This window comes from Halogeometricum pallidum JCM 14848 (genome assembly GCF_000337095.1).
GTDB classification, from domain to species: Archaea; Halobacteriota; Halobacteria; order Halobacteriales; family Haloferacaceae; genus Halogeometricum; species Halogeometricum pallidum.
The window spans coordinates 225204-338422 of sequence record NZ_AOIV01000041.1; the positions used below are offsets into that span (position 1 = coordinate 225204).

At 67.4% G+C, this 113219-nt stretch carries 112 protein-coding genes and 1 tRNA gene (2 of these 113 cut by a window edge); 58 read left to right on the forward strand and 55 right to left on the reverse strand.

What is annotated here, in order from left to right:
- Both C474_RS17415 and C474_RS17420 read right to left on the reverse strand, forming a co-directional pair.
- A protein-coding gene (locus C474_RS17415; RefSeq protein ID WP_008389178.1) for an MBL fold metallo-hydrolase crosses the window boundary here: on the reverse strand, positions 1-34 show its start. Its footprint begins 752 nt before the window's first position; the window shows 34 of its 786 coding nt (coding positions 1-34); it begins with the start codon at positions 32-34; its stop codon lies off the left edge, out of view.
- 109 nt (positions 35-143) lie between these two features.
- Positions 144-416: a MarR family transcriptional regulator gene (locus tag C474_RS17420; protein WP_008389180.1), complete on the reverse strand. Its 273-nt coding sequence runs from the start codon at positions 414-416 to the stop codon at positions 144-146.
- Between the two features lie 137 nt (positions 417-553).
- Here C474_RS17420 and C474_RS17425 point away from each other — a divergent pair, with 137 nt between their 5' ends.
- The 3 genes from C474_RS17425 (at position 554) to C474_RS17435 (ending at position 2770) form a co-directional block, all read left to right on the forward strand.
- Positions 554-946, forward strand: coding sequence for a PPOX class F420-dependent oxidoreductase (locus C474_RS17425; protein ID WP_008389182.1), 393 nt, complete (start codon positions 554-556; stop codon positions 944-946).
- A gap of 122 nt (positions 947-1068) precedes the next feature.
- The gene (locus C474_RS17430) at positions 1069-1791 is read left to right on the forward strand and encodes a class I SAM-dependent methyltransferase (protein WP_008389184.1); all 723 of its coding nucleotides are present in this window, start codon (positions 1069-1071) and stop codon (positions 1789-1791) included.
- Positions 1792-1867: 76 nt separating this feature from the next.
- Complete coding sequence (locus C474_RS17435; protein WP_049917145.1) at positions 1868-2770, forward strand: glycosyltransferase family 2 protein; 903 nt, start codon at positions 1868-1870, stop codon at positions 2768-2770.
- Positions 2771-2776: 6 nt separating this feature from the next.
- On the opposite strand, the gene C474_RS17440 is transcribed toward C474_RS17435, so the two are convergent.
- The gene (locus C474_RS17440) at positions 2777-3607 is read right to left on the reverse strand and encodes an amidohydrolase family protein (protein ID WP_008389190.1); all 831 of its coding nucleotides are present in this window, start codon (positions 3605-3607) and stop codon (positions 2777-2779) included.
- Positions 3608-3860: 253 nt separating this feature from the next.
- Between C474_RS17440 and thsA the strand changes: the two genes are divergently transcribed.
- On the forward strand, positions 3861-5423 hold the full coding sequence (gene thsA, locus C474_RS17445; protein WP_049917146.1) for a thermosome subunit alpha: 1563 nt from the start codon (positions 3861-3863) through the stop codon (positions 5421-5423).
- Positions 5424-5568: 145 nt separating this feature from the next.
- Here the strand turns inward: thsA and C474_RS17450 are convergent, their stop codons facing one another.
- The gene (locus C474_RS17450; RefSeq protein WP_008389193.1) at positions 5569-6228 is read right to left on the reverse strand and encodes a trimeric intracellular cation channel family protein; all 660 of its coding nucleotides are present in this window, start codon (positions 6226-6228) and stop codon (positions 5569-5571) included.
- Positions 6229-6234: 6 nt separating this feature from the next.
- A complete protein-coding gene (locus C474_RS17455) occupies positions 6235-6774 on the reverse strand; it encodes a nicotinamide-nucleotide adenylyltransferase (RefSeq protein WP_008389195.1) in 540 nt (179 codons plus the stop codon).
- A 168-nt stretch (positions 6775-6942) separates the two neighbouring features.
- Here C474_RS17455 and lonB point away from each other — a divergent pair, with 168 nt between their 5' ends.
- Both lonB and C474_RS17465 read left to right on the forward strand, forming a co-directional pair.
- The gene (gene lonB, locus C474_RS17460; RefSeq protein ID WP_049917147.1) at positions 6943-9036 is read left to right on the forward strand and encodes an ATP-dependent protease LonB; all 2094 of its coding nucleotides are present in this window, start codon (positions 6943-6945) and stop codon (positions 9034-9036) included.
- 6 nt (positions 9037-9042) lie between these two features.
- Positions 9043-10008, forward strand: a complete 966-nt coding sequence (locus C474_RS17465) for a CPBP family intramembrane glutamic endopeptidase (RefSeq protein ID WP_008389199.1) — start codon at positions 9043-9045, stop codon at positions 10006-10008.
- A gap of 15 nt (positions 10009-10023) precedes the next feature.
- Here the strand turns inward: C474_RS17465 and C474_RS17470 are convergent, their stop codons facing one another.
- Complete coding sequence (locus C474_RS17470; RefSeq protein ID WP_008389201.1) at positions 10024-10476, reverse strand: MGMT family protein; 453 nt, start codon at positions 10474-10476, stop codon at positions 10024-10026.
- 84 nt (positions 10477-10560) lie between these two features.
- Here C474_RS17470 and trpC point away from each other — a divergent pair, with 84 nt between their 5' ends.
- The 4 genes from trpC to C474_RS17490 are packed head-to-tail and all read left to right on the forward strand — an operon-like array spanning position 10561 to position 14458.
- A complete protein-coding gene (gene trpC, locus C474_RS17475; protein ID WP_008389203.1) occupies positions 10561-11382 on the forward strand; it encodes an indole-3-glycerol phosphate synthase in 822 nt (273 codons plus the stop codon).
- Entirely contained in the window at positions 11379-12689 is a 1311-nt protein-coding gene (gene trpB, locus C474_RS17480; RefSeq protein WP_008389206.1) for a tryptophan synthase subunit beta, read from the forward strand. The genes trpC and trpB overlap by 4 nt, the downstream gene beginning before the upstream one ends.
- Before the next feature lies 1 nt (position 12690).
- Positions 12691-13626, forward strand: a complete 936-nt coding sequence (gene trpA, locus C474_RS17485) for a tryptophan synthase subunit alpha (RefSeq protein WP_008389207.1) — start codon at positions 12691-12693, stop codon at positions 13624-13626.
- 37 nt (positions 13627-13663) lie between these two features.
- The gene (locus C474_RS17490) at positions 13664-14458 is read left to right on the forward strand and encodes a 2-amino-3,7-dideoxy-D-threo-hept-6-ulosonate synthase (protein WP_008389209.1); all 795 of its coding nucleotides are present in this window, start codon (positions 13664-13666) and stop codon (positions 14456-14458) included.
- Between the two features lie 160 nt (positions 14459-14618).
- On the opposite strand, the gene C474_RS17495 is transcribed toward C474_RS17490, so the two are convergent.
- Positions 14619-15410, reverse strand: coding sequence for a helix-turn-helix transcriptional regulator (locus C474_RS17495; protein ID WP_008389211.1), 792 nt, complete (start codon positions 15408-15410; stop codon positions 14619-14621).
- 249 nt (positions 15411-15659) lie between these two features.
- Here C474_RS17495 and C474_RS17500 point away from each other — a divergent pair, with 249 nt between their 5' ends.
- Both C474_RS17500 and C474_RS17505 read left to right on the forward strand, forming a co-directional pair.
- Complete coding sequence (locus tag C474_RS17500) at positions 15660-16679, forward strand: DMT family transporter (RefSeq protein WP_008389213.1); 1020 nt, start codon at positions 15660-15662, stop codon at positions 16677-16679.
- A 113-nt stretch (positions 16680-16792) separates the two neighbouring features.
- Positions 16793-17977, forward strand: a complete 1185-nt coding sequence (locus C474_RS17505; protein ID WP_008389214.1) for a 3-dehydroquinate synthase II — start codon at positions 16793-16795, stop codon at positions 17975-17977.
- 52 nt (positions 17978-18029) lie between these two features.
- On the opposite strand, the gene C474_RS17510 is transcribed toward C474_RS17505, so the two are convergent.
- Together C474_RS17510 and C474_RS17515 are read right to left on the reverse strand one after the other, a co-directional pair.
- A complete protein-coding gene (locus C474_RS17510; protein ID WP_239640452.1) occupies positions 18030-18482 on the reverse strand; it encodes a DUF7575 domain-containing protein in 453 nt (150 codons plus the stop codon).
- A gap of 173 nt (positions 18483-18655) precedes the next feature.
- Positions 18656-19627, reverse strand: a complete 972-nt coding sequence (locus tag C474_RS17515) for a transcription initiation factor IIB (protein ID WP_049917166.1) — start codon at positions 19625-19627, stop codon at positions 18656-18658.
- Between the two features lie 328 nt (positions 19628-19955).
- Here C474_RS17515 and C474_RS17520 point away from each other — a divergent pair, with 328 nt between their 5' ends.
- Both C474_RS17520 and yjjX read left to right on the forward strand, forming a co-directional pair.
- Positions 19956-20714, forward strand: coding sequence for a cobalamin-binding protein (locus C474_RS17520; protein WP_008389217.1), 759 nt, complete (start codon positions 19956-19958; stop codon positions 20712-20714).
- 36 nt (positions 20715-20750) lie between these two features.
- A complete protein-coding gene (gene yjjX, locus C474_RS17525) occupies positions 20751-21257 on the forward strand; it encodes an inosine/xanthosine triphosphatase (protein WP_008389218.1) in 507 nt (168 codons plus the stop codon).
- A 5-nt stretch (positions 21258-21262) separates the two neighbouring features.
- On the opposite strand, the gene C474_RS17530 is transcribed toward yjjX, so the two are convergent.
- Positions 21263-23095 carry a flippase-like domain-containing protein gene (locus C474_RS17530; protein WP_008389219.1) on the reverse strand — a complete coding sequence of 611 codons (1833 nt, stop codon included), beginning with the start codon at positions 23093-23095 and terminating at the stop codon, positions 21263-21265.
- A gap of 246 nt (positions 23096-23341) precedes the next feature.
- On the opposite strand from C474_RS17530, the gene C474_RS17535 reads away from it, so the two are divergent.
- Positions 23342-23590 carry a DUF7123 family protein gene (locus C474_RS17535; protein WP_008389220.1) on the forward strand — a complete coding sequence of 83 codons (249 nt, stop codon included), beginning with the start codon at positions 23342-23344 and terminating at the stop codon, positions 23588-23590.
- A 231-nt stretch (positions 23591-23821) separates the two neighbouring features.
- Here the strand turns inward: C474_RS17535 and C474_RS17540 are convergent, their stop codons facing one another.
- From C474_RS17540 to C474_RS17575, 8 genes are all read right to left on the reverse strand, one after another.
- Complete coding sequence (locus tag C474_RS17540; RefSeq protein ID WP_008389221.1) at positions 23822-24448, reverse strand: winged helix-turn-helix transcriptional regulator; 627 nt, start codon at positions 24446-24448, stop codon at positions 23822-23824.
- 157 nt (positions 24449-24605) lie between these two features.
- Complete coding sequence (locus tag C474_RS17545) at positions 24606-25853, reverse strand: SPFH domain-containing protein (protein WP_008389223.1); 1248 nt, start codon at positions 25851-25853, stop codon at positions 24606-24608.
- Between the two features lie 83 nt (positions 25854-25936).
- Complete coding sequence (locus tag C474_RS17550) at positions 25937-26563, reverse strand: NfeD family protein (RefSeq protein ID WP_008389225.1); 627 nt, start codon at positions 26561-26563, stop codon at positions 25937-25939.
- Between the two features lie 105 nt (positions 26564-26668).
- The gene (locus C474_RS17555; RefSeq protein ID WP_008389226.1) at positions 26669-27877 is read right to left on the reverse strand and encodes a restriction endonuclease; all 1209 of its coding nucleotides are present in this window, start codon (positions 27875-27877) and stop codon (positions 26669-26671) included.
- A 37-nt stretch (positions 27878-27914) separates the two neighbouring features.
- Positions 27915-29708, reverse strand: a complete 1794-nt coding sequence (locus C474_RS17560) for a DUF7282 domain-containing protein (RefSeq protein WP_008389228.1) — start codon at positions 29706-29708, stop codon at positions 27915-27917.
- Between the two features lie 123 nt (positions 29709-29831).
- Entirely contained in the window at positions 29832-30110 is a 279-nt protein-coding gene (locus C474_RS17565; RefSeq protein WP_008389230.1) for a DUF7312 domain-containing protein, read from the reverse strand.
- Positions 30111-30177: 67 nt separating this feature from the next.
- Positions 30178-31962: a pyruvate kinase gene (gene pyk / locus C474_RS17570; protein WP_008389232.1), complete on the reverse strand. Its 1785-nt coding sequence runs from the start codon at positions 31960-31962 to the stop codon at positions 30178-30180.
- A gap of 113 nt (positions 31963-32075) precedes the next feature.
- The gene (locus tag C474_RS17575; protein WP_008389235.1) at positions 32076-32408 is read right to left on the reverse strand and encodes a hypothetical protein; all 333 of its coding nucleotides are present in this window, start codon (positions 32406-32408) and stop codon (positions 32076-32078) included.
- Positions 32409-32497: 89 nt separating this feature from the next.
- On the opposite strand from C474_RS17575, the gene C474_RS17580 reads away from it, so the two are divergent.
- Positions 32498-32728: a hypothetical protein gene (locus tag C474_RS17580; protein WP_008389237.1), complete on the forward strand. Its 231-nt coding sequence runs from the start codon at positions 32498-32500 to the stop codon at positions 32726-32728.
- Positions 32729-32745: 17 nt separating this feature from the next.
- Here C474_RS17580 and metG read toward each other — a convergent pair whose 3' ends face one another.
- The 3 genes from metG to mfnA form a co-directional block, all read right to left on the reverse strand.
- A complete protein-coding gene (gene metG / locus C474_RS17585; RefSeq protein WP_008389239.1) occupies positions 32746-34824 on the reverse strand; it encodes a methionine--tRNA ligase in 2079 nt (692 codons plus the stop codon).
- Between the two features lie 197 nt (positions 34825-35021).
- Complete coding sequence (locus C474_RS17590; RefSeq protein ID WP_049917167.1) at positions 35022-35597, reverse strand: YqaA family protein; 576 nt, start codon at positions 35595-35597, stop codon at positions 35022-35024.
- A gap of 120 nt (positions 35598-35717) precedes the next feature.
- Entirely contained in the window at positions 35718-36779 is a 1062-nt protein-coding gene (gene mfnA, locus C474_RS17595) for a tyrosine decarboxylase MfnA (protein WP_008389243.1), read from the reverse strand.
- A gap of 109 nt (positions 36780-36888) precedes the next feature.
- Here mfnA and C474_RS17600 point away from each other — a divergent pair, with 109 nt between their 5' ends.
- Positions 36889-37608, forward strand: a complete 720-nt coding sequence (locus C474_RS17600; RefSeq protein WP_008389245.1) for a DUF2270 domain-containing protein — start codon at positions 36889-36891, stop codon at positions 37606-37608.
- A gap of 16 nt (positions 37609-37624) precedes the next feature.
- Here the strand turns inward: C474_RS17600 and ppsA are convergent, their stop codons facing one another.
- Together ppsA and C474_RS17610 are read right to left on the reverse strand one after the other, a co-directional pair.
- Complete coding sequence (gene ppsA / locus C474_RS17605; RefSeq protein ID WP_008389247.1) at positions 37625-39937, reverse strand: phosphoenolpyruvate synthase; 2313 nt, start codon at positions 39935-39937, stop codon at positions 37625-37627.
- Between the two features lie 105 nt (positions 39938-40042).
- Positions 40043-40291, reverse strand: a complete 249-nt coding sequence (locus C474_RS17610) for a hypothetical protein (RefSeq protein WP_008389249.1) — start codon at positions 40289-40291, stop codon at positions 40043-40045.
- A gap of 95 nt (positions 40292-40386) precedes the next feature.
- Here C474_RS17610 and C474_RS17615 point away from each other — a divergent pair, with 95 nt between their 5' ends.
- Positions 40387-41001: a J domain-containing protein gene (locus C474_RS17615; RefSeq protein ID WP_008389251.1), complete on the forward strand. Its 615-nt coding sequence runs from the start codon at positions 40387-40389 to the stop codon at positions 40999-41001.
- A gap of 16 nt (positions 41002-41017) precedes the next feature.
- Here C474_RS17615 and C474_RS17620 read toward each other — a convergent pair whose 3' ends face one another.
- Positions 41018-41815, reverse strand: a complete 798-nt coding sequence (locus tag C474_RS17620) for a DUF7839 domain-containing protein (RefSeq protein WP_049917148.1) — start codon at positions 41813-41815, stop codon at positions 41018-41020.
- 114 nt (positions 41816-41929) lie between these two features.
- Here C474_RS17620 and C474_RS17625 point away from each other — a divergent pair, with 114 nt between their 5' ends.
- Positions 41930-42628, forward strand: coding sequence for a metallophosphoesterase (locus C474_RS17625; RefSeq protein WP_049917149.1), 699 nt, complete (start codon positions 41930-41932; stop codon positions 42626-42628).
- 52 nt (positions 42629-42680) lie between these two features.
- Here the strand turns inward: C474_RS17625 and C474_RS17630 are convergent, their stop codons facing one another.
- A complete protein-coding gene (locus C474_RS17630; protein ID WP_008389257.1) occupies positions 42681-43997 on the reverse strand; it encodes an NAD(P)/FAD-dependent oxidoreductase in 1317 nt (438 codons plus the stop codon).
- A gap of 352 nt (positions 43998-44349) precedes the next feature.
- Here C474_RS17630 and C474_RS17635 point away from each other — a divergent pair, with 352 nt between their 5' ends.
- The 8 genes from C474_RS17635 (at position 44350) to C474_RS17670 (ending at position 52395) form a co-directional block, all read left to right on the forward strand.
- The gene (locus tag C474_RS17635; RefSeq protein ID WP_008389258.1) at positions 44350-45144 is read left to right on the forward strand and encodes a hypothetical protein; all 795 of its coding nucleotides are present in this window, start codon (positions 44350-44352) and stop codon (positions 45142-45144) included.
- A gap of 431 nt (positions 45145-45575) precedes the next feature.
- Positions 45576-46751, forward strand: coding sequence for a threonine synthase (locus C474_RS17640; RefSeq protein WP_008389260.1), 1176 nt, complete (start codon positions 45576-45578; stop codon positions 46749-46751).
- An 80-nt stretch (positions 46752-46831) separates the two neighbouring features.
- Complete coding sequence (locus C474_RS17645) at positions 46832-47569, forward strand: metal-dependent transcriptional regulator (protein ID WP_008389262.1); 738 nt, start codon at positions 46832-46834, stop codon at positions 47567-47569.
- A complete protein-coding gene (locus tag C474_RS17650; protein WP_008389264.1) occupies positions 47566-48273 on the forward strand; it encodes a TMEM165/GDT1 family protein in 708 nt (235 codons plus the stop codon). Before C474_RS17645 ends, C474_RS17650 begins: the two co-directional genes overlap by 4 nt.
- 140 nt (positions 48274-48413) lie before the next feature.
- Positions 48414-49067 (forward strand): LysE family translocator, encoded by a 654-nt coding sequence (locus C474_RS17655; protein ID WP_239640457.1) that lies wholly within the window; start codon positions 48414-48416, stop codon positions 49065-49067.
- A gap of 53 nt (positions 49068-49120) precedes the next feature.
- Positions 49121-50167 carry an NAD(P)-dependent glycerol-1-phosphate dehydrogenase gene (locus C474_RS17660; RefSeq protein ID WP_008389268.1) on the forward strand — a complete coding sequence of 349 codons (1047 nt, stop codon included), beginning with the start codon at positions 49121-49123 and terminating at the stop codon, positions 50165-50167.
- Positions 50168-50392: 225 nt separating this feature from the next.
- A complete protein-coding gene (locus C474_RS17665) occupies positions 50393-51019 on the forward strand; it encodes a DUF420 domain-containing protein (RefSeq protein WP_008389270.1) in 627 nt (208 codons plus the stop codon).
- 317 nt (positions 51020-51336) lie between these two features.
- Positions 51337-52395 carry a glycosyltransferase family 4 protein gene (locus C474_RS17670; protein ID WP_049917150.1) on the forward strand — a complete coding sequence of 353 codons (1059 nt, stop codon included), beginning with the start codon at positions 51337-51339 and terminating at the stop codon, positions 52393-52395.
- 407 nt (positions 52396-52802) lie between these two features.
- On the opposite strand, the gene C474_RS17675 is transcribed toward C474_RS17670, so the two are convergent.
- Together C474_RS17675 and C474_RS17680 are read right to left on the reverse strand one after the other, a co-directional pair.
- A complete protein-coding gene (locus C474_RS17675) occupies positions 52803-53453 on the reverse strand; it encodes a plastocyanin/azurin family copper-binding protein (protein WP_008389274.1) in 651 nt (216 codons plus the stop codon).
- Between the two features lie 84 nt (positions 53454-53537).
- Complete coding sequence (locus C474_RS17680) at positions 53538-54593, reverse strand: M42 family metallopeptidase (protein WP_008389276.1); 1056 nt, start codon at positions 54591-54593, stop codon at positions 53538-53540.
- A gap of 134 nt (positions 54594-54727) precedes the next feature.
- Here C474_RS17680 and C474_RS17685 point away from each other — a divergent pair, with 134 nt between their 5' ends.
- From C474_RS17685 to C474_RS17710, 6 genes are all read left to right on the forward strand, one after another.
- Complete coding sequence (locus C474_RS17685) at positions 54728-54991, forward strand: MTH865 family protein (RefSeq protein ID WP_008389277.1); 264 nt, start codon at positions 54728-54730, stop codon at positions 54989-54991.
- 242 nt (positions 54992-55233) lie between these two features.
- On the forward strand, positions 55234-57039 hold the full coding sequence (locus tag C474_RS17690) for a S9 family peptidase (protein WP_008389279.1): 1806 nt from the start codon (positions 55234-55236) through the stop codon (positions 57037-57039).
- A 118-nt stretch (positions 57040-57157) separates the two neighbouring features.
- Positions 57158-58336, forward strand: a complete 1179-nt coding sequence (locus C474_RS17695; protein ID WP_239640453.1) for a GAF domain-containing protein — start codon at positions 57158-57160, stop codon at positions 58334-58336.
- A 42-nt stretch (positions 58337-58378) separates the two neighbouring features.
- Entirely contained in the window at positions 58379-58810 is a 432-nt protein-coding gene (locus C474_RS17700) for a cobalamin B12-binding domain-containing protein (protein WP_008389282.1), read from the forward strand.
- Complete coding sequence (meaB, locus tag C474_RS17705; RefSeq protein WP_008389283.1) at positions 58810-59949, forward strand: methylmalonyl Co-A mutase-associated GTPase MeaB; 1140 nt, start codon at positions 58810-58812, stop codon at positions 59947-59949. Before C474_RS17700 ends, meaB begins: the two co-directional genes overlap by 1 nt.
- Positions 59950-59994: 45 nt before the next feature.
- Complete coding sequence (locus C474_RS17710; RefSeq protein WP_008389284.1) at positions 59995-60918, forward strand: alpha/beta fold hydrolase; 924 nt, start codon at positions 59995-59997, stop codon at positions 60916-60918.
- A gap of 8 nt (positions 60919-60926) precedes the next feature.
- Here C474_RS17710 and C474_RS17715 read toward each other — a convergent pair whose 3' ends face one another.
- From C474_RS17715 to C474_RS17725, 3 genes are all read right to left on the reverse strand, one after another.
- A complete protein-coding gene (locus tag C474_RS17715; RefSeq protein WP_008389285.1) occupies positions 60927-61325 on the reverse strand; it encodes a hypothetical protein in 399 nt (132 codons plus the stop codon).
- A 134-nt stretch (positions 61326-61459) separates the two neighbouring features.
- The gene (locus C474_RS17720; protein WP_008389286.1) at positions 61460-61834 is read right to left on the reverse strand and encodes a Zn-ribbon domain-containing OB-fold protein; all 375 of its coding nucleotides are present in this window, start codon (positions 61832-61834) and stop codon (positions 61460-61462) included.
- Positions 61831-62997: a thiolase domain-containing protein gene (locus C474_RS17725; RefSeq protein WP_008389287.1), complete on the reverse strand. Its 1167-nt coding sequence runs from the start codon at positions 62995-62997 to the stop codon at positions 61831-61833. Before C474_RS17725 ends, C474_RS17720 begins: the two co-directional genes overlap by 4 nt.
- A gap of 166 nt (positions 62998-63163) precedes the next feature.
- Between C474_RS17725 and C474_RS17730 the strand changes: the two genes are divergently transcribed.
- Positions 63164-64471, forward strand: a complete 1308-nt coding sequence (locus C474_RS17730; RefSeq protein WP_008389288.1) for a M28 family peptidase — start codon at positions 63164-63166, stop codon at positions 64469-64471.
- Positions 64472-64576: 105 nt separating this feature from the next.
- Positions 64577-65359, forward strand: a complete 783-nt coding sequence (locus tag C474_RS17735; RefSeq protein WP_008389289.1) for an NAD(+)/NADH kinase — start codon at positions 64577-64579, stop codon at positions 65357-65359.
- 89 nt (positions 65360-65448) lie between these two features.
- On the opposite strand, the gene C474_RS17740 is transcribed toward C474_RS17735, so the two are convergent.
- From C474_RS17740 to C474_RS17775, 8 genes are all read right to left on the reverse strand, one after another.
- Positions 65449-65895, reverse strand: coding sequence for a DUF7313 family protein (locus tag C474_RS17740; RefSeq protein ID WP_008389290.1), 447 nt, complete (start codon positions 65893-65895; stop codon positions 65449-65451).
- 115 nt (positions 65896-66010) lie between these two features.
- The gene (locus C474_RS17745; RefSeq protein WP_008389291.1) at positions 66011-66283 is read right to left on the reverse strand and encodes a DUF7314 family protein; all 273 of its coding nucleotides are present in this window, start codon (positions 66281-66283) and stop codon (positions 66011-66013) included.
- Positions 66276-66689 carry a DUF7315 family membrane protein gene (locus C474_RS17750; protein WP_008389292.1) on the reverse strand — a complete coding sequence of 138 codons (414 nt, stop codon included), beginning with the start codon at positions 66687-66689 and terminating at the stop codon, positions 66276-66278. The genes C474_RS17745 and C474_RS17750 overlap by 8 nt, the downstream gene beginning before the upstream one ends.
- 61 nt (positions 66690-66750) lie before the next feature.
- The gene (locus C474_RS17755; protein ID WP_008389293.1) at positions 66751-67518 is read right to left on the reverse strand and encodes a cytochrome b family protein; all 768 of its coding nucleotides are present in this window, start codon (positions 67516-67518) and stop codon (positions 66751-66753) included.
- Positions 67519-67531: 13 nt separating this feature from the next.
- The gene (locus C474_RS17760) at positions 67532-68338 is read right to left on the reverse strand and encodes a cytochrome b (protein ID WP_008389294.1); all 807 of its coding nucleotides are present in this window, start codon (positions 68336-68338) and stop codon (positions 67532-67534) included.
- A 2-nt stretch (positions 68339-68340) separates the two neighbouring features.
- Positions 68341-68727 (reverse strand): DUF7318 family protein, encoded by a 387-nt coding sequence (locus C474_RS17765; protein ID WP_008389295.1) that lies wholly within the window; start codon positions 68725-68727, stop codon positions 68341-68343.
- The gene (locus C474_RS17770) at positions 68728-69393 is read right to left on the reverse strand and encodes a plastocyanin/azurin family copper-binding protein (RefSeq protein ID WP_049917152.1); all 666 of its coding nucleotides are present in this window, start codon (positions 69391-69393) and stop codon (positions 68728-68730) included.
- Between the two features lie 96 nt (positions 69394-69489).
- On the reverse strand, positions 69490-70329 hold the full coding sequence (locus tag C474_RS17775) for a DUF7319 domain-containing protein (protein WP_008389298.1): 840 nt from the start codon (positions 70327-70329) through the stop codon (positions 69490-69492).
- 136 nt (positions 70330-70465) lie between these two features.
- Here C474_RS17775 and C474_RS17780 point away from each other — a divergent pair, with 136 nt between their 5' ends.
- Complete coding sequence (locus tag C474_RS17780) at positions 70466-70945, forward strand: DUF7321 family protein (RefSeq protein WP_008389300.1); 480 nt, start codon at positions 70466-70468, stop codon at positions 70943-70945.
- Positions 70946-70963: 18 nt separating this feature from the next.
- Here C474_RS17780 and nth read toward each other — a convergent pair whose 3' ends face one another.
- Both nth and C474_RS17790 read right to left on the reverse strand, forming a co-directional pair.
- The gene (gene nth, locus C474_RS17785; protein WP_008389302.1) at positions 70964-71647 is read right to left on the reverse strand and encodes an endonuclease III; all 684 of its coding nucleotides are present in this window, start codon (positions 71645-71647) and stop codon (positions 70964-70966) included.
- Between the two features lie 59 nt (positions 71648-71706).
- Complete coding sequence (locus tag C474_RS17790) at positions 71707-72072, reverse strand: response regulator (protein WP_008389304.1); 366 nt, start codon at positions 72070-72072, stop codon at positions 71707-71709.
- A gap of 85 nt (positions 72073-72157) precedes the next feature.
- Here C474_RS17790 and C474_RS17795 point away from each other — a divergent pair, with 85 nt between their 5' ends.
- Both C474_RS17795 and C474_RS23380 read left to right on the forward strand, forming a co-directional pair.
- Positions 72158-75073: a PAS domain-containing protein gene (locus C474_RS17795; protein WP_008389305.1), complete on the forward strand. Its 2916-nt coding sequence runs from the start codon at positions 72158-72160 to the stop codon at positions 75071-75073.
- A 26-nt stretch (positions 75074-75099) separates the two neighbouring features.
- The gene (locus C474_RS23380) at positions 75100-75225 is read left to right on the forward strand and encodes a hypothetical protein (protein WP_008389306.1); all 126 of its coding nucleotides are present in this window, start codon (positions 75100-75102) and stop codon (positions 75223-75225) included.
- 98 nt (positions 75226-75323) lie between these two features.
- Here the strand turns inward: C474_RS23380 and pan1 are convergent, their stop codons facing one another.
- Positions 75324-76541: a proteasome-activating nucleotidase Pan1 gene (pan1, locus tag C474_RS17800; protein ID WP_008389307.1), complete on the reverse strand. Its 1218-nt coding sequence runs from the start codon at positions 76539-76541 to the stop codon at positions 75324-75326.
- A gap of 194 nt (positions 76542-76735) precedes the next feature.
- Here pan1 and C474_RS17805 point away from each other — a divergent pair, with 194 nt between their 5' ends.
- Genes C474_RS17805 through rad50 form a run of 4 tightly spaced genes read left to right on the forward strand, consistent with a single transcriptional unit; the run spans position 76736 to position 81658 of the window.
- The gene (locus tag C474_RS17805; protein ID WP_008389308.1) at positions 76736-76999 is read left to right on the forward strand and encodes a winged helix-turn-helix domain-containing protein; all 264 of its coding nucleotides are present in this window, start codon (positions 76736-76738) and stop codon (positions 76997-76999) included.
- 25 nt (positions 77000-77024) lie between these two features.
- A complete protein-coding gene (locus C474_RS22830; protein WP_008389309.1) occupies positions 77025-77543 on the forward strand; it encodes a hypothetical protein in 519 nt (172 codons plus the stop codon).
- The gene (gene mre11 / locus C474_RS17815; RefSeq protein ID WP_008389311.1) at positions 77540-78973 is read left to right on the forward strand and encodes a DNA double-strand break repair protein Mre11; all 1434 of its coding nucleotides are present in this window, start codon (positions 77540-77542) and stop codon (positions 78971-78973) included. The genes C474_RS22830 and mre11 overlap by 4 nt, the downstream gene beginning before the upstream one ends.
- Positions 78974-81658: a DNA double-strand break repair ATPase Rad50 gene (gene rad50, locus C474_RS17820; protein ID WP_008389312.1), complete on the forward strand. Its 2685-nt coding sequence runs from the start codon at positions 78974-78976 to the stop codon at positions 81656-81658.
- 34 nt (positions 81659-81692) lie between these two features.
- Here rad50 and C474_RS17825 read toward each other — a convergent pair whose 3' ends face one another.
- The 3 genes from C474_RS17825 to C474_RS17835 all read right to left on the reverse strand — a co-directional run bounded on the left by C474_RS17825 (position 81693) and on the right by C474_RS17835 (position 82842).
- Positions 81693-82127 carry a DUF7346 family protein gene (locus tag C474_RS17825; protein WP_008389314.1) on the reverse strand — a complete coding sequence of 145 codons (435 nt, stop codon included), beginning with the start codon at positions 82125-82127 and terminating at the stop codon, positions 81693-81695.
- Between the two features lie 57 nt (positions 82128-82184).
- Positions 82185-82577, reverse strand: coding sequence for a DUF7322 domain-containing protein (locus tag C474_RS17830; protein ID WP_008389316.1), 393 nt, complete (start codon positions 82575-82577; stop codon positions 82185-82187).
- A gap of 76 nt (positions 82578-82653) precedes the next feature.
- A complete protein-coding gene (locus C474_RS17835) occupies positions 82654-82842 on the reverse strand; it encodes a DUF7331 family protein (RefSeq protein WP_008389317.1) in 189 nt (62 codons plus the stop codon).
- Between the two features lie 155 nt (positions 82843-82997).
- Here C474_RS17835 and C474_RS17840 point away from each other — a divergent pair, with 155 nt between their 5' ends.
- The 4 genes from C474_RS17840 (at position 82998) to sufD (ending at position 89509) form a co-directional block, all read left to right on the forward strand.
- Positions 82998-85724, forward strand: a complete 2727-nt coding sequence (locus tag C474_RS17840; RefSeq protein WP_008389318.1) for a DNA-directed DNA polymerase — start codon at positions 82998-83000, stop codon at positions 85722-85724.
- A 196-nt stretch (positions 85725-85920) separates the two neighbouring features.
- The gene (locus C474_RS17845; RefSeq protein ID WP_008389319.1) at positions 85921-86832 is read left to right on the forward strand and encodes an ABC transporter ATP-binding protein; all 912 of its coding nucleotides are present in this window, start codon (positions 85921-85923) and stop codon (positions 86830-86832) included.
- Between the two features lie 36 nt (positions 86833-86868).
- Positions 86869-88299 carry a Fe-S cluster assembly protein SufB gene (gene sufB, locus C474_RS17850; RefSeq protein WP_008389320.1) on the forward strand — a complete coding sequence of 477 codons (1431 nt, stop codon included), beginning with the start codon at positions 86869-86871 and terminating at the stop codon, positions 88297-88299.
- 1 nt (position 88300) lies between these two features.
- Entirely contained in the window at positions 88301-89509 is a 1209-nt protein-coding gene (sufD, locus tag C474_RS17855) for a Fe-S cluster assembly protein SufD (RefSeq protein WP_008389321.1), read from the forward strand.
- A 120-nt stretch (positions 89510-89629) separates the two neighbouring features.
- Here sufD and C474_RS17860 read toward each other — a convergent pair whose 3' ends face one another.
- Complete coding sequence (locus tag C474_RS17860) at positions 89630-91288, reverse strand: alpha-amylase family protein (RefSeq protein ID WP_008389322.1); 1659 nt, start codon at positions 91286-91288, stop codon at positions 89630-89632.
- Positions 91289-91486: 198 nt separating this feature from the next.
- On the opposite strand from C474_RS17860, the gene C474_RS17865 reads away from it, so the two are divergent.
- The 5 genes from C474_RS17865 (at position 91487) to C474_RS17885 (ending at position 94185) form a co-directional block, all read left to right on the forward strand.
- Positions 91487-91984, forward strand: a complete 498-nt coding sequence (locus tag C474_RS17865) for a rubrerythrin (protein ID WP_008389324.1) — start codon at positions 91487-91489, stop codon at positions 91982-91984.
- A 28-nt stretch (positions 91985-92012) separates the two neighbouring features.
- Positions 92013-92453 carry a metal-dependent transcriptional regulator gene (locus C474_RS17870; RefSeq protein WP_008389326.1) on the forward strand — a complete coding sequence of 147 codons (441 nt, stop codon included), beginning with the start codon at positions 92013-92015 and terminating at the stop codon, positions 92451-92453.
- 88 nt (positions 92454-92541) lie between these two features.
- Positions 92542-92739, forward strand: coding sequence for a hypothetical protein (locus C474_RS17875; protein WP_008389328.1), 198 nt, complete (start codon positions 92542-92544; stop codon positions 92737-92739).
- Between the two features lie 143 nt (positions 92740-92882).
- Positions 92883-92955, forward strand: a tRNA-Gln gene (locus tag C474_RS17880).
- A 264-nt stretch (positions 92956-93219) separates the two neighbouring features.
- Positions 93220-94185, forward strand: a complete 966-nt coding sequence (locus tag C474_RS17885) for a diacylglycerol/lipid kinase family protein (protein WP_008389330.1) — start codon at positions 93220-93222, stop codon at positions 94183-94185.
- Between the two features lie 102 nt (positions 94186-94287).
- Here the strand turns inward: C474_RS17885 and C474_RS17890 are convergent, their stop codons facing one another.
- The gene (locus C474_RS17890) at positions 94288-95055 is read right to left on the reverse strand and encodes an alanyl-tRNA editing protein (protein WP_008389332.1); all 768 of its coding nucleotides are present in this window, start codon (positions 95053-95055) and stop codon (positions 94288-94290) included.
- 195 nt (positions 95056-95250) lie between these two features.
- Between C474_RS17890 and C474_RS17895 the strand changes: the two genes are divergently transcribed.
- Positions 95251-95943, forward strand: a complete 693-nt coding sequence (locus C474_RS17895; protein ID WP_049917168.1) for an HD domain-containing protein — start codon at positions 95251-95253, stop codon at positions 95941-95943.
- Positions 95944-95998: 55 nt separating this feature from the next.
- On the opposite strand, the gene C474_RS17900 is transcribed toward C474_RS17895, so the two are convergent.
- The 4 genes from C474_RS17900 to proS all read right to left on the reverse strand — a co-directional run bounded on the left by C474_RS17900 (position 95999) and on the right by proS (position 103736).
- The gene (locus C474_RS17900) at positions 95999-96991 is read right to left on the reverse strand and encodes an NAD-dependent epimerase/dehydratase family protein (RefSeq protein ID WP_008389337.1); all 993 of its coding nucleotides are present in this window, start codon (positions 96989-96991) and stop codon (positions 95999-96001) included.
- Between the two features lie 97 nt (positions 96992-97088).
- Complete coding sequence (gltB, locus tag C474_RS17905; protein WP_008389338.1) at positions 97089-101621, reverse strand: glutamate synthase large subunit; 4533 nt, start codon at positions 101619-101621, stop codon at positions 97089-97091.
- Positions 101622-101843: 222 nt separating this feature from the next.
- Complete coding sequence (locus C474_RS17910) at positions 101844-102092, reverse strand: hypothetical protein (protein WP_008389340.1); 249 nt, start codon at positions 102090-102092, stop codon at positions 101844-101846.
- A 177-nt stretch (positions 102093-102269) separates the two neighbouring features.
- Positions 102270-103736, reverse strand: a complete 1467-nt coding sequence (gene proS / locus C474_RS17915; RefSeq protein WP_008389341.1) for a proline--tRNA ligase — start codon at positions 103734-103736, stop codon at positions 102270-102272.
- 271 nt (positions 103737-104007) lie between these two features.
- Here proS and C474_RS17920 point away from each other — a divergent pair, with 271 nt between their 5' ends.
- Positions 104008-104616, forward strand: coding sequence for an HTH domain-containing protein (locus C474_RS17920; protein ID WP_008389343.1), 609 nt, complete (start codon positions 104008-104010; stop codon positions 104614-104616).
- Here the strand turns inward: C474_RS17920 and C474_RS17925 are convergent.
- Positions 104613-105095: a hypothetical protein gene (locus C474_RS17925; protein WP_008389345.1), complete on the reverse strand. Its 483-nt coding sequence runs from the start codon at positions 105093-105095 to the stop codon at positions 104613-104615. The two genes, C474_RS17920 and C474_RS17925, sit on opposite strands and share 4 nt — an antisense overlap.
- 270 nt (positions 105096-105365) lie before the next feature.
- On the opposite strand from C474_RS17925, the gene C474_RS17930 reads away from it, so the two are divergent.
- From C474_RS17930 to C474_RS17940, 3 genes are all read left to right on the forward strand, one after another.
- Positions 105366-107288: a beta-CASP ribonuclease aCPSF1 gene (locus C474_RS17930; RefSeq protein ID WP_008389347.1), complete on the forward strand. Its 1923-nt coding sequence runs from the start codon at positions 105366-105368 to the stop codon at positions 107286-107288.
- An 89-nt stretch (positions 107289-107377) separates the two neighbouring features.
- Positions 107378-107773, forward strand: a complete 396-nt coding sequence (locus tag C474_RS17935) for a methylglyoxal synthase (RefSeq protein WP_008389349.1) — start codon at positions 107378-107380, stop codon at positions 107771-107773.
- 107 nt (positions 107774-107880) lie between these two features.
- A complete protein-coding gene (locus C474_RS17940; protein WP_008389351.1) occupies positions 107881-108363 on the forward strand; it encodes a DUF7332 family protein in 483 nt (160 codons plus the stop codon).
- Positions 108364-108370: 7 nt separating this feature from the next.
- Here the strand turns inward: C474_RS17940 and C474_RS17945 are convergent, their stop codons facing one another.
- Together C474_RS17945 and C474_RS17950 are read right to left on the reverse strand one after the other, a co-directional pair.
- On the reverse strand, positions 108371-109222 hold the full coding sequence (locus C474_RS17945) for an endonuclease III domain-containing protein (RefSeq protein ID WP_008389353.1): 852 nt from the start codon (positions 109220-109222) through the stop codon (positions 108371-108373).
- A 62-nt stretch (positions 109223-109284) separates the two neighbouring features.
- Positions 109285-109716, reverse strand: coding sequence for a DUF371 domain-containing protein (locus tag C474_RS17950; RefSeq protein ID WP_008389355.1), 432 nt, complete (start codon positions 109714-109716; stop codon positions 109285-109287).
- A gap of 375 nt (positions 109717-110091) precedes the next feature.
- Between C474_RS17950 and C474_RS17955 the strand changes: the two genes are divergently transcribed.
- Both C474_RS17955 and C474_RS17960 read left to right on the forward strand, forming a co-directional pair.
- On the forward strand, positions 110092-111015 hold the full coding sequence (locus tag C474_RS17955) for a coiled-coil protein (protein ID WP_008389357.1): 924 nt from the start codon (positions 110092-110094) through the stop codon (positions 111013-111015).
- A gap of 269 nt (positions 111016-111284) precedes the next feature.
- Positions 111285-112403: a DUF373 family protein gene (locus tag C474_RS17960; protein WP_008389358.1), complete on the forward strand. Its 1119-nt coding sequence runs from the start codon at positions 111285-111287 to the stop codon at positions 112401-112403.
- 54 nt (positions 112404-112457) lie between these two features.
- Here C474_RS17960 and C474_RS17965 read toward each other — a convergent pair whose 3' ends face one another.
- Positions 112458-112655, reverse strand: coding sequence for a DUF7333 family protein (locus C474_RS17965; RefSeq protein WP_008389359.1), 198 nt, complete (start codon positions 112653-112655; stop codon positions 112458-112460).
- Positions 112656-112750: 95 nt separating this feature from the next.
- Positions 112751-113219, reverse strand: partial view of an aldo/keto reductase gene (locus tag C474_RS17970; RefSeq protein ID WP_049917153.1) — the 3' portion only. 362 nt of this gene lie beyond the right edge of the window; the window shows 469 of its 831 coding nt (coding positions 363-831); its start codon lies off the right edge, out of view — the gene reads right to left on this strand; the stop codon is at positions 112751-112753.

A 113219-nucleotide genomic window follows, 5' to 3' on the forward strand; every position in this document is an offset into this window, starting at 1 on the left:
TCTCCGGAACCGGCGCGCGGGCGATGGGAGTCACGACTCCGAGTTCGCTGGAGTCCGAGAAAATGGTACTGGTGAACGGCGGGAGGTGGCTTGGTCAGTCCGTCCTGCGGCCGCCGTTCACGTTCTCTTGTTACGGTTCGGCGTTACGTGTTCAGGAAGTAGACCTGCTTTCGAGCGTCCTTGAAGCTGTAGCGCGACCCGACGAGGTCCGACTCCTCCAGTCGGTTCAGCGCGTAGCGGACGGTTCGGTCCGGGAGCAGGGACTCCTCCGCGAGTTCCCCCTGCGAGAGTGGCGCGTCGCCCTCTAACACTTTGGCGACGAGCTTGGCGCTCGGGGGTAGCTCTCGGAGTCGTTCGCGGAACTCGCCCTCCGAGAGGGGGTCCTCACGGTTCATCTCTGCGGTACTGGTGCTCATACTCCACGCGAACACGTCGGTCGTGGTAAAGCTTGGCTACAAGTGTGTCAAAATAATCCAGACACATTATACACAAATAAGGTCGTATTAATATCTGGTGGCGAACCATTTTCTCGTGCCGCGACGAGGGGGAGAACATGATTCCCGAGTCGCACATCGACATCTTCGAGAAGGAGTCGTTCGCCCACTTCGCGACGGTCATGCCCGACGGGACCCCGCAGGTGACGCCCGTCTGGGTCGGCCACGAGAACGGCGAGTACGTCCTCCTCAACAGCGCGTACGGTCGGCGGAAGGTGAAGAACGTGCAACGAGACCCGAAGGTCGGCGTCTCCGTGGTGGACCCCGACGACCCCTACCGGTACGTCTCCGTCCGCGGCGAGGCGGAGTTGGTCGACGAGGGGGCTCGAGAGCACATCGACGAACTGGCGCGGCGGTATCTGGACGTCGACGAGTACCCCTACCACGACGAGGAGTTGGGGGGTAGGGTTATCATCCGCATCCCGGCCGAGAACGTCGTCACCAGCGGATAGCCGGACGGACGCGGCCGAGACGCGTCGCGGCCGGTCCGTCTCGCGGTCGGCCCCTGCCGCCGGTCGGTCGTCCGGCCGCATCCAGTACGGTTTTAGGCCGTCGGCGTGCAGTACGGTGTAGTGTGAAAGGAAAGGAGTGGTACCAGGCGGACGACGTCGCCCAGGAGTACGACTCGAAGCGATTCTCCGGCGGCGGGCGACTCATCGACCACCGGGAGAAGCAGGCAGTCCTCGACGCCGTCGGTCCCGTCGAGGACAAGAAGGTCCTGGAGATAGCCTGCGGTACCGGTCGGTTCACCGTCATGCTCGCCGAACGCGGTGCGAACATCGTCGGACTCGACATCTCGCGGGCGATGATGACGCAGGGACGCGAGAAGGCACGGCGGGCGGGAGCCGACGTCGCGGAGCGTATCGAGTTCCTCCGCGGCGACGCGGCGCGTCTGCCGTTCCCCGACGACCACTTCGACGCCGTGTTCGCGATGCGCTTTTTCCACCTCGCGGACACGCCCGCGAAGTTCCTCGCGGAGATGGCGCGCGTCTCGAAGGACGTGGTGTTTTTCGACACGTTCAACGACACCAGCGCGCGCCTCGTGTACAACTGGCTGTTGCCGATGGGGTCGCGTCTCTACGGCGAGTCGGAGGTGGACGGCCTCCTCCGCGACGCCGGCCTCAGACTGACCGAGGCGGCCCACGACTTCGTCGTCCCGTACGGCGTCTACCGGAAGATGCCGAACGGCGTCGCCAGCGAACTCCGCGGCCTCGACACCTCCTTCGGCGGGACGTCGCTCGGCGAACACCTCGCCTCGGTGTCGTACTGGACGGCCTCGGTTCCCGACGCGGACTGACCGGAACTGCACCGCCGTTCCTTTTCCCGCCCGTCGGAGCGACGGTATTTAAGTCGCTCCGTCCGTACGAACGCGTATGCATCTCTCGGTAGTGGTTCCGACCCTCAACGGTCGGGACCGTCTCGCGGCCGGCCTCGATGCCTTGGCCGAGGCCGCTCCGGACGCCGAAGTCGTCGTCGTCAACGGCCCTTCGGCCGACGGCACCACGGGGATGGTGCGCGACCGAGACGACGTGGACGTCCTCGTCGAGATATCCGACCGAACGCTGAACGTCGCCCGCAACGCCGGCATCCGCGCCGCCTCGGGGGACGCCATCGCGTTCCTGCGCTACGACTTCGCCGTCGAGGAGCGATGGCTGGACGGCGTCACCGACGGCCTCGAGGAGGCGGCGGCGGTGACCGGTCCCTCCCACCAGACGCTCCGCGCCGGGATGACGACGGAGACGCTCGAACGGCGGACCATCTGCGGCCGCGACGTGACCTACTTCAACGGCGGTAACGTCGCCTTCCACCGGGACGCCTTGGAGGAACTCGACGGCTTCGACGAGTACCTCCTCACCGGCGGCGCGCGCGACGTCGCGCATCGACTCGCGGGAGTCGGAGAGGCGGTGACGTGGCGCCCGGAGATGAGCGTGCGAACGGAGTACGAAGCCGACGGCGGCGTGAAAGAGCGCGATTGGGGCTGGAAGTACCGCGCGCTCGGCTACCGCCTCGCGAAGAACTACGGCTTCCGCCCGACCGTCGCCCGGCGGACGTTCAAACACGCCGGAACGGACGCGTTTTCGGCCGCCCGGGACGTCATCCACGGCGACGCGACGCCGACGGGGTGGTTCGGGACGGGCAAGGACGTCGTCGGCGGGATGGCAACCGGTATCTCCGACGGACTCGTCGCCCGCGCCCGCGACCGGACGACGACGCGGAACCCCCACGGCTGTTCGAAGCGGACCGACCGCGCCGTCGCCACGTACGACTGGCGCTGATTTTCGTTACTGCTCGCCGGGACCGAGTTCCGGCACGACGCGCGCGATGTTCTTCGAGAACGCGCGGCGCATCGCGTCCTCCGAGACGTCGAGCGTCAGCAGTTCCATCACGCCGACGTTCGGGTGCGCCTCGGGCACGCCGCTCCCGAACAGCACCCGGTCGGGATGTTCCAACAGCGCGCGCTCCATGACGTCGCGGAAGCGGACGAAACTCGTGTCGAGGTAGAGGCCGTCGAACTCGTCCAACAGGTCGATGCTTCGGTTCATCAGGTCTCGCTCCAGCGGATAGCCACCGAACCCGGCGAGGACGACGGGGAACTCGCGCCGGAGCAGCGTCTCGGCGGCGTCGTCGGGCGTGAACTCCCGGCCGCCGTGGACGAGGACGGGCAGGCCCACGTCGTCCAACCGGTCGAGCGTCTCCTCGTCCGGCAGGCCGTCGACGGCGGGTGCGAGCGTGAACCCGTAGAACCGGTCGTCGTAGGCGTACTGTTCGATGTCGTCGGGGTCGGCGTGGCTGTCGTCACGCGAGGCGGTGAGGTTCCGCAGGCGCGCGCTGGCGCGTCCGCTCGGGTCCCGCGGACCGTTCACGCGCGCGAACGCGACGAACGGCCGGTCGACGCTCATGCGCGCGACGGCGTTGTTCGCGCGGAGGTACCCCTCCCCCTCGGCGCGCCGTCCCGGCGAGACGACGGCGCGGACGACGCCCGCCTGGTGGAGTTCCCGCTCTAAACGCTCGGGACTCATCTCCCGCCCCCGCGTGGCCACCGACTCGTCGCTGTCGGGGTCCAACCGCGCGTGGACGTCCACCACCCGAAATCCGTGGTTCAGTTCGAGCACGGTTCGACCGTTCTCAGGCGAGGTAAAATAGCTTATCAGAACTGTTCAGTTACGCTACCAATCGCCGGTCAAACCACCTCGAACGGCAAACGACTTTTGCACCTCGAGAATACGAATCCGCGGTCGGATTGCGACCGAGTAGCACCCCGACACGGCTCCTGTCATGCGGTTTTCCGGAGCTTACTCCACGAAAGATATTTATAGAACCGCTAACGTCTACGGGGGTGAGGTTTCATACATCATGTCATCACGAATGCAGCAACCCCTGTACATCCTCTCCGGCGGTAGCTCTCGAACGCGCGGTCAGGCCGCCCAGGACTCGAACATCAGAGCGGGTAAGGCCGTAGCGAGCGCCGTACGGACGACACTCGGCCCCCGCGGGATGGACAAGATGCTGGTCGACTCCTCGGGCGACGTCGTCATCACCAACGACGGCGCGACCATCCTCGCGGAGATGGATATCGAACACCCAGCCGCGCAGATGATCGTCGAAGTCGCCGAGACCCAGGAGGAGGAAGTCGGCGACGGCACCACCACCGCGGCCGTCCTGACGGGTGAACTCCTCATGCACGCCGAGGACCTCCTCGAACAAGAACTCCACCCGACGGTCATCGTCGAGGGCTACACCGAGGCGGCCCGCCTCGCACAGGAAGCTATCGACGCGCAGGTTCTCGACGCCGACCTCGACGACGACCTCCTCGAACGGGTCGCCGAGTCCAGCATGACCGGGAAGGGGACCGGCGACGTGACCGCCGACGTCCTCGCCGGGCACGTCGTCCGGGCGGTCCGCATGGTCCACGACGAGAACGACGGCCGGTTCGACCGCGACGACGTGCGCGTGTTGACCCGCACGGGGGCGTCCTCCTCCGCGACGGAACTCATCGAGGGCGTCGTCATCGACAAGGACCCCGTCAACGACAACATGCCCACGTCCGTTGAGGACGCGACGGTCGCCGTCCTCGACGCGAAACTCGACGTCCGCAAGGGTGAGGTCGACACCGAGTACACCATCACCTCCGTCGAGCAGTTGGACGCGGCCCTCAAGGCCGAGGACGACGAACTCCGCGGCTACGCCAAGGCGTTCGCCGACGTCGGCGTCGACGTGGTGTTCTGCACGAAGTCCATCTCGGACCGCGTCGCCGGCTATCTCGCCGACGCGGGCGTCCTCGCGTTCAAGAGCGTGAAGAAATCCGACGCGCGCGCCATCGCCCGCGCCACGGGCGCAAAGCGCCTCGGCTCCGCCACCGACCTCGACGAGTCCGACTTCGGCCACGCCGACTCCGTCTCGCTGAAGCCGTACGGCGACGACGAACTCGTGTTCGTCGAGGGCGGCGACGCCTCCAAGGCCGTCACGCTATTCCTCCGCGGCGGCACCGAGCACGTCGTGGACGAACTCGAACGCGCCATCAACGACGCCATCGACGTGACCGTCGCTGCCCTCGACAAGGGCGGCGTCGTCCCCGGCGCGGGCGCGACCGAAATCGCCATCGCCGACCACGTCCGCGCCGAAGCGGCCGGCATTGAGGGCCGCAAGCAACTCGCCGTCGAGGCGTTCGCGGACGCCGTCGAGGCGCTCCCCCGCACCCTCGCGGAGAACACCGGCATGGACCCCATCGACGCCCTGGTCGACCTGCGCGCGCGCTACGAGAACGAGGGCATCGCAGGCGTCATCTCCAGCGGTCGCAGCGGCGAGATAGGCGACCCCGTCGAGCACGGCATCCTCGACCCCGCCGCGGTCAAGCGCGAGGCCGTCGAGTCCGCCACCGAGGCCGCGACGATGATCGTCCGAATCGACGACGTCATCGCCGCCGAGTAATCCCGACGCGCGGCCGGAACACTCCTCGCGGGTCCGGCGTCCCGTCGCACCCCGTATTCGTTCGCGCCGATTTCCGCGTCGCGTTGTATCCCGTTTCTCTCCTCCGAGCGACCGCTTCGCCCGCGCTGTTCTCCTCGTCTCAGATTCAGACCTCCGGGAGTCGCCACGCGTACCTGAGCGCCAGCATCCGCACGGCGAAGACGGCGCCGGCGCAGGCGCCCGACGGAATGCCGCTCGGCGCGCCGGCGAAGCGCGCGAGGAGAAACACGCCGCCGCCGACGAGGGCGGGCGTCGCGTAGAAATCCTCGCGCAGGACGACCGGGACGCGACCGAGGAGCACGTCCGCCAGCGACCCGCCGCCGACGGCCGTCACCGCGGCGAGGACGACCACGCCGTACGGCGCGAGTCCGGCCCTCGTGCCGACGAGCGCGCCCGTCGCGGCGAAGGCCGCGAGGCCAGTGGCGTCGCTCACGAGGAACACGCGACTGTCGAGGACGCGGGCGTGCTTGGAGGCGCGCCGGGAGAGGATGACCGCGAGAGCCACGCCGACGAGGGCGACGGACATGTCCCACGTCGTCGTCAACGAGGCGGGGGGTCGGTTGACGAGGACGTCGCGGACGGTGCCGCCGCCGAGTGCGGTGAGGACGCCGAGGACGGCCACGCCGAACGCGTCGAGACCGGCGTCGGAGGCTTTCAGCGACCCCGCGACGGCGAACGCGAGGAGGCCGACGGCGTTCATCACGGTGAACGGGTCGGGGACGGCGATAGAGACGAACGGCGCCGGCGGAACGAACGGAACGGACATCTCCGACTACGCCGGCGAGGGGTAGTCGTCGCGGCCGCCGTTCGAGTCGGTGTCGCTGACGCGCTGAAGGCGTTCGATGCCGCCCACCTCTTCGATTATCCGCTCGACGGGGTCGGGGACGAGGTCGCGCCAATTCTTGTCGTGCAGCATCCGGTTGCGGAGTTCGGTGCCCTCCAGTACGTCCCGGTTGAACATCGGCGACTGGTGTACCTCCACGCCCGCCTCCGAGAACAGTTGGATGACGAGGGGGTTGTTCGAGTACGCCACGTCGAACGCGGGCGACATGCTCTGGACGTGGCTCACCCAGACGGAGTTCCTGTCTAAGTCCTCGATGGGGACGGCGTAGGTGGTGATGTCGAAGTCTGCGACCGACTTCGTCACCATCATGACGCGTTCGCCCGCCGTGAACGGGTTCCGCGGAGAGTGGGAATCGCCTGCGGACCCGATTCCGAGGACGAGTTCGTCCACCTCTTTGGCTATCTCTTCGACCATCTGATGGTGGCCGTTGTGAAAGGGCTGGAAGCGACCGATGTAGAACCCCCGCATGCTTTCGATTTCTCCGGCAGCCTTTATAAACCCGACGAGTTCGTCGAACGGTCGATTTCACGATTCAGGAGGGCTGAACCATCCGAATGGCGTCTGGGTGGGAGGAACGCCCACGGGGAGAAAGTATATCAGTCGTGCAGCCTTTCTTTGAAGTAGCGAAACAGTTCTATGAGTAACGACATGGATACCGACGAAAACTCCTCGGAAGAGGGGGTCGACATCTCCGAAGAGACCCCCGACTCCTCCGCCGGTGCGGACGAGGAGGTCTTCCCGGACTCGGCTCCCGACGACGGGACCGACGACGTCGACGAGCGAACTATCGACGACCTCGGGAGCGACGTCGAAGTCACCGCCGACGTCGCCGACGACGTAGACGAAGACGACCTCCTCGGTGGGCTTCAGATCGATTCGACGAGCGAGATAGAGGTTCCGGACCGCCTCGTCGACCAAGTTATCGGTCAGGAGCACGCCCGCGACGTGGTCATGAAGGCAGCCAAACAGCGCCGCCACGTCATGATGATCGGATCGCCCGGGACGGGCAAATCGATGCTCGCCAAGGCGATGTCCGAACTGCTGCCGAAAGAGGAACTGCAGGACGTTCTCGTCTACCACAACCCCAACGACGGAAACAACCCGAAGGTCCGAACGGTCCCCGGGGGTAAAGGCGAACAGATAGTCGAGGCCCACAAAGAGGAAGCGCGCAAGCGCAATCAGATGCGCTCGTTCCTCATGTGGATCATCATCGCAATCGTCCTCGGCTACTCGCTCATCATCGCCGGGCAGATACTGCTCGGCATCCTCGCGGCCGGCGTCATCTACCTCGCCTTCCGCTACGGTTCCCGCGGAGGCGACGCGATGATTCCGAATCTCATCGTCAACAACGCCGACGGCGCGGCCGCGCCGTTCCAGGACGCCACGGGCGCGCACGCCGGTGCGCTCCTCGGTGACGTTCGGCACGACCCGTTCCAGTCCGGCGGGATGGAGACGCCGAGTCACGACCGCGTCGAACCCGGCGCCATCCACAAGGCGAACAAGGGCGTGCTGTTCATCGACGAGATAAACACGCTCGACATCCGCTCTCAGCAGCATCTGATGACGGCCATCCAGGAGGGCGAGTTCTCCATCACGGGCCAGTCCGAGCGCTCCTCGGGCGCGATGGTCCAGACGGAACCCGTCCCCACGGACTTCATCATGATTGCTGCCGGGAACCTCGACGCGATGGAGAACATGCACCCCGCCCTGCGCTCGCGTATCAAGGGGTACGGGTACGAGGTGTACATGGACGACACCATCGAGGACACCCCCGAGATGCGGCGCAAGTACGCGCGCTTCGTCGCTCAGGAGGTCAAGAAGGACGGCCGCCTGCCCGAGTACAGCGCCGAGGCCATCGAAGAGGTCATCCTCGAAGCCCGTCGCCGCGCGGGTCGGAAGGGGCACCTCACGCTCGAACTGCGTAACCTCGGCGGACTGGTCCGCGTCTCCGGCGACATCGCCCGCGCGGAGGACGCCGACGTGGTCACCCGCGCGCACGTGCTGCAGGCGAAGGGTCGCAGCCGGTCCATCGAACAGCAGCTCGCGGACGACTACATCGAGCGCCGCAAGGACTACGAACTGCAGGTCGCCGACGGCTACCAGGTCGGCCGCGTCAACGGTCTCGCGGTGATGGGCGAGGACTCCGGCATCATGATGCCCGTGATGGCCGAGGTCACGCCCTCGCAGGGGCCGGGCGAGGTCATCGCCACCGGGAAACTCCAGGAGATAGCGATGGAGGCCGTCCAGAACGTATCGGCCATCATCAAGAAGTTCTCCGACGAGGACATCTCGCAGAAGGACATCCACATCCAGTTCGTGCAGTCCTACGAGGGCGTGGAGGGCGACTCCGCGTCCGTGACGGTCGCCACGGCGGTTATCTCCGCGCTGGAGAACGTCGGGGTCGACCAGTCGCTCGCGATGACCGGCAGCCTGTCGGTCCGCGGGGACGTGCTCCCCGTCGGCGGCGTCACGCACAAGATAGAGGCCGCCGCGAAGTCCGGTTGCTCGAAGGTCATCATCCCGCAGTCGAACATGCAGGACGTGATGATCGAAGAGGAGTACGAGGAGATGGTCGAAATCATCCCCGTCAGCCACATCAGCGAAGTGCTCGACGTGGCCCTCGAGGGCGAACCCGAGAAGGACTCGCTCGTCGACCGCCTCAAGAGCATCACCGGCTCCGCGTTCACGCAGGAGCAGGTGTCCGGGCCGTCGAGCCCGAGCCCGCAGTAACGCCGGATGCCCGATTGGGCGACGTTCGCCGCGTTCGCGAGCGTCGTCACGGCGGGCCTCCTGATTCTCTCTTTCGCCTCTCGAGGCGCTATTTCACCCGACGACGAGCGGCCGCGCCGCGATACCGCTTCCGACGACTCGGTCGGTTCCGACGCCGGCGGTCGGCGCGCGGACGCCGGCGGTTCGACGCGCGCGGGCGAATCCGACTTCGACCCGCGGGCGCCGGCCGACGCGGAACGACCGTCCGTCCGGGGACGCGCCCCGTCCGGGGACGCCGCGGAGCGCCCGGAAGTCGTCCTCCCGAAGTCCGGCGTCCGCTTCCGGCCGGAACCGCCGCGCGAGGGCGGGAACGGGGCCGGGAGCGCCCCGGAGCTATCGACCGCCGAACTACTCGCCAACGTCGCGTTCTCCCAGGGGCTGTTCGCCGTCTTCCTCCTCGCGGGCGCGTGGTACGCGCAGGTGCCGGCGTCGGCGTTCGGCGCGGGGTCGGGGTCCGCCTCCGTCCCGGTTCTCCTCGGCGGCGCCGCACTCGGCGTCGCCCTGTACGTCGTCAATCAGGTGGGCGCCGCCCTGGGCGCCGCGCGCGGACTCGGGAACGCCGAGGAACTCCGGGAGGCCCTCGCGCCCGACACGCCCGCCGGGTGGGCCGTCCTCCTCTTTTTCATCCTCCCGCTCATCGCCGGCTTCGAGGAACTGCTCTTCCGGGGCGCCCTCGTCGGCGCCTTCGCCGCGGGGTTCGGCGTCTCGCCGTGGCTGTTGGCCGTCGTCTCCTCCGTCGCCTTCGCTCTCGGGCACAACGCGCAGGGGCGACTCGGCGTCCTCGTCACCGGAGCGTTGGGGTTCGTCCTCGCGGCGGCGTACGTCCTCACGGGGAGCCTGTTCGCCGTCGTGCTGGCGCACTACCTCGTCAACGCCTTGGAGTTCGTCGTCCACGAGGGGTTCGGATTCGACTGGGCGGCGCGGCTGACGTAGGCCGCGAACGACCGGTCACTCCGACTCTAACGCCCGCAGGCGCCGCGCCACCTCGTCGGGCGTCGCGCCCGCGGCGTCCTCGACGCGGTGGTCCGGGACGAACAGCGGCACCGGGTTCTCGCGGAGGGCCGTCCGCGCCGTCGACACGTCCGCCTCGTCGTCGGGGTCCGACCCCGCCATGCGGACGACGCGCCGGAGTTCCACCGTCTCCCCGTACGGGACGTTCCCAACGGCGTCGAGGACGCGCCGGTGGTCCGTCGGCACGGTCAGCGCCACGGGCGCGTCCCCGAAGTGGTCGGCCTCGCCGTCGAGGTAGTCGAACACTCTGTCGAGAAGCGGACTCTCGTCCTCGGCGTCCGGCGGAACCTCGGCGGGGAAGGAGACGCTGATAACGCTGCCGCTCGCGACACCTATCTGCACCGCTCGCCCGAGCAGGTCCGAGTGGCGGGCGAATACACCGGCGTTCATGGAAGCGACTTCGCCCGGTCCGCCCTTGAACCTTGACGACGACGCGCAAGCCTTATGTGCAGATGAGTACGTTAGTGTACACTGATGAACGCTAGTGAGGATTCGCTCGCACCCGAGGTCCGCTCCATCCTCGACGCCGCGCGGGGGCGACACGGGGGCGACGAACGCGTCGCCGTGTCCGCGCGGTCGTTCCCCGACGCCGTCGCCGAGACGGAGGCGGCGGGTCGGGTTCCGGTCGTCGCGGAGGTCAAACCCACCAGTCCGACGACGGACGGCGAACGGACCGACGACCCGGTCGAACTCGCCCGCCAGATGGTCGCGGGCGGCGCGACGGCGCTGTCGGTGCTGACCGAGCCCGACCACTTCGGCGGGTCGACGGAGAACCTCGAACGAATCCGCGAGGCCGTCGACGTGCCGGTGCTCCGCAAGGACTTCGTCGTGAAGGAGTCGCAGTTGGACGCCGTCGAGGCGGATTTGGTGCTCCTCATCGCGCGCTTTCTGGAGGAGGACCTCGCGGACCTCGTGGCGGCGGCGCGCGAGCGAGGGTTCCAACCGCTCGTGGAGGTCCACGACCGGGCGGAACTCGAACTGGCACTCGACGCGGGCGCGGAGATAGTCGGCGTGAACAACCGCGATTTGGGCGCGTTGGAGGTCGATCTCGAAACGTTCGAGTCCGTGGCGCCTCACGTTCCGGACGACGTGACGCTTCTCGCCGAAAGCGGCGTAAAAACGGTCGCGGACGCGAAACGGATGCGCGCGGCGGGCGCGGACGCCCTCCTCATCGGCACGGCCATCATGGACGGCGACGTGCGGACGAACACCGAGTGGTTCGCGAACGCGACGGACGCGGACGCGGATTCGAATGCGGAGACGGACGCGGAGACGGAAACGGAGATAACAGAATGAGCGAGACGACGTTCGACGGCAAGTTCGGCGACTACGGCGGACAGTACGTTCCCGAGGCCCTCATGCCGGCCATCGAGGAACTGAACGACGCGTACGAACGATACGTGTTGGAGAACGAGGACGGCTTCGTGGACGAGTTTCGCCGCCGCCTCCGCGACTTCGGCGGACGACCGACGCCGACGCAGCACGCGGAGCGACTCTCCGAGCGGTACGGCTGTGAGGTGTACCTGAAGCGCGAGGACCTCCTCCACGGTGGCGCGCACAAACTCAACAACGCCCTCGGGCAGGTGCTCCTGGCGAAGTACATGGGTAAAGAGCGCATCGTCGCCGAGACGGGCGCGGGCCAGCACGGCACCGCGACGGCGATGGCGGCGGCCCACCTCGACATGCCCTGCGAGGTGTACATGGGCGAACGCGACATCAACCGCCAGCGACCCAACGTCTTCCGGATGCGGCTGAACGGATCGGCGGTGAACCCCGTTTCCGTCGGCCGCGGGACGCTGAAGGAGGCCATCTCGGAGACGATGCGCGACTGGGCGACGAACGTGGAGGACACCCACTACGTCATCGGGAGCGTCGTCGGCCCGCACCCGTTCCCGGCGATGGTCCGGGACTTCCAGTCGGTCATCTCCGAGGAGGCGCGCGAGCAGATGCGCGAGAAGACGGGCGGTCTGCCCGATTCGGTGCTCGCCTGCGCCGGCGGCGGGTCGAACACGATGGGCGCGTTCGCGGAGTTCGTCGGCAGTGCGAGACTGAGCTCCGCGGGTCGGGAGGCGGCGGAGGGGTCCCCCGGCCCGCGAGGGGACGACGAGAGCGTCGACCTGTACGCCGTCGAGGCCGGCGGGTCGTCGCTCGACGTGGACGAGGAGGCGGGCGTCGCCCCCAACTCCGCGTCGCTGTCGACGGGTAGCGAGGGCGTCCTCCACGGCGCGCGTACCAAACTCCTGCAGGACCGCGACGGACAGATAATGGAGAGTCACAGCGTCTCCTCGGGGCTGGATTACGCCGGCGTCGGTCCGGAACTCGCCCACCTCGTCGACGAGGGCCGCGTGACGGCCGTCAACGTCGACGACGACGCGGCGCTCACCGCCTTTCACCGCCTCTCGCAGTTGGAGGGGGTCATCCCGGCGCTGGAGACGGCGCACGCGTTCGCCTTCCTGGAGGAGAACCACGACGAACTCGGCGAGACGGTGTTAGTGAACGTCTCCGGTCGCGGGGACAAAGACCTCGAATCCGTCATCGAGGAGACGTCGAAGCGCGACATCGACATCGCGCCGGACATGGACGCGTTCACGGGGGGGTTCTGAGATGGGCAACCCCGCACTCGACGCCGCCTTCGAGGGCGGCGCGGCGTTCGTTCCCTACCTCGCCGCGGGCGACCCGGACTTCGAATCCTCCATCGAGTACGTCGAGGCCCTCGAACGCGGCGGCGCAGACGTCATCGAACTCGGCCTCCCCTTCTCCGAACCCGTCGCCGAGGGGCCGACGATTCAAGAGGCGGTCGTTCGCTCGCTCGAAGGCGGGATGACGCCCGACCGGTTCTTCGAGTTCGTGGAGGCCCTCGACGTGGACGTGCCCTTGGTCTGTATGACCTACTACAACCTCATCTATCGATATGGGGGAGGCGAGGCGCGAAGCGCCTCGGATGCGAGTAGCGCGGAGCGAAGCTCCGCGGACAGTCGAGCGGCGAAGCCGCGAGACGACGGTGAAGCCGCGAGCGAGGGGCCGCGACCGTTCGTCGAGAAGGCCGCGGAGGTGGGTCTCTCGGGGTTCGTCGTCCCCGACCTGCCCGCGGAGGAGGCCGACCCCCTGCGCGAGGCGTGCGACGAGTTCGGTCTCGACCTCGTGTTCATCGTCGCGCCGACGACGACGGGCGACCGACTCGACCGCATCATGGAACGGGTGTCCGGATACGTCTACGTCCAGGCGCGCCTCGGCGTCACCGGCGCGCAGGACGACGTCTCCGGGCAGACCGAGTCGAGCCTCGACCGCCTGGCGGAGTACGACGTGCCTAAGGCCGTCGGCTTCGGTATCAAAACCGGCGACCACGCCGAGCGAATCGTCGCGGCGGGCGCCGACGGCATCATCGTCGGGAGCGCCCTCGTCGACATCGTCGCCGAAGGCCACGAAAACGGCGACGACGCCGAGACGGTGGCGGAACGACTCGAAGAGAAGGCACACGAACTGAAGGAGGGGGCCGAACGCGGGTTCGCGCAACGTGCGCCCCAAACGGAACGCACATAACGCCCTATTTGCTACACACTACCACACTGAATACACCATGGACGTAGGAATCACAGCACGACTCGAACGCATCTCGACAGGGGGGCGATACCTCGTCGTCCCGATGGACCACGGAATCACGCTCGGCCCGGTGAAAGGGCTCGTCGACCTCGAAACGACCGTCGACGCGATAACGCGCGGCGGGGCGGACGCCGTTCTCACGCAGAAGGGCGTCGCGCGGCGCGTCCACCCCAAGAAGAACGGGAAGGGATTCATCGTCCACCTGAACGGGTCGACGGTCATCGGCCCGGAGACGAACGACAAGCGAATCACGGGGTCAGTCGAGGAGGCCCTCCGCGCCGGCGCCGACGCCGTCTCCTTCCACATGAACGTCGGCAGCGAGTACGAACCCGACCAGATGACGCAACTGGGCGAACTCACCGAGAAGGCCCACCGCTTCGGCGTCCCCGTCCTCGCGATGAACTACGCGCGCGGCCGCGACACCGACCCGCACGACGCCGAGAACCTCGCCCACGCCGTCCGCCTCGCGGAGGAACTCGGCGCCGACGTGGTGAAGACGGCCTACAGCGGCGACCCGGACACCTTCGACCGCGTCTGCGAGGCGACGCGCCTCCCCGTCGTCATCGCGGGCGGAAGCCGAGGGACGGACCGACAGACCATCGAGATGGTCCGCGGCGCGATGGACGCCGGCGCGGCCGGCGTCTCGATGGGTCGCTCTATCTTCCAGCACGACGACCCCGAGTCCATCACGCGCGCGGTGAGTTCGGTCATCCACCGCGACGAGGACGCCGAGACGGCCCTGCACGAGGCGGGCCTGGAACTCGAAGCGTAACGCGGCTCTCCGCCGCTTCTCTCGCTCGTTTCGCACTGTCGAGTCGGTCGTCTCTCCTCCTAGTGGATACTGCACCGAACCGGGCGAGTACGTACGTTGGTGAACACAGCGACCAGAACGAACGAGACGACGATACCGAGATAGTTCACGGCCGAACCGACTACTCCAACTCCTCGGAGTCCAGCGGCGACGATTCTTCCCAGTACCGCTCGAACCGCTCTTCGGCCCACGCCACCACCTCGGGATTCTCTGAGTCTATCGCCGCCCGCAACAGGCCGTTCTCGTCGCGGAGAAAGAGGTGCGCGACGCCGTCGGTTATCGTCACCGCCAGCGGAATCTCCCCGTCGTACAGGCGAATCTCGGCGCTCTCGTCGCCCGTTAGTTCGCGGAGCCGGCTCCGAAGCGCGGAGTCGTGGGCGAGGGCGTCCACCGCCGCCGGCGAGAACACGCCGCGAAACGTCTGCCCCTCCTCGACGGTCCGCCGGCGAATCACGTCGAGGCTCTGCTCGTTGAACGCGTACGAGAAGATGCGGACGCGTTCGGCCCGTTCGAGCAGTTCCAACACGCGCTGGACCGGCGCGCCGGGTCGCGTCTGACTCGGCGTCGTGATGGTCGCATCGGAGAGGTGACGCAGGTCGAACCCCATCTCTTCGGTCGGAAGCCACTGCATCACCGTCCGGAGTTTCCCCTCCGTCTCCAGCGTCTCCAGCAGGTCGGTGAACTCCGCGGCGACGAGTCGACCCGTCGCCGTGGCCGCGTAGGCGTCGCCGTCGCGTTCTATCCAGTGCCGCTCGGTGAAATCGCGCAGGATGCGCCCCAGCGTCGGCTGCGACGCCCCCGTGCGTTCGACGAGTTCGCGCCGCGTGCGCCGCTCCTCGCGCAGGGCGTTGAGCACCTGCACCCGGTTCGCCGATAGCGCCAGGAACTCTATCTCTTCGAGCGCGGTGTCCATCTACTCCCCCGTTGTGGCGGTCCCTACATAGCGCTTTTCGAGGGATGAAAGTTCGTCAAAGTCTGAAACGCCGTCGGGGCGGAACAGCGAATCGCGGCGTGACAATACTGCAGTTATCGAATCTATTTCTGGACACATATAAGCGTGAAACGCTATTACGTAGAATTACTTGATGACCTCCACACTCACGCGGAACGAACGGCCCGGGAGGATGCGGCCACGCCCGACGCGCGGGGGGACCAGATAGCGATGGCGGCATCGACGCACCGCCTCGTCGCGTTCTTCCTCGCGGCGAGCGTCTTCTTCGGCGGCACGTTCGTCGCCGCCACCGCCGGCGCGGCGTACTTCCCGCCCCTGCTGTTCGTCTCGCTTCGCTTCGACATCGGGGCCGTCCTGCTCTTGGGCTACGCGGCGTACCGCTTCCCCCGCGAGCAGTGGCTCCCGCGGACGCGCTCGGACCTCGCGGGCATCCTCGCGGCCGGCGTGTTCGCCATCGGCCTGACGAACGCCTTCATCTTCGTCGGCCAGACGTACGCCAGTAGCGGCGTCGGCTCCATCATCTACAGTCTCAACCCCATCCTGACGCCGTTCCTCGCGGCGTTCCTGCTCTCGGACGAACGACTCTCCAAGGCGGGCGCCGTCGGGATGGCGCTCGGGTTCCTCGGCGTCGCCCTCGTCGTCGGCGTCAGTCCCTCGAACCTGCTCGGCGGGGCCCTCCTCGGGAAGGCGTTCCTCCTCGCCGCCGCCGTCTCGGGTGCGCTGGGAGCCGTGCTCATCCGCCGGGCGGACGCCTCGCTCCCGAGCACGGTCCGCACGGCGTGGGCGCTCCCGGTGGGGGCGCTCGTCTGCCACCTGCTGAGCCTCGCCGCCGGCGAGTCGTTCGCCGCCATCCAGTGGACGCCCGCCGCGTACGTCGCTCTCGGGTACGTCGGTATCTTCTCGGGCGCGCTGGCGTTCATCGCCTACTTCGGCCTGCTCGACGAGGTGGGCGCCATCCGCGGCAACCTCGTCTTCTACGTCGTCCCCGTCGTGGCGACGCTCGGCGGGTGGGCGTTCCTCGGCGAGACCATCTCCGCGACGACGCTCGCCGGATTCGCCACCATCTTCCTCGGGTTCGCGGTGCTCGGTCGCGACGCGATAGCGACCGAACTCTCCCGCTTCCGCGGCCGCCTCGCCGAGGGAGTGGGTGTCGACGTCGACGTGAAGGCCGACCCCGACACGCTGTCGGCCGCGGTCCACGGCGACGTCCGCTGGAACGAACAGGACTGAGCGCTCTCTGCTTTTTTCCTTCTCTCCGCTTTTCTCCTCTCTCGCCGCCGCGCCGTCCGGCAAACCTCCGGAGAGTCGCCACGCTTTAACCCCGTCACCGAGTCTCTCCGACGATGACACGGAGCGTCTGGTTGAAGGCCGACGACAGCGTCGGCGACTGGGAGGCGCGGAAGCGACGGATAACGGCGGGCCTCGAAGCGGGCGTCGACTGGGTGCTCGTCGACGAGGCGGACGTCGGCCGCGTCCGGTCGCTGGGCGAGGTGAACGTGGCCGCCTTCCGGACGGACACTGACGCGAGCCTCATCGACGACGTCGAGGAGGCCGAAGACCCCGAGGAGGGGGCCGTCGCGGACGCGTACGTCGTCGGCAAGGACGGCGAGGGCGACGGCACCATCGACCTGCCGAACGACCTCTCGGGGTCCGCCGACCTGACGACGCTCCGCCGCGCGGACAACCGCGCGAACGGCGCCTACGTCCGCATCCTCTCGAAGGAGTACGAGTCGTTCGCCGAGACGGCCGCCGAGGACGCCGACTATACAATCGTCGTCGGCGAGGACTGGACTATCATCCCCCTCGAGAACCTCATCGCCCGCATCGGCGAGGAGACGGACCTCGTCGCGGGCGTCACGACGGCCGAGGAGGCGCGTACGGCGTTCGAGACGCTCGAAATCGGTTCCGACAGCGTCCTCCTCGACAGCGACGACCCCGACGAGATTCGCAAGACCGTCGAGGCGCGCGACGCCGCCGAACGCGAGACGCTCGAACTCCGGTGGGCCGAGGTGACCGCCGTCGAGCGCACGGGCATGGCCGACCGCGTCTGCGTCGACACCGGCAACCTCCTCGAACACGACGAGGGGATGCTCGTCGGCAGCATGGGCCGCGGACTCTTCTTCGTCCACGCGGAGACGGCCGAGTCGCCGTACGTCGCCTCCCGTCCGTTCCGCGTCAACGCCGGCGCCGTCCACGCCTACGTGCGCACGCCCGACGGTGGGACGAAGTACCTCTCCGAGTTGAAGAGCGGCGACGAGGTGCAGGTCGTCGACAGCGAGGGTCACACCCGCGAGGCCATCGTCGGCCGCGTGAAAATAGAGAAGCGACCGATGTTCCGCGTCGAGGCCGAACTGGAGGGCGACCGCGTGGAGACGCTCCTCCAGAACGCCGAGACCATCAAAGTGCGGACCCGCGAGGGCCGCAAGGCCGTCACGGACCTCGAGGCCGGCGACGAGATTCTGCTGTACTACGAGGACACCGCCCGGCACTTCGGGGAAGCCGTCGAAGAGAGCATCATCGAGAAGTAACGGCGGCGTCGAACGCCCGCCTCGCTCGTCTCCCCCTCGCTCCCCGTTCCGCTCACTCGCTCTCCGAGCGTCCGCTCCCGTCCTCCGTCGACGCCTCCGTCGGGTCGGGGTCGACCATCGGGCGGCGCTCGAACTCCGTCGCGCACCACGGACAGAACGTCACCTGCGGGTCGAGTTCGCCGCGGCAGACGGGACAGCGCGGTTCGGCGTCGCCGACGCCGCCGCGGGCGGCGACGTAGTAGGCGTCGAACGTGCTGAGAAACAACAGGACGAACAGCGGACCCGTCACCTCGGGCGGAATTTCGTCGAGCGTCGAGAGCGTGACCGCCGTCGGGTCGGCGAACACGGACAGGAGGATCAGTCCCGCGCCGACGACGAAGGTGAACCACGACACGGCGCGTCGCCACTCGCGGAGGTAGACGTGGCCCGCGCCGGCGACGCCGACGCTGGCGCCCAGTACGCCCACGAACGCGGCCACCATCGCGCGCCGTCGTGCGCCTTCCATTGTCCACCCTCGAAGCGTCCCCCGTTCTTAACTGTCGGGTTTCGCCGCCGACTCCGCGGTGGGGCGCGGGGCGCCTCCGGACGGCCGACCGGACCGAACGCCGTCGCTCTCCGGGCGAAGAAATCGAAAATCGGCTCGGCCGAGTCGCCGTGCGTCGAACGCGTGCGTCCGAATCAGGCGAGACCGAGACTCTCCTCGGCTTCGAGCAGTTCGTGATAGCGGTTGCGGATGGTGACCTCGGAGATGTCCGCCACCTCGCTGACGGCCGCCTGCGTCGTCTTCTCGTTCGTGAGGAGGGCGGCGGCGTAGACGGCCGCGGCGGCGAGGCCGACGGGCGACTTCCCCGAGTGGACGCCCTTCTCCTTGGCGTTCTTCAGCAGTTGGCGCGCGCGCATCTTCGCCTCGTCGGAGAGGCCGAGTTCGGAGCCGAACCGCGGGACGTACTGCTCGGGGTCGGCGGGCTTGACCTCCAGCGACAGTTCCCGCGCGATGTAGCGGTACGTGCGGGCGACTTCGCTCTTCTCGACGCGGGAGACCTCCGAAATCTCGTCCAGCGAGCGGGGGACGCCGGCCATCCGCGCGGCCGCGTAGACGCAGGAGGTGGCGACGCCCTCGATGGAGCGGCCGGGCAGTAGGTCGTCGTCAAGCGCGCGGCGGTAGATGACCGAGGCCGTCTCGCGGACGTTCTCGGGCAGACCGAGCGCCGACGCCATCCGGTCTATCTCGCCGAGCGCTTGCTTGAGGTTGCGCTCCTTGGAGTCGCGCGTGCGGAACCGCTCGTTCCACTTGCGGAGTCGCTGCATCTTCTGGCGCTGGTTCGACGACAGCGAGTTACCGTACGCGTCGCGGTCGCGCCAGTCGATGTTCGTCGACAGCCCTTTGTCGTGCATCGTATTCGTCGTCGGTGCACCGACGCGGGACTTCTGGTCTTTCTCTTGGGAGTCGAACGCGCGCCACTCGGGGCCGCGGTCGACGGAGTCCTCGGTGATGACGAGACCGCAGTCGTCGCAGACCGTCTCGCCGTGTTCGTCGTCGACGACGACGTTACCGGCGCACTCGGGGCAGGTCAGTTCCTCCGCGGCGCTCTCGGATTCGGACTCGGTCTCCGATTCGTCCTCGTCCCGTCGGCCCCACTTCTGTCCCATCGACTGCCTCGATTCGCTCTCGTTGGTATCCGCTCGTTCCTCTTTCGTTCTCGCGTTCTGGCGAGTGAAGGTACTCTTCTCACTCATGGATGTAGCGACGAATGCTCCAGAGCACAGGCACGGCTGGGGAAAAGGCCCGGAGCGTTCCGTACATCACAGACAGAGTATCACTACATAAGACGTTCGGAATCGCTCGCGCGAACGCGGCGCACAGCCTCTGGGATCGCCGTTTGTGACTTAGTGTCAATCACGTTTATATACTAACAGCGTTCTAAAACGCCGGCCGCGGACGCCACAGTCTTGGGGCGCGCTCTCGTGGGGATCACGTATGCGGGAGCCCACGGTCGAGAGCGAGTCGACGCGCGTCGCTTCCCTCGCGCCGAGTGCGACGGCGACGCTCGACGCGATGGGCGCGGCGGACCGCCTCGTCGGCGTCACCGCCCACTGCGAGTTCGACGCCCCGGTCGTCGGCGGGTGGCTGAACCCCGACTACGACCGACTCGCCGAGTTGGACCCCGACCTCGTCTGCACCAGCGACGCCCTCCAGTCGGACGTCCGCGGGGAACTGACGGCGCGGGGTTACGAGGTGTGCCACGTCGAACCCGCGCGATTGACGGACGTGCTGGACTCCTTCGAGACCCTCGGCGCCGCCGTCGGCCGGTCCGGGGCCGGCGCGGCCCTCGCCGCCGACTGTCGGGAGCGACTCGCGGCCGTCGAAGCGCGCACGCCCGATGGCCCCGGTCCCGTCGTCTACTGCGAGGAGTGGTCGGACCCGCCGATGGCCGCCGGCAACTGGGTGCCCGACGCCGTCGCCGCCGCGGGCGGGCGCTGTCCGTTCGTCGACGCCGGCGACCGGTCGCGAGAAATCGACCGGGAGGCGGTCGAGCGCGCCGATCCCGACCACGTCGTCCTCCACCTCTGCGGTCGCGGCGACCGCGTCTCCCCCGAGTCCTTCCGCGAACGCGGGTGGGACGTCGACGCGGCGGTCCACGTCCTCGACGACTCCCTCCTGAACCAGCCGAGTCCGCGACTCGTCGACGGCGTCGAGACGCTCGCCGAGTTGCTTCGCCCGGCGTCGGACGCGTAACGACACGCCCAATGCGGTCGCCCCGTACCGTCGGGTATGCAGATTGCAGTCGGCAGCGGCAACCCCGTCAAGCGCGACGCGACCGTCCGCGTCTTCCCCGAGTCGACGGTCGCGGCCGAACTCGTCCCCTCCGGCGTCGCAGAGCAACCCACGGGCCACGCGGAGACCCGAACCGGCGCGGAGAACCGCGCTCGGGCGTGTCTCGACGCGGGCGCGTACGACCTCGGCGTCGGCATCGAGGGCGGCGTCGCGCGCTTCGAGGGCCGCGAAGACCCGTTTCTCGTCATGTGGGCGGCGGTCACCGACGGCGACCGATGGGGTCGGGGGACGGGGCCGAGCCTCAGACTCCCGGGGCGCGTCTCCGAGCGAATCGCGGCGGGCGAGGAACTCGGTCCCGTGATGGACGACGTGCTGGGGACGACGGACGTGGCGAAAAAGCAGGGAGCGGCGGGGGCGTTCACGGGCGGGAAACTGTCGCGGACGGACGCGCTCGAATCGGCGGTCGTCGCCGCCGCGGCGCCGTTTCTCTGCGAACTGTACTGACCGTCTCAGTCCAGTTCGGCCGGTTCCGCCTCGCGGCCCTCGCGGACGTCTTTCGTCTCCTCGACAGCCGTCGTGAGCGAGACGTTCAGACCGAGCATCGAGGCGTAGCCGCCGATGACGGTGACGACGTTCTTCACCGCGTGGTCGAGGACGGCCGCGCCGAGCGCCAACTCCGGCGAGATGCCGGTCAGACCGATGACGAGGAGCGTGAACGCGCCCTCGTACAGGCCGACGCCGCCCGGCGAGAGGGGCAGCACCTTCGCCAGGTTGCCGACGCTGACCGCGAAGAAGCACACCGAGACTAGCTCTATCGGCGCCAGTCCGGGGTCGAACGCCGCGAGGACGAGCATCGCCGTCGCCACGTCGAGCATCCAGATGCCGAGGCTGGAGATGCCGATGCGGGCGAACCCGCGTCGCGTCCCGGCGACGGCCTGCAGGTCGTCGACGAAGCGCTCGACGATTTGGGCGACGAACTCCGCGTAGGAGTCCGAACTCGCCCGGCGGACGAGTCTGCCGGCGAGGTTGCCGTCCGACTGGGCGGAGCCGACGATGACCGCCACCGCGAGGATGGCCGCGAGGGCGACGCCGACGGCGACGAGGACGGCGACCTGTCCGGCCCCCTCCGCGCCGACGACGGTCTGCGCCAGTTCGGCGGTCTGTCCGGTGACGGTGTAGCCCACGAGGACGATGCCAGCGAGCATCGTGATGGTGAGCAGGTCGAAGACGCGTTCGGCCGCCAACGAGGCGAAACCCGACGGGTACGGGATGCCGCGGCGGGCCTTCACGACGTACGCGCGGATGAAGTCACCGAGTCGCGCCGGGAACACGAGGTTGCCGGTCTGACTGATGAATACCGCGCCCGTCAGGAACGATGCCTTCTCGCGGAACCCCAACTCCGCGAGGATATCGCGGTAACGGACCCCGCGGACGGGCCACGAGAGCACGTACACGAGGGCGGCGACGGCGACGAGGACGGGGTCGGCGGCCTGCATCTGGTCGAGGACGGCGCCGAAGCTGATGTACTGCGTCATCAGCACCAGCGCCAGGAGCGTCAGAATCGCGCCGGCGGCCATGGCGACGCGCTGCGTCACGCGCGGTTTGACGGCGACCTGCCACCACGTCCGGACGATCTGACTGCCCATCCCGAACACGTCGCGGACGAGGTCGACTTTCGTGTCGCCCTTCGGCGTCCACTGCACCGGGAATTCGTCGACGCGGTAGCCGGCGCGCTGAGCGCGGACGAGCATCTCCGTGTCCCAGAACCAGTGGTTGTCCTCCACTTGGCTCCGCAGGTCCTCGAACACCTCGCGGCTGAACGCCTTGAACCCGCACTGGTGGTCACGGAGCGACGATCCGAGGAAGAGGCGCACGAGGAGGTTGAACGCGCGACTCGGCACGCCCCGCTTCGCCGGGCGGTCGGCGACGCGTCCGGGCATCCAGCGCGACCCGGTGGCCACGTCGTACCGTCCGGACCGGACGCGCTCGACCAACTCTTCGAGGTGGTCCATGTCCGTCGCGAGGTCCGTATCGAAGTAGACGAGCACCTCGCCGTTCGCGGCGGCGAAGGCGTGTTCGAGCGCACCGCCGCGCCCGAGTCGCTCGTCGCTGTGGAAGTGTCTCACTCGGTCGTCGCTGGCGGCCATTCGCTCCGCCAGTTTCGGTGTCCGGTCGTCGCAGCCGTCTTCGGCCACGATGACCTCGAACGAGTCCGCGGGAAGAAACGACGACAGCGTCCTGAGCGTCTCTCCCACCGTCTCCTCGATGGTGTCCTCCTCGTTGTAGGCGGGAAGGACGACGCTCACTTCTGTCACCGACTGCTCGGTGGTCAGGCGACCCATTGCCTCTCTATTCAGCTACGACCCCGTATGTAGTTTCTGGCTTCGACCGAGCGTGACCCCCTGTCTGGCCTCGGTAGCGCTTCTCTACGGTGTGATACTCACGATTAGGTGGATGTTAGGCGACCGTACCGCCGCGCCGTTGGCGACGCTCGATGCCGGCCGGCCGCGAGGACGAAACCGAGAGCCCGCGGTGTGTTAAGCTCACGTACCAAACCCCTCATATCGGTATCACCCATCCGTAGAGGTATGAGCGCAACCGCGTCCACGACCGAACCCGTCGCCAACCTCTCGGAGAAACAGCGTACCATCCTCCAGTACCTCCGCACGAACGCCGCCGAGCAGACGTACTTCAAGTCCCGTCTCATCGCCGAGGAACTGGGCCTCTCGGCGAAGGAAGTCGGCGCGAACATGCGCGCCATCATCGACGGCGAGCACGACGTGACCATCGAGAAGTGGGGTTACTCCTCGGGCACGACGTGGAAGGTCACCGTCTAGACGGGCGCTAGTCGTCCGTACCAGACGGCCGTCCGTCGTCACTCGGACCGACGCGGTTTCGGCGCGAACGGTCGCGCCGGAGAACTGTCGCCCACCGCCCCGCGTTCCCGCGACGCTTCGGCCCTCCGCCGCGCTTTTCGCTTCACTCGTTGCCGAGCGGTCGCTCCCCCTCTCGTCGAATCGAAGAACACATCGAGCGACGACGCCGGACCGGGAGCGTCGGACGCCCGTTCAGGGGTCGTAGCGGATGAGGCTCGCGGCGTCGTCCGCCAGCGAGACGGTTGCGGGGCCGAACGAGTCGGCGTAACGGACCAACAGCGTGATGACCGTCTCCGGTCGGACGATGGCGTAGCCGTCCTCGCGGGAGAGCAGGCCCGCCTCGTCGAGTTTCCGGGCGTAGTTGCTCACCGTCGCGCGCGAGACGTCGAGTTCCGCGGCGAGCGCAGACCCGGTGGCGTCGGGGTTTCGGAGGAGGGCGACAAGCATCCCGCGCGGCGTGTCGCGGCGGAGATACCCCAGCGCCGTCTGCTCGAAGGCGGTGAACCGCCCGGCGGGGAAAAAGCGCTTGTAGTCGCCGTCGCGGCTGAACTCCACGACGCCGTCGTCGACGAGACGCTGGAGGTGATACTGCGTCTCGCCGGTTCCGAGCCGTAAGTCGTCGCGTACCTTCGAGAAGTGCGCGCCCGGCGTCGAGGCGACGTAGCCGACGATGGCGTCGCGCGCGTCGCTGCCGGACTCCGCGGCCTCCCCTTCGTCGGATTCGGCCGAGCCGAGTCCCACGAACGGCGTCGCCGCGCCGAGGGCCGCGAAGCGTCGGAGCGTCGCGCGTTTCTCTTCGTCTACGCCTCGGTTCGTCATCGGTTCTCGTCCTCAGTAGGACGGGTGGCGGTCAAAAGCTCTTCGCTCCGACGGATTACGTCCAACATATAATTTTCTGTGAGATTTACGGCCGGTAGTGTGCTCTTACCGCCGGCCGTTTTCGGAGCGAAACGGACGGCGAGAGGACTCCGAGACCTTACAGCTCTTTTTCCGTCTCGCGCTGGTCTTCGTCGTCGTCGGTTCGTCCACCGGCGGAACCGGCCCCGTTGCCCGCGGCGCCCGCGGGTTCCTCGTCGGACTCCGCGACCACTTCGTCCGCGCTCTTGATGTCGGATTTGTCCGCCGCGTCGGCCTCCGCGACCACTTCGTCCGCGCTCTTCATCCCGGGGTCCGACCCCTCCTTGATGGCCTGGGCCTCCTGTTCGAGTTCCTCGACGTTCATCTCGGCGGCCTCGTCTATCTGGCCGAGTATCTCCTCGATGTCGTCGAGGCCGATGAGTTCGCGCGTCTCCTCGTCGAACTCGAGGCTGTCGAGTCCGGCCTGCTCCTGCACGTCGGAGTCGCTCAACTGCCGGCCGTAGCGGCCGAGGAGGCTGGTGAGTTCCTGCGGGAGGACGAACGTCGTCGACTCGCCCTGTCCGATGTGTTCGAGCGTCTCCATCCCCTTTTCGATGATGGCGCGTTCGCCCATCGACTCGGCGGATTTGGCTCGCAGCACCGTCGAGATGGCGTCACCCTGCGCTTCGAGGATCTGGCTCTGTTTTTCACCCTGTGCGCGGATGATGTTCGACTGTTTTTCACCCTCGGCCTCTTCGACGGCGGAGCGTCGCTCCCCCTGCGCCTCCAGAATCATGGCGCGGCGGCGACGTTCGGCGGACGTCTGCTGCTCCATCGCCTGCTGGACTTCCTGGGAGGGGTTCACCTCGCGGACCTCGACGCTCTCGACGCGGACGCCCCACTCGTCGGTCGGTTCGTCCAGTTCCTTGCGGATGCGGGCGTTTATCTCCTGTCGCTTGTTCAGCGTGTCGTCGAGTTCCATGTCGCCGAGGACGGCGCGGAGCGTGGTCTGTGAGAGGTTCGAGACGGCACGCTTGTAGTCGTCGACTTCGAGGAACGCTTTCCGAGCGTCCATCACCTTGATGTAGACGACGGCGTCGGCGGTCACCGGCGAGTTGTCGCGGGTGATGGCCTCCTGTCGCGGTACGTCGAGCGTCTGCGTCCGCATGTCGAACGCGTACGTCCGCGAGACGAACGGCGGGATGAAGTTGATACCCGGTTCGAGCAGCTTCCGGTACTCGCCGAACACCGTGAGCGCCTTCTTCTCGTAGGCGTCCACGATTTCGACCATCTGGTAGACGGTCACGATGGCGAGGAGGAGCACTAACAGGCCGACGGCGTAGGCTCCGAGCGCCGCCGCCTGCAGTGTCACGGGGTTTACTACCATAGCCGGAGGTTGGTGTGTCGGTCAAATAAGGCTTCGCACGTGACAACCGCGTACGGCGTCCGTGTCGCGCCTTCGAGGCTTGTTCAGGCGCGTTCGGTTTCGGTTTCGGTCTCCGACTCGGTGGCGTCCCCCCGTCGTTCGCCGTCGTCCCCGCCTCCGTTCTCCCGTCGGCGACGCCCGCGCGCGAGTTCCCGGTCGATGTCGTCCAACGCGTCGTCGAGCGACTCGACGGTGATGACGTTGCCGCCGCCGGGGTCGACGACGATGACCTCGCTCCCCTCGGGAATCTCGCCGCTCACCGACCGGGCCGCGTAGTAGGGGTTGAAGCCGCCGCCCTCGCTCAGTTTCACCTCCCCCTCCGTCGGCGTCACGCGTTCGGTGACGCGCGCGGTTCGCCCGCGGAGCGACGCCGAGTCGCTGGTCTTCCCGCTCCCCTTGCCGCCGTAGAGGTCGAGTTCGCGGTAGCCGTACAGCGCGAGGGCGCCGAATACGAGCACGAGGACGCCGAGGACGACGGGGCCGGCGGCCGGGCCCAGCAGGAGACCGACTAACCCGGCGGCCAACAGCGCGACGCCGAGGACGACGAGGTGCGCCCCCGGCGCCAGCGCCTCGGCCAGGGAGACGCCGACGCCCGCGACGACGAGCAGGTACGGCAGAAGCTCTGGCGGGATAACGGGCTGGAGGAACGCCGTGAGCGGCGACCGGAGCATAGGGGACCTAGGGAAGCAGGTCGATTAAGCGTTGTCACGCCGCACGGACGCGGCGCGGGGGCCGCATCGGAGCGCCGACGGTCGCAAGCGCGCCCGGTACGGCCATCACGCCGAGGTCACCGTCGCTTCCGCCTCGACGGCGCCGTCGCGGACGAACCGGACGGACTCGTCGCCGCGGAGCACCAGCGTCGCGCTCTCCGCGTCGTCGGGGACGGAGAAGACGACCCACACCTCGCGCGGGTCGTCCGGGGCGAACAGTCCGCCCTGGTCGAACCCGGCGACGCCGTCCAACGGCTGGTGGCCGTACCGCTGGCCGGCGACTTCCAGCGCCAGCGACGACTCGTCCATCGACAGCGGCGACGACCCGGCGTTGCTCACGTTCATCCGCACGAGGACGAACGTCTCGTTCGGCGGCGCGTCGTACGCCGTCCCGTTCACCGTCAGCGACTCGGCCGTCCGCGCGTTCCACCGCACCTCGGCCGTCGCGTTCGCTCCGGCCGTCGAGAGCGCGGAGACTGCGAGGTCCCCCTCGCCGCCGGCCCCGCCGATGGCCGGGAGTCCGAGCGCCGGGCCGACGGCCGACCCGAGCAGGAAGACGACGAGGACGAGGAGCGCCGCGGGCAGGACGACGTTCGGTCGGGGGAGCGCCGTCAGCGGGCCGGGAAGCGCCCCCGCGAGGTCCCGCCTGTCGCCGCCCCCGTCCGCGTCGGCGCCGGAGCCGTCGGGCTCCGCCGCGCCCGCTCCGTCCGGGGCGTTCGAGTCCGGCTTCGACTCCTCCCGTCCCCCCTCGGCGTCGCCTCCGTCTCCGTCGCCGCCCGTCGGCAACCGGGCGAGAAGCGCCTCGAAGTCGAACGGGAGCGCTTCCGGCACGGGGACGCCGTGGGAACGAAGGACGGCGAGCAGTCGGTCCAGCGGTCCGCCGCCGCCCCCGCCGGTGTAGGTGCGGAGGACGTGCTCGAAGCCGCCCTCCTCGACGGTCCCGGCGAGCGTCTCGCGGTCCAGGAGGTGGATGCCCTTCGACTCGGCTATCTCTCTGGCCTCGCCGGCGTAGGCGCCCTGGGTCGCCACGACGGCCACGTCGATACCCTTCTTGCGGCAGAAGCCGACGAACCGCTTCAGGTGCTGCGTCGTCACGTGCGACTCCGTCGTCGGGAAGACGTACAGGACGCCCCGCTTGCCGTCGCCGCGCTGACCGACGATGAAGTACGTCTCGTCGGGTCGCTGCTTGACCGAGGTGTCCCACCCCCGTTCGTCCCACAGATCGGTCAGGAAGGAGACGAACGCCTCCGGTTCCAGTTCCGGTAGTTTCTCCATCACTCCGCCCCCCGTCCGTCCGAGTCGTGTTTTCCGTTCATTCGTCGTCTTCCCTCTTGGTTCCGCGCGCGAACAGTCCCGCCGCCGCGAGAATCGCCGCCACGGCGACGGCGGGCGACAGCGGCACGCCCGTCCCCGAGGTGCCGTCGGACGGCCCCAGCGGCGTCTCCGACAGCACGGGGTAGGGCGTCGCGGTGGGCGTCGGCGTGGTCGTCGCCGTCGCGACCGGCGTCCCCGTCGCGGCCGCCGGCGTCTCGGTCGGCGGCGACTCGAACGCGACGCGCGCGGTGTCGTTGACGACCCGCCCCGACCGGGTGTACTCGCTGTCGTTCCGCGAGTACGCCGCGTCGCCGTCCGAGTCGTTCACGAGTTCGGCGCGGAGCGTCTGCGCTTCGTACAGGGGGAGCGACAGACCCGAGCTGACGTTCTCGTGTCGCCCCGGCGCGAGGTACTCCGAGCGGCCGACGCCGTCCCCGTCCGCGTCGTGGATGCGGACGAACCCGCCGTCGGGCGCCTCGACGAACGCGAGCGTCACCACGGCGTCGTCGGCCGATTGGTCGTCGAACCGCACGGTCGCGTTCGGGGCGACGAGCGTCACCTCCTGGGCCGTCTCCGGATAGAACTCGTCCGTCCACAGCGTCGCCGTCACGCCGCGCGTCGCGCCGCCGAGGTCGATGGTCGTCTCGTACTCGCGGTTCGCGTCCACGGTGGCCTCGCTGATGAGGAGGAACGCGTCGGGTCTCGGCGACCGGAGGCGCACCTCCAGCGTCGTGTTCGGCGCGCGCGTCGTCTCCCCGCGGACGACGATGGTGTCGTTCTCCCAGGGGTACTGCACCGTGTCGTTCGCCGGTTCGAGCGACGCCTTCGACTCGACCACTCGGAACGTCGTCGCCGCGACGACGGTGTCCTCCTCGACCAGCCCGTTCGACGCGGTGAGCGTCAGGCGGGCCTCGTACTCGTTGCGCTCGGGGCGGTCCTCGTCCGGTTCGACCGCCGAGGTATCCCAGACGAAGTACACCGCGTCCTCCTCGAAGTCGGGGAGGACGGTGACGTTGGCCACGTCGTCCCGCCCCGCCGTGTGCGCGCCCGAATCGCTGTTCGGCGCGGGCGACACCTGCGAGACGTTCCACGCGATGCCGTTCGACGCCGCACCGCCGGTCAGGTCCTCGACGTTCAGCGCCGACTCCAGTCCCGACTCCTCGACGCGCATCACGGCGTAGTCCCCGGTGGCGACGACGTTCGAGTCGGACATCGTACCCGTGAGCGGTCCGACGTCCGCGTCGTCGCCGTCGGTGGCGTACTCGGCCACCGCGAACTCGGCGGGCGCGACGAACGACCCGGCGTGCATCTCCCCGCGCGGTTCGACGGTGAGCGTCGCCACGGCGCGTTCGTCGCCCTCGACGCTGACGCTCATCAGGTACTTCGACGGCATGAGCGGCTTCGAGAGCGGTTTCGACAGGAGCGTCGCGTCGCCGCCCTCGACGAACTCGTCGGGGTCGGCGGCCGTCGTCGCGAAGGTGTCTATCGTCACCTCGTCGGTTCCGCTCCCGCCGAGGGAGACGACGAGGTGGAAGCCGCTCCCGGGTTCGCCGACGGTGACGTTCGCCGGGCCGGAGTGGCTGACGGTGAACGTCACCTCGTCGCCGCGGGTGACCGTCAGGTCGCCGCCGACGGAGGCGGCGGTTTCGGCGGCGAGGACGGCGGACGCGTCGGCATCGACGGCGACCGACCGCGTCCGCTCGTCGGGCGGGAGGGCGAGTGCGGGGGCGGCGGCGACGGCGACGAGCAGGAACGCCGCGACCAGCGCCGTGAGGGGGCGTGTCGGTTGCATCGGGGCGGCAGTTATCCGTCTCTACCCGGCATCCGGCATAAAAGACTGCGGTCGAGTACTCAGAACTGATAATCTCAACGACCGACACGAACGGTTCTCCGGGGGTCCCGGAGAGTGGCCCTCTCAGAGCAGGGTAGCGAACAGCGCGACGGTGGCCAAGGCGCCGAGCACCACGAAGAGGACGTTCTCCGGCATCGGCGACCCGGGTTCGAGCGGTCCGAGCGGCGGGCGGTCCTCGCCGACCGCTTCTGCGATACCCACCTCGTCGGTCTCCTCGCCGCGGGCGTCGTCGGGTCGGTTCGCCTCCGAGTCGGGGGGCGCGCGGTCCGGGCCGCCGCGTCTGTCGACATCGGCGTCGGGGCCGTCCCGTCGGTCGTCGGCGGCGTCGTCGCGGGTGTCCATCGGTTCGATCTAGGGGGCGGGTCGGCAAAGGCCTACCGCCCTCGCTCCGAGACTGCGACCCGGTCGTTCAGTTTCCGGGTCGCTCTTTCGCCGCTTTGGTCCGGTCGGACTCGTGTTTGATGACGTTGCCCTCGTAGACGATGCCGCGTTCGGCGTGCAGGGTGATTTCGGTGCCGGCGGCGACGCTCTGGGGGATGGGCGCGCCCGATATCATCGGGAGGTCCAGTTCGCGGGCGACCAACGCCGGGTAGCCCGTCATGCCGGGGCGGGCGTCGATGATGCCGCCGAGTTTCTTCGCGTCGCCGTCGAACTCGCCGTCGAAGGCGGCGGTGAGAGCGAGCAGCGCTCCCTCCGGAACGTCCGAGAGGTCGCCGTCGTCGGAGACGGCCAGCGGTCCGGCGACCCGCCCGCCCACGACCTTTCTCCCCGTCGCGACGGCCTCTGCGGCGACGTGGACCTTCAGCATGTTCGTCGTGTTCGTCCCCTCCAACTCGGTCATCATCCCCGAGAGGACGACGAGCGTGTCGCCGGAGGCGGCCACGTCGGCGTCGAGGGCGGCGTCGACGGCGTCGTCCATGATGTCGTTGATGCCGTTGCGGTAGTCGGCGTACTTCGGGATGACGCCCCACGAGAGGGTGAGTTGCCGGCGCACGCGGTCGTTCGGCGTCGTGGCGACGACGGGCACGCCGGGGCGGAACTTCGCCGTCTTCCGGGCGGTGTACCCCGACTCGGAGGCGGCGACGATGGCGCTGGCATTCACGTCGCGCGCGAGATAGCGTGCGGAACGGGCGAGCGCCTCGGTCCGCGACTCGCCTTCGGCGACGGGGACGTGCTGTTCTTGGTTCTCGGCGTACTCCTCGCTGGATTCGACCTGTCGGACGATGCGGTCCATCGTCTGAACGACGCGCACCGGGTTGTCGCCGATGGCCGTCTCGCCCGACAGCATCACGGCGTCGGTGCCGTCGAGGACGGCGTTGGCGACGTCGGAGGCCTCAGCGCGCGTCGGTCGCCGGGAGTGGACCATCGAGTCGAGCATCTCCGTCGCCGTGATGACGGGCGTCCCCGTCGCGTGGCACTTGCGGATGATTCGCTTTTGGATGATGGGCACCTCTTCGAGCGGCATCTCCACCCCGAGGTCGCCGCGCGCGACCATCACGCCGTAGGACGCCTCGATTATCTCGTCGAGGTTCTCGACGGCGCCCGCGCGCTCTATCTTGGCGACGACGGGGATGTCGGCGCCGAGGTTCTCCAAGGCGTCGCTGATGGTGTAGATGTCCTCGGCGGAGCGAACGAACGAGGCGGCCACGAAGTCGGCGTTCTTCTCGGCGGCGACTTCGAGTTCGCGCTGGTCGCCCTCCGTGATGAGGTCGATGTCGAGTTTGACGCCCGGGAGGTTGACGCCCTTCCGCGCTCCGAGTTCCCCGCCGGACTCGATGCGCGCGACGACGGCGTCGCCCTCGACGCGCTTGACGGTCGCTTCGATGCGGCCGTCGTCGAGCAGGATGGTGTCGCCGCTCTCGGCCGCCGCGATGGAGTACGAGAGGCCCACCTCCTCGGGCGTCGCGTCCTCGCCCTCGACGAAGCGAACCTCGCTGCCGGTGTCGAGACGAATCGACCCGTCGATGGGCGCGGTCCGGACCTCCGGCCCCTGGAGGTCGACCATGGCGGCCAGCGGTTCCTCCGTGGCCTCGTCGACGGTTCGGATGCGGTCTATCACTTCCTCTCGGTGCTCCGGCGTGCCGTGACTGGCGTTCAGGCGCGCGACGCTCATCCCAGCGTCGGACAGCGCCCGAATCGTCGCCCGGTCGTCGGAGGCCGGCCCGAGCGTACAGACGATTTTCGCGTTTCTCATGGAGGCGAGTACAGGGCAACGCATAAAAAAGCCCGACGATGCCACTACTTCCGTGGTAAAAATAATCACCGTTAGCGCTCGGCAGTCCGGACGCCGTCACGAGCGGCGACGGCTCACTGTTCGGGCATCTCGTCGGGAATCCAGTCCGGCCGCGACCCCTCGTACGCGACCCGCCACTCCCCGAACTCGTCCTCTCCGTGCAGCGACGCCGCTATCCCGTCGAGGACGACCCGGTCGACCACGTACGCGCCGTCCGTTCGGCCGGTGAACCGCACCTCGAACCGCCCGTCGCTCTGGTCGTGGACGGCGACCCGACGGACGCCGTCGCGTATCCCCCTCGGCACGTCGGAGACGAACCGGAAGTCCGCCGCGGCGAGGCGCGTGGAGAGCCGAACCGGCGGCCCGCGCTCGACGGCCACGTCGGCGCTCGTGAGGCCGAAGTACATGAACGCTCACTCCCGGGTGGCCGACGAAACCGTTCCGACGGTCCGCTCCGCCATCACGCTTTAGCGCCGCGCGGGCGACACCGGAAGGCGTGCAGCACATCACGAACGACATCGTCGGCAAGCGCGTCGTCGGCCCCGACGGCGAGCGAATCGGCAAGGTGGCGGGCGTACAGGACGGCAAGGCGATGCTGAAAGGTGACACGGGCGTCTCCGCCGACATGGAGGACGCCCTCAGCGGCGAGGACGACGAGACGCTGTCGCTCACCGCCGACCAGGTGGTCGAGGTGACCGACGACGAAGTGCGCGTCTCGCTCTCGTAGTCGTCGCGGCCGACGACCTACCGGACGCGCGTCCCGGGTTCGGCGTCGCCGTGGGTCGTCAGCAGGTCCGCCTGTTCGCCCGCGGCCAGCACCATCCCGTTCGATTCGACGCCGAACAGTTCGGCCTTCTCCAAGTTAGCTACGACGACCACCTTCTTCCCGGGCAGTTCCGAGAGGTCGTGAAGCTGTTTCAGCCCCGCGACGATTTGCCGCTCCTCGACGCCGATGTCGACGGTCAGTTTCGCCAGTTTGTCCGCGCCGTCGATGCCCTCGGCGTCGAGAATCTCGGCGACGCGGAGGTCGAGTTCCTGGAACTCCTTGAAGCCGATTCGGTCCGCAAGCAGGGGTTCGAACTCGTCGCTCGCGTCCGCACTCCCGTCCTCGTCGGACTCGCTCTCCGCTTCGTCCTCCTCTTCGTCCGCCGCCGTCTCCGCGACGCGCGCCTCGAGTTTCTCGTTGAGTTCCTCGACGCGCTCTTCGTCTATCTTCTCGAACAGTTCCGAGGGCTCGTCGAACGACGCCGCCGGCGCGTCGAGGGCGGCGTCGACGCCGACGGCGTGCACGTCGCCGTCCTCGTTCAGGTCGGCCCAGAGGCGTTCGGCCTTGCTCGGCGCCACCGGTTCGAAGAGGACGCAGACGGCCTTCGCCACCTGCACGCAGTCGCGGATGACCCGCTCTTTCTCCTCGCCGTCGTCGAGTTTCCACGGTTCGTGCCGCTGGATGTACTCGTTGCCGAACTGCGCCAGTCGGACGGCGGCGTTGCCGACTTCGCGGACTGAGTAGTCGTTCACGCCCGCGCGGAACTCCTCGATGGCCGCCTCGATGCGGTCGCGCACCTCCTCGGAGAGGTCCGCCTCCGGCGTCCCCTCGTACTCGCGGTAGGCGAACAGCAGCGACCGGTAGAGGAAGTTGCCGACGGTTCCGACGAGTTCGTTGTTCACTCGGTCGCGGAACTTCTCCCACGAGAAGTCGACGTCCTGCTGGAACCCGCCGTTGGTGGCGAGGTAATAGCGGATGAGCGCCGGGGCGAAGCCCTCCTCCAGATACTCGTCGGCCCAGACGGCGCGGTTGCGCGAGGTGGAGAAGCCCTTGCCGTTCAGCGTGATGAACCCGGAGGCCATCACGGCGCGGGGTTCGACGTACCCCGTCGCGCGCAGCATCGCCGGCCAGAACACGGTGTGGTGCTGGATGATGTCGCGGCCGATGATGTGGACGATTTCGCCGTCGTTCCGCCACGCCTCCTCCCAGTCGAACGTCTCCGCGCCGACGCGTTCGGAGTACTGCTTCGTGGAGGCGATGTACTCGATGGGGGCGTCAACCCAGACGTAGAGGACCAGGTCGTCCTCCGTTTCGCCCGGGTAGTCGATGCCCCAGTCCATATCACGGGTGATACACCAGTCCTGCAGTTCGCCCTCTATCCACTCGCGCGGCTGATTCTGGGCGTTCGAGGTTCCCTCCAGTCGGTCGATGAACTCGTTCAGGTAGTCCTGCAGTTCCGAGACGCGGAAGAAGCGGTGGCTCCGCTCGCGGTACTCGGCGGGGTTGCCCGTCAGCGTCGACTCGGGGTCCTCTATCTCGCCGGGTTCGAGGTGGCGGCCGCACCCCTCGTCGCACTCGTCGCCGCGGGCGTGCGCGCCGCAGTACGGGCAGGTGCCCTCGACGTAGCGGTCCGGGAGCCACTGGTCGGCGTCGGGGTCGTAGGCGATCGGAATCTCTTTCTCGTAGAGGTAGCCCTCCTCCTCGAGGGTGCGGACCAACTCACTGGTCAGTTCCGTGTTCGTCTCGTCGTGGGTGTGCCCGTAGTTGTCGAACTCGATGTCGAACTTCGGGAACGTCTCCTCGTACGTCTCGTGGTGGCGGAGGGCGAACTCCTCGGGCGTGACGCCCTCCTTCTCGGCGTTGACGGCGACGGGCGTGCCGTGCATATCGGACCCGCTGACGAACGCTGTCTCCTGACCGAGTCGTTTCAGCGCGCGACTGTAGATGTCGCCGCCGACGTACGTCCGGAGGTGGCCGATGTGCAGGTCGCCGTTCGCGTACGGCAACCCGCAGGTCACCACCGCCGGGTGCTCCGTGGGGAATGGGTCGTGGCTCATGGTCGTGTCTCGTGATTCGCGCGGGCGGGACCAAAACGCCGTCGGGTTCTCTCTGACGCGCGTCGGAGGATCTCCGACGACTTCCCGCTCGCTGTGCTCGCGGGAACCCCGTCGGGTCCGCTTGGGCCCGTTGACGCGGTTCTGCTGGTCGCTGGACTGGGCTCTGCTGTGTTAGATGAACTGGAGTCGCCGACCGTTCAGAAGAGCGTCGACAGCGCTTCGACACCGACGAGCGTCACCAGCAGTCGGCCGACGCTCCCGACGAACGTGGCGACGGCGAACTTCACGTAGTCCTCTTCGAGGACCGAGAAGGCGTATATCGACAGCGTGTCGGGGAACGTCGGGACGCAGAGCGCCGCGGCGAGACCGGCGTACCCCCACGTCTGGGCTATCTCCAGCGTCTTCTCCTCGGTCCACTCCATGATGCCGAACCGCGACTCCCGGAGCTTTCGCTCGATGAAGCCGGAGTTCTTCGCCTCCTGTCCGATGTGGAACGCGAAGACGCTCCCCACCGCCTTGCCGACGCCGCTCACGAGGATGATGACCGCGTACCGGGCGTTCTGAGAGAGCCCCAGATCCAGCGGCGCCAGCAGGACGACTTCGCTCACGCCGGGCAGGGCGAACGCGATGAGAAAGGAGTAGACGAAGATGATGACCAGCCCGAACCACCCCGTCGCGGTCTCGACGACCGACCGCAGACCGAAGTTCGGAAACAGGCTCCCGACGCCGTCCGCCGCGAGGTCGGCGACCGCGCCGGTGAGCGACGGCGACAGCGGAACCGACGAGAGCGCATCGAGGGCGGCGGCGAGGGACACGGCTATCGGATTCTCCCGGACGCGACGACGTAAGTCTTGAGATTCGGCCCCCGGATGGGGCGCTTTCGTCCGTCGAAATCAGCGGACCGCATCGAGGTCCGCGAGGAAGGCCGCGAGGGACTCGCGGGTGACGTGCGGCATGCAGACGACGCGGAGGAGGTCCGATCCGGTGCGCGAGACGCGCCACTCGCGGGCCCTGAGCGCCTCGAAGACGGCGTCGGGCACGTTGGCCGCGACGAGCGGTAGTTCAGGGTCCACCACGTCGATGTCCCGCCCTCGGAGTTCGTCGGCGAACCACGCGGCGAGGTCGGCGGCGCGTTCGTACTCGCGGCGGTAGCCGTCGGGCCACAGGGCGTCCATTGCTGCGGCGGCGGAGGCGACGCCCGCTCCGCTTCTGGTGCCCGTGAGCGTCGCCTGCGAGGTGGATTCGAGGTACGGCGTCTCGACGGCCAGCGCGTCGAGACCGTCCCGTTCGCGGAACAGGAGGCCGCCGGCCGGAATGCACGCCCGCCCGCACTTGTGCGGGTCGATGGTGAGCGAGTCGACGGGCGCGTGCGCGAAACTCCACGCGCGGTCGGTGAACGGAAGCAGGAATCCGCCCCACGCGGCGTCAACGTGGCAGAACGCGCCGGCGTCGTGGGCGATGTCGACCAGTTCCGGGATGGGGTCGACGCGCCCGAACTCCGTGCTGCCGGCGACGCCGACGACCAGCACCGTATCGTCGTCGACGGCGGCGCGGACGGCGTCGAGGTCCGCGCGGCGGTCCGCGTCGGTCGGGACGAGGCGGAGTTCCACCCCCAACACGTCGGCGGCCTTGTTGAACGAGAAGTGCGCGCTCTCGGGGGCGACGACGTTCGGGTTCGAAGTCCGCTCTCGGCCCCGGTTCCGCGCCGCCCGGACGGCCTGGACGTTCGCTTCGGTGCCGCCGCTGGTGACGTAGCCGTGCGGGTCCGCGAGGCCGGCTATCTCCCCGAGGGTGTCGACGGCGTCGGACTCCAACTCGGCTACTTCCTCGTAGGTGGCGGGGTCGCCGGGGTTGGTGGCGAGGAACCGTTCGGCGGCGTCGCGCGCCGCGGGGTGCGGTTCGGTGCACATCGACGAGAGGACGCGGTCGAACGTCTGCGGCGCGGACCGCTGCATAGTCTCCGAGTGGGCGCCGCGGCGTTTATCAATTCCGTTGTACGTCGGCGTGGTGACGCCGCCCGCCGATAGCTCTTCGGCCCCGCGCCCCATCGAACGGCGTACCACCGTGACCGACTCCGAGTCCCCCGATTCAGACGGCGGGTCCGCGGCGCGGTCCGACGCGAGCGCCATCGGCGAACGGGCGGCGCCGGAGGACTCCCGGGCCGCGGTCGTCATCTCCGAGTTCTACCGCGTGGAGTCCAGACAGATGGCGAGCGGCCAGACCCGCATCGACCAGACGACGAACTGGGCCGTGACCGTCATGGCCGCTTTCCTCACCGTCGTCTTCTCCCAACCCAACCTCGCGGCGTACATCCTCCTCATCGGCATCCTCGCGATGTGCGGGTTCCTCCTGTTCGAGGTCCGCCGCTACCGCGCCTACGACGCGAGTCGCTCGCGGGTGCGATTGATGGAGCAGAACTTCTTCGCCGACGTGTTCGCCCCTCGAACGGACCCCGGAACCGAGTGGCGCAAGCACCTCGCCGTCGACCTCCGGACGCCGACGCTGAAGATGTCGTTCCGGGAGGCGCTCTCGCGTCGTCTGCGCCGCGTCTACGGCCCCCTGATGTCCGTTCTCGGACTCGCGTGGCTGCTCCGGATAACCATGTTCACCCCGCAGACGCGGTGGATAGACGCGGCCGTCATCTCCTCGGTCCCCGGCGAAGTCGTGGTCGTCGCCGTGGCCCTGTTCTACGCCGGGGCGGCCACCGTCGCCTACTGGCCCACCCGTCGGGAGGCGAGAAAAGATTTCCACGACACGGAGGTCGGAAAGTGGGAGAAGCCGTGAGACCCCGCTCGGCCGCTCAGCGGACCGAGTCGAGGATGAGTCGCTGTTCGACCCGCTTGACCTCGTGTTGTACGTCGCGGACGGCGTCGATGTTCGCCGAGATGGAGGAGACGCCCTCGTTGACGAGGAACTGGACCATCTGCGGCTTCGACGCCGCCTGCCCGCAGATGCTCGTCTTCACGCCCACCTCGCGACAGGTCTCGATGGTGTCGCCGATGAGTTTCAGCACGGCGGGGTGGAGTTCGTCGAACCGCCCGGCGACGTTCTCGTTGTTGCGGTCGACGGCCAGGGTGTACTGCGTCAGGTCGTTCGTCCCGAACGAGACGAAGTCGAGGCCGACCTCAGCCATCTCGTCGACGGCGAGGGCGGACGCCGGCGTCTCTATCATGACGCCCCACTCGCGCTTCTCGGGGTCGATGCCGGCCTCGATCATCAGCTCCTTCGCCTGATGGACGTCTTCGGCGTCGTTGACCAAGGGGAACATGATCTCGACGTTGTCGTAGCCCATCTCGAACAGTTGTCGGAACGCCTCCAACTCGTGTTTGAACAGGTCGGGCTTGTCGAGACTGCGCCGAATTCCCCGGTAGCCGAGCATCGGGTTGTGCTCGCGCGGTTCGTCCTCGCCGCCCTCCAACTGCCGGAACTCGTCGGTGGGGGCGTCGAGGCTCCGGACGCGGACGGGACGCGGGTAGAACTCTTCTGCGACGCCGCGGATGCCGTCGACGAGTTCCTCGATGTAGGCGCGTTCGCTGTTGTCCTCGATGAATTTCGTCGGCGTCTTGCCCAGCGACAGCACCATGTGCTCGATGCGGAGGAGGCCGACGCCGTCGGCGCCCGTCGCGGCGGCGCGTTCGGCGGCTTCGGGGATGGAGACGTTCACCTTCACCTCCGTGGCCGTCATCGGCTTGACGGGCGTCTTCGGCCGCGCCTCCTCGATGGGTTCGCGCTGTTCCTCTTTTAGTTCCGCGCCCTCGCGGATGGTGCCCTTGTCGCCGTCGATGGTGATGGGCTGACCGTCAGTTATCTCGCGGGTGCCGGACCCGGTGCCGACGACGGCGGGGACGCCGAGTTCGCGCGAGACGATGGACGCGTGGGAGGTCATCCCTCCCTCGTCGGTGACGATGCCCGCCGCGCGCTTCATCGCGGGCACCATGTCCGGCATCGTCATCTCGGTGACGATGATGTCGCCCTCCGCCACCTGGTCGAGGTGGTCGAGTTTCGTGATGATGCGGGCGTTGCCGGCCGCGATGCCGGGACTCGCGCCGAGGCCGCGCAGTATCATGTCGCCGGACCCCGAGGCCTGCCCCGTCCTCTCGGCCTGTCCGTTCTCGGATCCGCCGTCGCCGGCGGCGGCTTCGCGGGCCGCCGCCTCCTCTTCCTCCTCGTCGGAGATGGTGGTGATGGGACGGGACTGCAGCATGTACACCTCGCCCTCGTAGATGGCCCACTCCACGTCCTGCGGTTCGCCGTAGTGCTCCTCGACGCGTTCGCCGAGTTCGACGAGTCGGGCTATCTCGTCCTCCCCGAGGACGCGCGCGTCTCGCTTCTCGTCGGGGACGTCGATTTCGACCGTCTCGCCCGTCTCCTCGTCTTTGACCATCATCGTCTTCTTGTCGGCGACGGTGGCCGTCTCCACCTCGCCCGACTCGCGGTCGACGACGTAGTTGTCGGGCGAGACGGACCCGGAGACGACGGCCTCGCCGAGACCCCACGCCGCCTCGATGATGATTCGGGGGTCGCCCGTCGAGGGGTGGGAGGTGAACATCACGCCGGACTTCTCGGCGTCGACCATCTCCTGGACGACGACGGCGATGTCGACATCGCGGTGCGGGAAGCCCTTGCGGTTGCGGTAGTAGATCGCGCGCTGGGAGAACAGCGACGCCCAGCACTCCTTCACTCGCTGGAGCAGGTCGTCTTTCTGGACGTTCAGGTACGTCTCCTGCTGACCGGCGAACGACGCGTCGGGGAGGTCCTCCGCCGTCGCGGAGGAGCGAACCGCGACGAACGCCTCGCCATCGCTGATGTCGTCGTAGGTGGCGAGTATCTCCTCGCCTACCTCCTCCGGTACCGGCGTCTCCATGATGAGTTCGTGCGCCCGTTCGTGCGCCGTCTTCAGCGCCGCCGAATCCTCGTGGTCGACGTCGACGGCGTCGAAGAGTTCCTCGTCGATACCCGCTTCCTCGATGAACGAACGGTACGTCCCGGCGGTGACGACGAACCCCGGCGGCACGGGGAGGCCAGCCGAGGTCAGTTCGCCCAGTGAGGCTCCTTTACCGCCGACTGTGTCGATGTCGTCGGCGCGCACGTCGTCCAGCCAAACTACAGCCATTAGCGTTTGTCAATGCTTACAAACCCCATAAGTACTTTCCGACCGACGCAATGATGAATAATACCCTACTCGGCTTCGAGTACGTAATTATCGCCGGAATCGTGGTCAATCTCCGCGTCGCTCCCGACCGTGGGTTTCACAGAGAATTTCGCCGGTTTCGGGGTTCAGATAGAACGGGTCGCCGGTCCCGACGGCGTCGCCGCAGACCGCACAGCCGTCGTCGTGGCGCAGGAAGTACTTCCCTCCCGCGCGCCCCGTCTCCAGTCGGTCCGCCCGGACGGCGACCCGAGTGAGTCCTTCGCCTATCTGGGTCCGCTCCGGCCCGTCGGCCTCCTCGAATCGAATCGGTCGCATAGGGGAGAGTGGGTCCTCGACGGGGAAGCGTCTCCCGGCGCGCGACGACTCCCGACGGCGAGAGGTTCTTTACGTCGGAACCCCACCTACTTCTTGTGCAGTCCGACTTGGTGTCGGCGTTCCCGCCGTGGCTTCTCCTCGGCGTCGCCGGGGGACTCCTCGCGTCCGTGCTCGTCGCGAGCGTGTTCGTCGTCGGGAGGCGCCTCTTCCCCGACGAACCGACGGCGGGTGCCGTCGTCGACGGCGCCGGCCGCCGGCGGGCGGAGATACGCGACTACCTGCGCGAGATAGGCGAACCGTTCGCCGAGGACCACCCGGTCCGCGGCGAGACGGTGGAGTTCTACCTCCCCGGCCGCGACGTGGCCGTGACGTTCGACGCGATGGCGTACTTCCGGCTGGAACGCGCCGGGACGTACACGGTGCTGTGCGAACACGAGATGCCCGCCCGCGGACTCGGCCGGCGCCTCCCGTTCGACGTGCCGGAACCGGAGCCCGTCGTCCCGAACGCCGCCGACCCCGTGGCGGCGGCGTTCGACCACCTCGACCTGCCGCGGAGCGCCGACCCTTCGGAGATAAAGGTCGCCTACCGAAACAAGGCGAAGACGGCGCACCCCGACCACAGCGGGTCGCAACCGGAGTTCCAGCGACTCCAGGAGGCGTACGCCACGGCCAGAGAACACGCCGAGAGCAGTCCGCCCGCCCGCGTCTAACTTTAATTTTAGTCACTCACCGCTCTGCGACCCGCGCCGCCTCCGTCACCTCGTACAGCACGTCGCCGTCGCGGAGGGCGTCGGTCACGCGCCCCACCAGGTCCGTCGTCGCCACCACCACGGCCGCGAGTCCGCGCGCCGCGCCCGCCGCCGCCACCTCGCCCGCGGCCAGCGACGTCTCCACCGCCACGTCGGCCTTCCGGAGCGACACGACCGCTTCGACGCCCGCCGCGACCACCACGTCCGCGTCGGCGCACGCCTCGGCGAGTCGGTCCAGTTCGACGGTCCGGCTTCCGCCCGAACGCGCGGGCGGCACCTGCACGACGGTGACGCTCCCGGGGTCCATCTCGATGACGCCCTCGAACCCGGTGATGCTCACGTCCTCGTCCGCCTCGGCGGCCGTCGTCGTCACGCCCGTCGCCGGGCCGGCGTCCCCGGGCGTCGCGTGGAGGTGCCCCCCGCGGAGCGACAGGGTCACCGTCTCGCCCGCCTCGACGGCCTCCGTCGCGAGGGCGGCGTCCTCCTGTACGCTCTCCAGGACGTCGTCGGTGACGTGGTCGGCGAACCGCCGGAGGTCCTTCGCCTCCTGGAACAGCCAGTCGACGCCCTCCTTCGTCACGCGGTAGCGAGAACGCCCCTCCTTCTCCACGTAGCCGTCCTCGACGAGTTGTCGGGTGTACTCGCTGACCGCCTGACTCGTCACGCCCACCGCCTCGGCGACTTCGCCCTGACTCACCGCCGGTTGCCGGTCGGCGATTTCGACGAGGATGCGGAGGCGCGTCGCCGTCCGTTTGTCTTCGAGGGCACCGCTCATACCCGCTCGGAGGCGACGAGCGATGAAAAATCCCCCCGGCACCCGCCGACGGCCGGCCTCCGCCGCACGCCGGCGGGCGTCACCGCTTTCCCCGCCCGCGCCGTCGGTGCCCGCGTGCACGACGTGACCTACCGCGACCGGGCGGCGTACCTCCCGTTCGCGGACGCCGTCGTCGTCGCGGACCTCCACGTCGGCCGCGCCGAGGCGTCGAACGTGGCGTTTCCGCTGGGCGAGGATGCCGACCTGCGGGAGCGACTCGCCGCCCTCGTCGACGCGTTCGACCCCGCCGAGGCGGTGTTCGCCGGCGACCTGCTCCACCGCTTCGACGGCGCGACGGCCCGCGCGGCCGAGGGCGTGTCGGACCTCGTCGCCGTCTGCCGCGAGGGGGGCGCCCGGCCCGTGATGGTCCGCGGCAACCACGACACCGCCCTGCGGACGGCGTGGGACGGCGACGTCCGCGACGAGTACGTCGTCGCCGAGGACCCGAAGACGGTCGTCTGTCACGGCCACGCCGCACCGGAGACGGACGCCTCGCTGTACGTTATCGGTCACGTCCACCCGGCCATCACCGTCGAATCCGTCCGCCAACCCTGCTATCTCTACGGCGAGGGCGTCTACCGGGGCGCGGACGTGCTCGTGCTCCCGGCGTTCACCCGCCTGGCATCGGGCGTCCCCGTGAACGGGCTGTACGGACCGGACGCGGGGTCGCCCCTCGTGCCGGACGTGGACGCGTTCCGCCCCGTCGTCTACGACGAGGACGCAGAGGAGGCGCTGTCGTTCCCGCCGTTGGGGGAGTTCCGCCGGATGCTGTGACCCGGCCGACTCGCCGGTCGTCGGTTCGACCGGCCGCCGACTCCATTCGCGACTACCGCTCGGCGTCGGCGCGGACCTTCTCGGCCGCCTCGCGCCCGCTTCGCATCGCGCCCTGAATCGACGACCACGCGGTGTACTCACCGGCGAGGTACGTCCGCCCGTTTGGTTCGCGGTGGTCCGGCAGGGCGTCGTGGATTCCCGGCGGTTGGGCGAACTGCGCGAACTCGACCCGCTCGGTGTGCAGCGACTCCAGCGCCGGGAAGTCGCTCTCGTACCACGATTCGAGGGCGTCCCGGGTCGCTTCGAGCAGGTCGGAGGCGTCGCGGTCCATCGCGGCCGACCCGAGGAACGTCGCGCACAGCAACTGGTCGTCGCCGTCGGGGGCGTATTCGGGGGCCACGTCACTCACGGGAACGACGATGTTCGGCGCGTCGTCGGCCGCGTTGAGGAGTATCTTCTTCCGCGTCCCCAGTTTCTCCCGCTTCGGCAGGCGGTAGTACTGCGTGACGCTGCTCCGCGCCTCGGTGGGTATCAGTTCCACGTCGGTCAGGCGCCGCGCCTCCTTCGGGTCGGTGGCGACGACGACGCGGTCGGCCTCCACCTCCTCCCCGCCCGCGGTGACGGTCACGGGGTGCGCGTAGCCGTAGTCGACCGGTTCGTCGTCGTCGCGCACCTCGTCCTCGATGGTCTCGACGCCGGCGTCGGTGACTATCTCCGCCCCGGCCGCGCGCGCCTTCGCGGCCAACTGCTCCGCGACGGCGCCCATGCCGTCGGCCGGGAGGCCGATGTCGCCCTCGCTCATCGCCTTGAACGTGTACTCGAAGACGCGCTTGGAGGTCGACAGCGACCGGTCCAACGTGATTCCGCCGTAGAACGGCGCGACGAAGCTCTCGATGTAGCCCTCCGAGAACCCCCACTCCGCGAGGTAGTCGCGGATGCTCCCGTCTTCGGCGGCGAATATCTCCGCTTCCGACTGCGAGGCGACGTGCTGGCGGAGCAACAGCGTTCGGAGTTTGTCGGTGGTCGTCACCTCGCCGTTCCGGAGCGTCGAGAGCGTCGCTCGCGGGTCGCGCGTCGGGTCCGACAGCGTCGAGCGCTTCCCCGGGCGGGCGATGACCGCGCCGGGGGAGAAATAGCGCATATCGAGTTCCGAGAGGTCGAGTTCGCGCCGCACGGCGGGGTAGCCGGTGAAAAGCACCTGAAACCCCCTATCGAAGGTGAAGCCGTCGCGCTCCCGCGACCGAACCCGGCCGCCCACGTCGGGTCGTCGCTCGAACACGGTCACGTCCGCTCCAGCGTCCGCGAGGTGTCGCGCCGCGACGAGGCCCGCGAGGCCCGCGCCGGCGACGACGACGGTTTCTCCGTCCATGTTCGCACGTCGTTCGGCGGGCACAAAGAGGCGGGTGGTCCCGGACGGATACGGGCGGCCGATTACCGAACCTCTCGGACGGGAGAAGAGAACGTTTCCGCACCGTTCGGTACCGACGCTCAGTCGAGCGTCGACCACCTGCTATCTCGTCTTAGAATGTCGTTTATCGCTGTTGCGTCGCTCGCCAAAAGTATCGATTAAATGATATAACCGCCGCTGTAAAGGTGCAATAATTGTTAACACTAAACATGATATACCCACATCAACGGAGTGTATGCAACCCAATCGTCGTTCGATCCTGAAGAGCATCGGCACCCTTACCATCGGAAGTGCCGTACTCAGCGGAACCGGTATGGGCGAGGGGGCCGGCTCGAATCGAGGCACCAGTCCTGGTGAGGGCTTCCCGCCGAAGGGTATCACCGAATGGGGAGACTCCGTCCAGATGGGAGACGGCAAAATCACGACGTTCTCCTCGGTGACCCCCTCCAGTAACCCGAAGTACGTTGGTATTCATTTCGCCGAAGGTACCCTCGAAGGTCTGCCATACGCTGAAGATTTCGAGAGCGGCGACGCCGACGGACGGAAGGTACACGGCTTCTGGTCGAAGCCGTTCAACCTCGACTTCCCCGAGAACACCCCGGACCCGATCAGCTATGCGGGTTGCGGCTGGAATCCACAAGGTCACACGCCTCACGGCGTTTACGAAAGGCCACACTTCGACCTTCACTACCACATCTACGAGCCGAAAACGGTCGCCGGAATCGGGCCGGGAATCATCGAGAATCTTCCCGACAGGAACATTCCGGACGGCTATCGGTTACTCGAGGGTGGCGCTATCGTTCCTGCAATGGGCGCTCATCTTGCGCCGAAGGACGCTCCAGAGTTCCACGGCGAAGAGTGGACGGAGACGCTCATCTGGGGTGTTGCTGACGTAGACGGTGATGGCGAGTACGAGAATACCTTCATAGAACCGATGATTACGCTGGATTACTTCCAGAATCATCTCACCGGCATCGAGAAGCGGGACATTTCCCAGCCCGAAGTTTATCCGAAAGATGGCTACTACCCGACTACCTACACGGTACGTGACCTCGGCGAGGGAGGCTACGCTGTCGTGATGGAGGACTTCGAAAAACGCTCAGCGTGACGTTCACACCGAGCTATTTTACGGACTATAAGATACTTACCGGCGTCATTTGAACTGTAAATCACCCGTATCGAGCGGTTCGCCGGCGGCGAGCAGAGCGCCCGTCGAGTCTCGCCTCGCGATGCTCGGCGAGACCGCGTTTTGCAACGTTCACGAGATGCACGGTGTTTCGTGAGCGAACGAGAACGGATGCGTTCCCGCGTGAACGGGGTGTCATCTATTAGCAAACAAAACAGTGGGCTGTGGTGAACATCCGCGAGCGACCGCAGGGAGCGAGCGGTTCACCGGTGGCGAGTAGTCGTAGACCGCGAGCCTCCGGCCCTTTTTGGTCCAGCTTTTTGCGACGAGCGGTCGCGCTCCGCGCGACCCGAGTCAGCAAAAAGGTGGGTGTAAATGACCAAAGGTTAGTCTATCGCCCCGAACCCTCGAACATGGACACGAGCGAGGCGTTCCTGGGACTGGAGTGCGCCGAGACGGGCGAGCGATACGACGCGGACGCGACGGGTGCGAGCGACGCCGGCGCGCACCTCGTTCCGGCCTACGACTACGACGCCGTCGACTGGGCCGACGGCGGCCTCTCGGACCGGCCGACGGACACGATGTGGCGCTACGCGGACCTGCTCCCCTTCGGGTCGCCGCTGACGGCCAAGGAGGGGGGGACGCCGCTCGTCGAGTCGGCCGAACTCGCCGACGAAGTCGGCGTCGGGTCGCTCGGAATCAAAGACGAGGGTCGCAACCCCACCGGAACCGTCCTCGACCGAGGCCTCTCGCCGGCCGTCACCGCCGCCCGCGAGGCGGGCGCCGAGTTGGTCGCTCTCGCCTCGGCGGGCAACGCGGGGCAGTCGGCGGCGTCGTACGCGAGCATGGCCGACATCCGCTCGTACTCGTTCGTCCCCTCGCGCGCGCCGTTCTCGAACAAGGCGATGGTGAACGTCCACGGCGGCGAGATGCGCGTGGTCGGCGGCCGCTACCCCGACGCCGAGGCGGGCCTGCACGAGCAACTGAAATCGGAGTGGCACACGCTCCAGGAGTTCGACAACCCCTACCGCCACGACGGAATCAAGACGCTCGCGTTCGAGGTGGCCGAGTCGCGCGGGTGGGAGACGCCCGACGCCGTCGTCGTCCCGTCGAGCACCGGCGAAGTCGTCGCCGGCGTCTTCGCGGGGTTCGAGGCGCTCTCCGAACTCGGCTTGACGGCCGAGGTGCCGCCGATATTCGCCGCGCAGGCGTCGGGGTGTGCCCCCATCGCCGCCGCCCGCGAACGCGGCGACGAAGACGTGAAAGCGTGGGACCAACCGGACACCATCGTCGGCGAACTGGAGATTCCCGACCCGAAGGGCGGCGCGGCGGCGATAGACGCCGTCGAGTCGTCCGGCGGCGACACGCTCGCCCTCGACGACGAGGACATCCTGGAGAGCGCCGTCGTCGCCGCGCAGACGGCGGGCGTCGAAGTCGGCACCGCGGGCGGGGCGGCGATGGCGGCGGCGTGGCGACTCGCCGAGGACGGCGTTCTCGGGGAGGGCGACGACGTGGTGGTCGTCAACACCGAGTCGGGGACGAAGACGGCCGACGTCCTGCGCAGCCACCTCATGGGACAGGGTATCTGAGCGCGTCGACCCGGCTGAACGGACGCAACGATCGGATTTCACCCAACAGATATTTCCTTTAGATGCGTCTAAATCCTCGCATGTTGAGCGACGTGATGGAGGACTATCTGAAGGCGATCTACCAGATTCAGTCGACGTCGGGCGCGCCCGTCGCCACCTCCGCCGTCGCGGAGTACCTGGGGAAGACCCCGCCCACGGTGACGAGCATGTTCGGAAAACTGGAGGAACGGGGGCTCCTCGAACGGGAGAAGTACAAGGGCGTCGAGTTGACCGAGGAGGGCGAGACGGTAGCGCTCGAAGTGCTGCGACACCACCGCCTGCTCGAAGCGTACCTCGCCGAACACCTCGACTACTCGTGGAGCGAGGTCCACGACGAGGCCGACGCCCTCGAACACCACATCTCCGAGGAGTTCGAGCGTCGCGTCGCGGAGGTCCTCGGGAATCCGACGGTCGACCCCCACGGAGACCCCATCCCGACGGCTGACCTCGCGCCCATCGACCACGAGGAAGCGGACACGCTGGGCGACCACGGCGTCGGCGACAGGGTGGTCGTCACCCGCGTCAGCGACCGCGAGGAGGAGGAACTGGAGTATCTGGAGAACGCGGGCGTCCTCCCGGGGACGCGGCTCGACGTCGTCGACGTGGCCCCCTTCGGGATGGTCACCGTCCGGACGGAGGGCGGCGACGAGCAGAGCCTCCCCGACTCCGTCGCGGCCTCCATCCGGGTCCGTCCGTTCGAGGGCGACCCGGCGGGCGGCGAGACGAACGGGACGGGCGACGATTCGGACGGGTCGAACGGCGAGGTGCCGACGACGTGAGCGGCTATCTCGAAATCCTCGTCGTCGCCTTCGTCACCCAACTGGCGGTGCTGCCCGGGGAGAAGGTGCAGTTCATCATCGCCGCCCTCGCCACGCGCTACCGACCCCTCGTCGTCGTCGCCGCCGCGGGGTCGGCGTTCGCCGGGTGGACCGCCTTGGAGATTCTGTTCGGACAGGCGCTCCGGGCGACGCTCCCGCCCCTCGCGCTGGATGCCATCACCGCGGTGCTGTTTCTCACCTTCGCGGTGCTCCTCTACCGCTCTGCGCCCACGCCGGGAACGACGCACGGGGACGCGGCCGCCGAGACGGACGGCGGCTTCGTGAACCTCTCGGAGCGGGTGGACCTCCCGGCGCCGATAGCCCGAATCTCGGGTTCGTTCGGCGGCTTCGTCCCCATCTTCGCCATGATGGCCGCCGGCGAGTTCGGGGACAAGACCCAGTTGGTCACCATCGGACTGGCCGTCGAGTACGGCGCCACCTCCGCCATCTGGGCCGGCGAGATGCTCGCCATCATCCCGGTGAGCCTCGCGAACGCCTACTTCTTCCACGCGTTCTCCCACCGCCTCGACATGCGGAAGGCGCACCTCGTCTCCGCCGCCCTCTTCTTGTTATTCGGGCTGGATACGGTGCTGCAGATGGCGACTGGGTTCTCCGTCTGGGAGACGGCCGTCGGCGCCATCACGCACGCCCTCGGCGTCGCGTGAGCGCAGCGCACCGCCGCCCCGTACGTCGTTTCGGTTGATTTATCCGCCTCTCGACCCCGAGGACGGACGTGACGAACGTCGCCGCGACGCTCCTCGCGGGCGTCGTCTTCGGACTCGCCCTCGCCGCCCCGCCCGGGCCGATGAACGCCATCATCGCCGAGGAGAGCGTCGTCCACGGCTGGCTCTCGGGGTTCAAGGCCGGACTGGGCGCGATGACCGCCGACGCCCTCTTCTTCGTTCTCGCAGCCCTCGGCGTCGTCGCCTTCGTCGAGGAGTTCCCGACGCTCCGCGCGGCGATGGTCGGCGTCGGCGGCGTCCTGATGCTGTACTTCGCCTACGGGGCCGCACAGGACGTCCGGTCGTCGTTCCGACCCGCGGACGCCGTCGGCGACGCTGACGCGGTCGGTGCGAGCGACGGCGGCGCCGACCGGATAGCGGGGACGGGGTTCACGAAGGCGTTCGTCCTCGCCCTCACGAACCCCTACCAGATACTGTTCTGGCTCACCATCGGCGTCGGCCTGTTGGACCCCGGAACGCTGGACGTGCTGGCGGAGACGCCGTACGTCGGCGCGCGTCTGACCGGCCTGCTCGTCGTGGAGACGGGGTCGCCAGCTCTCGTCGTCGGCTTCTTCGGCGGCATCCTCGTCTGGGTCACGGGCTTTCCGGCCGCCCTCGTCGGCGCCGAGCGACGGGTGAACTCGCTGGCCCCCGTCGTCGCCGGCGTGAGCGCCCTCGTCCTCGCGGGGTTCGGCGCGCTCTTTCTCTCGCAGTCGGTCGGCGCGTTCTTTGGATGACCGGGCTAGCGTGAAACGCTAACACTTTCACCCGTCCCGCGGGAGGGTCGACCATGTTCGAGAAGTCGACGTGGATCAAGCTCCCGCGGAACGTCCTCATGGGCCACGGCGTCGTCGACGACCTCGCGGACGCGGTGGACGAACTCTACCTCACCGGGCGGCCGTTCCTCGTGACGAGTCCGACCCCCGACCGGGTCGCCGGCGAGGCGGTCCGCGGGCAGTTCGACGACCCCGCCTCCGTCACCATCGAGACGGCGAGTTTCGAGACGGTCGAACGCGTCGTCGACGCCGCGGAGGCGGCCGACGCGGGGTACCTCCTCGCTCTCGGCGGCGGGAAAGTCATCGACACCGCGAAGATGGCCTCCGAGCGTCTCGGCTGCGGATTCGTCTCCGTCCCGACGGCGGCGAGCCACGACGGCATCGTCTCCGGGCGCTCCTCCATCCCGGAGGGGGACACGCGCCACTCCGTCGCCGCCGACCCGCCGCTTGCCGTCGTCGCCGACACGGCCATCCTCGTGGAGGCGCCGTGGGAACTCACCACCGCGGGCTGTGCGGATATCATCTCGAATTACACCGCGGTAAAAGACTGGCAACTCGCCCACCGCCTGAAGAACGTCGAGTACTCGGAGTACGGCGGCGCGCTCTCGCAGATGACCGCCGAGATGCTCGTCGGCAGCGCCGAGTCCATCAAACCCGGACTCGAGGAGTCCGCGTGGGTCGTCGTGAAGGCGCTTCTCTCCTCGGGGGTGGCGATGTCCATCGCGGGCACCTCCCGGCCCGCCTCCGGCGCCGAACACCTGTTCAGCCACCAACTCGACCGCCTCGTCCCCGGCCGCGCCCTGCACGGCCACCAGGTCGGCGTCGGGTCCGTCCTCACCGAGTACCTCCACAGCGGCGAGAACGGCGAGTGGCGCGACATCCGCGACGCCCTCGACGAGGTGGGGGCGCCGACGACGGCGGACGGCCTCGACATCGACGACGAGACGGTCATCGAGGCGCTGACGACGGCCCACACCATCCGCGACCGCTACACTATCCTCGGCGACGGCGTGAGCGAGGAGGCGGCGCGGGAAGCGGCGACGTTCACGGGTGTCATCTAACCCACCTTTTTGCTGACTCGGGTGCGCGGAGCGCACCCTCGTTGCAAAAATCTGGACCAAAAACGTCCGCGACTCGCTCGCTGACGCTCGCTCGCCGCGGTACGACCGCAGTGGTTACCGCAACCGCACTGCCTCCGTGCCGCACCGCCCCGTTCGCCTTACACTGCCAGCCGAAACCTCGCTCCGAATCCGAAGAGGGAATAGCGACGCTTCCCAACTCCTGATATGGCAACTGCGAGCGCCGACAACGCGGTGAAGGAGCATCCGCTGGCCGTCACGGCCGTCCTCTCGGTCGTCGGCTACGCCCTCGTCGTCGGGACGTTCCTCGGGTGGGTGCCCGGACGAGTGTTCCCCGACCTCTCCCTGACGCAGGTGAACACGCTGTCGGACGCCATCGCCGTCGTCAACGCGGTTAACGTTCTCGTCATCGCCGCCGGGTGGCGCTGGATTCGGGCGGGCGAAGTGCGCAAACACGCCGCCGCGATGGTCACCTCGTTCCTCCTCATCATGGTGTTTCTCGTGATGTATCTGAGCAAAATCGGCGGCGGCGGCACGAAGGAGTTCGTCGGCCCGGCGTTCGTCTACTACCCCTACCTCGCCATGCTGGCGATACACATCATCCTCTCCATCGTCGCCGTCCCCGTCGTCCTCTACGCCCTCGTCCTCGGAGTGACGCACACGCCCGCGGAACTCCGGACGCAGACGCCGCACCGCCGCGTGGGCCGCATCGCCGCGGGGTCGTGGCTCCTGTCGCTGTCGCTCGGCGTCGTCACCTACCTCCTCCTGAACCAGGTGTACGGCTGGCGGTACGTCGAGTCCGCGACGGCGGCGCTGGTCGCCGCACCGCTCTAATTCGAGCCCGTTCTCCCGTCCGTATCGGCCCCTTCAGCGCTCCCCTCGCTCGATTCGTCGTAGATGTACCCTACCAGACGAGCGACGCCGCGACCACCGACGCTCCACACGGCGGCCTGAAACGTATTCCCGTCGTGATCGTTCACCCCGTAATCGCGACGTAGCGGACGAACGCGACGGGAAAGAAGTGCTCGCGGAGCGTTTCCAGCGTGCCGCTCGTTCGAACTCGCCGGCGTATCCCTCCGTCGCTCGACGGAAGAGGGCGGCGGGGGGTCGAATGTCGAGGATTTTTATCGTCCGGTCGCAAGCCGATGGGTATGCGAATCGCGTTCGTCTCAATGTACACCGCGCAACTCCGAGCGGACGGTGCGACGAGGCGACTGCGGCGGGTGGCCGAACGCCTCGCCGCGCGCGACCACGAGGTGTCGGTGCTCTGCGCGAAGTGGTGGGAGGGGGAGGTGTCCGCCTTCGAGCAGAACGGCGTGGAGTACGTCGCCGTCACGGAGGCGCCGTCGGCGACGACGTTCGCCTCGAAACTCCCCTTCGCCCTCCGACGCGTCAAGCCCGACGTGGTGCACGCGGCGAACAGTCCGCCCGCGCAGGTGTCGGGGGCGAAGACGGGCGCTCGACTCCTCCGCGTCCCCGTCGTCGTCGACTGGTGGGCCGAACGCGAGGGCGACGCCCCCGGCGGATGCAGGCGCGCGGCCCGAAGCGCCGACCGAGTCACGGCGCCCTCGCAGATGGTCAAGACCGACGTGCGCGAGTACGGCGCCGCCGAGGACGCCGTCCGTGTCGTCCCCGAGTCCGTCGACTTCGACCTGATCCGGAGGGTGGGGACGGACGACCGGGCCGACCTGCTCTACGCGCGGCGCCTCGACGAGCACGCGAACGTGGAGTCGTTCTTCCTCGCCCTCGCGGAACTCCGCGACAGGGAGTGGCGCGCCGCCGTCGTCGGCGACGGCCCCGAACGCGACGCCGCCGAGCGGACGGCCGCGGAACTCCGCATCGCCGACCGGGTGACGTTCCTCGGCGACCTGTCCCCCGAGGAGTTCGTCCCGGTGATGAAGGGCGCGCACGTCTTCGCGCAGACGGCCGCCGTCGAACCGTTCGCGAACGACCTGCTGTGGGCGTTGGCCTGCGGGTGCGTCGGCGTCGTCGAGTACCAGGCCCGCTCCAGCGCCCACGAACTCGTCGTCGACTGCGACCGCGGCGCGCGCGTCACGAGTCCGCAGGAGTTGGCCGACGAGATAGCGGCCGCCGCGGACTACCCCCAGAAGTCGATAAACGAGGCGTTCGCGGACTACGACCACGACGACGTGATTCGCCGCTACGAGGCGGTCTACGAAGAGGCGATAGAGGGCTACGGCTGGTTCTAGAACCCTCGGTAGAAAGATGGACCACCGCCGGAATGCCCCGCTCTTCGGTTAGCAGCCAGAACGCTGAGCGTTCTGGCGACAAAGAACCGCCGCGACGAGCGAGCGTAGCGAGCGAGTCGCGGTACAACCCCTCGCCCGTTCTCCCTCGCTTACCGCCTACCAGCGGTGCCCGCCGATGTCGAGAATCGCCCCGCACCGGGAGCATTCGTACACCTGAAGCGGGTCCGTCCTGGCGTTCCGCGCCGGCGAGTCGCCCGCGGACGCACCGCAGCGCAGACACGCCCCTTCCGACCGTCTCATCGTCGACATATTATCTCACACTCTTGAACGACGGCTGAGGAGATAGCTCTCCTTGCGCGTTTCCGGACGTTCTCGGCGCACCGCCGGTCGCGGAGAACCGGAGGCGACTACTCCTCTTCGAGTTCGTAGTCGCCGCCGTACTTGAGGAAGAAGAACGCAAGCCCCATCGTCGCCACCATGGCGAACGTCGTGGCGATGCCGAGCGTCTTCGCGGAGTCCGGCACGGAGGGGACGTTCGACGGCGCGGGCGTCGAGATGGACTCGACGACTTCGATGGAACCGACCATCCCGGCCGACTTGTGCGGCTGGCAGTGGTACTCGTAGGTACCGAGCGTGCTGAACGTGTGTTTGTAGCTGAATCCCTCGTTCTCGATGGGTTCGTGGCCGCTCCAGTTCGACCCCTCGGGTTGGCTGTCGACGACGATGTTGTGGTTGTCCGACTGCCAGTTGAACGTCACCGTCGTTTCGGGGAGAATCTGCAGGGCTTCGCTGGTCCCGGGCGTGAAGACGAAGTCGCCGTCCGGGCCGACGGCGACGGTTTCGCTTCCGCCACCGCCCCCGCCGCCTCCGCCGCCCGATCCGGTGCCGGTGCCGCCGCCCCCGCCACCCGTTCCGGTGCCGGACCCGCCGCCGCCAGTGCCGGTGCTCGTACCCGTCTCCTGCGCCGCGGCGGTTCCCGCCGCACCCGCGGCCGCCGTCGTCCCGGCCGCGGTCGCGAGGAAGGCCCGGCGGGACATCTCCGCGTTGCCGTCAGTCATGTTCGGCGCTTGGGTGTCCGCTGTAGTGAATACTTTGGTTTGTCGTTCGAGGATGCCCCCTCGGAGACCGAACCCCGACCCGGTTCAGAGCGTGTAGTCGTGCTCGCCGGTCTCCGAATCGAGAAAGGCCGTCAGCAGGTCGATAGTCGCGTCCACGTCGGCGACGTGGGCGCTCTCGGTCACCGTGTGGAGGTACCGCGTCGGCACGGAGATGGCGCCGACGGGCTTGGCGCCGTGCGTCTTCTGAAAGCCCGCGGTGTCGGTCCCGCCGGCGGGGAGAATCTCGTGCTGGTAGGCTATCCCCTCGGACTCGGCCACGTCGCGCAGGCGACGGTGCACCTTCGGGTTCGTGATGACGCTGCCGTCTTTCAGTTTTATCGCGGTGCCGTCGCCGAGGGCGGTGACGTGGTCCCCCGCCTCGAACCCGGGCACGTCGTTGGCGACGGTCACGTCGAGGGCGACGGCGAGGTCCGGGTCGATGTCGAACCCGAGCGCCGTCGCTCCGCGGAGACCGACCTCCTCCTGCACCGTCGCGGCGAAGTGAACCGTCACGTCGGGGTCCTCGATTCGCTCCGCGGCCGCCAACATCGCGAACAGGCAGACGCGGTCGTCGAGGGCCTTCCCGGTGACGTGCTCGCCCATCTCGACGGTCGTCTGCTCCATCGTCACCAGGTCGCCGACGTCGACCGTCTCTTTCGCCGCCTCGCCGTCGAGGCCGACGTCGACGTACACGTCTTTCACCTCGTCGGTCTTCTCTCTCTGCTCCTCTGAGAGCGTGTGCGGCGGCGGCGACCCGATGACGCCGGTCACGTCGCCGTCCTCCGTGTGTATCCGCACTCGCTGGGCCTTCAGCACGCGGGCGTCCCACCCGCCGAGGGCGTCCAACTGGACGAACCCCTCGTCGGTGACGTGTCTGACCATGAAGCCAATCTCGTCCATGTGCGCGGCGACGGCGACGGAGTACTCGGAGTCGCCCTCCACCGTCCCCACGACGTTGCCCATCGCGTCCGTCCGCACCTCGTCGACGTGCGCCTCCAGTTCTCTACGGACCACGTCGCGGACGCGGTCCTCGTAACCCGGAACGCCGCTCGTCTCGGTCAGCTCCTTCAGCAACCCGAAGTCGAACTCGTAGTCGGCCATGCGCGCACCTTCCCGCAGTCGGGACAAAAACGCTCGGCTCCCGGAACGTATCGGAAACGGAGACGTATCAGAACTCACAACGGGTTTGCCGTGGTTCCGGAACGTTTTTCCGGCGCATGCGTGCATTGAGGGTCATGGCAGACGTAGAGGCGGAACTCCGCGAGGAACTCATGGCAGCGTTCAGCGACGCAGACTACCCCGTCAAGAACCAGATGGACCTCGTCCCCGCCCTCCCGAACGGTCCGGGCACGCGCTTCGAGGCGGGCGACGGCGACGTGAGCTTCACCGCCATGGAGATGGCCGCCAAACTCGGCTCGCACCAGAACTTCCCCTACGACGACGCCGAAACCCTCGTCGACGACGTGATGGAGGGGCTGAAGGCCGAGGGGATGCTCTAACCGAGCTTTTTGCACACTCGGGTCTCCTCGGGCCGCTTTGCGGCCCTGCGGGGACCCTCGTCGCAAAAAGCTCGACCAAAAACTCTCCGCGGCTCGCTTCGCTCGCCGCGGTGCGACTTCTCGATACGGTTTTTCCGGCAGTCGAGGCCGGTGAACAGTCGACCCAGTGAGCGACGCATTCGTTCCGCTCCGCTCCGGCCGCCACGCCAACTCTTACGGTTCCTCCGGGGGAACTCGGTTCCATGCCGACCCACGACATCGAGCGATACCTGAACGTTCGGAGCGCGTACGGCGTCTCCTTCGGCCCCGACGGCGAACGGCTCTCCTTTCTCATGGACACCACGGGCGTCCCGCAGGTGTGGACCGTCGACGGCCCCGGCGCGTGGCCCGAACAGCGGACGTTCTACGACGAACGGGTGACGTTCGCCTCGTGGTCGCCGAAGAATCCCGAACTCGTCTTCGGGATGGACGAGGGCGGCAACGAACGCCAGCAACTGCTCCGTTACGACCCGGTCACCGGCGGCGTCACCGACCTCACGGGAATGCCCGACGCGAAGCACCGCTGGGGCGGGTGGAGCCACGACGGCGAGCGGTTCGCGTTCACCTCCAACCGCCGCGACGAGGCGGTGTTCGACGTGTACGTGCAGGGCCGCGGGGAGACGGGCGAGGCGGCGGAACTCGTCCGCGAGGGCGACGGATGGCTGACGGTCGGCGGGTGGTCGCCGGACGACTCGAAACTCATCGTCTCGGAGGCGTACTCGAACTTCGACCAGGACGTGTCGGTCCTCGACGTGGAGACGGGCGAGTTGACGCACCTCACCCCGCACGAGGGGACGGTCCGCTTCCAGAGCGCCTCGTGGGGGCCGGACGGCGAGAGTGTCTATCTCGTCTCCGACCGCGACGGCGACACGATGGACCTCTGGCGCGTGCGCGTCGACTCCGGGGAGTTCTCGCTCGTCACCGCCGACGAGGAGTGGGAGATAGAGGGCGTCGCCGTCGACCAGGAGTCGCGCCGCGTCGTCTACTCCACCAACGTCGACGGCTACACCGAACTCGCCGTCGGCGAACTCACCGACCCCGACCGAATCGACGAGTACGCCGTCCCCGACCTGCCGCGCGGCGTCGCCGGCGGCGTCTCCTTCTCGCCCGACGGCGGCCGCTTCGCCGTCACCCTCACGCGGAGTTCCGACACGACGAACGTCTACGTCGTGGACGCGAAGAGGGGCGAAACCGAGCAGTGGACGCGCGCGGCCACCGCGGGCATCCCCCGCGACACGTTCGTCGAACCCGAACTCGTCCACTTCCCGACGTTCGACGGCCGCGAGATTCCCGCGTTCTTCTCGCTGCCCGCGGCAGACCACGGCGACGGCGAGACGCCGGTCATCGTCGACATCCACGGCGGCCCCGAGTCCCAGCGACGCCCGTCGTTCAACGCCGTCAAGCAGTACTTCCTCGCCAACGGCTACGCCGTCTTCGAACCGAACGTGCGGGGGTCCGCGGGCTACGGCAAGGCGTACGGCCACCTCGACGACGTGGAAAAGCGCATGGACTCCGTCGCCGATATCGAGGCGGGCGTCGAGTGGTTGCACGACCACCCGGCGGTCGACCCCGACCGCATCGTCGCCATGGGCGGGTCCTACGGCGGATTCATGGTGCTCGCGGCGATGACGGAGTATCCGGACCTGTGGGCCGCCGGCGTCGACATCGTCGGCATCGCCAACTTCGTCACCTTCCTCGAGAACACCGGCGAGTGGCGGCGCGAACTCCGGGAGGCGGAGTACGGGTCGCTCGCCGAGGACCGGGAGTTCCTCGAATCCATCTCGCCCATCAATAACGTCGAGAAGATACGCGCTCCCCTGTTCGTCCTCCACGGCGAGAACGATCCGCGCGTGCCCGTCGGCGAGGCGCACCAAGTCGTCGAGAAGGCGGGCGAACACGTCCCCGTCCGCGAGCTCATCTTCGCCGACGAGGGGCACGGCTTTACCAAACGCGAGAACCGCATCGAAGCGTACGAGGCCATCGCCGAATTCCTGGACGAACACGTCTGAATCTGGGATATTTGCCTCTACCCCGTCGGAGCTCCGTTACAAGTAGAGAAACCTATTAGTATCGACGCGGAGAATCGACCACAAGATGTCGCGGCGGGAACACGGGGGGCGTATATTAGTGGTATTGCCCGATTCACCGGCCGAGAGCGAGTACTCCGCGCTCGTCGAATCGTTCCGGGCGGCGCTCGGAGCGCAGGTCATCGTCCGACAGGGGCGGACGGCGACCGAGTACGTGTACGAACTGGGGCCGACCATCGACTGCGCCGTCTCGCTCTGCGACGACGACGAACTGGTCCGGTCGCTCGTGGACGCCGCCAACGGCGTCCCGGTCGTCGTGTACGGCGAGACGGAGGTTTCGGACGTCGAGGAAGTCGTCCATCCGACGAACGGTATCGAGTCGTTCACGCGGCGCGTCGCCTCGGTCGTCGAGGATGACCTCCGGGAGAGCGAACTCGTGGACGGTAACAAAAAACTGACCGCGCTGAGCGTCCACGCCAGCGCCATCACCGGGTGCGAGTCGGTCTCGGAGGTGTGCGAGGAGACGCTCGCCGCCGCCATCGAAGCGCTCGCGTTCACGTTCTGTACGGTCGCGCTGGTCGAGGACGACCAAATCGTCCCGCGCGCGTCGACGCTCCCCCCGGAGGACCAAAACAGCTGTCACGTCAGCGAGGGCATCGCCGGGCGAACGTATCGGACGCGCGAGACGCAGGTCGTCGGCGACATCACCGCCGACGCGGACGCCCTCTTCTCTGCGACCCGAAAGTCGACGGTGAGCGTTCCGCTGGGGCCGTACGGTATCATTCAGGTCGTCTCCGACTCCCGCCGCGGCTTCGACGAACACGACGCCGAGTTCCTCGAAATCCTCGCGGGGTACACGACCGAGGCGCTGGCGCGACTGGACCGGGAGTCGGCGCTCAGAGCGGAACGGGACCGGCTCCACGCCTTCTTCGACAACCTCCCCGTACCGGCCGTCTACGTCGAGGAGGAGACGCCGGACGGCCGCGTCCGCTGCGAGGTGAACCGCGCGTACGAGCAGACGTTCCAGCGGGGCCCGAACCGCTCGAATCCCTCCGTCGAAGCGGCGTTTCCGAACGAGACCGAGCGACGACTGTTCGCCGATTACCTCTGGTCGGGCGACGCCGTCGCAGCGGAGGTCGACCGCGAGACGGTCGGAGGCGACCGGCAGACGCTGGAACTCACCATCGTTCCCGTGCCGAGTTCGGGCCCCACCGGTTCGGCGTACGGCGTCTACAACAGCGACAGGCCGCGGCTGTCGGCGCGGCACGAACTGTCCTAAACGTCCGTTAGAGTCAAACGGTGCGCCGGCGAACTAACGCTCATGAGCGCCGACGCGGAACGCGGTCAACAACAGCGAACCGTCCGTTGTCTCATCGCCAAGGTCGGACTGGACGGCCACGACAGGGGGGCGCACGTCATCGCGCGCGCCTTCCGGGACGCCGGGTTCGAGGTGGTCTACTCCGGCCTGCACCGCGCGCCGGAGGAGATAGTCCAGGCGGCCGTCCAGGAGGACGTCGACGTGTTGGGCATCTCCATCCTCTCGGGGGCGCACAACACCTTGGTCCCCAAGATAATCGACGGGCTGAAGGAGTACGACGCGTTCGAGGACACGCTCATCCTCGTCGGCGGCATCGTCCCCGACGAGGACCGCCCGAAACTCAAGGAGATGGGCGTCTCCGAGGTGTTCGGCCCCGGCACGCCGATGAAGGAGACCATCGAGTTCGTCCGGAACAACGCGCCCCGCCGCGACTGATGAGTCACGCCGAAAACCGCGGCGAGGCGCGCGTCGACGCTCTCGTCTCGGACCTCCTCGACGGCAAGCACCGCGCCCTCGCGCGGGCCATCACCAAGATAGAAAATCGGAGTCCGGGCTACCGGGAATTGGTCTCCCGCCTCCACGCGCACACCGGCGGCGCCGACGTCGTCGGCATCACGGGGAGTCCCGGCGCGGGCAAGTCGACGCTCGTGGACAAACTGGCGAAGGCCTATCGGGACGCGGGGTTCACCGTCGGCGTCATCGGCGTCGACCCCTCCTCGCCGTATACCGGCGGGGCCGTCCTCGGCGACCGCATCCGGATGGCCTCGAACGTCGGCGACATGGACGTGTTCTTCCGGTCGATGAGTGCCCGCGGCCAACTCGGCGGCCTCTCGACGGCCACCTCGGACGCGGTGAAGGCGCTCGACGCGTTCGGCAAGGACAAGATACTCGTCGAGACCGTGGGCGCCGGGCAGAGCGAGGTGGACGTCGTCCGCACCGCCGACACCGTCACCGTCCTCGTCCAACCGGGCAGCGGCGACGACGTGCAGATGCTGAAGGCGGGCATCCTCGAAATCGGCGACGTGTTCGTCGTCAACAAAGCCGACATGGACGGCGTGAACCGCACCGTCGCCGAGTTAGAGGAGATGATACATCTCCGGGACAACCCCGGCGCGACCCTCGACTCGGGTCACCACGGCGTCGACGCGGGCCTGCCGAAGGGCGTCTCCGAACACGACGGAACGCACGGGGACACACATGGCGGGGGCGCGCGCGACGAGGGGGCGGACGGGTCCGAGGACGCCGACGACGGGTGGGAACCCGCCGTCGTGGAGACGGTGGCGACCACCGGCGACGGCGTCGAGGAACTCGTGGAGACGCTGGCCGCCCACGCCGACTACCTCGCCGAGTCGGGCATGCGCGAACGGAAGGCCCGCTCCCGGTACGCCGAGGAGATTCGGCAACTACTCCGCAACGACGCGAACGCGCTGCTGAAGGAGGAACTCGACCGGCGCGGCGGCGCGGAGGCGTTGGCCGAGGCGGTCGCCGACCGCGAGACGGACCCGTACGCCGTCGCCGACGAGGTGTTCGAACCGCTCCGCGAGTGCGTCGAGGCGCGCCGCGGGGAGGAGTGAGCATCTCCCAGTAGGCTATAATATCGTCGCCCTCTTTCTCCCCGTATGAAACTCCGAACGATAGCCGGCGGAGTCGTCGCCGGCGTCGCCGGCGTCGCCGCCGCGAACGCCGTCCTCTCGCGCCGCGCGCCGCCCCTCGAACCGGCCCTGTCGGGCGAACAGCACACCTACCGCTGGCGCGGCATCGACGTCCGTTACGCCGAGGCGGGCGACGAGGACGCCCCGACGCTCGTTCTCCTGCACGGCGTCAACGCCGCCGCCTCGAACGGCGAGTTCCGCGAGGTGTTCGACGAACTGGCCGAGGACTACCACGTCGTCGCGCCCGACCTGCCGGGGTTCGGCACCTCCGACCGGCCGCAACTGCGCTACTCGGCGTCCCTCTACGAGGACTTCGTCGGTGAGTTCGTCTCGGAGTACGACGACCCCGCCGTCGTCGCCTCCTCGCTCACCGCCTCGTACCTCGTCGGCGCCGACCCCGACGTCTCGCGGATGATACTCGTCTGCCCCACCGAACGCGGGGGTCCCGACCCGATGCAGTGGCTCCGCGAACTGATCCGCACACCCCTCGTCGGCGAGGCCGTCTTCAACCTCCTCGGGTCGAAGCCGTCCATCCGCTACTTCAACGCCGACCACGGCTACGCGGACCCCTCGCGCGTCTCCGAGGAGTGGATGGACTACGAGTGGCGCACCGCCCACCAGAAGAACGCGCGGTTCGCGCCGGCGTCGTTCATCAGCGGCTACCTCAACTCCGGGGTGGACCTCGAGTCCGCGCTGGCGGAGGCGAATGCGCCCGTAACGCTCGTCTGGGGGAGAGAGTCCGACATCACGCCGCTGAAGGACGGCCGCGAACTCGCGGAGGCGGCCGACTGCAAACTCGTCGTCTTCGACGACGCGAAACTCCTGCCGCACGTGGAGTTCCCCGAGCAGTTCCTCTCGACCGTCCGGGAGGAGATGGGCGGGTCGACGTAGGCGCCTCGTTACTCCCCCCGGCGGCCCGCGCCGGACAACCACGCCCCGAGTGCGAGCAGGGCGGTTCCGAGCAGAACCCACCCGGAGAGTCTCGCGACCGTACCGGCCAGCGGTTCCGTGCTCCCCCCGGCGACCGTCGAGTACACCTGGAGCAGAAACAGCGAAAGCAAGAGGAGACCCGTCCCCGCGGCGCCGGCCGCCAGCGTCGCTCGGGCCGTCGGCCGCGCGTAGAGGTACGCGGCTAACCCCGCGGCGAGAACCAGCGGCAGCACTCCCAGGTTCGCCGCCAGTTCGACCGCGAGCAAGAACAGGAGCGGAACGCCGAGGGCAACCAGCACGCGACGGCGTTCGCTGGCGGCGACGAACCCGACGAGGGGATTCGCCGCGGTCCGGGGTTGAGAACTCATGCCGACTAACGGACCTCGACCGTCAAATGTGCTCGCACCGGCCGTCCGAGGCGGGCGTCGGTCGGTCGGTCGCGCGCCGTTCGCGTCGTCGGGAACTCGCGTCACCGCTCGGTTTCGGGTCCCGCCCCGACCGCTCACCGCGGGCGGAACACGACCGTCGCGTCGCCGGTGTCGGGGTTCTCCGCCGTCTCGACGCCGACGGTATCGCCGACGTCCACGCCTTCCGCCGTCGCGTCGCGCAGGACGCCCGTCAGGCGCACGGCGCCGAACGAGGCGATGGCCGTGACGTACGGCGTCTGCCCCGCGAAGTCCGGACCGGCGACGTGTACCTCCGTGTACGTCTCGACGGTTCCCTCGGCGGGGAGCGGCGTCTCCGTCAACTCGGTCGCACCGCAGTGCGGGCAGGTCCGCCGCGGCGGGAGCGACCCGTGTCCGTCCGGACATTCGAGGTAGAACGCCTCGTCGGTGCCGAGCGCTTCCACCCACTCGTCGTAGCCGTGGTCCGTCATCGGTCCACCTCCAGCACGTGGACGACGGCGCTGGCGACGGTGCCGCCCGCGTTGTGCGTGACGCCGACGCGCGGGTCCGAGAGGGCGTCGCTGTTGACGTGGTCGCCGCGGAGCAGTTTCGCCATCTCGACTATCTGCGCCCCGCCGGTGGCGCCGACGGGGTGGCCCTTCGCCTTCAGGCCGCCCGAGAGGTTGACGGGGAGTTCGCCGTCGCGTGTCGTTCGGCCCTCGCGCGCCGCCGAGACGCCCTCGCCGTGTTCGAACAGGCCGAGCGATTCGACCGCCAGCACCTCGGCGATGGTGAAGCAGTCGTGCACCTCGGCCACGTCGACGTCGTCGGGGCCGACGCCGGCGTCGTCGTAGGCCGCCTCGGCCGCCTCCGTCGCCGCGGGCGTCCGCGAGAACGCCTCGCGGTCCTGCAGGGCGAGGTTGTCGCCGCCCTGCCCGCTCCCGGCGATTCTGACGGGCGCGTCGAGTCCGTGCTCCTCGGCGTAGTCGTCGCTGACGAGGACGACGGCGCTCGCGCCGTCGGTGATGGGGCAGGCGTCGAACAGGTGAAGCGGGGTCGCCACGGGCGGACTGTCCATCGCCTCCTCGACGGTCACCTCCCGGCGGTACTGCGCGAACTCGTTTGGCACGGCGTTGGCGTGATTCTTCACCGCGATGTGGGCCAAATCCTCGCGGGACCCGCCGTACTCCTCGAAGTACGCGCGGGCCATCAGGGCGTACGCGCCGGGGAAGGTCATCCCGGCGCGCACCTCGAACAGTTCGTCGGCGGCGATGGCCAGCGACTCCGTCACCTCTGTCGTCGGGAGGTTCGTCATGCGCTCCATCCCGCCCGCGAGGAGCACGTCGTGCTCTCCCGCGCGAATGGCCTGCACGGCGTGTCTGACGGCCACCCCGGCGGAGGCGCACGCCGACTCGTGGCGCGTCGCGGGGCAGTCGAGGCCGGCGGCCTCGGCCATCAGCGGTCCCTGGTGTCCCTGTCGCTCGGCGAGGGCGCCCATGAAGTTGCCGTAGTGGAGTCCCTCGAACGCCTCGCGGGCGACGCCGGCGTCCTCGCGGGCCGCAAGCGCGGCCTCCGCGAACAGGTCCCGTCCCGTCCGCTCCGGTTGCCGCCCGAACGGCGTGAGACCGACTCCGGCGATTCGAACGTCGTTCATGCACGAACGTAGGTGACAAACGACCTATGAACCTGCCGGACGCGGCGACCCGTCGCGTCGGGTCGCGGGCCGTGCGAGCGACCCGCGCCGTCGGCGCTCCGTCCGGGAACCGGCCGTCGACGCGGGGCACCCAAACGATTAGTTTCCCCTCGGTGGACGTGCGCACATGACAACGTGGATCGGCGAGACGTTCACCAGCGACTTCGGCTGGGACCTCCTCGAATCGCTCGTGGACGTCGGCGACCGGATGGCCGGGTCGCCCGGCGAACGCGAGGCGATGGAACTGACGCGCGGGGCCTTCGAGGCGGCCGGCGCGCGCGACGCGAGAATCGACACGTTCGACATCCAGGGGTGGGAGCGCGGCGACAGCGCCGTCCGCGTCGACGGGACGACGCAGGACTGTATCGCCCTGCCGCGCAGTCCGTCGGCGACGGCGACGGGCGAGTTCGTCGACCTCGGCTACGGCCTCCCGGAGGATTTCGACGACGACCTCTCGGGGACGGTCGTGATGGTCTCTTCGACCGTTCCCGACTACTACGAGCGGTTCATCCACCGCCGCGAGAAGTACTACCACGCCGTCGAGGCGGGCGCGGAGGCGTTCGTCTTCGCCAACCACGTCGAGGGCTGTCTCCCCCCGACGGGGAGCGTCGGCACCGAGGAGGCGCCCGTCGGGGAGATTCCCGCCGTCGGCGTCAGCAAGGAGGTGGGCGCCCGCCTCGTCCGGCGCTTCGAGGGCGAGGAGACGACCGTCGAGGTGAACTGCGAGACGCCGGACGCCGAGAGCGGCAACGTCCACGCCGAACTCGGTCCCGACACCGAGGAGGAACTGCTCGTCACCGGCCACCTCGACGCGCACGACATCGCCGAGGGGGCGTGGGACAACGGATCCGGTACCGCGATGGCGGCCGAACTCGCGCGAATCCTCGCCAACCGGGAGGACGAACTCGACACGCGCGTCCGCTTCGTCGTCTTCGGCGCCGAGGAGGTCGGACTCGTCGGGTCGACCCACGAGTCCGAGCGGTTGGGCGACGACAGGGCGAACGTGCGTGCCGTCGTGAACCACGACGGCGTCGTCTTCGGTCGGACCCTGAAGTTCGACACGCACGGCTTCGAGGAGCTCGAAGCGGCCGCCAAGGCCGTCGGCGACCGGTTCGACCACCCGGTGTCGACGAACCCCGAACTCGTGCCGCACAGCGACCACTGGCCGTTCACCCGGTGGGGCGTGCCGGGCTACATGGTCTCCTGTGAGACGCAGGGTCGCGGCCGCGGGTGGGGCCACACGTTCGCCGACACCCTCGACAAACTGGAGGTGCGCAACCTCCGCGAGCAGGCGGTGCTCCTGGCCGACCTCGTCGTGAACCTCGCCGACGAGGGGACCGAGATACCGCACAAAGCGGAGTCGGAGATGGCCGACCGGCTCGAAGACGAGGACCTCGCGGCGGGGATGCGAATTACGGGTGACTGGCCGTACTGAGACGACCCCGCCGACGGCGGCCGAGAGCGTCGAACCGCCGGGTCTTTTACCGCGCCGACTGTACCCGAACACGATGTCTCGAAGAGGCGCGCCGGAGGTCGGAGCGTGACTCGCGACGCGCCCGTCGTCGTCGTCCGCGGTGGCGGCGGAGACGCCGACGGGGTCGCGGACGCCGTGTCGGCCGCCGGCGGCGTCGTCCGTCGCGACATGCGCGGCGGGACGGAGCGGGGTGCACGCGACCGAATCGGGAGCGCCGAGCGGGCTGACCGGGTCGAACGGACGGACGCGGACGCCCTCTTCGCCGTCGGCGAGGACGCCCTCCTCTCTCTCGCCGCCGAGGACGTGTCGACGCCCATCCTGCCGGTCGACTGCACCGTCGGCCACCGGTCCGTTCCCCCGGAGCGCGTCGGCGACGCGGTCCGACGACTCCGGTCGGGCGAGGGCCGGGTGGTTTCTCACCCCGCCCTCTCCGTCGCCGTCGCCGGCGAACCGGCGGGTACCGCGCTCGCCGACGTGACGCTGATGACCGACGCACCGGCGCGCATCTCCGAGTACGCCATCTCGACGCCCGAAGAGCGCGTCGGCTCGTTTCGCGCCGACGGCGTGGTCGTCGCCACGCCCCTCGGCAGCACCGGCTACGCCCGCGCGGCCGGCGGCCCGACGCTCGCCCCCGACACGGGCGTCGTCGCCGTCCCCATCGCCCCGTACACGACGCTCCCGGACTCGTGGGTGTTTCGCCTCCCGGTCGTCCTCTCGGTCGAACGCGACGAGGCGTCCGTCTCGCTCATCGTCGACGCCGAGGAGCGTCGGTCGGTCCCGCCGCACGCCCCCGTCGAACTCGCCGTGAACGGGCACCTGCCGTTCCTCCGTTTCGGCTCCGACTCGTAACGGACCCGCAGTTCACCGCTCGGTCGGCGGGACGGGTCACGTCGATGCGAGAAAAGCAGAACCGAGAGCGGAACCGCCGTCGAACCGCCTCAGATGACGGCGTTCCAGACGGGGGCGATGACGAAAAAGAGGCTCACGTACGCCGCGTACATGAGCACGAGGATGGACGCTCCGAGCGCCGCCTTCGGGCGTTCCAGTTCGAGGGCCTTCGAGCGCGCCTCGACGCGGCGCGACTCGAACTCGAAGAAGTCCGTGAGGAACAGACCGACCACGAGCACTGACAGCACCATTCCCGGATGCGGGTCGATGAAGAGAAACAGGAACGACGCGAACACGAGGAGAAGCGTCGTCGCGGTGTGCGGGAGGTACCGCGAGAGCGTCTCGTCGTCGTCCTCGTCTGCCTGCTTGACGTGCGAGCGGTGCGCGAGTATCCGCGTCACCATGTTGATGAGGACCAGCACCACGATGGCGTACTTGAGCGCCGGTTCGATGGCGTCGATGCCATCGAGCGGAACGAGGAACTGTAGCGGTTGCATACCTCACTCTCCGTGTACGACTCATTAGAGTTTTTCCAATCCGACGCGCCCGCGGGGCGTCGCGCACGACGTTCGCGGACGCTCGCCGACCGAAGAACCGAGAAAGCGAGGAGAGCTACTGCGAGCGCCGGTCACGGATGGCGGAACGCGCCTGCCGCCCGGCGGGGATGAGCACCCAGAACGTCAGCATTCCGATGAGCGCGAAGTAGAGGAGGCCGTCCATCAGCGCGATGCCCATCGCGTCGAACAGCGACCCGCCGCTGGAGGCGGACTCGATGAGCTGTCGGCTGCTCTCGAAACTGCTCGTTCGGTACCATCCGGCCAGAACTAACCAGCCGAGACCCGCAGCGGTGACGATACCGAGCCCCTTGATGAACTCGTCAGCCATTGTTATCTGACGGTTCGTCGGAGTCCTCTTGAGACTTTCCCATTCCTTGGGCGCGAAAGCGCGTCCCGAGGGTGTACACACCGGCGCCGAAGGCGATACCGGCGAGTCCGACGACGGCCAGCACCGTATTCATCACGCCGTCGGCCACCGAGACGCCGACGAGCGACAGCGCTCCCGTCACGATGGCGCCGAGAAAGCTCACGTTCAGCGTCGCCGCGTCGAGGAACATGAAGCCGACGACGACGCTGCCGACGGCGATGAGCGTCGAGAACACGGTCACCGTCTTGTAGAGCCGCATCGGTACGACCACGTCCCGGCGGCCGCGGCGACTCTCGCTCGCGCGTTCGTCGCCGTCTCCGCGCGGGGTCGGTGTCGAGTCGACGCTCGTCCCGTTTCCGTCGGTCATCGACGGACGTTAGAGCGGAGGGAAAAAGGGCCTTTCGCGATTCGGCGGGGCCGCGCGGGACTTACTTGGGCGGCCGGAGCCGGTAGTAGCGCTTGTTGAGGTCGTACATGTACCCCTCGCGCATCGTCTTCAGCACCGCGTACGTCACGAAGCCGCCGACGATGGGCGCGAGGAACGTCAGGTCGAACAGCAGGTGGATGTTCCCCGGGAAGAGGTTCTTGATGGCCAGGACGCTGATCGTGAACGCGAAGATGACCCCCGCGATGCCGACGGCCGCCCAGAACGGCTGTTCGACGGGTCGGCGCGCGCTCCCTTTGTTGAGGAACGGCACCATCGCGATGAAGCCGACGACGACGCCGTTAGCGAGCACGCCGTACGTCCGGTCGGCCATCAACTTGGACCCACCGAGCACGGCCAGTTCGGGGTTCAGCGGACCGAGCTTCAACAGGCCGAAAGACCAGTAGAGATACCAGTCGGGCAGGATGATGGCCGGAGTGGAACTCGGGTTGGCCGGCGGGCCGATGTGCGGCGGAAGCGTCGCCGAGAGGAACAGCATCATCCCGGTGAAGAAGCTCGCGATGGCGAGGTTCCGGATGACCTCGTGGGGCCACGTCGGGAACGCGAGCACGTCGCGTTCGACGTAGTCCGAGGCCTGTCGCATGTCTTGGTCCTCGCGCCGGGAGCGCTCGAAGTACTCGTAGGTGAGTCGAGAGAGTCCCACCGTGCGCTCTTTGCGCTCGCGCCACGTCGGCGTCTCGTCGTCCGGCGCGACGATGCCACTTCCGTCCGATCGAACGTCGTCGTCTGTGTTTGGTTCGTTTTCGGTCATTGGTCTATCACTATCAGTGCGGCTCCGCGATTCCCTGCATCCACACGATGCCGATGTGGATGGCGATGAGCGTGGTCACGACGAACGGCAACAGGAAGACGTGTATGATGTACATCCGTTGCAGCGTCGATTGGCTCAGCGAGAACCCGCCGAACAGCAGTTGCGCGATCCACTCGCCGATGAGCGGGATGGACAGCGACATCTCGACGCCGATCTGTCCCGCCCAGTAGGCTAGCTGGTCCCACGGGAGCAGGTAACCGGTGTACCCGAACACCATCGTCAGGCTGATGAGGATGATGCCGAGCAGCCAGTTGAGTTCGCGCGGTTCCTTGTAGGCGCCGGTGAAGTACACGCGGAGCATGTGGAGGAACACGGCGGCGACCATCACCTGCGCGGACCATCGGTGGACCGAGCGCAGCATGAAGCCGAACTGCAGGTCGCGCATGATGAACGCGATGCTCTCGTAGGCGACACTCCCGGCGGCTTCCGTACCCGCCGCGGCCGACGGCGAGTAGTAGAAGCCGAGCAACGCGCCGCTGATGGCGGCGACGACGTAGGCGAGCGTCGAGAACAAACCGAGAGTGTACAGGGGGTACCAGTACCAGAACTTGTTGTCGAGGTTGTACTGCTCGGTGTGGCTCTTCGGCATCTGGAGGTTGACCCGGTAGTAGAGGGTCTCCATCAGTTCCAGATAGTCCACGATTCGGAACCGCTTGTCGAGCCAGATGAGCGTCGTGAGGAACGTGGACTCCACCGGAGTGAGGTCCTTCTCCTTCATCCAGCCCTTGTGGTCGTAGTCGTCTTTTCGTTCTAAGCTCATTGTTACCTCTTGTAGTACGGGTAGACGGCGCGCTTGACCTGGTCCCACGCCCCGGTCCCGAAGTCGGTGCCCTCCACTTGGTCCTCACGGATGTAGACGTCTTCCCACTTCCGACGCCGTTTCTTGACTATCACCACGTCCGGGAGGAACTCCTTGCGGTACAGCGCCAGAATGAAGGCGAGGTCGATGAAGACGACGGCGAGGATGCCGCCGAGGAACATGTTCCCCGTGTCGGACAGTCCCCATCCGGAGACGAGCCCATAGGTGAACATGAACACGAAAACGACTTCGATGATGGCCAGGAGGACGATGGCGATGGCCGCGGCGGTGCTCTCGCGGGCCGGTTCGTAGCGGTGGATGTCCCCGTAGGTGCTGCCGCTGGAAGACATCTATCCGTTCCTCCCCGTGCCCGTGTGTGCGGACTCGCCGTACTTCAGGATGTAGAACGTGAAGATGGCCGTCACGATGATGCCGAGGATGGTGGCGGCGCCGACCCAGTGAGCCTGAATCGGGACGCCGAGTTCTTCGAGTTCCTTCTCGCCGCCCCCGCCGCTGCTCGGATTCTCGACCACTTCGACGGTGCCGACCATCCCGGCCGACTCGTGCGGTTGGCAGTGGTACTCGTAGGTGCCGAGCGTGCTGAACGTGTGGGTGTAGGTGAACCCCTCGTTCTCGATGGGTTCGTGACCGGACCAGCTCGAACCTTCGGGCGTGCTGTCCGGGACGATGTTGTGGTTGTCCGACATCCAGACGAACTCCACCGTCGTGCCGGGGGCGATTTGGAGTGCTTCGTCGGTGCCGGGGGTGAAGACGAGGGAGCCGCCGGGGCCGACTTCGACCGTCTTCGACGCGCCGCCGCCACCGCCGCCACCGCCGCTACCTGCTCCGGTGCCGGTGCCTCCGGAACCGGTTCCTGTTCCTGCCCCTGTCCCGGCGGTGCCAGACCCGCCGGACGTCGAAGTGCCCTCTTGGGCGGCCCCGACTCCGGCGGCGGCAGAGGCCGTCGCGGTCGCGGCAGGGACGCTTGCCGCTCTCAGAAAGTCCCGCCTTTTCATACAGAAAATTCTCAGGATGGAACGCGCTTAAACCCACCGACTCCCCCCGCCATCGGCCCGCTGTCGGCGTCTTAGTCCCCCTGTGGAACGGGCGTCTCAGGTCCCGCCGGGTCGTCCGTCAGTTCCGGACTCGTCGGTCGTCTCGGTGGATTCGAGCGCCGCACCACTCGCGTCGTCGACGGGGACGAAGTCGGGTCGGCCGTGCTCGCGGACCGCCCGGAGTCGGTTGCGGTACTCCTCGGTCCGAAAGCGGTCCGAGAGGCGGGCGTTCGCCACGACGACGAACAGGAAGAAGCCGACGAGGAGGAAGAACGCGGCGACGACGGGCGGGACGATGTTTATCTGTCGCCCCGAACTGAACGGGATGAAGTCGGTGAACAGCCACAGTCCGAGGAGGACCAGACCGCCGAGCATCTGTCCGCCGGCGATTATCTGGAGGATGGTGTTGCCGAGTTCGCTCGACTGCTCGACGACGGCGTCGGGGTCCGGGAGCGCGTAGTTCTCCGGCGGTTCCTGCACCTCGAAGTCCTCCATCGAACAGAGGACGAGCGAGGGTTCCACGTCGCGGTAGACGGTCCCTTCGCCCTCCAGCGACCCGTCGGCGCCGACCAGCGCGTACCCCTCGTCGGAGTAGACGAGCACGTGCGGTTCGCCGTCGACGGCGACACGTTCGACGACGCCGAATATTTCCCGCCGGGCGACCCGGTTCTTCAGTTCCTTCTCCAGTCGGACGAGCAGTTCCTCGCCGACGATCCACGAGTCGGGGTCGAACGCCGCCTCCCACTCCTCGGCGGTCATCTCCGCCATGTCCTCCGGCCCGAAGTCGTCGAAGTCGTACTTCTCCTCGACCTCTTGGCGCAGGGCCTCCAGTTCGACGTCGCTCGGGTCCGAGGGCGGCCGCTCCGCGTCGGCCTGTTCGTCTGGCGATTCGCTCATCGGCCGGAGATTGGAGGTGAACCACTGTTAGGGTGACGGTCGGTTCTCGGTGTTTGAGGAGGGGCCCTCGGGTGCGACCGGCGTACGTCACCCCGGAGTCGGGCCATTTAGGCCGCTTCGCTCCTAACCCTCGGCGATGGCATCCGAGTCGACCATCGCGACGGTCGCCGCGCTGATGGTCACGGCCAGCTTTCCGTTCTACATCTACGGCGCGTGGTACATCATCGAGGCCGAGACGGTGACGTGGGACGTGCTCGTCCGCCACCTCTCGTTCATCGTCCCCGGACTGGTGCTCAACACGATTCCCGTCGTCTTCTGGATGGCGCCGCGCCTCCTCGTGCAACTCGGCGGCCTCTCGGCGCTCCACGCGGTGCTCGGACTCCAGGCGTACGCGATGCTCACGTTCGCGCTCACGGGCATCGTCCGCATCTTCCAGGCCAAGCGGAACGCCGACCTCTATCACAACCCCGACCAGGAGATAGACTTGGACGACCTCCACGAGAACATGGGCGCCTGGCGCGGCCGCCTCCGCGTCGGCGTCGTCGGCTACGTGCTGTTCTGGCTTCTGGCGTGGTTCCTCGGCGCCTACCAGTACCTCTCCTCGTACGTGTTCTGAGCCCCGCTTCGCCCCCGCTCACCACGCCTCGCCGCTGGCTAAGTCGACCTCGCTGTCGAGCTTCGAGGACGGGCAGACGTCTTCGAGGACGCACGCCCCGCAGTCGGGGTTGCGCGCGGTGCAGACGGCCCGTCCGTGGCTGATGAACAGATGCGTGAGCTGCTGCCAGTCCTCCTCGGGGACGACGGGCATGAGGTCCTCCTCGATTCGCTCGGGACGCTCCTCCTCGGTGATTCCTAACCGCCGGGAGAGCCGCTGGACGTGCGTGTCGACGACGATTCCCTCCACCACGTCGTGGCCGTGCTGGAGGACGACGTTCGCCGTCTTCCGGCCGACGCCCGCGAGGTCGGTCAGTTCGCTCATCGTGTCCGGCACCTCGCCGCCGTGCTTCTCGACGATGTCCGCGGCCGCAGACCGGATGTACTTCGCCTTGTTGTTGTAGTAGGTGATAGAGCCGATGTCGTCGGCGAGTTCCTCCTGGTCGGCCGCCGCGAACGCCTCGGCGGAGGGGTACTTCTCGAAGAGGTCGGCGGTCACGGAGTTCACCCGTTCGTCGGTGCACTGCGCCGACAGCACCACCGCGACGAGCAGTTCGAGGCGGTTCGAGAACTGCAGGGAGATGGTCGTGTCGGGGTACTCCTCGTAGAGTCGGTCGAGTATCTCTCGCACCTGCGCGTCGCGAGCGTCGAGCGGTGTTCCCATACTCGGCGATGGCGGCCCCCGATGTTGAGTGGTTCGGGTCCGCGTCGGTCGGTCTCGGGTCAGGACAAGGCCTGTCGCACCGCGTCGAGGAACCCGTCCCGCGTGACCGGTTTGACCAGGTACGCGGCGACGTCCTCCTCGGCGACGTGGGCGTCGGGTCGGTAGGCGCTGACGACGACGACGGGACGGTCGCCGCCGAGGCGGTCCAGCACTTCGGGTCCCGAGAGCGCCGGCAGTTTCCGGTCGAGGACGAGCGCGTCCACGTCGTCGGTGGCAGCGGCCAGCGCCGCCTCGCCGTCGAGGGCGGTGAGGACGGTCACGTCCTCCCAGTCGGCGAGCCACAGCTCGTAGGTTCCCAGCAGGTCCTCGTCGTCCTCGACGACGAGAACGGTTCGCCCCCCCGACTCCGTCGGCTCGCCTTCCATAGAGAAGAGACGGCCGGTACGTTCAATAGCGTAGCGGTACAGCCGGACCGGGAGTCCTTATAGCTTCAAGCCCCTATAGTTGGCTATGCATACGGGGCCTTCTGGAGGGGAGGACGCTTCGACCGAGCAGGTCATCGCCGAACCGGCGGAGATTCTCGAACGCGTCTCCGACGCGTTCTACGCTCTCGACACCGAGTGGCGCTTCAGATACGTCAACGAGCAGGCAACGAAACTGCTCGACCGCTCCGAGGAGGACCTGCTGGGCCGCTCGGTCTGGGAGGCGTTCCCGGGCGCCGCCGAGACCGTCGTCTGGCCCGAGTTCCACGAGGCGATGGAGACGCAGGAATCGACCAGCTTCGAGTTCTACTACGATTTCCTGAACGGTTGGTTCGAGGTGAGCGCCCACCCCTCCGAGACGGGACTGTCCGTCTACTTCCGCGACGTGACGGCCGAGAAAGAGCGGGAGCGGCGGCTCGCAGAGACGCGGCGACGGTACCGGACGCTCGTCGACAACTTCCCCAACGGCTCGGTGGCGCTTTTCGACCACGACCTGCGGTTTCTCGTCACCGGGGGCGACGCCGACAAACTGAACGGCATCCGGTCCGAGCGGCTGTCGGCCTTCGAGAACGACGATTTGGTGGGTGAACGGCTCTCGGACGTAGTGTCTCCCGACGTGGTCGACGAGGTGGAACCCCACTACCGGGCCACCCTCGACGGGGAGACGCGGACGTTCTCGCTTCCCATCGGCGACCGGGTCCACCGCCTCCGGACGGTCCCGGTCCGCGGGGAGGACGGCGACGTGCTCGCCGGCCTCGCAATCTCCCAGGACGTCACCGAGCGCTTCGAGAAACAGCGGGAGTTGGAGAACCGCTCGAACCAGCAGGAGATGATCGCGGAACTCGGACGGTTGGCGCTGGAACATCCGCCCTTAGACGACCTGTTCGACCGGGCGACGGAGGCCGTCGCGGAGACGCTCGGAAACGACTACTGCAAGGTGTTGGACCTCACCGACGACGGTCGGGAGCTATTCCTCCGCTCGGGCGTCGGGTGGAAGCCGGGGCACGTCGGCGAGGCGTCCGTCGCCAACGACGAGCACACGCAGGCCGGTTACACTCTGCTGTCCGAGAACCCGGTCGTCGTCGACGACCTCGCGACCGAGACGCGCTTCTCCGGTCCGGACCTCCTCATCAACCACGGCGTCGTCAGCGGAATCAGCACGACCATCGGCCCCGTCGACGACCCCTGGGGTATCCTCGGCACCCACGACACCGAGGAGCGGTCGTTCACGGAGTACGACGTGGACTTCGTCCAGAGCGTCGCCAACATCCTCGCGACGGCCATCGACCACCGCGAGTTCGAGCGCGAGCGACGGTCGCAGCGCGAGCGACTGGCGGCGCTGAACGACCTGAACTCGCTCGTCCAACAGATATCCGAATCCGCGGTCAAGCAGTCGACTCGCGCGGAGATAGAGCACCTCGTCTGCGACGCGTTGGCCACCTCGGACTCCTACGTGTTCGCGTGGATCGGCGAGGCGGACGAGGCGACGGGCGACATCGTCGCGCGGAGCGAGGCCGGCGTCGAGGACTACATCGCGAACATCAGGCTCAACGTCGACGGACCCGGTCGGGACGGCCCGACCGTGCAGGCGCTTCTCACTGGGGAGATGCAGGTCGTACAGGACGTCGACGAGAGCACGAACTACGCCCCCTGGCGCGGCCACGCGAGGGCGTACGGCTACCGGTCGTCGGCGGCGATTCCGGTCGGATTCGGGAACGACCGGTACGGCGTTCTGAACGTCTACTCCGAGCGCCCCGGCGCGTTCGGGGCGGAGGAGCGGACGGCGCTCTCGCGTCTCGGAACCATCGTCGGCCACGCGCTCCGGTCGGTCGAGCGGGACCGACAACTCCGCGAGAGCGAGCGACGCTACCGGACGCTCGCGGAGAACATCCCGAACGGCGCCGTCGCCCTCGTCGGCACCGACCTCACCTACCTGCTCGCGGCGGGGTCGAACTTCGACGATGCGGACCTCGACCCCGGGGACATCGAGGGCACACACATCGACGACGTGACGTTCCTCCCGCAGGAGGTGCTCGAACCGGTGAACGACGCGCTCAGAGCGGCGCTGGCGGGCGAAACGAGGACCATCCGAGCCGACCTCGAGAACCGAGTAGTGGAGTTCCGCACGGTCCCCGTCCACGACGAGGGCGGCGAGGAGATTCGAGCCGCGATGATACTCTCGCAGGACATCACCGAACGCGTCCGCCGCGAGGAGGATTTGGAACACGAACGGGAGCGACTCGAACTGATGAACCGGCTCATCCGCCACAACCTCCTCAACAGCCTCAACGTCGTGGACGCTCGCCTGGAGTTCGTCGAGGAGAAGGTCGACGCGAGCGTCGCCGAGCATCTGGCGACCGCGCGGAAGCGGACCGACTCGATGATCGAACTCGTCCAGACGATCCGCTCGCTGATGAACGCCATCGTCGAGGCGGACGGGGTGATGCTGGAATCCGTCTCGCTCGACGAGTGTATCCGCGCCAAACTGACCGCCACGCGGGAGCTATACCCCGACGCGGAACTCGCGTACGAGGGGCCGACGGACGTGACCGTCGTGGCGAACGAACTGCTCGGCGAGGTGGTCGAGAACCTCCTCGTCAACGCCGTCCAGCACAACGACAAGCCGACGCCGAAGGTGACCGTCGACGCCGTCGTCGACGGGGAGACGGTGACGCTCGTGGTTTCGGACAACGGTCCCGGCGTCGACCCCGACCTCGAATCGCGGGTGTTCGACAAGGGGGCCAAGGGGTTCGAGAGCCCGGGCACCGGGTTCGGCCTCCACCTCGTCCGGGAAATCGTCGAGGCGTACGGCGGCGACGTCTCCGTGGAGAACCGACCGGAGGGCGGGGCGACGTTCCGCGTGGTGCTCCCGCGGGCGAGCGACGACCCGGACGGCGCCGAAACCGAATCCGAGTCCGAGTCAGACTCCGAGGTGGATAGTTAAGTCCCCGCGCGCGGAACCGACGCGGTATGGTAGACACCGACGCGCCCCCCTGGCGCGCCGCCCTCGGGACGTTCGCCGGCTACGGCGGAATACTGCTGTTGCTGTTCGTCGTCCTGTTTCTCCTGCCGTACGCCGTCGTCAGTGCGCTCTGAACGACGCCGCGAACAGAAAAGTTCGGCTTCCGCGCTCTCCGTCGCGCCGTCCGAAAACGCCGACCGGAGGTCGGCGTCGCTCCGCCCTCGAATCCGACTTACGCGAACGCGCGGGAGGCGTCGGCGTCGTCGTCGGTCTCGGCCTGAATCTTCTCCCAGGCGGAGACGAAGTCGTTCATGTATATCTCCGTGCGGTCGTCGCGGATGGCGAACATGCCGGCCTCGGTGCAGATGGCCTTCACGTCGGCGCCGGAGGCGTCGTCGGCCATCTCGGCGAGTCGCGCGAAGTCCACGTCGTCGGCGACGTTCATGTTGCGCGTGTGGATCTGGAAGATTATCTCGCGGCCCTCCATGTTGGGCTTGGGAACCTCGATGAGGCGGTCAAAGCGGCCCGGCCGGAGGATGGCGGGGTCGAGCATATCGAAGCGGTTCGTCGCCGCGATGATGCGGATGTCGCCGCGTTCGTCGAAGCCGTCCATCTCGGACAGCAGTTGCATCATCGTGCGCTGGACCTCCGCGTCGCCGGACGTCTTCGAGTCCGTGCGTTTCGAGGCGATGGCGTCTATCTCGTCGATGAAGAGGACGGCGGGTTCGTTCTCGCGGGCGACCTCGAAGAGGTCGCGGACGAGTTTCGCACCCTCGCCGATGAACTTGTGGACAAGTTCGGAGCCGGCCATCTTGATGAACGTCGCGTTCGTCTGGTTGGCGACGGCCTTCGCCAGCATCGTCTTCCCGGTGCCCGGCGGACCGTAGAGGAGGACGCCGGACGGGGGCTGGATGCCCACTTTCTCGAACATCTCGGGGGATTCGAGCGGCATCTCGACGGTCTCGCGGACCTCGTTCATCTGCTCTTCGAGGCCGCCGATGTCGGCGTACGTCACGTCGGGGCTGTGCTCGACCTGCATGACCCGAGCGCGCACGTCCGTTTCGTTGTCGAGTCGCTTGACGATAGAGAGAGAGTTGTTGACGGCCACGCGGGAGTCGGGCTCTAACTCCTCGCGCAGTTCGTCGGTGACTTCCGTGAGGGCCTCTTGGTTGTTGCCGTGCTGTTTGATGATGACGCCCTCGTCCGTTATCTCTTGGACGGTGGCGACGAACAGGGGCGACTGTTTGAGCTTCTTGTTCTCGTGCGTGAGTCGCTCCAACTTCTGCTGGTACTTGTTGTTCTCAGCGTTCGCGTCCAGCAACTTGTCCCGCATCTCTTCGTTCTGAGATTCGAGGACATCGAGGCGCTCTTGGAGCGCCTGAATTTTCTCCTGCTGCGACGCCGCGTCCTCTTCGTAGGGAAGGTCGACGTCGTCCACAGTGTCGGTCATCGTCTGCTGTAGGGTAGCGTTTCATAAGAGGCTTCGGGTAGCCGGCCTTTCTGACCATCTCGCGGCCGATACGGTTTCGTGCTGTCGGCCGCTGTCCCCGTCGCGTTCCGGGGCGTCCGACCGAATTAATTCACAGAGGTAATAATTCGATACAGCAAATATTATTACGCTACATCCACCAGATGAGGGTACGAATGAGCACCACCGAGGTAGTCGGGACGGACGAGGGGTCGAGCGACCGCTGGGAACCGATTCGCGAGATGCCGCCGAGCGCGAAACTCGTGGCGAAAGTGCTGGACTACGACGACACGCTGACGCAGAGCCAACTCGCCGAGGAGACGCTCCTCCCGCCGCGGACGGTCCGATACGCCCTCTCGCGTCTCGAAGACGCGGACGTCGTCGACTCGCGGTTCTCCTTCTCCGACGCCCGCAAGCGGCTCTACACACTGAACATTTAAACCGGAGCGCGGGTCCAGACGCCCCGTGACCCGCGTCTCGTCCTCCCCTTCGACCGCCGCACACGGTTCTCAAACCGCTTCGGATCCGTCGGCCGTCTCCGATTCGAAGCCGGAGGCGCCCGCGCCTTCCCCCGATTCCGTCCGCACCGCGCTCAGAGCGCTGGCGACCGACGGTCCCCCGTCGCCGGGGTCGGCGTTCCGGGAGACGGTCGCCGAGGCCGACGCGGCGACGCCGTCCGCCCCCGACGCCGCGGCGTTCGTCTGCGCGGGCCGACTCCCCGAACTCTCGCGGGCCGTGGCCGACGCCGAGGCGGCCGGTGAGACGCGCGTCGCGGCGACCGGACGACGCGCGCTGGCGACTCTCCGGCGACTCGACGCGGCCGCCGGGCGCGCATTCGGTTCTGACCCTGAGGATGCCGAGCGCGTGGCGACCACAGACGGGGGGTTCGACGACTCCGGCGGACCGGGGGACGACGGCCGCGACCACTTCCGCCGCGGTCACGACATCGTTTTACCGCGGACCGACCAATCCGCGAACAGATGACACGGGTGATACACACCGGGGACACCCACGTGGGGTACCAGCAGTACCACTCGCCCGAACGGCGTCGGGACTTCCTCGACGCCTTCCAACGGGTGGTCACAGACGCCGTCGAGGAGGAGGTGGACGCCGTCGTCCACGCGGGCGACCTGTTCCACGACCGGCGGCCGGAACTCCGCGACCTGCTCGGCACCATCGAGGTGCTCAGGGAACTCGACGACGCGGGCATCCCCTTCCTCGCCGTCGTCGGCAACCACGAGTCGACCCGCGGCGGGCAGTGGCTGGACCTCTTCGAGAACCTCGGCCTCGCCGAACGCCTCGGAGACGAACCCCGACTCGTCGGCGACACCGCCTTCTACGGCCTCGACCACGTCCCGAAGTCGCGCCGCGACGAGTTGACGTACGACTTCGAACCGCACGACGCCGCCCACGCCGCCCTCGTCGGTCACGGCCTGTTCACGCCGTTCGCCCACGCCGATTGGCAGACGGAGACGGTGCTCGGGGAGTCGAACGTCGAGTTCGACGCCTTCCTCGTCGGCGACAACCACGCGCCGGGCACCGAACGCGTGCTGGAGACGTGGGTGACGTACTGCGGGTCGACCGAACGCGCAAGCGCCGCCGAGGCGGAGGCCCGGGGCTACAACCTCGTCGAGTTCGGCGCGGAGGTGGACATCCGCCGGCGCTCGCTGGAGACGCGACCGTTCGTGTTCGTCTCCGTGGACCTCGCCGAGGGGGAGGGGGCCGACCGCGTCCGCGAGCAGATTCGCCAGCGCGACGTGACCGACGCCGTCGCCATCGTCGAACTGACCGGCGAGGGCGACCCGGTGACGCCCGCCTCCGTCGAGGAGTTCCTCACCGAACGGGGGGCGCTCGTCGCCCGCGTGACCGACCGCCGACAGACCGAGTCCGAATCGGAACTGAGCGTCTCGTTCGCGGACCCCGACGACGCGGTGCGCGAACGCGTGACCGACCTCGGCCTGTCGACGGCCGCCCGCGACGTGGAGGAGACGGTCCGTTCGAGCAAGACGGCCGACTCGAAGGTCCGCGAGGAGGTGAAGACCCACGTCGACTCGCTGGTCGAGGCGGACGACCTCGCGGCGTTCTCGCCGGCCGAGAGCGGTGACGACGGGGCCGACTCAGCAGGAACCGGGACCGACGCCGGGGAGGCCGAATCCGAGGCTGCCGGGGACGAAAATGGAGAACGGTCGCCCGAGGACGCGCCGGAGACAGAGGTCGTCGAAGCGGGCTCGGGCGAGACGGACGGCGGCGAAGTCACCAATGTCGCCGGAGACGACGACGACACCGGGACGGACACCGCAACCGTCGGAGACGACACCGCCGACGCCGCTGACGACACCGATACCACCGACGACACCGCCGACGCCGACGACACCGACGACTCGGACGGCCAGTTCACCATGGAGGACTTCTAAATGCGCTTCGACCGGATTCGACTCCAGAACTTCAAGCCCTACGCCGACACCGACCTCGAACTGACCGACGGCGTGACCGTGATCCACGGGCTGAACGGCAGCGGGAAGTCCTCGCTGCTCGAAGCCTGCTTCTTCGCGCTGTACGGCGCGCACGCGCTGGACGAGACGCTGGAGGACGTGATGACCACCGGCACCGAGGAGGCCGAAGTCGAGTTGTGGTTCACGCACGACGGCGCCTCCTACCACATCGACCGGCGCCTCCGGAAGTCCGGCGACCGGGTCCAGACCGCAAAGTGCGTGCTCGAAGGTCCAGAGACGACCGTCGACGGGTCGCGCGACGTGCGCGGGTTCGTCACCGACCTCCTGCGGATGGACGCCGAGGCGTTCGTCAACTGCGCGTACGTCCGGCAGGGCGAGGTGAACAAACTCATCAACGCGACGCCGGCCCAGCGGCAGGACACGATAGACGAACTGCTCCAACTCGGCAAACTGGAGGAGTACCGCGTCCGCGCGGGCAACGCCCGCCTCGGCGTCGAGGACGTGTTGACCGAACGGCGCGGCGGCCTCTCGAAGGTCGACTCGCAGATAGAAGCCAAGGAGGACGCCGACCTCCACGCGCGGTTGAACGCCTTGGAGACCGAGCTCGGCGAGGTCGACGCGAAGATAACGAACTACGAGGAACAGCGAGAACGGGCGGTGTCGACGCGCGAGGACGCCCAAGACGTCCTCGAATCCTATCGCGAGAAGCGCGCGGAACTGGACGACCTCGACGAGGATATCGCCGACCTGCGCGAGACCATCGAGGCCGACGAGCGAAAGCGGGAGTCGCTCCGGAGCGAGGTCGGCGAGGCGCGGGACAGAGTCGAGGAACTCCGCGCCCGCATCGACGACCTGCGCTCGGAGGCGGACCTCGACGAGGCGACGGCGGACGCCGTCGCGGCCCGGCGCGAGGAACTCGACGCCCGGGAGGAGACGGTGCGCGAGGACCTGACCGACGCGCGGCAGCGCCGGACGATGCTGTCGAACCAGGCCGAGAAGCTCCGCGAACGCGCCGAGGAGTTCGAGTCCCGAGCGACCGAGAAGCGCTCCCGAGCGGAAGAGTTAGACGACGCCGCAGAGGAGGCCGAGGCCGAACTCGAACAGCGGCGAGAGCGACTGGAGACGCTCGAAGGAGAACTCGACGACCTCGAAGCCGAGTTCGCGGACGCACCCGCCGAACTCGGCGGCGCGTCGGCGCACCGCGAGGAGGTTCGGGAGGCGTTAGCCGACGTGCGCGAGCGACTCACCGAGGCGAACGCCGAACTGGAGAACGTCCGCGACAGGGCCGAGGAGGCGCGGGAACTCCGCGACGCGGGCAAGTGTCCCGAGTGCGGTCAACCCGTCGAGGACTCCCCGCACGTCGACGCCATCGGCGAGTACGAGGAGCGCATCGAGGAGCTAGAGAGGACGCTGTCGAACCTCCGCGACCGGCGCGAGACGCTCGAATCGAAGGTCGAGCGAGCGGAGGAACTGGTCGAGGCGGAGAACAGGGTCGGCGAACTCCGGAGCAGTCGGGACCTGTTCGAAGAGCGCATCGACGACGCCGAGGAGACCGTCGAGGAGCGCCGAACCGAGGCCGAGTCGCTGCGCGAGACGGCCGACGAACTCGACGCGGAGGCCGAGGAGAAGTGCTCGGCGGCGTCGACGCAGGCGGAGGCGGCCGAGGAGGCCGGAGCGACCGTCGTCGAACTCGAAGCCGACGTGGAGGCGGTTGCGGACGCCGAGGAGCGACTCGACGCGCTCTCCGACCGACTCTCAGCGCTCGAAGAGACCCACTCGGAGATAGACCGCCTCGAAGAGCGGCGGGAGAACGTCGCCGAACTGAACGACGAGCGCCGGGAGCGGCTGGCCGAGAAGCGCGAGCGTCGCTCGTCGCTCGCCGAGGAGGTGGACGAATCGACCGTCGAGGACGCCCGAGAGCGCGAGGAGAAGGCGGCGGACTACGTCGAGCAGGTGGACGAGGCGTTGGCGACCCTCCGAGAGGAGCGCGACGAACTCCAGAGCGACGTGGGGGGCGTGAAAGGCGAACTCCGGCAGTTGGAGGAGCTCCGGGAGGACCGCGAGGAGCTCGCGGCCCGCGTCGACGCCCTCGAATCGCTCCACACCGAGATAGAGGAACTGGAGGCGATGTACGGCGACCTGCGCGCGGAACTCCGCCAGCGCAACGTCGAGAGCCTCGAACGGATGCTGAACGAGACGTTCGACCTCGTCTACGGCAACGACGCCTACTCGCGCATCCGCCTCGACGGCGAGTACGAACTGACGGTGTTCCAGAAGGACGGCACCGCGTTGGACCCCGAGCAGTTGTCCGGCGGCGAGCGTGCGCTGTTCAACCTCTCCCTGCGCTGCGCCATCTACCGCCTCCTCGCGGAGGGAATCGAGGGGGCGGCGCCGATGCCGCCGCTCATCCTCGACGAACCGACCGTCTTCCTCGACTCCGGGCACGTCTCGCGCCTCGTGGACCTCGTCGACGAGATGCGCGACCTGGGGGTCCGACAGATAATCATCGTCAGCCACGACGAGGAACTGGTCGACGCGGCGGACGAACTCGTGACGGTGGAGAAGGACCCGACGAGCAACCGGTCGTCGGTGCGACAGGAGGACGCGGCGGCCCTCGCCGCTGCGGAGTCGCTCGCCGACGACTGACGCCGACGGGGTCGACGGCCGGGCCGACGGCCGGCTACTCCGCTCGGCGTCCGCCCCGGAGTTCGGTGACCGCTCGCTTCGTCGTCTCCGTCGCGGCGTAGCCGCGTTCGCCGTAGACGGTCGTCTCTTCGAGGAGCCCCGCCGCGCGGAACTCCCCGAGGAGGCCGTGGAGGTCGGACTCGCAGAGGTCGTAGGCCTCCAGCAGTTCGACCACCGAGACGGCCCCGCGGTCGGACAGTTCGACGAGCAGTCCCAGCGAACGCTCGTCGTGGACGGCCGTCATCAACCGCCTGACGGGCCCCGAGACGGCCGACGCCGCGGTCGAAAGCGGGGGGTCGCCCTCGAACGTCACGTCGTCGTTCTCGACGTACCGCTCCTCGCCCGTCTCCGGGTCGCGGACGCGACTGGAGTCGCCGGAGCGTTTGACGAGCAGGTAGCGCTTGCCGTCGCCGTCGCGGACCGTCTGCATGGTCGAGCGGAGGGCGGTGAGACGAATAGGGGTTGCGCTCGGGTCGGTCGGACGGGCTCAGGCTTCGTCGGTTTCGCTCTCGTCTGTTCCGGCGACGTCGGTTTCGGTTTCGTCGGCCTCGTCGCCCTCGCGGAAGTCGCGGTAGAAGTAGTACGCCCGGACGAGGGCGAACGCGCCGACGGCGACGGCCCCCCCGCCGATGATGAGATTCCCCCGGAAGTAGACGAGCATCGCACCGATGCTGATGCCCGCGACGGCGACGTTCACGAGGACGACGGTGGCCCAGAAGGCCCGCTGGAGGTCGCCGTCGATGGGCGTCTCCTCGTCGGGTTCGGAGTTCGGGACGTCGACGGCGGGGACGTTCGATAGCTCCGCCTCGGGGTCGCCCCAGCGCTCCTCGGGGTTTTCCTCGTCCGGCTCGTCGGGCCACGGGTCCGAGTCGCGCGACACGTCCGCGGGGACGGCGGGGGTGACGAAAAGCGGTTCGTTTCGCGGCGCGCCGGGTGGACGTTCGTGTCCGTCCCGCCTACACGAACTCCTTCAGCGTGACTGTTCGCGTCGTCTCAACCCACGCGAGCGGGTTCTGCGGGTCGTAGAAGACGACTCCGCCGTCGATGTCGTAGGACTCGACGTCGTCGAGTCCGTTCGCTTCGCCCGCCGACGACTGCGCGGCAGGCGACCGATCCGTCCGCTTCGAGTTCGCGTGGTCGGTCATGGTAGTACAGCATGGTATGGGATGACACACTAAATGTGTTGTGTATTCGCACCTTCTTTTCCTGACATATATTTTGCCGCTAACGATAGTCGCCGAGACGGGGGTACAACGGCGAAAAGCCGAGGTTTTTAGCCGGGAGTGCCGAACGGGTCGGCATGAAGCAGGCAGGCCTCACGGACGGCGATTGGGGTGGTGGCGGCGACGCCGACGGCGCGCGGCCGCAGGCCGAGGCCGAACACGTCGCGGGCAACGGGAGCCAGCACGTCTCGGACGTCGTCGACGCCGAGGAGATACGGTTCCCCGACGCCGACGGCACCGTCGAACTCGCCGTCACGCAGGTGGACTACACCGTCGAGGGGAGCGGTAACCACGAGTACCCGGTCGTCCACGTCTTCGGTCGCACGCGCGAGAACGAGACCGAGCACATCCGCGTGCTCGGGCTCGAGCCCTACTTCTACGCGCCGACCGACACGCTGGACGACGACCTCCTCGATAAGTCGGTCATCACGCGGACCGAGGCGGGGTACGAGAGCATCCGCGGCGAGGACCTGACGAAAATCTGCACGCGCACGCCGCGGGACGTCGGGCAGATTCGCGACGAGTTCGACCACTACGAGGCGGACATCCTCTTTCCCAACCGCCTCCTCATCGACAAGGACATCCAGAGCGGCATCTGCGTCCCCGCGCGCCGCCTCGACGACGAGGACGGCACCGTCCAGGTGCCGCACGACGAAGTCGTCCCCATCGACGTCGAGGCCGACCTGCGCGTGAACACCTTCGACATCGAGGTGAACGACCGCGCGGGGTTCCCCGAGGAGGGCGAAGAGCCAATCATCTGTCTCACCTCCCACGACTCCTACCGCGACGAATACATCGCGTGGCTCTACAACGCCCCGGAGGCCGGCGACGGCGTCGAGGCGCCGACCGACCTCGGCGACTACCAACCGCTGGACGACGCCACGGAGGTCGAGATTCGCGCGTTCGACCGCGAGGGCGAGATGCTCGACGCCTTCGTCCGGTACATCGAGGAGACGGACCCGGACGTGCTCACCGGCTGGAACTTCGAGGACTTCGACATGCCGTACTTCCTCGACCGACTGGACGTCGTGAATCCGACCTCCGACTACGACTTGGACCCCGACCGACTCTCCCGTATCGGTGAGGTGTGGCGGAGCGGATGGGGCGGCCCCGACGTGAAGGGACGCGTCGTGTTCGACCTGCTGTACGCCTACAAGCGCACGCAGTTCTCCGAGTTGGAGTCCTATCGCTTGGACGCCGTCGGCGAACTCGAACTCGACGTGGGCAAAGAGCGCTACACCGGCAGCATCGGCGACCTCTGGGAGGAGGACCCGAAGCGACTGCTCGAGTACAACGTCCGCGACGTGGAACTCTGCGTCGAGATAGACCGCAAGCAGGACGTCGTCGCCTTCTGGGACGAGGTGCGGACGTTCGTCGGGTGCAAACTGGAGGACGCGACGACGCCCGGTGACACCGTCGACATCTACGTCCTGCACAAGGTCCACGGCGAGTTCGCGCTCCCCTCGAAGGGCCGCCAGGACGCCGAGGAGTACGAGGGCGGCGCCGTCTTCGACCCCATCACGGGCGTCAAGGAGAACGTCACCGTCCTCGACCTGAAGTCGCTGTACCCGATGTGCATGGTGACCATCAACGCGTCGCCGGAGACGAAAGTCGACCCCGAAACGTACGAGGGCGAGACGTTCCACGCGCCCAACGGGACGCACTTCCGGAAGGAACCGGACGGCATCATTCGGGAGATGGTGGACGAACTCCTCGAAGAGCGCGAGGAGAAAAAGCGCCTGCGCAACGAGAACGACCCCGGCAGCGCGGCATACGAGCAGTTCGACCGCCAGCAGAGCGCGGTGAAGGTCATCATGAACTCGCTGTACGGCGTGCTGGGCTGGGACCGCTTCCGCCTGTACGACAAGGAGATGGGCGCCGCCGTGACGGCGACCGGTCGCGAGGTCATCGAGTTCACCCAGCGAACGGCCGACGAGATGGATTACTCTGTCGCATATGGGGACACCGACAGCGTCATGCTCGAACTCGGCCCCGACGTCTCGAAGGAGGACGCAATCGAGCAGTCGTTCGACATCGAGGAGCGAATCAACGACGCCTACGACGAGTTCGCGCGCGACCAACTCGGCGTCGACTTGGACGGCGGGGAGGAGCACCGCTTCCAGATCGAGTTCGAGAAGCTGTATCGACGGTTCTTCCAGGCGGGCAAGAAGAAGCGCTACGCCGGCCACATCATCTGGAAGGAGGGCAAGGACGTCGACGACATCGACATCACCGGCTTCGAGTACAAGCGCTCGGACATCGCTGCCGTCACGAAGGAGGTCCAAAAGGAGGTCATCGAGATGATCGTCTACGGGGAGTCCAACGACACGATCAAGGAGTACGTCCACGAGGTCATCTCCGACTTCCAGGAGGGGAACCTCCCGCTGGACGAGGTGGGGATACCGGGCGGTCTCGGCAAGCGCCTCGACGCCTACGACACGCGCACCGCACAGGTCCGGGGGTCGCTGTACGCCAACGCCTTCCTCGGGACGAACTTCGGTCGCGGGTCGAAGCCGAAACGCATCTACCTCGCGAAGGTCCACCCCTCGTGGTTCCGCCGGATGGAAGACGAGAGGGAGTTCGACCCGCAGCGAGATGACCTGTACGGGCAGTTCAAGCGCGACCCGGACGTCATCTGCTTCGAGTACGAAGACCAGGTGCCCGAGGAGTTCGAGGTGGCCTGGGACACGATGCTGGAGAAGACGTTAGAGGGTCCCATCGCCCGCATCATCGAGGCGCTCGGGATGTCGTGGGACGAGGTAAAGTCGGGCCAACAGCAGACTGGGCTCGGGAGCTTCATGTGAACGCGGCGCACGTGGCGGCGATGGGTGGAGGCGGCGGAAATACGGGCTTCGCTCGTCGCCGGATTCGAGATGCGGTCCAAACACACCCTTTCTGAAAAGCAAATAAATTTTCTCTCGCGTTAAGCGAGCGGTGGCGAATGCGTAACCATTATGCGTCGCACTACCCTCCGTTCTCGTACGAGGCGACGAGACAACAATGGCTACACTCGAAATCAAGAACCTCCACGCGAAAGTCGCGGAGGACGACGGTGAAACGATTCTTCGTGGCGTCGACCTGGAAGTCAAATCGGGCGAGATCCACGCGCTGATGGGTCCGAACGGCTCCGGGAAGTCGACCACCTCGAAGGTCATCGCGGGACACCCCGCCTACGAGGTGACCGACGGTGAGATCCTCCTGCACCTGGAGGACGACGAGTTCGGCGACGACGTCGAGATACCCGAGGACAAGCGCACGTGGAACCTCCTCGATCTGGAGCCGAACGAGCGCGCGGCGCTCGGCATCTTCCTCGGCTTCCAGTACCCCGCGGAGATAGAGGGCGTCACGATGACGAACTTCCTCCGCACGGCGCTCAACGCGAAGCTCGAAGAGCGCGAGGAGCTGTTCGAGGGCGACGAGGACGAGGAAGCCGAAGAGGAGGAGTCCGGCTACGAGACCTCCCCGATGGAGGGGCCCGCCGACGAGGGCGAGATCGGCGTCGCCGAGTTCCAGCAGCTCCTGAAGGAGAAGATGGAGCTTCTGGACATGGACGAGAAGTTCGCCCAGCGCTACCTCAACGCCGGCTTCTCCGGCGGCGAGAAAAAGCAGAACGAGGTGCTGCAGGCGGCCATCCTCGAACCGTCCATCGCGGTGCTCGACGAGATCGATTCGGGGCTTGACATCGACCGCCTGCAGGACGTCTCGAACGGGATCAACGCCCTCCGCGACGAGCAGGGCACGGGCATCCTCCAGATCACCCACTACCAGCGCATCCTGGAGTACGTCGAACCCGACCACGTCCACATCATGCTCGACGGCGAAATCGCCAAGAGCGGCGACGCGTCGCTCGCAGAGCAGCTCGAGGACGAGGGGTACGACTGGGTCCGCGAGGAAGTCTACGGGACAGCCTAATACGCGTCGAGCCCGCAACTACAACTACACATCATCATGAGTTCAGATCAAAACCACCTCAAAGAAACCGACACGGAAGCTCGCTTCGAGTTCAAGAAGGAGCAGAATTCGTCGTTCCAGGCTGAGAAAGGCCTGACCGAGGAGACGATTCGCGTCATCTCCGAGGACAAAGACGAACCCGAGTGGATGCTGAAGCGGCGCCTCCGCGCGCTGAAGCAATTCCAGAAGATGCCGATGCCGACCGACTGGCCCGGCCAGCCCGACCTCTCGGAGGTCGACGTCAACGAGATCGTCCCGTACATCCGACCCGACGTGGAGACGCGCGGGAGCGTCGACGACTGGACGGACCTGCCGGACGAGATCAAAGACACCTTCGACAAACTGGGCATCCCCGAGGCCGAGAAGAACGCGCTCTCGGGCGTCGGCGCCCAGTACGAGTCCGAGGTCGTCTACCAGAACATGCAGGAGCGCTGGCAGGACAAGGGCGTCGTCTTCATGAACATGGACCAGGCGGTCCAAGAGCACGAAGACCTCGTCAAGGAGTACTTCATGACGAAGTGCGTCCCCCCGAGCGACAACAAGTTCGCCGCGCTTCACGGCGCCATCTGGTCGGGCGGGTCGTTCGTCTACGTCCCCGAGGACACGACGGTCGACATGCCCGTGCAGGCGTACTTCCGCATGAACTCGGAAGGCATGGGTCAGTTCGAGCACACGCTCATCATCGCCGAGGAGGGCTCCGAGGTCCACTACATCGAGGGCTGCTCGGCGCCGAAGTACTCGGCGTTCAACCTCCACTCCGGCGGCGTCGAAGTGTTCGTCGGCGAGGACGCCCACGTGCAGTACTCGACCGTGCAGAACTGGTCGAAGAACACGTACAATCTCAACACCAAGCGCGCCATCGTCGAGAAGAACGGCCGCATGGAGTGGATTTCCGGCTCCATGGGGTCGAAGGCGACGATGCTGTACCCCGCGACCATCCTGAAGGGCCGCGGCGCCTCCGACAACCACATCACCATCGCCTTCGCGGGCGAGGGCCAGAACATCGACACCGGCGCGAAGGTCTACCACAACGCGCCGGACACGAAGTCGACCATCGAGTCGAAGTCCATCTCGAAGGACGGCGGCCGGACGAACTACCGCGGCCTCGTCCACATCTCCGACGGCGCGCGCAACTCCTCGACCGCAGTGGAGTGTGACGCGCTGATGTTCGACAACGAGTCCACCTCGGACACGATGCCGTACATGGAGATCAACGAGTCCACCGTCGACGTGGCTCACGAGGCGACCGTGGGAAAAATCGGCGACGAGGACATCTTCTACCTCCAATCGCGCGGCCTCGACGACGACGACGCCAAGCAGATGATCGTCTCGGGCTTCATCGAGCCCATCACGGAGGAACTGCCCATCGAGTACGCGGTCGAACTGAACCGCCTCGTCGAACTGGAGATGGAGGGTAGCCTCGGGTAATATGAGTGCGCAGCTACCAGCCAGCCTCTCGGAGGAGACGGTCAGAGAGATATCCGACGGGCGCGACGAGCCCGAGTGGCTCCTCGAGACCCGTCTGAACGCGCTCGAAGCGCTCGAAGAGGTCGACCTCCCGGACGTCATCCAGACGCCCGGTCGCCGCTGGACGGACCTCGAATCGCTCGACTACGAAGAGCTCGTCGACCCGCTGAACCAGTCCGACGAGACCGAACGCGTCACCGACGAGGGCGTCCACGTCCTCCCGTTCACCGACGCGTTCGAGGAGTTCGGCGACGTGCTCGAAGAGAACTTCGGGGCGACGCTCGACCCCGAGTCGAACTACCTCACCGCGCTGTCGACGGCGCTGTTCACGACGGGGACGTTCATCTACGTGCCCGAGGGCGTCGACGCCGAGGACGTGAAGGTCCGCGCGGAGATGAACTCGAAGTCGCTGTTCAGCCACACGCTCGTCGTCACCGAGCAGTCCTCCTCCGTGACGATTCTCGAACGCATCGAGAGCGGTGCGGAGACCGAGGGCGACCGGTACTTCTCGAACCTCGTCGAAGTCGCGACGGGCGAGAACTCCTACGTCCAGTACGGTTCGCTGCAGAACCTCGACGACGACACGTACCACTACACGCTCAAGCGCGGCGACGCCGGCGTGTACGGTACCATCAACTGGATCGAGGGCAACATGGGCTCTCGGCTCACGCGCTCTGACGTCGAGACCGAACTCAACGGCGACTCCTCGGAGACGCAGATCGTCGGCGCGTTCTTCGGCCACGAGGACCAGCACCTCGACCTCAACGCCCGCGTCTGGCACCAGGCCGAGAACACGACCGCCGACCTCGTGACCCGCGGCGTCCTCGACGACGAGGCGCGCTCGGTGTACGAGGGCGTCCAGGACGTCGGCCGCGACGCGTGGAACACCTCCTCGTACCAGCGGGAGAACACGCTGATGCTCTCCGATGAGTCCGAGGCGGACGCGTCGCCGAAGCTCATCATCCACAACCACGACACCGAGGCCTCCCACTCCGCGACGGTCGGTCAGGTCGACCAAGAGGACCTGTTCTACATGACCTCGCGGTCGGTGCCGGAGCGGCAGGCCCGCAACATGCTCGTGGAGGGCTTTTTCGTGCCCGTCCTCGACGAAATTGCGGTCGATGAGTTCCGAGAGGACCTCGAAGAACTCATCTCCGCGCGCCTGCGGTAGGCGCGCTCTCTGCGTTCTCTGTGCGGACCTCTGCGAATTTTTGTTTTCTCTGTCCCTGCGGTGTTCCGACCCGACAGCGGCGGGGACGGCGATGACGACGCGGACCGGTTGAGACGGCCGTCAGGGTCGACCCAGCGGCACCCGCTCTCCCTTCCGGTCGCCGCGCACCCACGCGTAGTCGCAGGCGTCGAGCGAGAACGTGCACTGTCCGTCCTCGACGCGGTACTCGCCGGGGCCGACGACGCGGGTGCAGGCGTCCGCGGGCGGTTCGAACTCGACGGTGACCTCGCGGGACTCGTCGGCGGTGTTGTGCGCGGTGAGGAGGACGGTGCTGCCCTTCGTGAGGCGGTGGACCCACACCTCCTTCGGCGGCACGTCGAGCACCGTGAGGTCGCCCGTCCCGATTTCCGAGCAGAGGCGCCGGGCGTCCACGATGCGCTCGATGCGCCGGAGCAGGGAGTTCGGTTCGACCATCTGGTCGGCGACGTTGATCTCGTCGTAGCCGAACCCCCCCTCGCTCGTCGCGGGGTTGACGAGTTCGGCGGGGTCGGCCGTCGAGAATCCGCCGTTCGCGTTGTCGGACCACTGCATCGGCGTTCTGACGGCCTCGCGTTCGGGCAGCGAGAGGTTCGCACCCATTCCTATCTCGTCGCCCGCGAGCATGACGGGCGTCCCGGGCATCGAGAACATGAGGCTGTTGGCGAGGGCGATTCGGTCGTGGTCGCCGTCGTACAGGTCCGCGAGTCGGAGGCGGTGACCGCGGCCGAATATCCAGGAACTGCCGTCCTCGTCGCCGAAGAACTGCCGACCGTGGTCCATCGCCTCCCACGGCAGTTTCAGGAGGTTCCACTCGTCGTGGTTGCGGAGGAAGTTCGCCCAGTGGCCCACGTGGGAGATGTCGGGGAGAACCTCCAAGGCGCGGTGGAGGGGCCAGGTGTCCTTCACGCCGACGCCGTAGACGAGGTGGGCGTTGAGGACGAAGTTGAACATCATATCGAAGGAGTCGCCGCCGCCGAAGTAGTACGCCAGTTCGTCCGGTTGGTCGTCGGCCTCGGCGAGGAGGACGGCGTCGTCCTTCTTCTCGTGCACCCGCGAGCGCATCCGCTTGAACAGGTCCATCGGGTCGGACAGTTTGGAGCCGTTGTGCCCCTTCGGCATCGTCATCGGGTGCGCGGCGTCGATGCGGAAGCCGTCGACGCCCAAATCGAGCCAGAACTCCAACACCTCGAATATCTCCTTCTGCACGGCGGGGTTCGCCACGTTGAGGTCGGGTTGGAAGTGGTAGAACTGGTGGTAGTAGTGTTTCTCTGCCACCTCGTCGTACGTCCAGACGCCGTCCTCGTAGTCGGGGAAGATGTTCCCGCGCTTCTGGGCGTTGTCGATGTCGCTGGTCCAGAGATAGTAGTCGTGGTACTTCGAGTAGGGGTCACGCCGCGCGCGCTTGAACCACGGATGCTGGTCGGAGGTGTGGTTGAACACCATGTCGATGAGCACCCGGATGCCGCGTTCGTGCGCCCGTTCGAGGAGGTCCGCGAAGTCGCCCAGCGACCCGAGTTTCGGGTCGACGGCGTAGTAATCGGAGACGTCGTAGCCGTTGTCCTGGATGGGACTGGGGTAGAACGGCCGAAGCCACAGACAGTCCACCCCCAGTTGCTCGATGTAGCCGAGGCGGTCGATGAGGCCCCGTAGGTCCCCCCAGCCGTCCCCGTCGGAGTCGTTGAACGTCTTCACGTCGATGGAGTAAATTATCGCGTCGCGGTACCAGTCCGGATTCGCCATACCGTCCCGTTCCAACGGGGGATACGTCACTTTTGCCGTAGTCACCGCCGCCGCCGCCCCGAATCGCGGCGCCGTTCAGCGGGAGGTCCGGAGACGGACGCGACCACCCCGCGACGACCGGAGGGAACCGCTTAAGTCGGTCACAACCCTGCGAACGTGTATGAACGACAGAGTATCGCACGCGCCCGAGGTGACCGTATGAGCGTCGGCCGCCGCGTCACCTCAGACCACCAACTCGCCCGTCTCCTCCAGATCGGCATCGTCTTGGAGGAAGTGGTCGAGGCGCGGGCGCACCACCACTACCAGTCGCTCGCGGACGACGAGCGCGAATCCGACGAGGAGATAGAAGAACTGCTCGAACACGCCGTCGAGGAGTCCGCGGAGCACCGCGACCGCCTGGAGGGTATCATCGCTGACCTCGACGCCGAGAGCATCCCGTTCGAGGACATCGAGACGCTCGTGGAGGCGCAGTACGGAAACACCGAACCCGAGGATTTCGACGGCGTCCTCTACGACCAACTGTGCAACGAGGAGACGGCGTACAAGTTCTACGACGACCTCATCGACGCTATCTCGGCCAGCGAGGCGCAGTTCAGCGTCGACAGAGAACACCTCGTCCGCCTGCTCACCGAGATTCGAGAGGAGGAGGCCGAGGGCGTCGAATCAGTGACCCGAATCATGGAGACGCGTGAATGAGCCGAACGCAGCGACGCGGAGGATTTCGATGAACACCGCAGACCAGTACGTAAAGGCGATTTACCTCCTACAGGAGATGGAAGACGGCCCGGCAGCGACCGGCGCGCTCGCGGACATGCTCGACGTGAGTCCCGCGAGCGCGAACGAGATGATCGGAAAACTCGAGGACCGCGGCCTCGCCGAGCACGAGAAGTACAAGGGCGTCCGCCTCACCGACGACGGCATCGTCCGGGCGCGCGACGCGCTCAAGACCTACTGCATCATCGAGCGGTTCCTCGCGAACGTGCTCGACGTCGAGGAGTTCCGCGCGGAGGCGCGCGAACTCGAACCCGTCATCGACGACATCGTCGCCGACCGACTCGACACCATCATCGACCGCAACGACGAGTGCCCCGACTGCTTCGACCCCGAGACCGACGCGTGCTGTTATCTCGAGGTGGCCGAAGTCGAAGAACGCCCGGCCGACTAAAACCTATCGGACGAATGGACCGGATATAGGCGGATTAACGCGGAAACGATGACGAAGCGTTAAGACGGTTGACCCGCGACAGACGGACATGGTAGGAACGAAGGCTATCGGACGTCTCCTCCGACTCGCCGGTGTGGGACCCGGCGATCGGACGGAGTCGATGGGGAATCCCGAGTTCCCGTACGTCTGCCGCGGATGTGGGACCGCCTACGACGTTCAGTATCATGTCTGTCCGGAGTGCGGCGGGTTCTCCGTCGACCGTCCCCCGGGCGTCGGCGCGGACTGACACCGGGTGACGACGGCGGGCCGAACCCGATGGCTTTTCAAAGCTCGCACGAAGAGTATCGACTGTCGTCTTCGGTGACGAGGAGTCCCGTGGTGGTGAGCAGTTCCGACGGAACTGCGAGGTACACGGGACGAGCGAAGTGAAGTCCCGTGGTGTAGTGGCCAATCATAATGGCCTTTGGAGCCATTGACGGCGGTTCGAATCCGCCCGGGACTATTGTCTGAACGAAAACGCACTTCGAGAGCGGATAGTCTACCGCACTCACAACCGAGACGGTGAGCGCCTTCGCGGGGCGAATCCCTCCGAAACCGTGTTGTCCGACCGAAGCGAGGACGAACGGCGACGAGTCCGCGAGAGAAGAGTGAACTCCGAGTCAGTCACGTCCCGACACGTTCCGCTCCGTCCGACCGGTCCGCCGTCGCCCGCCGTTCCCCCGTTCGAGCGAACAGTTTGTTACGCCTGAACGACGAACGGCTACGTATGAAGCACACGGCGGAGACGACGGTCGACGAACCTGTCGTCGGCGCGATGCCGCAGACGGACCGGGAGCGGTGGGTCATCCTCAACCCGGTGAGCGGGACGGCCGACCACGCCGGACAGGTCCGCGAACTCGCGGCCGAGTGCGGTTATCGGGTTCGAAAGACCGACTACGAGGGTCACGCGGCCGAACTTGCCCAACAGGCGGCGACGGGCGACGTCACCCTGGTCGCCGTCGCCGGCGGGGACGGCACTCTCCACGAAGTCGTGAACGGCCTCGACGACGAGGACGCCCTCGACCGGGTAACCGTCGTGCCCCTCCCGGTCGGAACCGAGAACGTCGTGGCGAACAACCTCGGCGTCCGGAGCATCGAGCAGGGATTCGACGTGGTCGAGACGGGCGCGCGGCGGCGAATCGACCTCGGTGTCGCCGACGGCGAACTGTTCCCGATGTCCTGTATCGCCGGCCTTCTCGCGGACGCGAGCATCGCCACCTCCGACGAACTGAAAGAGCGGTTCGGTTCGATGGCGTTCGTCGTCGCCGGTCTCCAGGAGATGGCGGCGTTCGACGGTCTGCACGTCGATCTGACCGCCGTCTCGCAGGGCGAGGAGACCCGGTGGTCCGGCGAGGCCATCTGCGTCCTCGTCGGGAACATCCGCCGGTTCGCCAAGGAGGGCGGGCAGGCGAACGTCGAGGACGGCCACCTCGAAGTCGTCATCATCGAGCAGATGCCGACGTCGGAGATGGTCGTCGAGGCGCTCACACAACGCGTGCTGGGCGAGGAGACGAAGAACGTCTTCCACGTGCGGGCGAGCCAACTCGAAATCCGCACGGCCGACGAGGAGACGATCGACTTCAGCCTCGACGGCGAACCCCACTCCGACAGCGAACTCGTCTTGTACACCCGCCCCCGCTCGCTCCGCGTCTGCGTCGGCCCCGACTACGACCCCTCGCCGTTCTACTCCTAGCTCCCGTCAACCGCCGTCGGTCAGCGTCCCGCGTGGTCCCCGTGCCGGTCCGCGAATCGCTCCCCCGTCATCTCCGCGACAGCGGCCGCACTCGGCGGCCACTCAGCGCAGGACGAACTCGATTCGCTCCTCGGCCGACCCCTGCGTCCGGCGGCCCGTCACGTCCACGGACCCTATCTCCCCGGTGTCGGCGACGTGAGTCCCGGCGCACGCGGTCCGGTCGAACGGCGCGTCGGCGCCGATGTCGACACCGACGCTCTCCGCGTCCGAATCGACGCTCGCACCCCCTACCTCCACGATGCGAACCTCGGTGATGGAGTCGGGGAGCAGGTGGATGCGCGTCCGCGCGGGGTCCAGCGACGCCTCGGCCGCCTCGCGGTCGAGCGCGTACCACCGCACCGGCCGCGTCTCCTCGACGAGTTCGTTCATGCGCGCCTCGATTCGGTCGAGGTCCGACCGCTCGAACCGCTCGTAGGCGCAGTCGAGGTGCGCGTGGTTCTCGTACAGTTGGTTGCCCGTGGTCTCGGCGTCGTAGAACTCCAGAAGGACCGCCGAGAGGAGGTGCTGGGCCGTGTGGTAGCGCATGTGCGCGTACCGGCGCTCCCAGTCTATCTCGCCGGTGACGGCGGCGCCCGGGTCCGGCGGGTCGCCGTCGAGTGCGTGGAGGACGTCGCCCTTCTTCGTCACGTCCGTGACGTGCCACTCTCGACCCGCCTCGTCCCGGAGTCGGCCGGTGTCGTGCGGTTGCCCCCCGCCGGTGGGATAAAAGCAGGTCCGGTCGAGGACGACCCTGTCGCCGGCGACCGATTCGACCGTCGCCTCGAACGTCCGACGCGTGGTGTCCTCCAAGTAGAGCGGTTCGCTAGACATCTGATACCGCGATGTACGGCCGCGGGCGGTACAGAGCGTTTCGGTTCCGCGTCGGTCGGTCGCACGCCGCGCGTCTCGGGGACACTGATTTTCGCTCGTCGTAACGCCTAAGAGCCGAACAGCCATTGATTCGGGTAATGAATGCGAACGCGAACGTTCGAATACTCCGCTCGTCGCTCCAACGGGGGTGGCGTCGTGGGCGTTGAGATAAAGGAATCGCCCGTCTCCGAGGAGGAGTTCGAGGAGATGAAGCGGTTCGTCAGCGACTACCTCTCGGCCAGCGTCGAAAACGAGGAGGACGGCGGCCGCATGCGGTGGTACCCGTGGCACAGCGCCGAATACCGCTTCAACCACATCCTCAACGTCGTCGACTTGGCCTCGAAGATAGCCGAACGCGAGGGCGCAGACGAGGACGTCGTCCGCGTCGCCGCGCTGTTTCACGACATCGCGAAGTTAGAGGCCGAACAGGAGGAACACGCCGAGGAGGGCGCCCGCGTCGCCCGCGAGTATCTCGCGACGCACGGGGAGTTCCCCCAGTCGTTCGTCGAACAGGTCTGTCAGGTCGTCGAGGACCACTCCTATCAGGGCTCGCTTGCCGACGTGACGATGGAGACGCGGTGTCTCATCGAAGCGGACATCCTCGACAAGGTCGGCGCCAACGGCACCGTGCTGATGCTCCTCCGGATGGGCTACGAGGCGCGGACGCACATGGACGCCTCCGAGATGGTCGAACGCGTCCTCGAACGGGGCCGCGCGGCGACGGAGCGAGTCGAGAGCGACGCCGCCGAGAGCATCGCCTACCAGCGTCTCAAGCGCGTGAAGTGGTTCCGCGAGTGGTTGGAGGAGGAGGTCCCCGGCATGGACCACGACGAGTTCGGCGACGCCTGAGCGACCGGCCTCCCCTCCCGTCGCGCGCCGCGGTCGCAGCGACCGCCGTGTGCTTTTATAGCGTATCCAGAATCTCCAGCACCGACTCCTCGGCGTCGCGGCCGGGGTCCCACTCGGCGCCGTCGCGGTCCGACTTGCGGTGTTCGTCGACCGTCGCGGCCATCGCCTCGTCCAGCGGCGTCGACTCCCAGCCGAGGTCGGCGAGTTCGTTCGTGTCCATGACGTGCGGGTAGTCCCGATAGAGGACGAACTCCTCGGAGGCGAGGCCGGCGGCCGCGAGTTCCCGTTCGCCGGCGTGGACGACGTCGACGGACTCCTCGGCGGCCTCGGCTATCAGGTCGACCGTCTCCTCCAAGGTGGCGAGTCGCCGGTCGCCGACGTTGTACGCCTCCCCGGGCGTGCCGCGTTCGGCGACGATTCTGAGCGCACTGGCCACGTCCCCGACGTACGCGCGGTGCCAGAGGTTCGTCCCGTCGCCGGGGACGACGAGTCGGTCGTACTCTTCGACCCGGTTGATCCAGTAGTCCAGTCGTTCGGTGTAGTCGTGCGGGCCGTAGACGATGCACGGGCGGACGGACATCGCGTTCACGCCCTCGGTCGCCGCCTCGAAGACGATTCGGTCGCCCTCCGCCTTCCGCGGGCCGTACGTCTCGTCGGAGTCGTCCGCGGCCTGGTCGGGCGTGCACTCGCACAGCGGCGTCTCGCCCTCGCGCTTGGGTATCTCCTCGCGTCCGTACGCCGCCCCGCTGGATATGTAGACGTAGGCGTCGACGTCCGAGAATATCTCCACCGCGGCCTCCACGTCCGCCGGGTAGTACGCCACGCAGTCGATGACGACGTCGGGTTCGACGGAGAGTTTCGCGGTCTTCAGGTCCGTGTCGTCCGTTCGGTCGCCCTCCACGCGCGTCACGCGTTCGTCGTCCGCGAAGGGGTTCTCGTGGTTTCCGCGGTTGAAAATCGCCACCTCGTAGCCGTGGTCCAACAGGTCCTCGACGGCGTGGCGGCCGATGAAGCGCGTCCCGCCGACGACGAGTGCGGTGTCGGTCATGCTCCCGACTCGGCGGGCCGCCGCCAAAAGTGTGTGAGAAGCCGGTGTCGGCTACCGGGAATCGGGGAGGGCGTCGCGTCGTCCCGACTCGTTCCGCTCAGTCGTCGCTGGTCTGCGCGACGGTGCCGGAGTCGCCGGAGGCGGAGGCCGTCGAGGCAGACTCGGGTAGTTCGCGGCGCACGTCGGCGTCCTCGCGTTCGTCGATGATGCCCGCGTAGGCGTCGGGCATCACCTTCACGAAGTCCTCGACGACGCTCGCCCACTCGTCGAGCAGACGCGCCGCGCGCTCGGAATCAGTGTACTCGGCGTGGTTCTCGACGAGGCGGCGCAGCATCGCCTCGTCGGAGTCGTCGAGGTCCTCCGAGAGCGAGACCATGCCGGTGTTCGCCTTCGCCTCGAACTCCTCGTCGGGGTCGTAGACGTACGCAACGCCGCCGGACATCCCCGCGGCGAAGTTCCGGCCCGTGTCGCCGAGGACGGCGACGACGCCGCCGGTCATGTACTCACAGCCGTGGTCGCCCACGCCTTCTACGACCGCTTTTACGCCGGAGTTGCGGACGCAGAACCGCTCGCCCGCGACGCCGTTGATGTAGGCCTCGCCCTGCGTCGCCCCGTAGAAGGCGACGTTGCCGATGAGGACGTTCTCGTCTGCCTCGTAGGCGGCCGTTTCGGGCGTCGTGACGACGACCTTTCCGCCGGAGAGCCCCTTGCCGACGTAGTCGTTCGAGGCCCCCGAGAGGCGCATCGTCACGCCGCTCGCGAGGAACGCGCCGAACGACTGGCCGGCGACGCCGGAGAACTCACACCGGATGGTGTCGTCCGCGAGACCCTCGCCGCCGTAGCGGTCGGATATCTCGTTCGACAGCATCGCGCCGACGGCGCGGTCAACGTTCGACAGTTCGCGTCGAATCTGGACCGGTTTGCCGTCTTCGAGGGCCGGTTCGGCCTGCTTGATGAGTTCGTGGTCTATCTGGTCGGCGACGTCGGAGTGCTCCTGGGACTCCGTCCGGTAGCGCGCGCCCGAGGCGGGTTCGGCGAGCACCGACGAGAGGTCGAGATGCTTCGCCTTCTCGTGGTCGGTCTCGCGTTGGGCGAGCAGCGACGGCCGACCGATCATCTCGTCGACCGAGGTGAAGCCGAGTTCGGCCATTATCTCGCGGAACTCCTGCGCCATGAACGTCATGTAGTTGATGACGTGGTCGGGCTGACCGGGGAAGCGCTTCCGCAGGTCCTCCCGCTGGGTGGCGACGCCGACCGGACAGGTGTTCTCGTGACACTGCCGGGCCATCACGCACCCGGAGGTGACGAGCGACGCCGTGCCGAACACGTACTCCTCGGCGCCCAGCAGGGCGGCGACGGCGATGTCGCGGCCGGTCTTCATCCCGCCGTCGGCGGTGACGCGGATGCGCGAGCGCAGGTTCGTCGCCCGGAGCATCTGGTTGGCCTCCGCGAGGCCGAGTTCCCACGGCAGGCCCGCGTTCTTGATGGACGTCTTCGGCGAGGCGCCGGTGCCGCCGTCGTGTCCGGAGATGTGGACCACGTCGGCGTTCGCCTTCGCCACGCCCGCGGCGATGGTGCCGATGCCCGCCTCCGAGACGAGTTTGACGTTGATGTCGGCGTCCGGGTTGGCGGCCTTCAGGTCGTGGATGAGCTGTTTGAGGTCCTCGATGGAGTAGATGTCGTGCAGCGGCGGCGGCGAGATGAGGCCGACGCCCGGCGTGGCGAAGCGGACGTGCGCTATCATCTCGTTGACCTTCTTGCCCGGCAGGTGGCCGCCCTCGCCGGGCTTCGAGCCCTGCGCCATCTTGATCTGTATCTCGTCGGCCGAGGAGAGATACTGGCTCGTGACGCCGAAGCGGCCCGAGGCCACCTGCTTCACGTTGCACTCTTTCTCCGTGCCGAACCGCTCCGGCGGTTCGCCGCCCTCGCCGGAGTTGGACTTCCCGCCGATGCGGTTCATGGCGATGGAGTTGTTCTCGTGGGCCTCGGGCGAGAGGCTGCCGAGCGACATCGCCGCCGTCGAGAAACGCTCGACGATGTCCTCGACGGGTTCGACCTCCTCGACCGGTACCGACTCGCGGTCGGAGTCGAACTCCAAGAGCCCTCGGAGGGTCTGAAGCTCCTTGGTCTGGTCGTTGATGAGGTCGGCGAACTCCTGATACTTCTCGTAGTTGCCCGAGCGGACCGCCTGCTGGAGCGTTCCAACCGTCTTCGGGTTCCACTGGTGGTGGATGCCGTTCGAGCGATGCTCGAACTCGCCTTGGTGTTGGAGGTCCGGGTCCGCGCCGTAGGCGACGGCGTGGCGGGTCATGAGGTCCTGCTCTATCACGTCGATGCCGATGCCCTCGGTGCGGATTTCGGTGCCCTCGAAGTACTCCGCGACGAAGTCCGAGTCGAGGCCGACCGCCTCGAATATCTGCGCGCCCTGATAGGAGGCGACGGTGGAGATGCCCATCTTCGCCATCGTCTTCAGCACGCCGTCTTCGAGCGCCCTCGTGTAGGCGGCGATGGACTCCTCCTCGTCGGCGCCGTCGGGGCCGGCGACGATGTCGCCGATGGTCTGGTAGGCGAGATAGGGGTTCACCGCGCCCGCGCCGTAGCCGATGAGCGTGGCCATGTGGTGGACCTCGCTCGGTTCGCCGGACTCGACGACGAGTCCCGCGCGGTTCCGCATGCCGTTGCGGACGAGACTGTGGTGGACCGCGCCCGTCGCGAGCAGACTCGGGACGGCGGCGCGGTCAGGACCGAGGTTCCGGTCCGAGAGCACGACGATGTCCGCGCCGTCGGCGATGGCGTCCTTCGCGTCGTCGCGGACGCGTTCGACCGCGTCGCGGAGCGACGTGTCGGTCTCGAAGGTGATGTCCACGACGACCGAGGACATCTCGCCGTCGAGGTCCTTGATGGTCGCCGTCTCCGCGTCGGAGATGATCGGCGAGTCGAGGATGAGTTGCCGCGCGTGTTCCGACGTCTCGTCGAGCAGGTTCCGCTGGCCGCCGAGACGCGACTCCATGGAGGTGACGAGTTCCTCGCGGATGTAGTCCAGCGGCGGGTTCGTCACCTGCGCGAACAGTTGTTTGAAGTAGGTGAACAGCGGTCGGTCGAAGTCCGAGAGCACCGACAGCGGCGTGTCGTCGCCCATCGACCCGACCGGGTCCTTCCCGTCGCGCGCCATCGGTTCGATGAGGTGGTTCAGTTGGTCGGTCGTGTAGCCGAAGGCCGCCTGTCGGGCGCGGAGGTCCTCGACGCGGTCCTGCGGCGCGTAGTCCTCGGTGTCGGCCAGTTCGTCCATCCGACGCTGCTCGGCGTCGATCCACTCGCCGTACTTCCCGTCGGTCAGCGAGTCGAACACCTCCTCGTCGGGGATGACGCGGCCCTCATCGGGGTCGGCGACGAACAACTGTCCGGGTTGGAGCCGGCCGCGTTCGCGGATTTCGGAGGGGTCGGTGTCGAGTGCGCCCACCTCCGAGGCCATGACGAGGCGGTTGTCGGTGGTCACGTCGTACCGGCAGGGGCGGAGGCCGTTGCGGTCGAGGACGGCGGCCACTCGGTCGCCGTCGGTGGCGGCCACGAGGGCGGGACCGTCCCACGGTTCGACCAGCGAGGCGTGGTAGTCGTACCACTCCCGCCGTTCGGGAGCCATCGAGTCGTCGCCGTGGTACGCCTCGGGGATGAGCATCCGCAGGACGTGCGGGAGTTCGCGGCCGCCGCGGAGGAGCAGTTCGACGACGTTGTCGACGGAGGCGGTGTCCGATTGGTCGGCTCTCGTCACCGGCGTGACCTCCTCTAAGTCGTCGCCGAAGGCGGGATGTTCGAGGTCCGTCTCCCGCGCGCGCATCCAGTTGACGTTGCCACGGATGGTGTTTATCTCGCCGTTGTGGACGACGTTTCGGTACGGGTGCGCGAGATGCCACGCGCCCAGCGTGTTCGTCGAGAACCGCTCGTGGACGAGCGTCAGCGTCGTCTTCATGCGCTCGTCCTGCAGGTCCGGGTAGTAGGTGGCGAGTTGGTCGCCCTTGAGCAGACCCTTGTAGACGAGCGTCTTCCGCGACAGCGAGCAGATGTAGAACCGGCCCGCGCCGGGGGAGTCGAGGTCATCGACGGCGTTCTCGACGGCCCGTCGTCCGACGTACAGCGCGCGGTCGAACTCGTCGGCGTCCATCTCGCCGCTCGGAGCGACGAACGCCTGCCAGACGTCCGGTTCGGAGTCGACGGCGGTCTGTCCGAGTTCGGAGTTGTCCGTCGGGACGTCCCGCCAGTGGAACACGTCCAGTCCGTGCGCGCCGAGTTCCCGCTCGAACACCTCGGCCAGCGTCTCTCGCTCCGCGTCTTCGGTCGGCATGAAGACGGAGGCGACGGCGTACTCTTCGGGTAATTCGGCGTCGACGACGGCGTCGAAGAACTCGTCGGGACGTTGTATCATGATGCCCGCCCCGTCGCCCGTGTCCTCCTCGGCACCGGTGGTGCCTCGATGCTCGAGGTTGATCAGGAGTTCGAGTCCGTCGGCAACGGTTTCGTGACTGGTTCCGCCGTCGAGGTCGATTACGGCTCCGACCCCACAGTTCGAACGCTCGTCGGTCGGGTCCGCTAACCCGGCCGATTTCGCAGGGGTGTCTCTATGTGGCTTGGTCATATGTCTCACTTTCGGAGCTCCGTTTAAACGAGTTTTCCTGAAGGAATAAGGGTATGTTTATCACATATTAGGACATATTATTGTAAACGGTCTTTGTATAAGGAATCGGACGCCGTCGGCTGTGCGCTCGTTCGAACGTAACGGAGAGCGACGGGGACGACGGGCGATCGGAAAAAGGCGGGGTTCGGACGGCGGCGTTCGGACGACGTTCGGGCGTCGGCCTCAGACGCGGCGTCGGAGTCGGATGCGGTCGTCGTCGTAGGAGTCGACGTGTTCGTCGCGGAGTTCGTTGGAGTCGTCGTCGCCCCAACCGAGCATGTCCTTCAGTTTGTCCGTGAGGCCGTCGCTGTCGTTGTCGCGGTCGACGGTCGCGCGGCCGTCGTTCACGTCGTGGACCGTTCCGATGCGTGTTCCGTCCGCCGTTACAACGTCCTTGTTCCGGTCGTCGTCTGTGAAGTTAGTTCGTGCCATCGCGTTCCAACGTTCCCGCGGAGTTCGTAAGGGATTATTGGCCGGGAAATCGCTTATTTCACGTACTCAATCAATTCAAAGAATATCGAAATCAACTCTTGGCGGACCGTCGAGATGGGTGATAACCCGCCGGCGTCGCGGTCGAGACGGGAAGCCGAAACGACGGTCTGTGCGGGTTCAGTAGGACTTGGCGAAGTACGCCGTCTCCTCGGCGTCCTCACCGCAGACGGCGCAGTCCTCGCCGTCGTGTATCTCCGCCTCCTCGTCGCGGAGGGGGACCATCACTATCTCGGCGGCCAACTGGTCTTTGATCTCCGTCTCGCAGTCCTCGTCGCCGCACCACGGCGCCTTCACGTAGCCGCCGTGCTGACCGATGGTGCCGAGGATGTCGGCGCGCGAGTCCGCCTCGCGGACGTTCTCCGCGAGGTTCTCCTCGGCGGTGGCGTACAGTTTCGCGTACACCTCGTCGAACTCCTCGCGCACCGTCTCGGCGATGTCCTCGCGGGGGACCTCCTTCGATTCGCCGTCGGGGCGGTGAACGACCGTGACCACCTCGTCGTCGACTTCGTTCGGGCCGATCTCGAAGCGGACGGGAACGCCCTTCAGTTCCCACTCGTTGAATTTGAAACCGGGGTTGCGCTCGTCTCGGTCGTCGAGTTCGACCCGGACGCCGTCGGATTCGAGTTCCTCGGCGATCGACTCGGCGTAGTCGAGCACCTTCTCCTGCGTGTCGGCCTGCCAGATGGGGACGACGACGACCTGTTCGGGGGCGACGGTGGGGGGGAGGACGAGACCCTGGTCGTCGGAGTGGGTCATGATGAGGGCGCCGAGCGCGCGCCAGGAGAGCCCCCACGAGGTGGTGTGGGCGACCTGTTCGTCCTCGTCCTCGTCGGTGTAGTAGAGGTCGAACGCCTCGGCGAACGACGTGCCGAGGTGGTGGGAGGTGCCCGCCTGCACGGACTTGCCGTCGGGCATGAGCGCCTCCACCGTCGTGGTCTTCTTCGCGCCGGGGAACTTGTCGTGCTCGGGCTTGGCCCCCCGGAGGACCGGAATAGCGAGGAGGTCCTCGTACATCGCGGCGTACTGATCGAGGCGCATCATCGTCTCCTCCCACGCGCTCTCGTCGGTCGCGTGCGCGGTGTGGCCCTCCTGCCAGAGGAACTCCTTCGTCCGGAAGAACGGCTTCGTCTCGGTGGCTTCCCAGCGGACGACGGACGCCCACTGGTTGACGCGCAGGGGCAGGTCGCGGTGGCTCCGGACCCACTGCGACATGTAGGGGGCGATGATGGACTCGGAGGTCGGCCGGACGGCGAGGCGTTCGTCGAGTTCCTCCTGGCCGGCGTGGGTCACCCACGCCACCTCGGGGTCGAACCCCTCGACGATGTCCTTCTCGCGTTCGAGATACTGCTCGGGGATGAACAGGGGGAAGTAGGCGTTCTGGACCCCGGTCCGCTTGAACTCCGAATCGAGATGGTCCTGCACGCGTTCCCAGAGGGCGTAGGCGCGCGGACGCGTGACGATGAAGCCGCTCATCCCCTCGGGTCCGTAGTTGGCCAGCCCCGCCTTCTGGACGACCTCCGCGTACCACTCGCCCGTGTTGTACTGCTTGGACTCGGTGATGCCGAGTTCCTGTTCGTCGCTCATTACCGCTATTTCACCCGACTGCGGCCTTAAATCCCCTGATAAGGACGGTCGTCGTCTCTCACCCTCGGTCGCGGCCCCGAGAGGGCGATTGCCGGTGAATAGTTACGACCGTCCCTCTGCAGCGTCGGAGTCGCGTGACGCGTTCGCCGGGCGGACCGCTCGCCGCCGGAGACCCAGACTGAGTGGTCGCCGCCGCTGAGAGTCTCGTTCGGTCGGGAAAAGAGGTAGCTACAAAGCGTCGGACGACGTAGAACAGTATGGAGGGAAACCAATGTTAACACACGACACGAACGAACCGATGGGGAGCGGAGGCACGGGCGCCGGAACGAACGAGTCGGCCGACACCGACCGGGACGGCACCCGCGTCGAGTTGTGGTGTGAGGCGGCCCGAACCGGGGGCGCGAACGAGTTCGACCGGGTGGCCGAGCGCCTCCGTCGACTCGCCGACCGCGGCGACGTCGACGCCGCGGCCGTCGAGACGTGGGACCGCTACGTGGACGTCTCGGGCGGATTCGTCCGAGACGACGTCACGGAAGAGACGAGAGACCGCCTCGCCCGCCTCCGCGAGTGGACGTGGCGGCGTCGCGAGGGGGGGACAACCCGGGGGGACACCAGGCCCGCCGGGCGCGGGCGACTGGGACCCGCCGTCGAACTGTACCGCGTCCCGCGTGCGGCCCTCGTCGAGTTCGAGAACGGCGTGGTGACGAACGTGACGTTCGCCGACGAACACACCGGCTGTCTCACCGAGCGGCTGAAGACGTTGGCGGAGCGCGAGCGTTCGGAGTCGGTCTCCGAGTCGGCGTCGCCGCCGACGTCGGCCGACCGCGGTTCCGGTCGGGACCGGTCCCGCGAACGCGAGCGGGAACGGATGCGGTCCTAGTCGAACGAGACGGCGAACGGGTTCGGCCGGTCGCGCCACTCCCACCCCGGCAGTCGTGTCTGAAAGCCGGCGGCGAGGGCGGCGTCTAAGTCGTCCGCGCCGGCGGCGCCTTCCGTGTGCGTCCGCGTGTCCGCGAAGTGGAACGTCGCCTGCGCGAGCAGCGACAGCGGCTGTCCGCCCGCGACGGCCGCCGCCAGTTCCCGGCCGAGCACCTCGTCGACGACGAATCCCGGGTAGTCGCCCTCGACGTCCAATTCCCGCAGGAGTCCGACGTAGCCCGCGACGTTGACGGCCACCTCGCCGTCGGCGAACACGGCGGCGACCTCCTCTCGGTACCGCTCCTCGGACACCGTCGTCACCTCGGTGTCGAACAGCGCACCCAACTCCGCTCGCGTCTCGTTCAACAGCGGAACGACGACGGACGAGCGGTCTCGAACCCAACGCGCCTCCTCGGCGACGGTCTCGGGGGTGAGTTCCATACGGAACTGTGGGAACGGAGACGCTTCGACTTTGCGAAGAGTTTTATACGGAGGAGAGGATACGTCCGGGTAAGCGGGTTTTCCCTGCCTCTTCCCGCAGACAGGATAGCAGAAGATAGCGATCCGAACGCAGACGTTGCCTATGCTCTCTCACGATTACATCCCTTGCGACCGTGCGGCCGTAGTTGCCGTCTCGTCGTTCGAGACACTCCGAGGCAGTGACCCGACCCTGATACCGTCCGTCACGACATGGACGAGTGGTACTCACTTATGAGTTCAGTAGACAAGCAGCTCGAGGAACTGAAAGCAGAGATAACGAACGAACTTCCTTCGGACATCTCCGTCTCCGACGTCAAGTACGAAGGCCCGGAACTCGTCGTCTATACGCGCGATCCGAAAGAGTTCGCACAGAACGGCGACCTCATCCGAAAGCTCGCCAGCAAACTCCGGAAGCGCATCACGGTCCGCCCAGCCCCGGAGGTGCTCTCGCCCCCGCGCGACGCGAGAGAGCAGGTGCTCGAAGTCATCCCGGAGGACGCGGGCGTCACCGACCTCGATTTCCACGAGGACACCGGCGAAGTCGTCATCGAGGCGTCGAAGCCGGGGATGGTCATCGGCCGGCACGGCTCGACGCTCCGGAAGATAACCCAGCAGGTGGGGTGGACGCCCGAAGTCGTCCGCACCCCGCCCATCGAGTCCTCCACCGTCTCGAACGTCCGTAACTTCCTGAAGCAGGAGCGCGACGAGCGACGGCAGATACTCGAACGGGTGGGACGGCAGATACACCGCCAGCAGCTCTCCGACGACGAGTGGGTCCGCATCTCCACGCTCGGCTGCTGTCGCGAGGTCGGACGCGCCTCCTTCATCCTCTCGACGCCCGAGACGCGCATCCTCATCGACTGCGGCGACAAGCCGGGGTCGGACGACGTGCCGTATCTCCAGGTGCCCGAGGCCCTCGGGTCCGGCGCGAACTCGCTGGACGCCGTCGTTCTCACGCACGCCCACCTCGACCACTCGGCGCTCATCCCCCTCCTGTTCAAGTACGGCTACGACGGCCCCATCTACACGACGGAACCGACGCGCGACCTGATGGGCCTGCTCACGCTCGACTACCTCGACGTGGCGGCCAAGGAGGGCCGCACGCCGCCGTACGAGTCCGAGATGGTCCGCGAGGCGCTCAAACACTGCATCCCGCTCGAGTACGGCGACGTGACCGACATCGCCCCCGACGTGAAGCTCACGTTCCACAACGCGGGACACATCCTCGGCTCTGCGGTGTCGCACTTCCACATCGGTGACGGCCTCTACAACGTGGCGTTCTCCGGCGACATCCACTACGAGGACACGCGTCTGTTCAACGGCGCGGTCAACGACTTCCCGCGCGTGGAGACGCTCGTCCTCGAATCCACCTACGGCGGTCGCAACGACTACCAGACCGACCAGGAGGACTCCGAGCAGAACCTCATCGACGTCATCAACGAGACGCACGACCGCGGCGGAAAGGTGCTCATCCCGGCGTTCGCCGTCGGTCGCTCCCAGGAGATTATGCTCGTCCTCGAAGAGGCGATGCGCTCGGGGAAGATTCCGAGCATGCCCGTCCACCTCGACGGGATGATCTGGGAGGCGACGGCCATCCACACCACCTATCCCGAGTACCTCCGCGACGACCTCCGCGATAGAATCTTCCACGAGGACGAGAACCCGTTCCTCGCCGAGGAGTTCAACCACATCGATGGCGGCGAGGAGGAGCGACAGGACGTGGCCGACGGCGACCCGGCCATCGTGCTCTCCACCTCCGGGATGGTCACCGGTGGCCCCATCATGTCGTGGCTCCGCCACGTCGGCCCCGACCCGGACTCCCGCCTCGTCTTCGTCGGCTACCAGGCGCAGGGGACCCTCGGCCGCCGCATCCAGAACGGCTGGGACGAGATTCCGGTCAACGACCGGGACAACGTGGGCCGGTCGAACACGCTCTCGCTGAAGATGGACGTCGAGACGGTCGACGGCTTCTCCGGGCACGCCGACCGCGCGGGCCTCGAGAACTTCGTGAAAACGATGAACCCGCGCCCCGAGAAAGTGCTCTGCGTCCACGGCGACGAGCGGTCCGTGCAGGACCTCTCCTCGGCGCTGTACCACAACTACAACATGCGGACGTTCGCCCCGAAGAACCTCGAGACGTTCCGGTTCAAGTAGTCGGGACGCGTCCCGCGTCGACGACCGCTGTTCCCGTTCGTTCCGCCCGATACTACCACCTTCTTACCGCCGCCGGCCCATCTCTACCCATGCGTCTCGCGCTCATCGCACACGACGAGAAGAAACCGGACCTCATCGACTTCGCGGAGAACCGCAGCGACGACCTGGAGCATTTCGAACTCATGGCGACGGGGACGACCGGCAAACGCCTCATCGAGGCGACGGGTCTCGACATCGAACGCAAGCAGTCTGGTCCGCTCGGCGGCGACATGCAGATCGGCGCCGAGATAGCCAGCGAGGACTGCCACGGCGTCGTCTTCCTTCGCGACCCCCTCACCGCCCAACCGCACGAACCCGACATCACCGCCCTGCTCCGTATCTGCGACGTGCACGACGTCCCCCTCGCAACCAACCTCGCCAGCGCGGACGCCGTCCTCGACGAACTCATGGACCAACTCGAAGGCGAGTTCGACCACCGAGACTGATACCGCGACCCCTAAACGCCCGGAGCTGACCGCATATCCTCCGAAGCGGAATCTCCCGGCTGATAACGGGACAGAATCGTTAAGTCCGGAGACGACACTGTGTCGATATGATACGTCTCTCACGCGCGCTCTCGGTCGTTCTCGTCGTCGCGGTGCTCGCTGCCGCCGCGGCGGTCCCCGTCGCCGGGCAGGCGGGGGACGGCGACGACACCGACGCCGCGGCCGGCGAGTCGACCGAACTCCGGTGTTTCCCGCCCGGCGGGCACGAGTTGGACATCGGAACCGAGGGACCGGGAATCGCGGTGGCCGTTCACACCTCGCTGTTCACGAACCTCGGCGACGAGGGCGCCCTCGGCATCGAAGCGGAGGGGTCCGCGCTGAACGCGACGATAATCGAACTCCGGACGGGCGTCGTCTTCGACGGCGTCGGCCCCCTCGGTCGGTTCCTCTCGGATCCGTTCTCGCGGTTCGCCGTCCTGTTCGACTACTCCTTCGAACTCCCGATGTTCGCCGGGATGGTCGACAGTCCGGGCTACGAGTCCGACGAGTCGCCCGTGAAGGGCGTCGAGTCGCGCGGGTGCGGGACGTAACGGCGAATCAGTCCGCGTCCGCGTCCGCGGGGTCCACCACCGTCTCTTCTACCTCGTCCACGCCCACACGCTCGCAAAGGTCGTAGAGCGGGCACGCCTCCGGGCCGTCGAGGCACGCCGGCTTTCGGGCCGTGCAGTACTCCCGGCCGAACTGGATCATCGCGGTGTGTCCGAAGCCGCACTTCTCCGCGGGCACGTCGCGTTCGAGGTGCTCTCGCACCGCCTCGTGGTCGGCGTCGGCGGGCGCGAGTCCCATCCGGCGGGCGATGCGGTGGACGTGCGTGTCGACGGGGAAGACGCCGCCGCGGCCGCCCGAGAACAGGAGGACGCAGTCGGCCGTCTTCGGGCCGACGCCGTGGATGTCGAGCAGTCGCTCCCTGACCTCGCCGGGGTCTCCTCCCGTCACGAACGCGTCGAAGCCGTCGGCGCCGCCGAACTCCTCGCAGATTCGCTCCGCGGCGCCGATGATCATCTCCGATTTCTGGTTGTACAGCCCCGCCGAGGAGATGGTCTCGGCGAGTTCGGACTGCTCGGCGGCCGCGAGCGATTCCGCGAGATCACTGCGCTCACGGGTCGCTTCGCTCCCCGCTCGCGTCTCCGAGGCGCTCCGCGCCTCGCCGCTCGAATACCGCTCCATCAGTGAATCGTGCGCGGGTTGACTCGCCACGTCGCTGGTGTTCTGACTGAGGATGGTGCGGACGAGACACTCGAAGGCGTCCCGTCCCCCGTAGGCCTTCCGCCAGTACATCTGCCCCAGTTCGTCGACGACGGCCTCCGCGCGCGTGTCCGCCTCCGCGGGGACGAACTCCGCGGGGGCGCCGACGCCGCCGCTGATGTTGTTCGCAGGCTCCTCGGGCATGGTCGGAGGAAGGGTCGCCGACGCGAAAAACGGTCGGAAAGCGGCGGTCGGTCGGGTATCGACTACTCCACGCGAAGCGTGAACGTCACGTCGCCGCCGTCGGCGAGGGCGGCGACCACGTCGCGGTCGAAGTCCTCCGCGGCGGCGTCGGCGCCGACGAGAATCGTCCGGTCGTCCACGTAGTCGCTCGTCCGACCGACGTGGCTTCGGTCGCCCTCGAACGTCAACTCCGGGTGGCCGCGCCCCTCGATCCGCTCCCGGAGGGTCTCGCCGTCGGCCGTCTCCACCTCGACGATGGCCGTGATTGTCGCCTCCGCGTCCCGGCAGGCGTCCACGAACTCGGGGGCGAAGTCCGCCGGGACCCGGTCGGCCTCGACCGCGAGGATGCAGTCGCCGGCCGGCGTGAGCCAATCGTCCGAGGTGACCTCGAACGTACTCGCGTGCTCTGCGGAGACGTTCTCGTGCCCGCGCGCGCGGACGACTTCTTCGTGCATACTCGTCGGTGCCGGCCCGGCGGTAAGTCGCCCTCGGTTCGGTCCGAGGCGGGCGAAATCGGCAGACGGACGTCAGACGATTCGGTCGAGTCCCGTCTACTGTGAGTCACGTTACCACGAATCACCTTATAAGTGGTGAGAAGGATGCGCAGGACGCATATCGAGCCGCTACACGGCCCGTGGTAGGTGTTTTCACAGGTCACGACCACCGAAGACTTTATACCTAACTATGCGCAATGTGCTAGTACCAGAACGCCTCCGGCGTTCCGGCGGCACCGCACGCAGAATGATCGGGAATTCTTATCCACGGCCGGTCGCACCCTCACGAGCAGCCGCCACGCACGGAGTGGTAATGGTATCGAGGTTTGATTACGAATGGTGACACAGCAAGACGTTCTCACGGAGTACGATGTACAAGAGCTCGACGAATCGGCAAACGTCGACCTAAGCGACGAGCAGCTCGAAGACGATTCAAAAGGGCAGCTCATCAAGCTCGCCGGTCAGCTCCGAGACCGACGAAACGACCTGAACCAGATGGCTTCCGAGCGCGCGTCCAAGCGCGACGACCTGAACGCGAAGACGCGCGAGAAGGTCGACGAAGCCCAAGAACACCGCGAGCAGCGCGACGAGCTCAACGAGCAGGTTCAAGAGCACAAGAACAAACGTAACGAGCTCAACGCCGAGGCCAACGAGCTGTTCGACGAAGTCGAACAGATGAAGGAGGACCTCGAGCTTGACGGTGGCAAGGACATCGAGGAGCTCAAAGAGGATATCGAGCAGCTCGAATTCCGACAGCAGACGGAAGTCCTCTCGACCGAAGACGAGCGAGAGCTCATCGAGAAAATCGAGAACAAGCGAGAGGAGCTCCGTCAGAAGAAGGACAAGGTCGAGGACAGCGGCGAACTCGAAGAGCTCATCGAAGAGGCCGAGGAGGTCCGCTCGGAGGCGTCCCAGCACCACCAGAAGGTGACCGAGCTCGCCGACAAGGCCCAAGAGCACCACAACCAGATGATCGAGGCCTACCGCGAGGCCGACGACATCCGTGACAAGGCCGACGCGATGCACGAACTGTTCGTCGAGGCCCAAGAGTCCGCTGACCGTCACCACGAGGACTTCGTCCGCGTCCAGAAGCGCCTGCGCGAACTCGACAAGGAGGAAGAGCAGGAGCGCGACGCCCAGCGCGCCGAGAAGCGCGAAGCCGCCAAGGAAGAGGCCGAAGAAATCTACCAGAAGTTCAAGGAAGGCGAAACCCTCGACACCGAGGACCTGATGAAGCTCCAGAAGACGGGGCTTCTCTAAGCGCCGCAGTTTTCTCTCTTCTTTCGTTTTTCGCCGCCCGCGAGCGTGCCGCCATCGGTCTCCTGCCGCTGGCCGTCCTGTTCTCCTACGCCATCAGGCTCGCCGCGGTCTCTCAGCGGACCATCGCCATCACGCCGTTCACGACGCCCGAGCAGGAAGAAGAGCTGAACTTCTGAGTGACGTCGAGGGGGCGCCGACGCGGCGTCGTCGGACGGTTATCGGCCCCGCCTACCGAGCATACTTTAACCCAGTGAGGCGTTCGCACGCTTGTGACCACGCTCGTCCTCTGTGTGGACCGTTCGAACGACATCGGACGGAAGGCGGGCCTGCCCACGCCGGTCGTCGGCTGGGAGGCCGTCCGGTCGCTCGTCACCGAGGTGGGCCTCGCCGACCCGGAGGACTCGAACGTGAACTGTCTGCTCGAAGCGCTCCGCGTGGCGCGCGACCTGCGGGACGAGCACGAAGAGTCCGTCGTCGCCGTCGTCTCCGGCGCCAGCGAGACGCTCGTCGGCGCGGACCGCTCGCTGGCCGCGCAGGTCGACGAACTCGTCGCCGAGTACGACCCCGACTCGACCATCGTCGTCGTCGACAGCGCCGGGGACGAGCGGGTCGTCCCCGTCATCGAGAGCCGACTCCGCGTGGACTCGGTCGACCGGGTGGTCGTCCGGCAGGCCCACGACATCGAGTCGACGTACTACCTCCTCAAACAGTTCCTCGCCGACGAGGAACTCCGTTCGACGGTGCTCGTCCCCCTCGGCGTCACCTTGCTCTTGATGCCGCTGCTCCTCACGCAGTTCTCCCCGGCCGTCGCGCTGTCCGGCCTCGCGTCCGTGCTGGGCGCGGCGCTTCTCTACAAGGGGCTCGGCGTCGACCAGTTTCTCGCGGAGTCGCCGGACCGCATCCGCGATGCGCTGTACTCCGGACAGGTGTCGGTCGTCACCTACGTCGTCGGCGCCGGTCTCACCCTCGTCGGCTCCTTTCTCGGCGCGCTCTCGGCGACCCAACGGGCCGGCGGCGACGCCGGCGTGACGTTCGTCTCCGCGATGCTGTTCGTTTACTACGCCGTCCCGTGGCTGGCGCTCGCGGCACTCACCGCCAGCGCCGGACGCCTCATCGACGAACTCCTCGGCGCGGGGGGGGCGCGCCGGCAGTACATGAACCTCCCGTTCGGCGTCGTCGCCCTCGGACTCGTCGTCCGCGGATTCGCCGGGTGGTTCCTCCAACGGGAGGGAATCCTCGGGGACGCCCTCGTGCTGGGGTGGTCGCTGTCGGCGCGACAGCGACTCGCGCTGTTCATCGTCGTCGGCATCGTCGTCAGCGTCGTCGGCGTCCGGGCCGCGGCGACGATGAGCGAGAACGAGGCGCTCGAAGAGGCGGTCGAACAGTGAGGACTCGACGGCGAAGAGCACGGGAAAGAAGAGCGGAGATACGCGAGAGAGCGACTACCGGGCGCCCCGCGCGCGGTATTCGCCGTGTTTGATACCGAGGACGAGACAGACGGCGCCGAAGACGAGCATCGACGGGGCCACCATCATCAGCACCGTCCCGGTGGCCATCACGCCCATCGCGATTAGCGCGACCGTTCCGAGGACGACGAGACCGACCAGCGCGCCGTACGTCACCGCTGCGTTGAACTCCATGCGATTACGTAGGGCCGCCGTCCCCTAATCGGTTTCCTCGGTTCGAGCGCCGATACGCGCGCCGGGGCTCCGTCCCCGACCCGTCGGCTACCCGCTTACCAGGGGGCGAAGTCGGGGTCGATCTGCCGCTCCGAGCGGCCGAGGTCGTCGATGCGCTCGATTTCCTCGTCGTCGAGTTCGACGCGCAGCGACTCCCAGTTGTCCTGGATGTGGTCCTCGCCGGTCGCTTTCGGGATGGCGGTGACGCCCTTCTCACGGAGCCACGCCAGCGACACCTGCGCCTCGCTGACGCCGTGTTCGTCGGCTATCTCGCCGAGGTCCTCGTCGTCGAACACCGCACCGCGGGCCAGCGGTGAGTAGGCGACGACTTCGATGTCGTGCTCCTCGCAGACCGAGCGGATCTCCTCCTGCTGGAAGAGGGGGTGCAGTTCGACCTGGTTTGCGAAGACGGGCGCCTCGGAGTGCTCGAGGGCCTCTTCGATGTTCTCCGGTTCGAAGTTGCTGATCCCGATGCGGTCTATCTTGCCTTCCTCGTGCAGTTCGTTCAGCGCGCGGAAGGTCTCT

Coding starts and splice junctions, on each gene's coding strand:
- C474_RS17555 (WP_008389226.1), bottom strand. CDS start 27,877: ATGGAGAAACTACCGGAACTGGAACCGGAGGCGTTCGTCTCCTTCCTG.
- C474_RS17910 (WP_008389340.1), bottom strand. CDS start 102,092: ATGGCACGAACTAACTTCACAGACGACGACCGGAACAAGGACGTTGTA.
- mre11 (WP_008389311.1), top strand. CDS start 77,540: ATGACACGGGTGATACACACCGGGGACACCCACGTGGGGTACCAGCAG.
- C474_RS17435 (WP_049917145.1), top strand. CDS start 1,868: ATGCATCTCTCGGTAGTGGTTCCGACCCTCAACGGTCGGGACCGTCTC.
- C474_RS17930 (WP_008389347.1), top strand. CDS start 105,366: ATGAGTTCAGTAGACAAGCAGCTCGAGGAACTGAAAGCAGAGATAACG.
- C474_RS17865 (WP_008389324.1), top strand. CDS start 91,487: ATGAGCGTCGGCCGCCGCGTCACCTCAGACCACCAACTCGCCCGTCTC.
- C474_RS17945 (WP_008389353.1), bottom strand. CDS start 109,222: ATGCCCGAGGAGCCTGCGAACAACATCAGCGGCGGCGTCGGCGCCCCC.
- C474_RS17920 (WP_008389343.1), top strand. CDS start 104,008: ATGTTAACACACGACACGAACGAACCGATGGGGAGCGGAGGCACGGGC.
- C474_RS17465 (WP_008389199.1), top strand. CDS start 9,043: ATGCCCGATTGGGCGACGTTCGCCGCGTTCGCGAGCGTCGTCACGGCG.
- C474_RS17420 (WP_008389180.1), bottom strand. CDS start 416: ATGAGCACCAGTACCGCAGAGATGAACCGTGAGGACCCCCTCTCGGAG.
- sufD (WP_008389321.1), top strand. CDS start 88,301: ATGAGTGCGCAGCTACCAGCCAGCCTCTCGGAGGAGACGGTCAGAGAG.
- yjjX (WP_008389218.1), top strand. CDS start 20,751: ATGCAGATTGCAGTCGGCAGCGGCAACCCCGTCAAGCGCGACGCGACC.
- C474_RS17755 (WP_008389293.1), bottom strand. CDS start 67,518: ATGACCGAAAACGAACCAAACACAGACGACGACGTTCGATCGGACGGA.
- proS (WP_008389341.1), bottom strand. CDS start 103,736: ATGAGCGACGAACAGGAACTCGGCATCACCGAGTCCAAGCAGTACAAC.
- C474_RS17575 (WP_008389235.1), bottom strand. CDS start 32,408: ATGTACTTCGGCCTCACGAGCGCCGACGTGGCCGTCGAGCGCGGGCCG.
- C474_RS17660 (WP_008389268.1), top strand. CDS start 49,121: ATGTTCGAGAAGTCGACGTGGATCAAGCTCCCGCGGAACGTCCTCATG.
- C474_RS17720 (WP_008389286.1), bottom strand. CDS start 61,834: ATGACGGACCACGGCTACGACGAGTGGGTGGAAGCGCTCGGCACCGAC.
- C474_RS17425 (WP_008389182.1), top strand. CDS start 554: ATGATTCCCGAGTCGCACATCGACATCTTCGAGAAGGAGTCGTTCGCC.
- ppsA (WP_008389247.1), bottom strand. CDS start 39,937: ATGGCTGTAGTTTGGCTGGACGACGTGCGCGCCGACGACATCGACACA.
- C474_RS17450 (WP_008389193.1), bottom strand. CDS start 6,228: ATGTCCGTTCCGTTCGTTCCGCCGGCGCCGTTCGTCTCTATCGCCGTC.
- C474_RS17795 (WP_008389305.1), top strand. CDS start 72,158: ATGCATACGGGGCCTTCTGGAGGGGAGGACGCTTCGACCGAGCAGGTC.
- sufB (WP_008389320.1), top strand. CDS start 86,869: ATGAGTTCAGATCAAAACCACCTCAAAGAAACCGACACGGAAGCTCGC.
- metG (WP_008389239.1), bottom strand. CDS start 34,824: ATGAGCCACGACCCATTCCCCACGGAGCACCCGGCGGTGGTGACCTGC.
- C474_RS17745 (WP_008389291.1), bottom strand. CDS start 66,283: ATGGCTGACGAGTTCATCAAGGGGCTCGGTATCGTCACCGCTGCGGGT.
- C474_RS17875 (WP_008389328.1), top strand. CDS start 92,542: ATGGTAGGAACGAAGGCTATCGGACGTCTCCTCCGACTCGCCGGTGTG.
- thsA (WP_049917146.1), top strand. CDS start 3,861: ATGCAGCAACCCCTGTACATCCTCTCCGGCGGTAGCTCTCGAACGCGC.
- C474_RS17610 (WP_008389249.1), bottom strand. CDS start 40,291: ATGCGACCGATTCGATTCGAGGAGGCCGACGGGCCGGAGCGGACCCAG.
- C474_RS17515 (WP_049917166.1), bottom strand. CDS start 19,627: ATGGGACAGAAGTGGGGCCGACGGGACGAGGACGAATCGGAGACCGAG.
- C474_RS17805 (WP_008389308.1), top strand. CDS start 76,736: ATGAGCACCACCGAGGTAGTCGGGACGGACGAGGGGTCGAGCGACCGC.
- C474_RS17635 (WP_008389258.1), top strand. CDS start 44,350: ATGGGCGAGGGGGCCGGCTCGAATCGAGGCACCAGTCCTGGTGAGGGC.
- gltB (WP_008389338.1), bottom strand. CDS start 101,621: ATGACCAAGCCACATAGAGACACCCCTGCGAAATCGGCCGGGTTAGCG.
- C474_RS17770 (WP_049917152.1), bottom strand. CDS start 69,393: ATGAAAAGGCGGGACTTTCTGAGAGCGGCAAGCGTCCCTGCCGCGACC.
- C474_RS17530 (WP_008389219.1), bottom strand. CDS start 23,095: ATGGGTCGCCTGACCACCGAGCAGTCGGTGACAGAAGTGAGCGTCGTC.
- C474_RS17965 (WP_008389359.1), bottom strand. CDS start 112,655: ATGGAGTTCAACGCAGCGGTGACGTACGGCGCGCTGGTCGGTCTCGTC.
- trpC (WP_008389203.1), top strand. CDS start 10,561: ATGAACGCTAGTGAGGATTCGCTCGCACCCGAGGTCCGCTCCATCCTC.
- C474_RS17565 (WP_008389230.1), bottom strand. CDS start 30,110: ATGGACACCCGCGACGACGCCGCCGACGACCGACGGGACGGCCCCGAC.
- C474_RS17925 (WP_008389345.1), bottom strand. CDS start 105,095: ATGGAACTCACCCCCGAGACCGTCGCCGAGGAGGCGCGTTGGGTTCGA.
- C474_RS17940 (WP_008389351.1), top strand. CDS start 107,881: ATGATACGTCTCTCACGCGCGCTCTCGGTCGTTCTCGTCGTCGCGGTG.
- C474_RS17750 (WP_008389292.1), bottom strand. CDS start 66,689: ATGACCGACGGAAACGGGACGAGCGTCGACTCGACACCGACCCCGCGC.
- C474_RS17690 (WP_008389279.1), top strand. CDS start 55,234: ATGCCGACCCACGACATCGAGCGATACCTGAACGTTCGGAGCGCGTAC.
- C474_RS17535 (WP_008389220.1), top strand. CDS start 23,342: ATGAGCGCAACCGCGTCCACGACCGAACCCGTCGCCAACCTCTCGGAG.
- C474_RS17780 (WP_008389300.1), top strand. CDS start 70,466: ATGGCATCCGAGTCGACCATCGCGACGGTCGCCGCGCTGATGGTCACG.
- C474_RS17845 (WP_008389319.1), top strand. CDS start 85,921: ATGGCTACACTCGAAATCAAGAACCTCCACGCGAAAGTCGCGGAGGAC.
- C474_RS17825 (WP_008389314.1), bottom strand. CDS start 82,127: ATGCAGACGGTCCGCGACGGCGACGGCAAGCGCTACCTGCTCGTCAAA.
- C474_RS23380 (WP_008389306.1), top strand. CDS start 75,100: ATGGTAGACACCGACGCGCCCCCCTGGCGCGCCGCCCTCGGGACGTTC.
- C474_RS17835 (WP_008389317.1), bottom strand. CDS start 82,842: ATGACCGACCACGCGAACTCGAAGCGGACGGATCGGTCGCCTGCCGCG.
- lonB (WP_049917147.1), top strand. CDS start 6,943: ATGAGTAACGACATGGATACCGACGAAAACTCCTCGGAAGAGGGGGTC.
- C474_RS17655 (WP_239640457.1), top strand. CDS start 48,414: ATGAACGCCATCATCGCCGAGGAGAGCGTCGTCCACGGCTGGCTCTCG.
- C474_RS17760 (WP_008389294.1), bottom strand. CDS start 68,338: ATGAGCTTAGAACGAAAAGACGACTACGACCACAAGGGCTGGATGAAG.
- C474_RS17790 (WP_008389304.1), bottom strand. CDS start 72,072: ATGGAAGGCGAGCCGACGGAGTCGGGGGGGCGAACCGTTCTCGTCGTC.
- C474_RS17560 (WP_008389228.1), bottom strand. CDS start 29,708: ATGCAACCGACACGCCCCCTCACGGCGCTGGTCGCGGCGTTCCTGCTC.
- C474_RS17870 (WP_008389326.1), top strand. CDS start 92,013: ATGAACACCGCAGACCAGTACGTAAAGGCGATTTACCTCCTACAGGAG.
- rad50 (WP_008389312.1), top strand. CDS start 78,974: ATGCGCTTCGACCGGATTCGACTCCAGAACTTCAAGCCCTACGCCGAC.
- meaB (WP_008389283.1), top strand. CDS start 58,810: ATGAGTCACGCCGAAAACCGCGGCGAGGCGCGCGTCGACGCTCTCGTC.
- C474_RS17775 (WP_008389298.1), bottom strand. CDS start 70,329: ATGAGCGAATCGCCAGACGAACAGGCCGACGCGGAGCGGCCGCCCTCG.
- mfnA (WP_008389243.1), bottom strand. CDS start 36,779: ATGCAGCGGTCCGCGCCGCAGACGTTCGACCGCGTCCTCTCGTCGATG.
- C474_RS17495 (WP_008389211.1), bottom strand. CDS start 15,410: ATGGACACCGCGCTCGAAGAGATAGAGTTCCTGGCGCTATCGGCGAAC.
- C474_RS17670 (WP_049917150.1), top strand. CDS start 51,337: ATGCGAATCGCGTTCGTCTCAATGTACACCGCGCAACTCCGAGCGGAC.
- C474_RS17710 (WP_008389284.1), top strand. CDS start 59,995: ATGAAACTCCGAACGATAGCCGGCGGAGTCGTCGCCGGCGTCGCCGGC.
- C474_RS17620 (WP_049917148.1), bottom strand. CDS start 41,815: ATGAGCGGTGCCCTCGAAGACAAACGGACGGCGACGCGCCTCCGCATC.
- C474_RS17665 (WP_008389270.1), top strand. CDS start 50,393: ATGGCAACTGCGAGCGCCGACAACGCGGTGAAGGAGCATCCGCTGGCC.
- C474_RS17900 (WP_008389337.1), bottom strand. CDS start 96,991: ATGACCGACACCGCACTCGTCGTCGGCGGGACGCGCTTCATCGGCCGC.
- C474_RS17680 (WP_008389276.1), bottom strand. CDS start 54,593: ATGGCCGACTACGAGTTCGACTTCGGGTTGCTGAAGGAGCTGACCGAG.
- C474_RS17550 (WP_008389225.1), bottom strand. CDS start 26,563: ATGCTCCGGTCGCCGCTCACGGCGTTCCTCCAGCCCGTTATCCCGCCA.
- C474_RS17955 (WP_008389357.1), top strand. CDS start 110,092: ATGGTGACACAGCAAGACGTTCTCACGGAGTACGATGTACAAGAGCTC.
- C474_RS17885 (WP_008389330.1), top strand. CDS start 93,220: ATGAAGCACACGGCGGAGACGACGGTCGACGAACCTGTCGTCGGCGCG.
- C474_RS17510 (WP_239640452.1), bottom strand. CDS start 18,482: ATGGAAGGCGCACGACGGCGCGCGATGGTGGCCGCGTTCGTGGGCGTA.
- pyk (WP_008389232.1), bottom strand. CDS start 31,962: ATGAGAAACGCGAAAATCGTCTGTACGCTCGGGCCGGCCTCCGACGAC.
- C474_RS17630 (WP_008389257.1), bottom strand. CDS start 43,997: ATGGACGGAGAAACCGTCGTCGTCGCCGGCGCGGGCCTCGCGGGCCTC.
- C474_RS17685 (WP_008389277.1), top strand. CDS start 54,728: ATGGCAGACGTAGAGGCGGAACTCCGCGAGGAACTCATGGCAGCGTTC.
- C474_RS17700 (WP_008389282.1), top strand. CDS start 58,379: ATGAGCGCCGACGCGGAACGCGGTCAACAACAGCGAACCGTCCGTTGT.
- C474_RS17455 (WP_008389195.1), bottom strand. CDS start 6,774: ATGCGGGGGTTCTACATCGGTCGCTTCCAGCCCTTTCACAACGGCCAC.
- C474_RS17740 (WP_008389290.1), bottom strand. CDS start 65,895: ATGCAACCGCTACAGTTCCTCGTTCCGCTCGATGGCATCGACGCCATC.
- pan1 (WP_008389307.1), bottom strand. CDS start 76,541: ATGACCGACACTGTGGACGACGTCGACCTTCCCTACGAAGAGGACGCG.
- C474_RS17540 (WP_008389221.1), bottom strand. CDS start 24,448: ATGACGAACCGAGGCGTAGACGAAGAGAAACGCGCGACGCTCCGACGC.
- C474_RS17765 (WP_008389295.1), bottom strand. CDS start 68,727: ATGTCTTCCAGCGGCAGCACCTACGGGGACATCCACCGCTACGAACCG.
- C474_RS17890 (WP_008389332.1), bottom strand. CDS start 95,055: ATGTCTAGCGAACCGCTCTACTTGGAGGACACCACGCGTCGGACGTTC.
- C474_RS17490 (WP_008389209.1), top strand. CDS start 13,664: ATGGACGTAGGAATCACAGCACGACTCGAACGCATCTCGACAGGGGGG.
- C474_RS17860 (WP_008389322.1), bottom strand. CDS start 91,288: ATGGCGAATCCGGACTGGTACCGCGACGCGATAATTTACTCCATCGAC.
- C474_RS17950 (WP_008389355.1), bottom strand. CDS start 109,716: ATGCACGAAGAAGTCGTCCGCGCGCGCGGGCACGAGAACGTCTCCGCA.
- C474_RS17545 (WP_008389223.1), bottom strand. CDS start 25,853: ATGGTAGTAAACCCCGTGACACTGCAGGCGGCGGCGCTCGGAGCCTAC.
- trpA (WP_008389207.1), top strand. CDS start 12,691: ATGGGCAACCCCGCACTCGACGCCGCCTTCGAGGGCGGCGCGGCGTTC.
- C474_RS17520 (WP_008389217.1), top strand. CDS start 19,956: ATGCGGGAGCCCACGGTCGAGAGCGAGTCGACGCGCGTCGCTTCCCTC.
- C474_RS17675 (WP_008389274.1), bottom strand. CDS start 53,453: ATGACTGACGGCAACGCGGAGATGTCCCGCCGGGCCTTCCTCGCGACC.
- C474_RS17505 (WP_008389214.1), top strand. CDS start 16,793: ATGACACGGAGCGTCTGGTTGAAGGCCGACGACAGCGTCGGCGACTGG.
- C474_RS17935 (WP_008389349.1), top strand. CDS start 107,378: ATGCGTCTCGCGCTCATCGCACACGACGAGAAGAAACCGGACCTCATC.
- C474_RS17725 (WP_008389287.1), bottom strand. CDS start 62,997: ATGAACGACGTTCGAATCGCCGGAGTCGGTCTCACGCCGTTCGGGCGG.
- C474_RS17500 (WP_008389213.1), top strand. CDS start 15,660: ATGGCGGCATCGACGCACCGCCTCGTCGCGTTCTTCCTCGCGGCGAGC.
- C474_RS17640 (WP_008389260.1), top strand. CDS start 45,576: ATGGACACGAGCGAGGCGTTCCTGGGACTGGAGTGCGCCGAGACGGGC.
- C474_RS17645 (WP_008389262.1), top strand. CDS start 46,832: ATGTTGAGCGACGTGATGGAGGACTATCTGAAGGCGATCTACCAGATT.
- nth (WP_008389302.1), bottom strand. CDS start 71,647: ATGGGAACACCGCTCGACGCTCGCGACGCGCAGGTGCGAGAGATACTC.
- C474_RS17715 (WP_008389285.1), bottom strand. CDS start 61,325: ATGAGTTCTCAACCCCGGACCGCGGCGAATCCCCTCGTCGGGTTCGTC.
- C474_RS17730 (WP_008389288.1), top strand. CDS start 63,164: ATGACAACGTGGATCGGCGAGACGTTCACCAGCGACTTCGGCTGGGAC.
- C474_RS17470 (WP_008389201.1), bottom strand. CDS start 10,476: ATGAACGCCGGTGTATTCGCCCGCCACTCGGACCTGCTCGGGCGAGCG.
- C474_RS17840 (WP_008389318.1), top strand. CDS start 82,998: ATGAAGCAGGCAGGCCTCACGGACGGCGATTGGGGTGGTGGCGGCGAC.
- trpB (WP_008389206.1), top strand. CDS start 11,379: ATGAGCGAGACGACGTTCGACGGCAAGTTCGGCGACTACGGCGGACAG.